Genomic DNA, 113,771 nt, shown 5'->3' on the forward strand with positions numbered 1-113,771 from the left:
GGGCCGCTCGGCGCGGTGGGCGCCCACCCCGCGGCTCCGCGGGTTTTCGCGCGGTCCGCCCCGGCCCGGGCGCCCCACCCCGGGGCGTGGGGAGGGCCGCCCGTCCGTGCGACGGGTCAGCAGCGCTTGCGCAGGGCCGCCAGGTTGTCGTAGCTGATCTTGGCCTCCCGCAGCGACTGCGCCGGGTCGGTGGCGCTCGGGGAGTTGTCGTCCTCGATCATCGGGTTGTGGTAGTTCCGCTCCCCGACCCGGGAGAAGAACGTGCGGTAGTCGATGACACCCGTGCCGAAGGGCACCATGTCGTAGCCCATTCCGTTGGTGGTGCTGACCACGCCGTCCTTGGCGTGGAACAGCGGGTAGCGCTTGTTGTTGCGGGCGACCAGACCCGCCGGGTCGAAGACGTCCTTCCGGGTCGAGCCGTCGTGGGCGGTGTAGGAGTGGAACTTGTACTGGGCCACGTGCGCCCAGAAGATGTCCATCTCCAGCCAGACCACCTTCGGGTCGGTGACCTTGAGGAAGTACTCCAGTTTCCGGATGCCCGAACTGCGGGTCGGCCGGCCCTGGTCGTCCAGCGGTCCGCCGTCGAGCAGGAAGCCGTAGGCGCCGTCGTGGTTGTGGGTGTAGAGCTTGATGCCCTCGCGGCGGGCGATCCGGCCGAGGGCGTTCCACTTGTCGGCGGCCACGTCCCAGTCGGCGCGGTAGGAGCTGCCGGTGGGGTCGCCGCCGGTGCCCATGTGGTCCATGCCGAGGATGTTGGCTATCTCCAGGTGCTTCTTGAAGGTCTCCTTGTCCTCGGTGGTCAGCGGCCAGGAGGAGGGGATGAAGCCGTGGTTGCCCTGGGCGCGCAGGCCGTAGTCGTCGAGCCAGGAGCGGAGCAGCTTCGCGCCCTTCACCGACTCCAGGCCGGCGCCGCCCGGGGCGTTGGCGTGCTGGTTGTACCCGGCGAACTCGACCTGCCGGTAGCCGTGGCGGGCGAGCTGCTTGAACACCTCGCGGAAGCCGGAGGGCAGGTCGGAGGCGAGGGGGTCGCGGGCGGTGGCGTCGCGGACGGTGTAGAGGATGATGCCGCGCTTGTCCGCGGGGACGAGGACCTGCCCGCGGCCGTGACCGTGACCATGGTCGTGGTCGTGGTCGTGGTCATGACCGTGTCCGTGGCCGTGGTCTCTGCCGCGGTCCTGCGCGAGAGCCGGGGAGGCCCCGAAGACGGGGGCCGCGACGGCTCCGGCCGCCACCGCGGTGCAGGTGCTGAGGAAACGGCGCCGGCCCACGCCGAGGCTGCGGCGGAGGCTCTCGTCCGGGCCGTCGAGGGCCGGGTCCGTGCCGGCGTCGGTGCGGGAGGGATCGGTGAACGGGGTCACGGTGCCTGCCTTCTGGGTCGTGGCCTGCCCCGGTGCGGCTCGGGCGGGCCGTTGTCAGTGCCGTGTGTTTCACTCTCAGTAGCTGGATCTCGGCGGCGCGTGTGACGGAGCGTCAGTCGAGACCGGCCAGCCGGAGCAGGAGTTGTTTCACATCGGTGGCCGCTACGCGGTCTCCGACAGCGCGGGGGGTGGAGCAGATGAGGAGCGGACCGTCGTCGTCGCTCGCGGGGAGGCGGCCGTGGCTGCCTCGAATAGGTGAGGGATCCAGGGGCACGACCGCCATGCGGTAGCGCATGCCGAGTTTCTTGCGGGCCAGGGCGGAGGCCGCCTTGACCTTGACGTAGGGATCGAGGGGGTCCATGAACAGCTCGACCGGGTCGTAGCCGGGTTTGCGGTGGATCTCGACGAGCTGCGCGAAGTCGGGCGCGCGGTCGTCGTCGAGCCAGTAGTAGTACGTGAACCAGGCGTCCGGCTCGGCGACGGCGACCAGCTCGCCCGATCGGGGGTGGTCCAGGTGCTGGGCCTTCTTGCCCTCGTCGTCGAGGAGTTGCGCGATCCCGGGCAGGCCGTCCAGCGCGGCACGGGTCGCGTCGAGGTCCTCGGGCCGGCGGACGTACACGTGGGCGATCTGGTGGTCGGCGACCGCGAAGGCGCGGGAGGCCATCGGGTCGAGGTACTCCATGCCGTCCTGGGTGTGCACCTCGAGGAGGCCGGCGCGGCGCAGGGCGCGGTTGATGTCCACGGGCCGGCTGACGGGGGTGATGCCGTACTCGGAGAGCGCGACGACGGTGCGGCCCTCGGCGCGGGCGTCCTCGAGGAGCGGGGCCAGCGCCGCGTCCAGGTCGGCGGCGGCCTTCAGGGAGCGGGGGTCGTCGGGGCCGAAGCGCTGGAGGTCGTAGTCCAGGTGAGGGAGGTAGCAGAGCGTCAGGTCGGGATGCCGGGTGGCCATGATGTGCCGGGTGGCGTCGATGATCCACTGGCTGGAGACCAGGTCCGCGCCGGGCCCCCAGAAGTGGAAGAGCGGGAAGGTGCCGAGCTTGTCGGTGAGTTCGTCGTGCAGGGCCGGGGGCCTGGTGTAGCAGTCGGGTTCCTTGCGGCCGTCGGCGTAGTAGACGGGACGGGGGGTGACGGTGAAGTCGGTGTCGGCGCCCATGGCGTACCACCAGCAGATGTTGGCCACGGTGTAGCCGGGGTGCGCGCGGCGGGCGGCGTCCCAGAGCCTGTCGCCGGCGACGAGTCCGTTGTGCTGGCGCCACAGCAGGACGTCGCCGAGTTCGCGGAAGTACCAGCCGTTGCCCACGATGCCGTGCTCGCTGGGGTGGGTGCCGGTGAGGAAGGTGGACTGGGCGGCGCAGGTGACGGCGGGCAGCACGGTGCCGAGCGGTGCGCGGGAGCCGGACTGGCCGAGCCGCTTGAGGTGGGGCATGTGGTCGAGGAGACGGGGGGTGAGACCGACGACGTCCAGGACGAGGAGGGGGGTGGGGCGGGTCATGGCAGTTCCTTCATGCCGAGGTCGGTCAGCAGGTCGCGGGCGAGGGTCAGCTCGGCGGCGATGCCGTCGGTGAGCTGCGCGCGGGCGCGGGGCCGCAGCTCGGCCGGGAGGGCCTGCCAGGTGTAGGTCTCGACCTCCAGGTGGCGGGTGAGGGGGCGCGGCCCGCCGACGAGCCGGGTCAGCGCGGCCTTGAGCACGGGGAGGGTGGAGGTGAGGGGCGCGGCGGGGGCCGCGTGCAGGGGGACGTGGAAGTGGGAGCGCCAGGGTGCCGTGTCGGGCAGTGGGCCGCCGTCGGCCAGGGCCTCGTCGAGGTCGTCGGTGCCTTGCCGGCCGCCGGCCGTGGTGGTGGTCCGGGTCTGGTGCAGGAAGCGCGGCTCGGCGAACGCGGCCAGCGCCTCCCGGACCGCCGGTTCGCGGGGGTGCTCGGCGTGCAGGGCGGCGGACAGCTGGGACTTGACGACGGGGACACGGGCGGCGGCGAGGGCGTCCAGTGCCGTGTCCGGATCTTCGAAGGAGGTGGCGAGGTGGCAGGTGTCGACGCAGATGCCGATCCGGTCGTGGCCGATCGCGGTCAGCGGGGCGATCGCGTCGTGGGTGGTCTCCACGACGCAGCCGGGTTCGGGTTCCAGACCGATGCGGATGGAGCGGCCGGTCAGGTCCTGGAGGGCGTCGAGGCGTTCGGCGAGCGTGCCCAGCGCGGCGTGCGCCTTGTCGGCGCGGGTCTGGTCGTACGCGGTGCGCCAGGCGAGGGGCAGCGTGGAGATGGTGCCGTCCGTGACGTCGTCGGGCAGCAGTCCGGCGAGCAGGCGGGCGAGGGAGGTGGTGTGTTCCAGGCGTTCCGGGTCGGCCCAGTCCGGCTTGTAGACGCGGTACTTGACCTCTTCGGCGCCGAAGCCCTCGTAGGGGAAGCCGTTGAGGGTGACGACCTCCAGGCCCCGCCGGTCGAGTTCGGTGCGCAGGCCGCGCAGCGCGGCGGGGTCGGTGACCAGGGCGTGGGCGGCGTCGCGGGCGAGCCAGAGCCCGATGCCGAGGCGGTCGCGGCCCAGGCGGCGGCGGACCGGCTCGCAGTGGTCGCGGAGCTGGGCGAGGACGCCGTCGAGGGTCTCGGCGGGGTGGACGTTGGTGCAGTAGGCGAGGTGGACGGTGGAGCCGTCGGGGTGCCGGAAGCGCATGGCTCACTCCCCGCCGCGCAGGATGGAGTTGCCCTCGTGCGTGGCGTCGGCGGTGGAGACGTCCAGCTCCAGGCGTCCGCTGAGTCCGTAGAAGGCGACGGGGTTGCGCCACAGCACCAGGTCCACGTCGTCCTCGGTGAAGCCCTCGGCGAGCATCAGGTCGCCGACCTTGCGGGTCTTGAGCGGGTCGCTCTTCCCCCAGTCGGCGGCGGAGTTCACCAGGACCCGCTCCGGGCCGTACTCGCGCAGCAGGGCCACCATCCGGGCCTCGTCCATCTTGGTGTCCGGATAGACGGAGAAGCCGAGCCAGGCGCCGCTGTCCTTCGCCTCCTTGACGGTGGTCTCGTTGAGGTGGTCGACCAGCACGTGATCCGTGGGCAGCGCGGACTCGCGGACCACGTCCAGGGTGCGGCGCAGGCCGGCCGCCTTGTCGCGGTGCGGGGTGTGCACGAGGGCGGGCAGTCCGTGGTCGGCGGCGAGTTGGAGCTGGGCGGCCAGGGCGGTGTCCTCGGCCGGGGTCATCGAGTCGTAGCCGATCTCGCCGACGGCCACCACGCGGTCCTTGACCAGATAGCGGGGCAGTTCGTCGAGGACGGGGAGGCAGCGGGGGTCGTTCGCCTCCTTGGGGTTGAGGGCGATCGTGCAGTGGTGGGCGATGCCGTACTGGGCGGCGCGGAAGGGTTCCCAGCCGAGCAGGGCGTCGAAGTAGTCGCGGAAGGAGTCGGGAGAGGTGCGGGGCTGGCCCAGCCAGAAGGAGGGTTCGACCACGGCGCGGACGCCGGCGGCGTGCATGGCCTCGTAGTCGTCGGTGGTGCGGGAGGTCATGTGGATGTGCGGGTCGAAGATGCGCATCAGGACTCCTTGCCGTGGGGGTCGGCGTTGCCGGGCGCGGGAGGCTGCTCGGTCCCGGTCAGGGCCAGGACGCGGTGCAGGTCTTCGGGAACGGTGCGGCCCGCGGCGGTGCGTTCGGCGGCGTAGTCGGCGAGCATGCGGGCGAGTTCGCCGTCGCCGTGGGCCCGGCCGGCGAGATCCGCCACCCGCTCGACGGCGACGCCGGTGAACAGGCACTTCAGTACGGCGTGCCGCCACTGGTGGGCGTCGAGGTGACGGGCGGCGTACGGGCCGAGGGCGGCGGCGACGAGCCGGGTGTCGTTGGTGCGCAGCGCGTCCTCGACGAGCGGGAGGGCGTCCGGGCCGGGCACCAGGTGGGGCAGCGCGTGCAGGACGGCGCGGCGTTCGTCGGCGGTGCCCTGGGAGTAGACCCGGCTCAGGACCTCCGTGCCGGCGCCGGCGGCGTGCAGGACGAGGACCCGGGCGGCGTCGGCGTGGGCGGGACCGCAGCGCCGGCCCGCCTCCGCGAGGCGCAGCTCCCACACGGAGATGGGGCCGTGGGTGCCGGGGTGGGCGGCGGCCTCGTCCAGCGCCTGGTCCAGCCAGGCCCGGGCGGCTCCGCCCAGCTCGGCGGTGAGGGCGGCGCGCAGGTCGGCGGGCGGGACGTGGGCGGGGTTGGTGCCCTGGGGGTCCTGCCCGGCCGGGTCGCCATCCGTGCCCTGGGTGGGGGTGGCGTGGGTGGCGCGTGGCTGCGTCATGGGTGTGGCTCCCTTCAACGGGTGGCGGAGGGCTCGCCCGAGCGGTTCGTACGGGGTGACGCCGCCGCGGCCCGGCGCAGGAACGGGAGGGAGCGTTCGGCGAAGTGGGGACCGGCATGGGAGTGGCGGGGCAGTTCGACGACGGTCAGGCCCTGGTAGCCGGTGGCGGCGAGGGCGTCGAGGACGGGCGGGAAGTCGATCTCGCCGTCACCGAAGGGGAGGTGTTCGTGGACGCCGCGGCGCATGTCCTCGATCTGGACGTGGCGCAGCCAGGGGGCGGCGGCGCGCACGCAGTCGGCGGGAGGGAGGGGTTCGAGGCACTGGCAGTGGCCGATGTCCAGGGTGAGGCCGAGGTGCTCGGGGTCGCCGAGGGCGCGGCGCAGGGTGTGGAAGTCGGCGAGTTCGGCCAGGAGGTGGCCCGGTTCGGGCTCGACGGCGAGCGGGACGCCCGCGGTGGCGGCGGCCTCCAGGACCGGGGTGAGGGACTCGGCCAGCCGCTTCCACGCCGTGTCCTGGTCCGTGCCGGCCGGGGTGACGCCGCTGAAGCAGTGCACCGCGTGGGCCCCCAGGTCGGCGGCGACCCGGACGGCGCGGACCAGGAGGCCGGCGCGGCGAGCGCGGTCGTCGGGGTCCGGGTCGAGCAGGGAGGGGCCGTGCTTGCGGCGCGGGTCGAGCACGTAGCGGGCGCCCGTCTCCACCGTGACGCCCAGCCCGAGCGCGTCCAGCCGGCGGGCGACCCGGCGGGTGCGGTCGGCCAGGTCGTCGCCCAGGGGGTCGAGATGCATGTGGTCCAGCGTCAGGCCGACGCCGTCGTAGCCCAGGTCGGCGAGGAGGCCGAGGGCGTCGTCGAGCCGGAGGTCGGCGAGGCCGTTGGTGCCGTAGCCGAAGCGGAGGGGGGACGAGGGGGTGGCGCCGGGCGCGTCCGGGGCGGCCTTCGGGGCGTGGCTCACGTGATGCTCACCTTCCTCATGGCGGCCCTCCTCGCGAACAGCCGGCCGGCCGGGGCCAGGGCCGCGATCAGCAGCGACGTGGCGGGTGCCCCGGCGCGGGCGGCGAGGGCCGCCTGGAGCGGGATCGTGGCCCGGATGCCGCCACCGACGGCGCGTTGGGTGAGCGGGGGTGAGGGGTTGAGCGCGGCGTGGAAGTAGGGACGGGCCGCGGTGGCGGCGTACACGGCGCCCAGGCCGGCGGCGAGGACATCCCCGGCGTCCGGGGCGCCCGCGGCCCGCTTGGGGCCCGGCAGGCCGGGGGCGGCTGCTGCCCACCGGCCTGCCGGGAGTCGGGTGCGGCGGTGGCCGGCCACCAGCCGGGTCAGCACCCCCGTCGTCACCAGGGCCGCCGAGGGTGCCAGGACCGAACCGCCGGTGGTCTCCCGGCGGGAGACGGCCGTGACCGCGAGGGTGTGACTGCCGAGCAGCGCGGCGGAGGGCAGCGCGGCCCGGGTCCCGCCGGAGGTGGCGGCCGCGCCCAGGAGCAGGTCGAGGCCGCGGGCGGCGGCCATGGCCGCGGGCCCGGCGGGTGTGTGCTTCAGGACGAGGTCGTAGGCCCACACCGACCCCGCGAGTGGCGCGGCCACCGCCAGGGCGGGACGCCCGGCCGCGGCGGCGAGGGCGAGACCGGCACCGGTGAGGCCGCAGGCCGCGGCGAGGGCGGCGGCCGGACGGATCCGGCCGGACGGAAGCGGTCGGTGCGGACGCTCCACGGCGTCCTCGGCCCGGTCCGCCCAGTCGTTCAGGGCCATGCCCGCCTCGTACAGGCACAGGGACGACCCGATGGCGAGCAGCGTACGGCGCCCGGGCCGCACCCCGGCCGCGGCGGCACCGGCCAGGGCGTCGCCGGGGACGGTGAACAGGGCCGGCAGCCGCAGCAGTTCGGCCCAGGCACCGGCGCGGCCGGAGCGGGGGCGGGGGTGGGAGTGGGGCCCGCGGGTCGCGTCGCCGTCGGCGGGCGGCGTCGCAAGGCCGGTCTCCCGGTCATCGGCGGGCGGCGCGGCGGCGTCGGCGCCACGGCCATCCGTCGGCGCACCGGGTACGGCGAGCACCCGGGGCGAGGCGAAAGACCCGGACGAGGCGGACGACCCGGACGCCCCGGACGCGACCCGCGCCCCGGCGCGGGTCATCGCGGCACCCCGTTCTCGCCGTTCTCGGTTGCGGCGCCCCCGTCGTCCCGCAACCGCCCCGCGAAGCCCCGCAGCTCCGCGTACTGCTCCGCCAGGGACGACGGGCCGTCACCGACCGGGTCCTTGAAATAGAAGCCCAGTTCGCTCAGCGGGCCGGAGAGACCCTTCTCCTGGGCGCGGACGGCGAGGCGGGCCAGATCGAGGACCAGCGGAGCGGCCAGCGCCGAGTCGCAGCCCTGCCAGGTGGTCTGGAGGACCATCCGGGCGCCGAGGAAGCCGTCGAAGGCGATGTGGTCCCAGGCGGTCTTCCAGTCGCCCAGCGCCGGCACGTCGTCGATGTGGACCTCGCCCTCGGGGGCGGCTCCGAGCGTGTCGACGAGGACGCGTTCCTTGCCGGCGTTCTTGGCGGCGGCCGCCGCGGGGTCGGCGAGGGCCGCTCCGTCGCCGCCGCCGAGGAGGTTGGTGCCGGACCAGGCGCGCACCGCGAGGGCTCGCTGGAGGAACATCGGGCCGAGCACGGAGCGCAGCAGGGTCTGCCCGGTCTTGCCGTCGCGGCCCGCGTACGGGAGCCCGGAGGACTCGGCGAGGCCGGCCAGCGCCGGGTGGTGCAGGCCGGTGGACGGGGTGAAGTTGACGTAGGGGCAGCCGGCGCGCAGGGCGGCCGCCGCGTACAGCGAGCTGGGGGGCAGGGAGTCGTCGGTGGGCGCGGGCTCGGTGGAGGCGACGTTCACGACGACGGCGCCCGCGAGGTCCTGGCGGCCCACGAAGTCGCGGATGTCGGACGCGAAGGCGTCGATCAGCGCTTCCTGGGCGGGCGCGGGGGTGCCCGGCAGCGGACCGCCGGGCCGGATCTCCCGGTCGGCGGCGACGAGTTCGGCGTGCACCGCGGACGGCAGGCCGTGCGGCAGCACACCGCCGTCGGCGAGGTGCTCGGCGCGCTTGGGCAGCGGGCAGTCGAGGGTGTCGTGACCGCCGAAGACGAGCGAGGACAACGATGGCAGACCGCACGACGTGAAGGGCGCGGTCTCGGTGACCATGCCGGTCGCCGGGTGGAGCCCGGCGGCGACGGCGGCGCAGCCCGCGATCGCGGTGGTGGCCACGGAGCCGCGTGCCCCGATGAGCCAGACGCCGAAACGCGGGGCCGTGGAGGGGGTGGGCAGGAACGGTTCGGCGGACATGGGCAGCCTCCTTGTCGTACGCGAACCGGATGTGAGCGCCGGAAGCGGGGGCCGGGCGCGGGGCCCGGCGGGACGACGGGCGGAGGTCCGGCGTCCTCCGCCCGCCGCCGTCTGAGCGCCCTTAGGAGGGCAGTTCCTTGAGCTGGATGTTGCGGAAGGAGACCTGGTCGTCGGCGCCGTGGTTCTGGAGGCCGACGTACCCGTCGGTCAGGCTCCGCTCGGGGTCCTTGTTGGTGAAGTCGTTGATCTTGACTCCGTTGAGGAACACCTGGAGGCGTTCGCCCCGGACCTTGATCTCGTAGGAGTTCCACTGGCCGGGCGGCCGCAGAACCTGGTCACGGGCCTTGATGTTGGCCGACTTGAAGGAGTAGACGGACCCCGTGGTGCGGTCCGGCGCGTCCGTGGCGTCGATCTGGATCTCGTAGCCCTTGTTCACCGCGGACCAGGGGTCGTCGGAGGCGGGGAAGCCCACGAAGATCCCGGAGTTGTCGTCGCCCTGCATCTTCCAGTCGAGCTTCAGGGAGTAGGACTTCAGCTCCTTGGCCTGGTACCAGAGCAGTCCCATGCCGCCGTTGGACTCCAGCGTGCCGTCCTTGACGTCGAAGGTGCCGGGGCCGGCCTGCTTCCAGCCTTCCAGGGTCTGGCCGTTGAAGATGTCCCGGTAGTCCTTGCTCGGCTTGCAGTCCGCCTTGACCTGGCCGGTGGCGTACTGCATGCCGCCGAGCAGGTGGCCGCGGAAGGCCTCGTCCGCGTAGGACTCCTTGGTGTGGCCGAGGCCGGTGTAGAAGGCGCGGCCGCCCTCGTAGGGCTGACACCAGGCGATCGGGTGGTCGCCCTTCATGTTGCCGCCCTGGTAGGTGGTCTCGTCCAGGGTGGCGAGGACCTTGGCCTGCTCGCGCGGGTTGGTGCGGTAGTTGTACAGCTCGTCGGTGTGCTCCCAGGCGTCGTCCAGATGCGCGGTGGACGGGTGGTCGTGGTCCTCGACGCGGACGGTGGCCTTCTGGATCGCCGGGTGCGAGTCGAAGTAGGCGCCGACCAGGCCGCCGTAGAACTCCCAGTCGTACTCGGTGTCGGCGGCGGCGTGGATGCCCAGGTAGCCGCCGCCGTTCTTGACGTAGTTCTCGAACGCCGTCTGCTGAGCGGCGTTGAGCACGTCACCGGTGGTGGACAGGAAGGCCACCGCGTCGTACTTGGCGAGGTTGGCGGTCGTGAACTGCCCGGCCTCCTCGGTCGCGGTGACCGAGATGCCGGCGGGGGCGCCGATCTCCTTGAGCGCGGCGATGCCCGCCGGGATGGAGTCGTGGCGGAAACCGGCCGTCTTGGAGAAGACGAGGATCTTCTTGCCGGCCTTGAAGGGCTCGGTGGAGAACTCGAAGTCGTCCACGTCGTAAAGCGCGCCGTCGCCGCCCCGGAAGACCAGGTACACGTCGGTGGTCTTCCTGGGCAGGGACCGCAGCGGTACGTCGACGTTCTGGAACGTCTCCCAGCTGCCCGTCGGCGGGATGTACGCGGAGCCGTGCAGCTTGCCCGTCGGTGAGCCCGTGCGCACCTCGAGATAGCCTCCGGCGCCGCCGGAGGAGGCGCGTACGGTCAGCTTCTTCTGGCCGTCGAACTTGTAGGGGCTGAAGGAGATCCAGTCGCCGTCGTTGATGTCGCCGACGGTCTTGCCGCCGTTGGCGCCGGTCTTGTCGTACGTCGTGATTCCCGACTGGTCGGCGAAGTGCTCGGCCTGGCGGTGCGGCGGCTGGATGACGGTGCGGGCGGTGCCGGTCAGGGCCTCCTGGCCGCCTGCCCCGCCGTCGGTGTAGCTGGCGCCGACGACGCCGTAGATGTTGGCGTTGGGGTCGTGGCCGCCGTCGCCGGGCGGCGGCTTGAGGGTGCCCTCACAGCCCATCTCGCTGGTCAGCTCGTGGGCGTGGGAGTCGTGGCCGAGGCTGTAGGCGACCTTGACCTTGGAGCAGTCGATCGTCTCCTCGGGGTCGGTGACCTTCACCTTGAACGGGATGGGCTCGCCCATCGGGAGCAGGGTGCCGTTGCCCGGGGTCTCGATGGTGACCGTGGGCGCGGTGTTGCCCACCACGACCCGCACGCTGGCGGTGCCGGTGTTGCCCTCGGGGTCCTTGGCGGTGAAGGTCGCGGTGTAGGTGCCGACCTTCTTGTACTTGTGGGTGGGGGTCAGGCCCTCGCCCTTGGTGCCGTCGCCGAAGTCCCAGCTGTAGCTGAGGTCCGGGGAGTCCGCGTCCTTGGCGCTCGCGGTGAACCGGACCTTGAGGCCGGCTGCGCCGGACGTCTTGTCGGCGCTCACCTCGGCGATCGGGGAGAAGCCGTCCTCGGCGTTCTCGATCCGGTAGAGCGCGGAGTTCTCGTCGCCCTGGAACCAGGAGAGGCCGTAGTCGAGGATGTAGAGCGCGCCGTCGGGGCCGAACTCCATGTCCATGATCTGGGTGCCGGTCCACGGGAAGTCGTTGATCTTCGCGACCGTCCCGTCGGCGTTCTGCTCGATCCTCTTGATCCACTGACGGCCGAACTCACCCGCGAAGAAGTCGCCGTCGTACTCCTCGGGGAACTTCACGCTGGACTCGAGGTCGGGGTCGTACCGGTAGACCGGGCCGCCCATCGGGGACTCGGAGCCGGTGCCGAACTCGGGCACGGAGGCGCCGTCGTACGGGATCCAGGCGGCCTCGGCGGGCGGCAGGTCGGTGAGTCCGGTGTTGTGCCGGGAGGTGTTCTTGGGCGCCGCGCAGTCGAACTCGGCACCGGACGTGCCGGTGGCGAAGTCGTAGTCGTTGTACGCGTCGTTGTCGCCCGTGCAGTACGGCCAGCCGAAGTTGCCGGCCTTGGTGACCTTGGCGAACTCGACCTGTCCGGCCGGTCCGCGGTTCGGGTCGGCGGAGCCGGCGTCGGGGCCGTAGTCGCCGACGTAGACCGTGCCGGTCTCCTCGTCGACGTTCAGCCGGAAGGGGTTGCGGAAGCCCATCGCGTAGATCTCGGGGCGGGTCTTCTCGGTGCCCGGGGCGAAGAGGTTGCCCTCGGGGACGGTGTACGAACCGTCCTCGGCGACCTTGATCCGCAGGATCTTGCCGCGCAGGTCGTTGGTGTTGCCGGCGCTGCGGCGGGCGTCGAAGGCCGGGTTGCGGTCGGCGCGCTCGTCGATCGGCGTGAAGCCGTCGGAGGCGAAGGGGTTGGTGTCGTCGCCGGTGGACAGGTAGAGGTTGCCCTCGGCGTCGAAGTCGATGTCGCCGCCGACGTGGCAGCAGGTGCCGCGGGAGGCCGCGACGTCCAGGACCTTCTTCTCGCTGGCCTGGTCGAGGGTGCCGTCGGGCTTGAGGACGAAGCGGGAGAGGCGGTTGACGCCGTCGAACTTGGCGAAGTCCGCGGCGGTGCCGGTCTCCGGGGCGTCGCCCGCGGGGGTGTCGAGCGGCGGGGCGTAGTAGAGGTAGATCGCCCGGTTGTTCTCGAAGTCCGGGTCGACGCCGACGCCCTGCAGGCCCTCCTCGTCGTGGCTGTACACGTCGAGCTTGCCGGCGACCTTGGTGACGCCGCCCTGGTCGGTCAGGCGGAGCGTGCCGTCGCGCGAGGTGTGCAGGACACTGCGGTCCGGGAGCACGGCGAGCGACATCGGCTCGCCCGTCTCGGGTTCGCCCTTGGCGAGCGGAACCTGCTGGAACTGCCCCTCGGCGGCCGCCGGTTCGTCGTGCTCCGGGTGGCCCGGGTGGGCGCCGGCGACGGTGGCCGGGGCGCCCACGGCCAGCATCAGGCCGGTGAAGAGGGCGAGGGTGGTGCGGAGCCTGGGGCGCCTCGTTGTCCTGGTGCTTTTGAGTCTGGTTCTGTGCACGAAGTCCCTCCGGGAACGGGTGGGCCGTACGGATCGGGTGCGATGACGTGCGATGCGGGCGCCGGGGTGCGCCGTCACCCCGGAGGCGTGGGTGTCCTGAACACTTCAGGGACGGTAACCGCGTTCGTCCGGGGCCAACACCCCTTGGGCCGGGACTTGTTTGAACTTTTTCCCAACTCAGGACAAAGCGGGATCCGGGCAGGCCGGACCGGGGACCGGTGGTTTCACCGGCCCCCTTCCCGGCCGACGGCCGGACGTGCGGGTCAGCTGTTGAACGCGGCGTCGAAGGACGCGCTGGGCGGCTCGAAGTCGAAGGCCTTGAGGCGGGTGAGGGCTTCGGGGGCGCCCTGGAGCCGGTCCATGCCGGCGTCCTCCCACTCGACGGAGACGGGCCCCTGGTAGTCGATGGAGCGGAGCATGCGGAAGACGTCCTCCCAGGGCACGTCGCCGTGGCCGGCCGAGACGAAGTCCCAGCCTCGGCGGGGGTCGCCCCAGGGCAGGTGGGAGCCGAGGCGGCCGTTGCGGCCGTCCAGGCGTTTGCGGGCCTCCTTGCAGTCGACGTGGTAGACGCGGTCGCGGAAGTCCCACAGGAAGCCGACCGGGTCGAGGTCCTGCCAGACGAAGTGCGAGGGGTCGAAGTTCAGCCCGAAGGCCTCCCGGTGGCCGACCGCCTCCAGGGCGCGCTGCGTAGTCCAGTAGTCGTAGGCGATCTCGCTGGGGTGTACCTCGTGCGCGAACCGCACGCCCTCGGCGTCGAAGACGTCGAGGATCGGGTTCCAGCGGTCGGCGAAGTCCTGGTATCCGCGGTCGATCATGGACTCGGGGGCCGGCGGGAACATGGCGACCAGGTGCCAGATGGCCGAGCCGGTGAAACCGATGACGGTGTCGACGCCGAGGCGGGCGGCGGCCCGCGCCGTGTCCTTGATCTCGGCCGCGGCGCGCTGCCGCACGCCCTCGGCGTCCCCGTCGCCCCAGATGCGGGCGGGCAGGATGGCCTCGTGGCGTTCGTCGATGATGGCGTCGCAGACCGCCTGACCGACCAGGTGGTTGGAGATCGCCCAGCACTTGAGCCCGTACTTGTCGAGCAGCTGGTGCCGGGATGCGACGTAGGAGGGGTCCGCGAGGGCCTTGTCGACCTCGAAGTGGTCCCCCCAGCAGGCGAGTTCGAGGCCGTCGTAGCCGAAGTCGCGGGCGAGGCGGCAGACCTCCTCCAGGGGCAGGTCCGCCCACTGACCGGTGAAGAGAGTGAAGTTGCGCGGCATGTCGCTGCCAGCCTCCTCAGGGGGCGATCGGGGTGTAGACGGAGTTCTTCTCGGCGCTCTCCTCGACCGCCGCGAGCACCCGCTGCACCTGGAGCCCGTCGGCGAAGGACGGCTCGGGGCGGCGGCCCTCGGCGACGGCGTGGACGAGGTCGCGCGCCTGGTGCACGAAGGTGTGCTCGTAGCCGAGTCCGTGACCCGGCGGCCACCAGGCATCCAGGTAGGGGTGCTCGGGCTCGGTGACGAGGATGCGGCGGAACCCGGCGTGCTCCCCGGGCTCCGTACCGTCGAGGTACGACAGCTCGTTGAGCCGTTCCAGGTCGAAGGCGAGCGAGCCGCGCTCACCGTTGAGTTCGATGCGCAGGGAGTTCTTGCGGCCGGTGGCGTACCGGGTGGCCTCGAAGGAGACCAGGGCGCCGGAGGTGAGGCGGCCGGTGAACACGGCGGCGTCGTCGACGGTGACCTCACCCATGGTGCCGTCCGCCGAGCCCGCGGTCAGGCCCCGGGCGGCGCCGGCGGCCAGCGGGCGCTGCCGTACGAAGGTCTCGGTGAGGGCGGAGACGCCCGCGATCCTCTCCCCCGTCAGGTACTGGGCGAGGTCGACGATGTGGGCGCCGAGGTCGCCGAGCGCCCCCGATCCGGCGAGTTCCTTGCGCAGCCGCCAGGTGAGCGGGGCCTGGGGGTCCACCAGCCAGTCCTGGAGGTAGGTCACCCGCACGTGCCGCAGCCGCCCGACGCGGCCCTCGGCGACCATCCGCCGGGCCAGCGCGGTGGCGGGCACCCGGCGGTAGTTGAAGCCGACCATGGCCAGCTGGCCGCGTGCGCCCGCCTCCTCGGCGACGCGCGTCATCTCCTCGGCCTCCTCGACGGTGTTGGCCAGCGGCTTCTCGCACAGCACGTGCTTGCCGGCGGCCAGCGCGGCCAGCGCGATCTCGGCGTGGCTGTCGCCGGGGGTGCAGACGTCGACGAGGTCGATGTCGTCCCGTTCGACCAGGGCCCGCCAGTCCGTCTCGGTGCTCTGCCAGCCGTGCCGGTCGGCCGCCGTGCGGACGGCGTCGGCGTCCCGCCCGCAGATCGCGGCCATCACCGGGTTCAGCGGCAGGTCGAAGACCCGGCCGGCGGTGCGCCAGCCCTGGGAGTGGGCGGCGCCCATGAAGGCGTAGCCGACCATGCCGATGCGCAGGGGCGGTCTGTTCGCGGATGCCCCCGTAGCCCCGGTTCCGGTCCCGGCGGCTGCTGCCCCGGCCCCCTCGGGCTGCTGCGGCTGTCCCATGCGGATGTCCTCCTCGTCGTGGTGGCGCGGTGGGGGTGGGACCCGCCCCGGGCGGCTGGTCAGGCCGCTGCCGGGGCCGGGTCCTGGCGATCCGTCACTTGAAGCCCGTGGACATGTACTGGTCGACGTTCTCCTTGTCGACGACGGCCGAGTAGCAGGTGACCGTCGAGGGGATCTCGAACTCGGCGAGTCCGCTGACGCCCTTGCCCTGGCCGAGGGCGCGGGCCAGGTCGATCGCGGAGGCCGCCATGGTCGGCGGGTAGAGCACCGTCGCCTTCAGTACACCGCTGTCGGCCTTGATGGCCTGGAAGGCGGAGAGCGCGCCGGCGCCGCCGACCATCAGGAAGTCGTCGCGTCCGGCCTGCTCGATGGCGCGCAGGGCGCCGACGCCCTGGTCGTCGTCGTGGTTCCACAGGGCGTCGAAGCTCGACTGGGCCTGCAGCAGCTGGGCCATCTTGGACTGCCCGGACTCGACCGTGAACTCGGCGGCCTGGCGGGCCACCTTCTTGATGTTCGGGTAGTTCTTCAGACCGTCGTCGAAGCCCTGGGTGCGCTGCTGGGTCAGTTCGAGGTTGTCGATGCCGGCCAGCTCGATGACCTTGGCGTCCGGCTTGTCCTTCAGCTTCTCGCCGATGTAGTGGGCGGCGTTGAGCCCCATGCCGTAGTTGTCGCCGCCGACCCAGCAGCGGTAGGCCTGGGGGCTGTTGAAGATGCGGTCGAGGTTGACGACCGGGATGCCGGCGCGCATCGCCTTGAGGCCGATCTGGGTGAGGGCCTTGCCGTCCGCGGGGAGGATGACCAGGACGTCGACCTTCTTGTTGATGAGGGTCTCGATCTGGCCGATCTGCTGGGCGGTGTCGTTGGAGCCCTCGGTGACCTCGAGGCTGACGTCCGAGTACTTCTTGGCGCGGTTCTGCGCCTGGTCGTTGACGGCGTTGAGCCAGCCGTGGTCGGCCTGCGGACCCGCGTAGCCGATGGTGACCTGCTTGCCGGGCTTGTCGTCGGCGGCCGGCTGCGTGTCCGCCGCCTGGTCGCCGCCGTCGTCCGGGTCGTTGCTCGTGCACCCGGTGAGGACGGCACCGGCGGACACGGCGGCGGCTCCGAAGAGCAGCCCTCTGCGACTCGTGAGCTTCGTCATGACGGTGAACCCTTTCCTCAATGCGTGCTTGCGGTACGGCGCTGGACCAGCACGGCGGCGACGATGATCGCGCCCTTGGCGATCTGCTGCACGTCGGTCTGCAGGTTGTTCAGGGCGAAGATGTTCGTGATGGTGGTGAAGATCAGGACGCCGAGCACGGAGCCGATGATGGTCCCGCGTCCGCCGCTGAGCAGCGTGCCGCCGATGATCGCGGCGGCGATGGCGTCGAGTTCGTAGAGGTTGCCGTTGGTGTTCTGGCCGGAGCCGGCCAGGGCGATCAGCAGGAAGGCGGCGATGCCGCAGCACAGCCCGGAAAGCAGGTAGATGTAGAGCCGCTGGCGGCGGACGTCGATGCCGGCCAGCCGGGCGGCCTCCGGGTTGCCGCCGACGGCGACGGTGCGGCGGCCGAAGGTGGTCCGGTTGAGCACCAGCCAGCCGATGACGGTGACGGCCGCGAAGACCAGGACCAGCGGCGGGACGCCCAGCACGTAGGAGTCCCGCTCGGCGAGGTCGAGGACGCCCGGCACCGTGACGACCTGGGTGCGCCCGTCGGTGATCTGCAGCGCCAGACCGCGTGCCGAGGCCAGCATGGCGAGGGTGGCGATGAACGGGACCATCGTGCCGTAGGCGATGAGCACGCCGTTGACCAGTCCGCAGCCCACTCCGACGACGACCGCGGTGAAGAGGATGCCGGCGAAGCCGAAGTCCTGGGTGGCGACGGTGGTCGCCCACACCGAGGACAGGGCGACGATGGCGCCCACGGAGAGGTCGATGCCCCCGGACATGATCACGAAGGTCATGCCGACGGTGACGACGCCGATGACGGACGCCTGGGTGAGCACCAGCTGGAGGTTGCGGGTGTCGAGGAACGAGTCGGGCTGGGTGATGCCGCCGATGAGGACCAGTACGGCGAGCACGCCGAGCAGGCTGAGAGTGCGGACGTCGGCGCCGGCCGTCAGGTTCTTCCAGGCGGGCCGGGTGTCCACCGGTGCCGCCTTGCCGGTGCCGTCCCGCGGCGGGGACACGTGCTGCGTCATGACGCCGGGCTTCCTTCCATCACGAGGTCGAGTACGCGGTGTTCGTCGAGTTCGCGGGCGGGGGCCTCGTGCACGACGCTCCCCTCGCGCAGTACCAGCACCCGGTCGGCCAGGCCCAGCACCTCCGGGACCTCGCTGGAGACCAGCAGGACCGCGAGGCCCTCGTCGGCGAGGCGCCGGATGACGGCGTACAGCTCCGCGCGGGCGCCCACGTCGACGCCGCGGGTGGGTTCGTCGAGCAGCAGGACCCGGCAGCCGCGCAGCAGCCAGCGGGCGAGGACCGCCTTCTGCTGGTTGCCGCCGGAGAGGGTGCGCACCGGCGCGGTGGGGTTGTCGGGCCGCAGCGACAGTTCGCGGGTCGCGGCGCGGGCCGCCTTCAGTTCGGCGCCGCGGTCGATCCAGCCGGCGCGCGAGAAGCGGGACATGGCGGAGACCGACACGTTGCGGGTGACGGACTCCAGCATCAGCAGGGCCTGCGCCTTGCGCTCCTCGGGGGCGAGGCCGACTCCGGCGCGGACCGCGGCGCGCACGCTGCCCGGCCGCAGCGGCCGTCCGTCGACGAGGACCTGTCCCGCGTTCGGCTTACGGGCGCCGTAGACCGTCTCCAGGATCTCGGAGCGGCCGGAGCCGACGAGTCCGGCGAGGCCGACGATCTCGCCGGGCCGCACCTCCAGGTCGAGCGGGGCGAACTCGCCGTGCCGGGTCAGACCGCGGACGCTCAGCACCGGCTCACCGGTGCCGGGGGCGGCGGGCCGGTCCGGGAAGACGTATTCGACGTTGCGTCCCGTCATCAGCGCCACCACCTCGCGGGTGGGCGTCTCCTTGGCGGGCAGCCCGCCGGCCACCGCCCGGCCGTCCTTGAGGACGGTGACCCGGTCGCCGATGCGGCGGATCTCCTCCAGGCGGTGCGAGATGTAGACGACGGCGACGCCGGCCGCGGTGAGGTCGGCGACGATGCGGAAGAGGTTGTCGACCTCGTCCGGGTCGAGCGCGGCGGACGGCTCGTCCATCACGATGAGCCGTACGTCGTGCGAGAGCGCCCGTGCCATGGACACGATCTGCTGCTGGGCCGCGGAGAGGTCCCCGACCAGCCGGCCCGGGTCGACCTCGGGGTGCCCGAGCCGCTTCAGCAGCTGGGCCGTCGAGGTCTTCGCCGCCTTTCCGCGCACGACGAAGCCGGCGCTGGTCGGCTCGTGGCCGAGGTGGACGTTCTCGGCCACCGACAGGTGCTCCACCAGGTCGAGTTCCTGGTAGATGGTGGCGATGCCGAGGCGCATGGCCGCGATGGGCGAGCGCAGGGTGACGTCCTCGCCGCGCCAGCGGATGGTGCCGGTGTCGGGCTGGTGGGCGCCGGCCAGCACCTTGATGAGGGTGGACTTCCCGGCGCCGTTCTGGCCGAGCAGGCAGTGCACCTCGCCGGCCTGGACGTCGAGGTCGACGCCGTCCAGGGCCCGGACCCCGGGGAACGACTTGGTGATGCCGGACATGCTGAGCAGCGGTGGTTCTGGTGCCATGTGAGGTCCCCTCGGCGGGCATGCGGGCCGGTGTCAGGGCAGAGCAGGGCAGGGCAGGGCAGAGCGCTGTGCTGGTGGAGCGGGACGCAGGTACCGGAGGGTGCCTACGCGGGTGAGAACAGGTGGTCGCTGATCAGGCGGGCCGCGCCGATGACTCCGGCGGTGGGGCCCAACTCCCCCAGGACGATGGGAAGGTTGCCGGTCGCCAGCGGCAGCGACTGGCGGTAGACCTGGGTGCGGATCGCGGCGAGCAGGTTGTGGCCGAGGCCGGTCACCCCGCCGCCGATCACCACCAGGCCCGGGTTGAAGAAACTGACCAGGCCCGCGATGACCTGGCCCGTGCTGCGGCCGCCCTCGCGGATCAGGTCGAGTGCGGTGGCGTCCCCCGCGGCGGCCGCGGCGGCGACGTCGGCGGCGCTGAGGACGCCGTTCGCCTCCAGCCGGTTCGCGAGTTCGGCCGAACCGCCCTGTTCGGCGGCCTCCATGGCGTCGCGGGCCAGCGCCGCGCCGCTGAAGTGGGCCTCCAGGCACCCCCGGTTGCCGCAGGCGCACTGGCGTCCGTCGGGCACGGCCTGGATGTGCCCGATGTCGCCCGCGCTGCCCGTGGTCCCCCGGTACACGTCACCGCCGACGACGATGCCGCAGCCGATGCCGGTACCGATCTTGACGACGAGGAAGTCGTGCACGGTGCGGGCGACGCCCGCGTGCTGCTCCCCGAGCGCCATCAGGTTGACGTCGTTGTCGACCATGACCGGGCAGCCGAGGTCCTGGCTGAGCGCCTCCCGCACGGGGAAGCCGTCCCAGCCGGGCATGATCGGCGGGGCCACCGGCACGCCCTCGGGGAAGCGGACCGGCCCCGGGACACCGATGCCGGCGCCGTCGAAGCCCTCCGCGAGTCCCGAGGCCCGCAGCTTGGCGGCCATGGACAGCACCTGCTCGAAGACCGCGACGGGTCCCTCGCGTACGTCCATGGGCTGGTTGATGTGGCCGAGGATCTCCAGCTCGGCGTTGGTGACGGCGACGTCGACCGAGGTCGCGCCGATGTCGACGCCGAGGAAGCGCAGTTCCGGGTTGAGCCGGACGTTGTGGCTGCGGCGCCCGCCGCGCGAGGCGGCGAGTCCGTCGGCCACGACCAGCCCCGTCTCCAGCAGCCGGTCCACCTCCACGGCCAGCTTGGACCGGGAGAGGTCGACCTGGTCGCCCAGCTGGGCGCGGGAGTTGGGCCCGCCGTCGCGCAACAGCTGGAGCAGTCGCGCCTGGTGGGTGTTGGCGGGCCGTGCGGTCATGCGTCTCACGAACCCCTCCCCGCCTCAATCGGCCTTGAGTATGCCGGTTTCCGGCCACGTTCCGTGGCCTGCTTTCGGAGGGAACGTAGCAGTGGGCGCCGGGTGTGGGAAGAAGTCACGCACGAATTACTGCGAACTTTCTCCACTGAGTGGACAAAGACGGGGGTGGCGTCGGCCGTACGCGGGCACGACGCAGCCGCCCGGCCGGTCCGCAGGGCGGCTTCCGTACAGGCTCCGACCTCAGGATTCTCCGCGCGCGTGGTACGAACGCCGGGTGTGTTCGGTGTGCTCGCGCATCAGCCGGGTCGCGGTCTGCTCGTCCCGATTGGCGATGGCGGCGATCAGCCCGCGGTGCTCGACCCAGGACTGCCGGCCGCGCTGGCGGGCGATCGGCGTGTAGTACCAGCGGACCCGGCGGTCGACCTGCGCGGCCAGTTCACCGAGGACGGCGTTGCTCGCCAGGTCCATGATCTTCGCGTGGAAGCGGGCGTTGAGGACGACCGCGGCGTCCACGTCGTCGGCGGCGACGGCCCGCTCCCCCTCGTCGCACAGCTCCTCCAGCGCGGTCACGCCCGCCCGCCCGGCGTTGGCCGCGGCGAGCCGTGCCGCCTCGGCCTCCAGGAGGGTGCGCACCGTCAGGAGCTGGTCCGCCTCCTCCTCGGTGGGCTCGTGCACGAACGCGCCCTGCGCCGGGCGCAGATCGACCCAGCCCTCGGTGTTGAGCCGCTGCAGGGCCTCCCGCACGGGCTGCCGCGACACCCCGAGGTGGCCGGCGAGTTCGCTCTCGACGAGGTGCTGGCCCGGCTGGAGGGCCCGGGTGGTGATGAGTTCGAGCAGCGCCTCGTAGACCCGGTCGCGCAGCGGACCGGGGCGTTCGAGCCTGGGCACCGCGCCCTGCGGCAGTCCTGCGGACAACATCGGTCCCCCTCGAAAGCCGGCACACCACCCCGTACGGGGAAGTATCGATTGTCTTTCGTCTACAGTCTACGGCGCGCAGCGGGCGGGGAGCCGGGGTGTAGGCCACGTCACATCACGGGGCGGGCGGGGGTGTTCAGGGGCAGCGGACGACCTGGCCGGCGTAGGAGAGGTTGCCGCCGAAGCCGAAGAGCAGGACCGGGTCGCCGGTGGTGATCTCGCCGCGCTCGACCAGCTTGGAGAGGGCGAGGGGGATGCTCGCCGCGGAGGTGTTGCCGGACTCGACGACGTCCCGGGCGACCACGGCGCGTGGAGCGCCGATCTTCGCGGCGAGGGGTTCGATGATGCGCAGGTTGGCCTGGTGCAGGACGATCGCCGCGAGGTCGGCGGGTGCGAGGCCGGAGCGCTCGCAGGCCTGGCGGGCGATGGCGGGCAGCCGCGTGGTCGCCCAGCGGTAGACGCTCTGGCCCTCCTGAGCGAACCGCGGGGGCGTGCCCTCGATGCGGACCGCGTTGCCCATCTCGGGCACCGAGCCCCACAGCACGGGGCCGATCCCGGGCTCCTCGCCCGGCGCGCAGGCCTCCACGACCGCGGCCCCCGCCCCGTCGCCGACCAGCACGCAGGTGGTGCGGTCGGTCCAGTCGGTCACCTCGGACATCTTGTCCGCGCCGATGACCAGCGCCCGGCTCGACGAACCGGCGCGGACCGCGTGGTCGGCGGTGGCCAGGGCGTGCGTGAAGCCCGCGCACACGACGTTGAGGTCCAGCGCGGCGGGGCCCGGCATGCCGAGGCGGGCCGCGACGCGGGCGGCGGTGTTCGGGGAGCGGTCGATCGCGGTGGAGGTGGCGACCACGACCATGTCCACGTCGGCGGGGGCCAGACCGGCCGAGGCGAGCGCCTTGGCGGCGGCGTGGCCGGCCAGCTCGTCGACCGGCTCGTCCGGCCCGGCGATCCGGCGGGTGCGGATGCCCACCCGGCTCCTGATCCACTCGTCGCTGGTGTCGACCATGCCCGCCAGGTCCTCGTTGGTCAGGACCCGGGCGGGCTGGTAGTGGCCGACGGCGGTGATCCGGGAGCCTTGGTGCATGGGTGGAGTCCTCGCTGCCTCGGGTACGGGATCCACCAGTGTGATCAGTGACCGACGGGTACGACGGCAGGTGATACGACAGGAAACGGGCGCCCGGCTTGTCGGCTTCGGTCAGCATCCCGCCGCCGGCGGGACACCCGTTCCCGTCCTCCCCCCGTCCGTCCTCGGCCTTCGGCTACCCGGTGAAGAGCTGGGTCGCCTTGCGGACGAGTTCGTACAGCCCGTAGGCGAGCGGTGCGCCCACCCAGAGCCAGGTGAAGGCGATCAGCGGCCGCCGGTCGGGCACGTCAGGCGGACTCTGGCTGCTCTCGGGGGACATCGGCGGCCTCCTTCGGTGCCTCGGTGGCGGGCAGGTGGTGGCGGGCGTGGACCGGGCGGACCAGCTCGTTGGCGACGAAGCCGACCACCAGCAGCCCGATCATGATGACGAAGGAGGTGCCGTACAGCTCCGAGCCGTGGCGGCCCGCCTCCTCCTGCCGGTCGGCGATCCAGTTGACGATCAGCGGGCCGAGCACACCGGCCGTGGACCAGGCGGTGAGCAGCCGGCCGTGGATGGCTCCGACCTGGTAGGTGCCGAAGAGGTCCTTCAGATAGGCGGGGATGGTCGCGAAGCCGCCGCCGTAGAAGGACAGCACGACGAGGGCGCACAGGACGAACAGCGGCTTGGAGGCGTCGCCGAACAGGGCGATCAGCGCGTACATCACCGCGCCGACGCCGAGGTAGACGCGGTAGATGTTCTTGCGCCCGATCAGGTCGGAGGTCGAGGACCAGCCGATCCGGCCCGCCATGTTGGCCGCCGAGAGCAGGGCGACGAAGCCCGCGGCCGCGGTCACCGACACGGGTGTGGAGGTGTCGGCGAAGAAGTCCGTGATCATCGGCGCGGCCTTCTCCAGGATGCCGATGCCCGCCGTGACGTTCATGCAGAGCACGACCCACAGCAGCCAGAACTGCGGGGTGCGCAGGGCGGCACGGGCCGAGACCTGCACGCCCTCCAGGGCGACCGGGGTGCCGTCCGCCCGCTCCTTGGGACGGGGCACCCGCACCAGCACCACGCCGAGCAGCATGAAGACGGCGTACGCCAGTCCGTGCACGAGGAAGGCGAGGGCGATCCCCGAGTTGTCGGTGCCGAAGGACTCCAGCATCTGCGCCGACCAGGGCGAGGCGATGAGGGCGCCGCCGCCGAAGCCCATGATGGCGATGCCGGTGGCCATCCCCGGCCGGTCCGGGAACCACTTGATCAGGGTCGAGACGGGCGAGATGTAGCCGATGCCGAGGCCGATGCCGCCGACGAAGCCGTAGCCGAAGACGACCAGCCAGTACTGCTCCACGGCCGCGCCGAGCGCGGAGAGCAGGAAACCGGAGGAGAAGCAGACCAGGGCGACGGTCATCGCCCAGCGCGGGCCGTGCCGCTCCACGAGCGTGCCGCCGAACGCGGCCGACAGGCCGAGCATGACGATGCCGAGCTGGAAGGGGAGCGCGCTCTGGGTGCCGCTGAGGCCGAGCGCGGATTCCAGGGGCGGTTTGAACACGGACCAGGCATAGGCCTGACCGATGGAGAGGTGGATCGAGAGAGCTGCCGGGGGAACGAGCCAGCGGCTCCAGCCCGGGGGTGCGACGGGGGGACTCATGGGTCCCCAACCGTAAGGACTGGGAAAGCGCTTGAGAAGACTGTTGAGCGGACAACCACTAGTGCTGCACAAAGCCTTGCTGGCTCAACTTCCATACTGTAGACAATATTTCGTCGACATCTGTTGTCAGTTCCGCGGTATCCCTCGACCGAACGGAGCTTCCCGTCATGAAAGTCGCAGTCCTCGGCGCCGGGGCGATCGGCGCCTACGTCGGTGCCGCGCTCCACCGTGCGGGCGCCGACGTGCATCTCATCGCCCGTGGACCGCATCTGGCGGCCATGAGGCAGTACGGAGTACGGGTCCGCAGCCCGCGCGGCGACTTCACCGCGCACCCCCGCGCCACCGACGACCCGGGTGAAGTCGGCCCGGCCGACTACGTGTTCCTGGGACTGAAGGCCAACTCGTACGCGGCGTGCGGGCCGCTGATCGAGCCGCTGCTGCACGACACCACGGCGGTCGTGGCCGCCCAGAACGGCATCCCCTGGTGGTACTTCCACCGCCACGGCGGCCCCTACGACGGGCGCCGGCTGGAGAGCGTGGACCCGGCCGGCGCGGTCAGCGCGGTACTCGCCCCCGAACGGGCCGTGGGCTGCGTGGTCTACGCGGCCACCGAACTCGAACAGCCCGGTGTCGTCCGGCACGTGGAAGGCACCCGGTTCTCCGTGGGCGAGCCCGGCCGCGAGGTCTCGGCACGGTGTCTGGCGTTCAGCGAGGCGATGCGCGCGGGCGGCCTGAAGTGCCCGGTCGAGCCCGACCTGCGCGGCGACATCTGGCTGAAGCTGCTGGGCAACATCTCCTTCAACCCGATCAGCGCGCTGGCCCGCGCCACCATGCGGCAGATGTGCCTGCACGGCGGCACCCGGCAGGTCATCGAGACCATGATGACCGAGACGCTGTCGGTGGCCGCCGCGCTGGGCTGCGAGGTCGGCGTCTCCGTCGAGCGCCGCCTCGCGGGCGCCGAGCGGGTCGGCGACCACCGCACCTCCACGCTCCAGGACCTGGAGCGCGGCAAGCCGCTCGAACTCGACGTGCTGCTCGCGGCCGTCGTCGAGCTGGCGGAGATCACCGGGGTCCCGGTGCCGACCCTGCGCACCGTGCACGCCCTGTCGGACCTGCTCGCGCTGAGGAGCGCCGCATGAGCCAACGCCAACGAAACCGCCGGAACCGGAACCCGAAGACCTACACCCGCCTCACCCACCCCCTCGTCCGTGACGCGCGCGACGCGCCCTTCCGACCCGCCACCTGGGACGAGGCGCTGGACCGCACCGCGCGGGGCCTGGCGGCGGCGCGCGGCGCCTTCGGGATGTTCTCCTGCGCGCGGGCCACCAACGAGATGAACTACGTGGCGCAGAAGTTCGCCCGGGTGGTGATGGGCACCCACAACGTCGACTCCTGCAACCGCACCTGCCACGCGCCCAGCGTCGCGGGCCTGTCGGCCGCCTTCGGCTCGGGCGGCGGCACCTCGTCCTACGAGGAGGTCGAGCACACCGACCTGATCGTGATGTGGGGCTCCAACGCCCGTTTCGCGCACCCGATCTTCTTCCAGCACGTGCTCAAGGGCATCCGGGCCGGCGCCCGCATGTACGCCGTCGACCCGCGCCGGACCTCCACCGCCGAGTGGGCGGAGAGCTGGCTCGGGCCCAACGTGGGCACGGACATCCCACTGGCGCACGCGGTCGGCCGCGAGATCATCCACGCCGGGCTGGCCAACGAGGCGTTCATCGAACGGGCCACCACCGGCTACGCCGAGTACCGCGCGCTGGTCGAGCCGTGGACGCTCTCCCTCGCCGAGAAGGTGACGGGCGTACCGGCGGCGGCCATCCGCGACCTGGCGCACGCCTACGCCCGCGCCGAGCGCGCCCAGCTGTGCTGGACCCTCGGCATCACCGAGCACCACAACGGCACCGACAACGTCCGCGCGCTGATCAACCTGGCCCTGCTCACCGGCCACGTCGGCCGCTACGGCTCGGGCCTCCAGCCGCTGCGCGGCCAGAACAACGTGCAGGGCGGCGGGGACATGGGCGCCATCCCCAACCGGCTGCCCGGCTTCCAGGACGTGCTGGACCCGGAGGTCCGGCTGAAGTTCGAGTCGGCCTGGGACACGGTCATCCAGCCGCACCACGGCCTCACCCTCACCGAGATGTTCGAGGCGATGGACGAGGGCTCGCTGCGGGCCGTCTACTGCATCGGCGAGAACCCGGCCCAGTCGGAGGCGGACAGCGAACAGGCGATCCGCCGGCTGCGGGCGCTGGACTTCCTCGTCGTCCAGGACATCTTCCTGACGAAGACCGCCGAACTGGCCGACGTGGTCCTGCCGGCGACGGCCGGCTGGGCGGAGACCGACGGCACCACCACGAACAGCGAGCGCCGGGTGCAGCGCGTCCGCAAGGCGGTGACCCCGCCCGGCACGGCCCGGGAGGACATCGACATCCTCTGCGACCTCGCGGCCCGCCTCGGCCACGACTGGAAGTACGCCGACGCCGAGGCGGTCTGGAACGAACTGCGCTCCCTGTCCCCGGACCACCACGGGATGACGTACGCCCGCCTGGAGGAGCACCAGGGCATCCAGTGGCCGTGCCCGAGCACCGAGGCACTGGAACCGACCTATCTGCACGGCAGGCTGTGGGAGCCGGACCCGGCCCTGCGCGGTCTGCCCGCGCCCTTCGGGATCGTGGCGCACGACCCTCCCGTGGACCTCACCGACGAGGAGTACCCGATCCGGCTCACCACCGGACGGCGCCTCGACTCCTACAACACCGGCGTGCAGACCGGCGGTTACGCCTCCCCGCTGCGCCGTGGCGAGTCGGTCGAGCTGTGCCCCGAGGACGCCGAGCGCTACGGGGTGGCGGTCGGCGAGGAGGTGCGGGTGACCTCGCGGCGCGGCTCGCTGCTCGCGCCCGTCTGGGTCGACACGGCACTGCGCCCCGGGCTGGCCTTCATGAGCTTCCACTTTCCCGACGAGGTGGACACCAACCAGCTGACCATCGAGGCCAACTGCCCCATCGCCGGGACGGCGGAGTTCAAGGCCTCGGCGATCCGGATCGAGAAGGTGAGCACCGGTGGACCTGCGCTTCGGTGACGGCAAGCCGACGGACGAGGAACGCGCGGCCGTCGACGCCCTGCTCGGCCCGCCCGAGTCGTCCTGGGAGGGCGCCGACGACCGTTCCGACGCCGATCTCAGGTGGGCCCGCGGCGGACGCGAGGCCCGGGACCGCCGCGACCTGCTGCTGCCCGGACTGCACGCCGTCAACGACCGGATCGGCTGGATCAGCGAGGGCGCCCTGGACTACCTGTGCCGCCGCCTGACCGTGCCGCCGGCCGAGGCGTACGGCGTCGCCACGTTCTACGCCATGTTCTCGGTCCGCCCCCGCCCCGCGACCGTCCTCCACGTCTGCACCGACCTGGCGTGCACGACGGCGGGAGCGGGCGAGCTGTGCGCGGCGGTCGAGGCACGCCTGGGCCCGGAGAGCGGCGTCAAGGTCGAACGCTCCCCCTGCCTGGGCCTGTGTGAACGAGCCCCCGCGGCCTTGGTGATACGCGCGGGACATTCACCGTCCGGCGACGATCCAGCCCGTCCGGCGTTCGAGGACGAGGCCGTCCAGGCCGACAGCGGGGGTCCGGGGGCGGCAGCCCCCGGGGTCGGGAACGGGAAGGGGCGGCGGGGGCGAGAAACCCACTACGCCACCGCCGTCACAGCCCCCGCGACCCCGGAGGCGACCATCAAAGCGGCCACCGCCCCCGAGGACGCCCCACCCGAACCCGCCCCCGCACTCGCGGTCCCCCAGGCCGGCTCACACGACCTCACCCTGCTCAAACGCATAGGAACCACCGACCCCACCTCCCTGGACGCCTACCGCGCCGCCGGCGGCTACACCGCCCTGCGCCGCGCCTTCGCCCTCGGCCCCGCCGGCGTCATCCGCGAGGTCACCGACGCCGGTCTGGTCGGCCGCGGCGGCGCCGCCTTCCCCACCGGACGCAAGTGGCAGGCGACCGCCGCCCAGCCCGACCACCCGCACTACCTGGTCTGCAACGCCGACGAATCCGAGCCGGGCACCTTCAAGGACCGCGTCCTGATGGAGGGCGACCCGTACGCCCTGGTCGAGGCGATGACGATCGCGGCCTACGCGACCGGCGCGCACCGCGGCTTCCTCTACCTCCGCGGCGAGTACCCGCGCGCCCTCGCCCGCCTCACCCACGCCCTCGCGCAGGCCCGCGCCCGCGGCCTGCTCGGCGACGACGTCCTCGGCCAGGGCTACGCCTTCGACATCGAGATCCGGCGCGGCGCGGGCGCGTACATCTGCGGTGAGGAGACCGCCCTGTTCAACTCCATCGAGGGCTACCGGGGCGAGCCGCGCTCCAAGCCCCCGTTCCCCGTGGAGAAGGGCCTGTTCGGCAAGCCGACGGTGGAGAACAACGTCGAGACGCTGGTCAACGTCCTGCCGATCCTGACCATGGGCGCCCAGGCGTACGCGGCGATCGGCACGCCGACGTCCACCGGGCCGAAGCTGTTCTGCGTGTCGGGCAGCCTGCGCAGGCCCGGTGTGTACGAACTCCCCTTCGGCGCGAGCCTGGGCGAACTGCTCGCCCTCGCCGGTGTCCGCGACAACCTGCGGGCGGTGCTGCTGGGCGGGGCGGCCGGCGGGTTCGTCCGCCCCGACGAACTCGGCATCCCGCTCACCTTCGAGGGCACCCGCGAGGCCGGCACGACGCTCGGCTCCGGGGTCGTCATGGCCTTCGACGACACCGTCCCGCTCCCCCGGCTGCTGCTGCGCATCGCCGAGTTCTTCCGCGACGAGTCCTGCGGGCAGTGCGTGCCGTGCCGGGTCGGGACGGTGCGCCAGGAGGAGGCGCTGCACCGGATCGCGGACCGCACGGGCGTCGCCGCGGCCGGGGACGTCGCACTGCTGCGGGAGGTCGGGCGGGCGATGCGGGACTCGTCGATCTGCGGTCTGGGGCAGACCGCGTGGAACGCCGTGGAATCCGCCATCGACCGTCTGGGGGCGTACGAATGACCGCGATACCGCTCGGAGTGCCGCGCCGGCTGGTGGAGTTCACCCTCGACGGGCAGGAGGCCCGGGTCCCCGAGGGGTCGACGATCCTGGACGCCTGCCGGGCCGCCGGGAAGGACGTCCCGACCCTGTGCCAGGGTGACACGCTCACCCCGAAGAACGCCTGCCGGGTCTGCGTCGTGGAGGTCGAGGGCGGCCGGACCCTCGCCCCCGCCTGTTCGCGCCGCGCGGAGGAGGGCATGGTGGTGCGCACGGACACCGAGCGTGCCCGGCACAGCCGCAAGGTCGTGCTCGAACTGCTCGCGTCCTCGGTCGACCTCTCCACCACCCCGTCGGTGGCCCGGTGGATCAAGGAGTACGAGGCGAAGCCGGACCGCTTCGGGCCCGACGCCGCCCGCGTCGACGAGGAGCCGCGCGTCGACAACGACCTGTACGTCCGGGACTACGGCAAGTGCATCCTCTGCTACAAGTGCGTGGACGCCTGCGGGGACCAGTGGCAGAACAGCTTCGCCATCTCCGTCGCCGGCCGCGGTTTCGACGCCCGGATCGCGGTGGAGCACGACGGTCCGCTGACCGACTCGGCGTGCGTCTACTGCGGCAACTGCATCGAGGTGTGCCCCACGGGCGCCCTCTCCTTCAAGTCGGAGTTCGACATGCGGGCCGCCGGGACGTGGGACGAGGAGCGGCAGACGGCGACGACGACGGTGTGCGCGTACTGCGGTGTGGGCTGCAACCTCACGCTCCACGTGCAGGACAATGAGATCGTGAAGGTCACCTCGCCGCACGACAACCCGGTGACCCACGGCAACCTCTGCATCAAGGGCCGCTTCGGCTACCAGCACGTACAGAACCGGGACTGACCGGCAAGGGGCACGACATGGGACGAGTGACGGAACGACGCAAGGTGATCCGCGTGCGGGACGGCGCGGTCTCCACCCGCCCGGACACCCTCGTCGCCGAGGAACCGCTGGAGATCCGGCTGAACGGCAAACCGCTGGCGATCACGATGCGCACCCCCGGCGACGACTTCGCGCTGGCGGCCGGCTTCCTGGTCAGCGAGGGCGTGCTCGCCGAGCGGGCCGATCTCCAGAACATCGTGTACTGCGCCGGCGCCACGGCCGACGGCTCGAACACGTACAACGTGGTCGACGTGCGGACCTCACCCGGCGTGGCCATTCCCGACATCACCCTGGAGCGGAACGTCTACACGACCTCGTCCTGCGGGCTGTGCGGCAAGGCGAGCCTGGACGCGGTGCGCACGACAGCCCGCTGGCCCATCGCCGACACTCCCCCGGTCCAGGTCACCCCGGAGCTGCTGGCGGACCTGCCGGACCGGCTGCGCGCGTCCCAGCGGGTCTTCGACCGGACCGGCGGGCTGCACGCGGCGGCCCTGTTCACCGAGGACGGGGAGCTGGTCGACGTACGGGAGGACGTGGGGCGGCACAACGCGGTCGACAAGCTGGTCGGCCGCGCCCTGCAGAACGGGGACCTGCCGCTGTCCCGCTCCGTCTTGCTGGTGTCGGGCCGGGCCTCCTTCGAGCTGGCGCAGAAGGCCGTGATGGCGGGCATCCCGGTGCTGGCAGCGGTGTCGGCACCGTCCTCGCTCGCGGTGGACCTGGCCGCCGAGACGGGGCTGACGCTGGTCGGGTTCCTGCGCGGCAGCTCCATGAACGTGTACGCGGGCGAGGACCGCGTCGCCCTGCGGGCCGCGGCCGCCCAGGGCTGACCCTGCTCCCCGCGGCACGGCGGCGGGGTCCCGGCCGGCGGGGAGCGCCCCCTGCGCCGCGGGGCCCCGCCGTGAATGGCATCGGTCACATCGCCTTTCCCCACGGCCTCACGCTCTGGTAGGAGTGGCTGGACCCGTACGTTCCCCCGCGAAAGCCGCGTTCCATGACTGACTTCGTGCTCGACCTCTCCCTGGAGGAGGCCCGCAGGCGTGCCGAGGTGGTGGCGGCGCTCGGTCCCGACTGGGACCCGGTCGCCGCGCTGCGTTCGGAGCAGGAGGCGCACGCCCTGCTCTACTCCGGGCTGGACGCGGAGCAGGAGCGGACGTACGCGATGCTCGTGGCGGCCGGTGTGCTGCCGGAAGCGGACCGGGGCGATGCGTCTCCCCATTGATCCGCAGGCGGACCGGGCCCGCCGCGCCTGGGTCCCCTGCCCCGGCTGCGACGACGCCCGCGACTGCGGGACGTGCGCCGCACGGCGGAACTGCCCGGCGCACTGGCGCTACCTCATAGCGAACGACGGACCGCGCGTCCACCTCCAGTGCCCGGGCTGCACCCACACCTGGACCCTGGACACCCGCCCCGGACGGCGCGGCCGGTCCGGCTGACCCGGCGGCGCGGCCCGCCCCGCCGCCGGGACCGGTCAGCAGATCCGCGGCAGTTGCTCCCCGAGCGGCATGTCCACCACCCGTGTGCCGCCGAGCCCGGTCCGGGCGACGACCATGCCGGGGTGGTCCGCGACCACCTCGCCGACCACCGCCGCCTCGGCGCCCAGCGGATGGGCCCGCATCGCGGCGAGGACCGCGTCGGCGTGGTCGCGCGGGACGAAGGCGACGAGCTTGCCCTCGTTGGCCACGTACATCGGGTCGAGGCCCAGCATGGCGCACGCCCCGGCGACGGGTGCCGGCACCGGCACCGCGCGCTCCTGGACGGCGATCCCGCACCCGGAGGCCGCGGCGATCTCGTTGAGCGAGGCGGCCAGGCCGCCGCGGGTCGGGTCACGCAGCGCGTGCAGGCCCGGGCAGACCGCCAGCATCGCCTCGACCAGCCCGCCCAGCGCCGCGCAGTCGCTCTCCACGTCCGTCTCGAACCGCAGGTTCTCCCGCTCGCTCAGGATGGCCACGCCGTGCACCCCGATGGCGCCGCTGACCAGCACGACGTCGCCCGGCACGACCCGCCGCGGGTGCGGGTCGACGCCGTCGGGGACCAGGCCGATGCCGGAGGTGTTGACGTAGACGCCGTCGCCGTGCCCGGCCTCCACGACCTTGGTGTCGCCCGTGACGACCCGGACCCCGGCCGCGCGGGCGGCGGCCCCGAGCGCCTCGGCCACCCTGGCGACCGTGTCGATCGGGACGCCCTCCTCCAGGATCAGCCCGCAGGAGAGGTAGGCGGCACGGGCCCCGCTCATGGCGAGGTCGTTGACCGTGCCGTTGACGGCGAGGTCGCCGATGCTGCCGCCGGGGAAGAACAGCGGCCGGACCACGAACGTGTCGGTGGAGAAGGCGAGCCGTGCCCCGCCCAGTTCGACCACGGCCGAGTCGGTCAGCGGCACCGGCGCGGGACCGGCCAGCGCCGGGACGACGACCTGCTCGATCAGTTCGGCGGACAGGGCGCCGCCCCCGCCGTGGCCCATCACCACGCGCGGCCCGTCCCGCAGGGGCGCCGGGCAGGTCCAGGAGAGCATGTCCGGTGCTGCGGTGGTGTCAGACAACGGCGCTGCCCTCCAGGCTCGTGGCGGACGGACGGGCCGGCAGTTCCAGCCGCCGGTACAGGTAGTACGCCGCGCAGGCGCCCTCGCTGGAGACCATGGTGGCCCCGAGTGGCGTGCGCGGGGTGCAGGTGGTGCCGAAGACCTCGCACTCGTGGGGTTTGAGCAGGCCCTGCAGGACCTCTCCGCTGCGGCACTCGGCGGGCTCGCGGGTGGCGATGTCGCCGACCTGGAAGCGGTGTTCGGCGTCGTGGTCCCGGTAGCGGGCGGAGAGCCGCCAGCCGCTGTCCGGGATGGTCCCGATGCCTCGCCAGGCGCGGTCGGTGACCTCGAAGACGTCGTCCAGCATCGCCAGGGCGGCCGGGTTGCCCTCGGGCCGCACCGCGCGCGGGTAGGCGTTCTCGACGGTGTGCTCGCCCCGTTCCAGCTGACGCACCGTGCGGCGTACGCCCTCCAGGATGTCGAGCGGTTCGAACCCGGTCACCACGATGGGCACCTGGAACCGTTCGGCGAGCGCCGGGTACTCCTGGGTGCCCATCACGCTGCACACGTGTCCGGCGGCCAGGAAGCCCTGCACCCGGCAGTCGGGCGACCGCATGACCGCCTCGATCGCGGGCGGGACGCGCACGTGGGAGACGAGCAGGCTGAAGTTGCGGATGCCGCGCCTGCGTGCCTGATGGACCGTCATGGCGTTGGGCGGGGCGGTCGTCTCGAAGCCGATGCCGAAGAACACGACCTCGCGGTCGGGGTTCTCCTCGGCGATCCGCAGGGCGTCGAGCGGGGAGTAGACGACCCGGACGTCGCCGCCCGCGCTCCGGACCTGGAACAGGTCACGGCCGGTGCCCGGCACGCGGAGCATGTCGCCGAAGGAGCAGAAGATCACCCCGGGGCGGGAGGCGATCTCCAGGGCCTTGTCGATGACCTCCAGCGGGGTCACGCACACCGGGCAGCCCGGCCCATGGATCAACTCGATGCCCTCGGGGAGGAGTTGGTCGATGCCGTGCCGGATGATGGTGTGCGTCTGGCCGCCGCACACCTCCATCAGCGCCCACGGCCTGGTCACCGTGGCCCTGATGTCGTCGAGGAGGCGGGCCGCCAGCTCCGGGTCCTGGAACTCGTCGATGTACTTCACCGCCGCGCCTCCTCTGCGAGGCCGTCGCCGTCCGCCGGGCCGGGCTGCCCGGCCCGCGCGGCCTGCTCGGCCTGTTCCCACGGGTCGCCGAACTCCTCCTGGAGCATCCCGAGGTTCTCGAACAGCTCCAGAGTCCTGCGGGCCGACTCCTCGTCGAGCCGTTGCAGGGCGAAGCCGACATGGACGATGGTGTACTCGCCGACCTTCAGGTCGGGCAGGTACTCCAGGCACACCTCCTTGACCACGCCGCCGAAGTCGACGGTGGCCATCCGGGTGCCGTCCCTGTCCTCGACGCCCAGCACTCTGCCGGGTACCGCCAGGCACATGTCTGTCTCCTCACTGGTTGAGAGCCGCGGCGCGGGCGGCCACGACGAGCTGGCCGAGGGCCAGTCCGCCGTCATTGGGCGGGATCGCCCGATGACGCAGCACGGTGAAGCCGTCGGCACGCAGGCCGCGGGCGCAGGCGGAGGAGAGCACCGTGTTGGCGAACACTCCGCCGGTCAGGGCAACCGTCCGCAGGCCGGTCTCCTCGCGGGCCGCCGCGCACACCGTCCGCACCAGGCGGGCGACGGCGTGGTGGAACCGGGCGGCGACGACGGCCGCGGGGGTGCCCCGTCGTACGTCCTCCACCACGGCGGCCAGCAGGGGCGCGGGGCCGGCGCTCAGCGGGGTGCCGTCGTCCCGCTCGCGGCCGGCCGTCAGGTGGAAGGTGTGGCGCGGATCCTCGCCGACCCCGTCCCCGGCAAGTACGGCCGCCGCCTCCAGCGCGATCGCGGCCTGTGCCTCGTAGCCGGCGTGGTGGCAGACGCCGGCCAGTGACGAAACCGCGTCGAAGAGCCGGCCCATGCTGGAGGTCGGTACGCAGTTCAGCCCGGTCTTCAACTGCTGTCGCAGCAGCGTGAGTTCGGCGGGCGGACAGGCCGCGGTGCACGGCAGGTCGGGTCCGGCGGCGAGGCCCGCGGCGTGCAGGTGCGCCAGCGCCATGCGGTAGGGACGTCGTACCGCCGCGTCGCCGCCGGGCAGCGGCACGGGGGCGAGGTGCGCGAAGCGGCGGAAGCCGTCGTACCCCGCGAGCAGGAACTCGCCGCCCCACACGGAGCCGTCGTCCCCGTGCCCGGTGCCGTCGAAGGCGACGCCGATCACCCGCTCCCCCTCGGGCACACCGTGCTCGGCGAGGACGGAGGCGATGTGCGCGTGGTGGTGCTGGACCCGGAGCACCGGTCGGCCCCCGGCGTGCCGTCGCGCCCAGGACGCCGACCGGTACGCCGGATGCGTGTCGGTGACCAGCACCTCCGGGCGGACGCCGGTGACCGACTCCAGCTGCCGTGCCGCACGCCCGAGCGCCCGCTGGGTCGACAGGTCGTCCATGTCGCCGATGTGGGCGGAGAGCCAGGCCCGGTCGCCCTGGCCGAGGCAGAAGACGTTCTTGAGGTCGCCGCCGACGGCGAGCGCCGGGACCACCGGGACGGGCAGCGTCACCGGCAGCGGGGCGTAGCCGCGGGAGCGGCGCAGGACCAGCGGCTCACCGTCGCAGACGCGGACGACGGAGTCGTCGCACGGCACGTGGATCGCCCGGTCGTGGGTGAGCCAGGCGTCGGCCAGCCCGGCCAGCCGCTCCAGGGCCTCGTCGTCGTCGGTGACGATGGGTTCTCCGGAGAGGTTGCCGCTCGTCATCACCAGCAGCCGGGGCGCGTCGGCCGGGCCGTCCGCGCCGGTCGTGCCGAGCAGCAGATGGTGCACGGGCGTGTACGGCAGCATGACGCCGAGGTCGGGGCTGCCCGGCGCGACGCCGTCGGCCGGCGTCGGGGCGCCCGGCACGGCACCGGCGTCCGTGCGCCGCCGCATCAGGACCACCGGGCGGACCGCGCCGGTGAGCAACTCCCGTTCCACCGGGCCGAGGTGCACGAGGTGTTCGATGTCCGCGACGTCCCGGGCCATCACCGCGAACGGCTTGGCGCCCCGGGCCTTGCGGCGGCGCAGCCCGGCGACCGCCTCCGGGCGGGTGGCGTCGCAGGCGAGGTGGTAGCCGCCGATGCCCTTCACCGCGAGGACGGCCCCCGCGGCGAGCATGGCACGCGCCGCGGCGACGGGGTCGGCCCCGGACGCCGAGCCGTCCGGGGTCACGGCGTCCCGGCCGTCCGCCGTGACGAGCCGCAGCCGCGGTCCGCACGCGGGACAGGCCACGGGCTGCGCGTGGAAGCGGCGGTCGGCGGGGTCCCGGTACTCGCGGTCGCAGTCGGCGCACAGGGGGAAGCCCGCCATCGTCGTCTGCGCACGGTCGTAGGGCAGGCCGGTGACGATGGTGAAGCGCGGCCCGCAGTTCGTGCAGGTGATGAAGGGGTGGCGGTGGCGCCGGTCGGCGGGGTCGGCGAGTTCGGCCAGGCAGTCGCGGCAGGTCGCGGTGTCGGGTGCCACGAGGGTGCGGACCCGGCCGCCGGCGCCGGAGGGGACGATGCTGAATCCGCGTTCCTCGGTGGCGGGGACCTCGGTCGTCTCCACCGAGTCGACCACCGCGAGGGGCGGTGCGCCGGGTACCAGCCGGGCGCAGAAGAGGTCGACGTCCCCCGTCGGGCCCTCGACCTCCACCAGGACGCCGTCACCGGTGTTGGTCACGTGCCCGGCGAGCCGCAGGTCCTTGGCGAGCCCGTACACGAACGGGCGGAAGCCCACCCCCTGCACCACGCCGCGTACGACGACACGGGCCCGCCGGGCCGGCGGGTCCCCCTTCGGTGGTGCACCCGTGCCGGGGGTGGTGTTCACACCTGGGCCCGGTCCATCACCGGGGCGTGGACCGCGTCTCCGCCCACGGCGGCGAGTGCCCGGTCGACGAGCACGCCGGCGCCCTCGCCGGTGCGTACGGAGCTGAGTACGACGTCGACACCCGGGTTGACCTGCTGCACGTGGGCGCGGAAGGCGGCCTCGTCGAACTCGGCCGGTCCGGCCAGGTCGGACTTGGTGACGATCACGAGCTGGGCGAGGCCGAACGCGGTGGGGTACTTGAGCGGCTTGTCCTCGCCCTCGGTGACGGAGGCGAGGACGACCCGCAGGGACTCGCCGAGGTCGTAGGAGGCGGGGCAGACGAGGTTGCCCACGTTCTCCACGAAGAGCAGGCGGGTGTCCTCGGGCAGCCAGTCGTGCAGGTGCCCGGCGAGCATGTCCGCCTCCAGGTGGCACAGACCGTCGGTGAGCACCTGCTTGACCGGTACGCCGGCCCGGGCCAGGCGGTTGGCGTCGTTCTCGGTGGCGAGGTCCGCGGTGAGGGCCGCGACGGCGGTGCCGCGCTCCCGGGCCAGCCGCAGCTCACGCTCCAGCAGGGCCGTCTTCCCGCTGCCCGGGCTGGACAGGAGGTTGATCACCGTCGTGCCCCGGGCGGTGAGTTCGGTGCGCAGGATGCCCGCCGCCATCGTGTTCTTGGCGAGCACGGCCTGCCGGAGGTCGACTGTGCGGCACATCGTCAGTTCTCCTCGGGGTGCGTTGCGGGGGTGGTGGTGACGGGCGTCCCGTCCGCCCAGGCCACCTCGGTGATGGTCAGTTCGCGGCCGGACAGCAGCTCGGTGGCGGCCCCGTGGCAGTGGGCGCACACCAGGTCCGGGGGCATCCCCGTGTCCCAGGTCCGTGCGCAGGGGGTGCAGCCCGCCCGTCCGGGGACCGTCCGGGTGCGGAGTTCGCAGCCCTCCAGGACCGTGCCGGCGCAGGCGAGTTCGAAGCAGAAGCCGAGCGCGTCGGGGACCACTCCGGCCAGTTCGCCGATGTCGACGCCCACCTGTCGCACCCCGTGGGCGCCGCGGGCGTGCGCGGCCTGTTCGACCTGGTCCACGACGGACATCGCGACGGACATCTCGTGCATCGCCACTCCGTCCTGGGCGGGGGATGACTGGCGCCGCTCATTGGTTGCGCCGCTCATTAGAGGAGGCTCGCCGGTGCCGGACCGACCGGCGCGCCGGGGCGGAACGGACGCGTAGCCCGTTCGGTGGTGGTGCTGTGGGGCGGCGTCACATCCTGCGGATGCGCAGGTACCGCCGGACGTCGGGCCAGAAGCTCGCGACGGCCACCGCCAGGGCGGTCGCGGTGAGAGAGGCGGCGGCACCGCCGACGAAACGCTTGTTCATGGGGTTCTCCGTTCTCGGTTCTCGTGGGCTTCGTGCGGCGGCGCGTCAGACGACCGCGGCGTCGCGGATCAGTTCGCCGGCCGTCCGCACCGCCTCCGGCACGGCCGCGGCGACCCGCGGGCTGAGGCCGATGCCCTCCTCGACGGTCCCCGGTTCGCAGCCGACGACCAGGGTCCGCCGTGGCGGCCGCGCGCCGGTGCCCGCGCACAGGGTGTCCAGCAGGGCGAGTACGGCGTCGGGTGACATCCGGTGGCCGTCCAGGGCGGGGGCGTCGGGTGCCCGGCGGGCGCCGGGGGCGGAGGCGTCGATCACGTACAGCGTGCCCGGCTCGCCGCCCCGCGCGGTCGCGTCGAGCAGGATGAGCGTGTCGTACCCGTCGAGGAGCCGGTAGGCGAGGTGGACGCCGCGGATGCCGATGTCGGTGACCTCGACGCCGTCGGGGAGGTCCTGGCCGGCCAGGACGCGGGCCGCCTCGACGCCGAAGCCGTCGTCGCCGAGGAAGATGTTGCCCACCCCGGCGACCAGAGTGCGGGGGCGGGCGGGTCCGGTGCCGGTGGTCATACGGCCTCCTCGGTGTCCGCGACGTCCACCTCGTCGGGCTGGAAGTAGAGGTAGCGGCCCTGTTCCCGGCGGATGTCGGCGCCGGGGTCGTCCTCGACGGTGACCGCGATGTGCACGCCCCCGTCGACGTCGTGGAGGACGGCCTCCACCAGGGCGCGCCGCCCGCTGAGGAACAGGTCCTGGGCGTCGGAGTGCCGCAGCCGGGGCCGCAGTACGACGCGGCTGCCGGCCCGCACGTGGTGGCCGTCGACGAGGACGTGGTCGGTGGCCGGGTCCACGGAGTCGTCGGCGCCGGGGTCCCACCACGGGGTGTCGGGCCGTACGCCGCCCGGCCCCGCGGAGCCGGGATCGGGCGGGGGTCCGCCGAACACCGGTACGCCGTCGGGCGGCCGGGGTGCGCCGGGGGTGGTGATCTCACGCAGGCCGCGGACCGCTCCGTGCAGCCGTTCCAGCACCTCGGCGGGCAGGGAGTCGGCGAGGTCGACGACCGCGGCGGCCCGGTCGTCGGTGCCGCGGGCCTCGCGCTTCTCCTCGTCGGTGAGGGCCGCGGTGCGCAGGGCGAGGATCTCGTCGATCTCCGTGGCGTCGTACAGCGCACCAGGGCTCTCGGGGGCGATGGCCGGGTGGTCCTCCAGGATGATCGGTGAGGACAGCACCAGGTCGGCGGAGCCGGGTTCGCCCGCGAGTACGGGCCAGGTGTGCAGGTTGCGGCACTGGGCGACGGCGCCCTTGGCCCACTCCGGCGGGTCCGTCGGCGACAGGAACCGTCCGGCGTCCAGGCGCAGCAGCGTGTGGGCGGCGACCAGGGACCGGGCCAGGGCGGTGTCGCGGGTGGGGGTGGTGTCACCGTCCGGCGTCCAGTCGCTGGTGTTCTCCAGGACCACACGGAGGCGCCGGGTGGTGTACGGGCCGTCCAGGTCGTCCGCGGACAGGCGCAGCCGGGCGCTGATCTCCTCGCGGCGGCGCAGCAGTCGGCCCACGACGCGCCCGGTGGCGTCGGTCACCGGCTCGGTGTCCTCCGCGGCCGGCCGGGTGACGGGGACGACGACTCCGGTGCCCGCGAGGGCGTCCACGGCGACGGTGAGCCGGACCTGTTCCTCGTGCCCCTCGTCCCAGGGGACCAGGACCCGGTCGTCCAGGCGCAGTTCGGCCACGGTCTCGAAGCCGCCGTCCGGCAGGGCCCGCTGGACGGTGCGCCGCACGGCGTGCAGGAACCGCACCTCGACGGCGAGGCTCGCTGCCTTGCGGGGTTCCATCAGCAGCTCGGTGTGCTGGAAGTCGTGCTCCTCGGCAGCCGAGGTCCAGGACGGGGGTACGAGGACGCCGAACTGCCAGCGCAGCCGGTTCTTGGCCGCCGAGGCGCGGTAGGGGTAGAGCACGTACCCCTCGAACAGCACGGCGTCGGCGACCTGGCGCGCGACGGCCAGCCGGGTCTCGGTCGCGGAGGTGAACGTGGTCGTGGTCACGGTGTCCTCTCCCCCGCCGCCCGCAGCAGATGGCCGACGGTGGCCTCCCAGGAGGGCAGCGCCTGCCGCGACCGGAAGTCGAGCAGCGCGTCCATGGCGTCCCGGGGCAGGCGCAGCCAGCCGGAGCCGGGGAAGTGCTGCTCGACCATCTCCCGCCAGGTCTTCACCGGCATCCGGAACGCGGCCTCCTTGTCCCACGGGACGGGTTCGACGTGGAAGCCGCGGGCCCCGGTGAAGGCGGTGCCGGAGAAGAGCATCAGCAGGGGCACCTCGCCGTCCTCCAGGGCGTTGAAGTAGCGGGTGGAGGCGATGTCCATGTCGTAGGTGCAGGGCACCACCAGGTCGGTCTCGGTCTCGCCGGTGAACCCCTGGACCATCACGGGCACTTGGGCGAACTGCACGGGGTTGAGGCTGCTGCCCCAGCGGGACCGCTCGCCGAAGAGGTCGCCCAGGGCACGGGCCTCGCCGTCGCCGTAGCCGCGGCGGGCCGGCTCGATGCGGATCTGGCAGCGCAGCGCCAGCGCGTGCACGCGGGTGCCGGGGGACGCGGTGACACGCAGCCGGAAGACGAGCGTGGGACCCGCGGCGTACGGGTCGGCGCGCACCCCGGTGCAGGAGAAGTCGAACGCGGTCACGCGCGGCCCCCTCGGTGGTCGCGGGCCCGCTCGCGGACGTGGGTGAAGAAGGCCTCCAGTTCGGCACGCGCCTGTGCGCCCCCGTCGAAGCCCTGCCACCGCAGCCGCATGCGGCCCACCAGCTCGTAGCAGATGTCGACCGGGACGAGGTAGCACTCGACGCGGTCCTGTTGCTTGCGCAGCAGCAGCGCCTCCACGTCGGGTTCGAGGAGGCCGGCCAGGGAGGTGGCGGCGAGTACCGGCTGCCAGGACTCCGGCTCCAGTTCGCTCTCGGTCGCGCCGGCCGGACTGGGGTAGAGGGCGACCAGCCGGTCCAGCGCGGAGTTGCGGAAGAAGAAGGCGACGGAGACGGGGATGCGCAGGCGTTCCCACGCCTGCTCGTCGACCTGGTGCCCGGGGTCGCTCAGGTAGCGTCCGGGGACCGTGCGGAAGCGGCCGGTGGTCCCGCCGGAGCGGTCCAGCAAATGGGCGCAGGGGTCGCAGGCACAGGCCAGCGCCCGCTGCTCGGTGTCGACCAGATGCCGGTGCCGGGTGTCGGCCAACGGCACCGCGCACAGCTCGCACCGCTCCTCCCGGGGCGGGCGGGGCGCCGTGAACCGCCGCAGCCCGCGGGGCCCGGGGTGCGGCGCTCCCGGTCCGGGTGCGGGCGGGTCCGGCAGAGTGGCGGGAGACGTCGCACGCTCGGCCGGGGCTGCCGGGTGGTGGCCGGCGGAGGTCCGCCCCGCGTGCGGGGCGCGCGGCCCCGGCCGTCCGGCGGCCGCGGCACCGCCCCCGTCGGCCGGGGGGTGGGCGCCGGTGCCGTGTCGGTCCGCGGCCGGGGTGCGGGCGGTCACCGCGGCGTCCGGGCCGGTGCGTGGGGGCCGTCCCCGGCCGCCCGCGGCGGGGCCGCGCCGATCTGGAGCAGGACCGGTTCCCCTGCCGTGTCGTCCTCCAGGACGACCTTGGTGACCTCGGGGGCCAGGCAGGCGAGCGCGTCGCGGGCCGACTCCTCCACGGCGTCCCGGGAGCCGCCGCATCCGCAGCCGCCGGACACGACCGGGCGCAGGCGCAGTTCGCCGGTGGCCGGGTCGAAGCCGGTGTTCTCCACGGATTGCGGGAGGCCCTCCAGGGCGCGGGCGATGCGGGTGGCGGCGTCGTGCGGGTGCAGCCCGTGCAGGACCAGCAGGCTCGCAACCAGGTCGTCGGCGAGCAGGGCGTCCAGGGCGCCGGCGGCCGGCCGGCCGGGTTCGCGGCCGAGCAGTTCCACGGTGCGGGCGAGCCCGGCGCCGTAGAACTCCATGAGGACGCGCACCAGTTCGTCGGCGGCCTCGCACGCCGCGCGGTCGCCGGAGGCGGCGAGCCGGTCCAGGATCTCCTCGACCCGCCGGCCGGCCCGCTCCGCGTCGAGTACGCCGCTCATCCGGCCAGACCGCTCAGTCCGGTGGGCACGTGCATCGACTTCACCGTCCGGCCGTCACCGGTGTACATGTGGACTCCGCACGGCAGACAGGGGTCGAAGCTGCGTACGGCGCGCATGATGTCGATGCCCTTGAAGTTCTCCGGGGAGTTCTCCTCGAAGATCGGCGTGTTCTGCACGGCGTCCTCGTACGGGCCGGGGGTGCCGAACGTGTCGCGGGTGGAGGCGTTCCACGGGGTCGGCGGGTACGGATGGTAGTTGGCGATCTTGCCGTCCCGGATGACCATGTGGTGCGAGAGCACGCCGCGCACCGCCTCGGTGAAGCCGACGCCGATGGACTCCTCGGGCACCTCGAACTTCTCCCAGGTCTGGGTGCGTCCGGCGCGGACCTCGGCGAGGCCCATCTCCGCGCAGTGCAGGGCGACTGCCGCGGCGTAGGCCTGGAAGTAGGTGCGGGCGCGGTTGCGCTCCAGCGCGTTGCTCCACTTCGGGATCTTCCACTCGAAGGTGGTCTCCGGCTTGGTGAGCGTGCGCGGCAGGTTGATGACGACGCTGTGGCCGGTGGCCTTGACGTAGCCGATGTCGACGAGGCCCGACAGCGCGGTGGACCAGAGGCGGGCGATGGGGCCGCCGCCGGTGTCCAGTGCCAGGTGGTCCTTGCCGTCGAACCAGCGCGGTGACATCACCCAGCTGTACTTGTCGTCGAAGTTCCGCTTCTGCGGCGCCGGGATGGTGTGCTGGTTCCACGGGTGGCGGGGGTCGACCGGGTTGCCGAGCGGGTCGTGGGTGACGAACTGCTCCTGGCCCTCCCAGTCCTCGTAGTACGAGGAGCCCAGCAGGATGCGGATGCCGAGGTTGATGTCGGTGAGGTCGTTGGTGACGAGCTTGCCGTCCACGACGACACCCGGGGTGACGAACATGCGCCGTCCCCAGTCCGACATGTTGGCGTACGTGAAGTCGCAGTACTCGGGGTCGTTGAGGGCGCCCCAGCAGCCGAGCAGGACGCGCCGGCGGCCGACCTCCTCGTAGCCGGGCAGGGCCTCGTAGAAGAAGTCGAAGAGGTCGTCGTGGAGGGGCACGACCCGCTTCATGAACTCCACGTAGCGCATGAGCCGGGACATGTAGTCGGTGAAGAGCTGGACCGAGCCGATGGTGCCGACACCGCCCGGGTAGAGGGTGGAGGGGTGCACGTGGCGGCCCTCCATCAGGCAGAACATCTCGCGGGTGTACCGGCTGACCTGGAGCGCCTCGCGGTAGAACTCGCCCTCCAGCGGGTTGAGCGAGCGCATGATGTCGGCGATGGTGCGGTAGCCGTGCTCGGCGGCGTGCGGGGCCTCGGTGCGTTCGGCGAGTTCGAGGACGCCGGGGTTGGTCTCGCGGACCATCTTCTCGCAGTAGTCGACCCCGACCAGGTTCTCCTGGAAGATGTTGTGGTCGAACATGTACTCCGCGGCCTCGCCGAGGTTGATGATCCACTCGCCGAGGTGCGGCGGCTTCACGCCGTACGCCATGTTCTGCGCGTACACCGAGCAGGTGGCGTGGTTGTCGCCGCAGATGCCGCAGATGCGGCTGGTGATGAAGTGCGCGTCGCGCGGGTCCTTGCCGCGCATGAAGACGCTGTAGCCGCGGAAGACCGACGAGGTGCTGTAGCACTCGGCGACCCGCTTCTGCTTGAAGTCGATCTTCGTGTGGATGCCGAGGCTGCCCACGATCCGGGTGATCGGGTCCCACGCCATCTCCACCAGACCGGTGCCGTCACCGGCCGTCGTCGAGGTCGCCATGGTGTCTGTGCTGCCCTTCGTCGGTTTGGGGTCTGCGGGAGAGGGTGCGGGGTCTCACCACGGCGGCCGGTAGCCGGTGGTGATCTCGCGGCCGGTGTGCCGCCACTTGGGCTCCTTGTCCACCGTCCGGGCCGTGATGGTCCGCAGCCTGCGGATCACGGCGCCGTACGCGCCGCTCGCGGTGCTGGAGAGCTTGCCGCCGGGCGGCTCGTCCATGAACGGCATGAACTTGTCGGGGAAGCCCGGCATGGTGCAGGCGATGCAGATGCCGCCCACGTTGGGGCAGCCGCCGATGCCGTTCATCCAGCCGCGCTTGGGCACGTTGCACTTCACGACGGGGCCCCAGCAGCCCAGCTTCACCAGGCACTTGGGCGAGTCGTAGGACTCGGCGAACTGGCCCTGCTCGTAGTAGCCGGCCCGGTCGCAGCCCTCGTGGACGGTGGCCCCGAACAGCCAGGTCGGGCGGAGCTTGTCGTCCAGCGGGATCATCGGCGCCGAACCCGCGGCCTGGTAGAGCAGGTAGGTGAGGGTCTCGGCGAAGTTGTCGGGCTGGATGGGGCAGCCGGGCACGCAGACGATCGGGATGCCGGCCTGCGACGTCCAGTCCCAGCCCAGGTAGTCGGGCACGCCCATCGCGCCGGTCGGGTTCCCGGCCATCGCGTGGATGCCGCCGTACGTGGCGCAGGTGCCGATCGCGACCACGGCCAGCGCCTTCGGGGCGAGCCGGTCGATCCACTCGGACGTCGTGATGGGCTGGCCGGTCTCCGGGTTGTCGCCGAAGCCGCACCAGTAGCCCTCCTGCTTGATGGACTCGTTCGGGATGGAGCCCTCGACCACGAGGACGAAGGGGTCGATCTCGCCACGCTCGCCCTTGAAGAACCACTCGATGAACGTGTCCGAGCCGCCGACCGGTCCGCACTCGAAGTCGATGAGCGGCCAGTGCACGGCGATCTTCGGCAGGCCCGGCAGGGCCCCGAGGGCGATCTCCTCGATGCTGGGCTGCATGGCGGCGGTCAGGGCGACGGAGTCGCCGTCGCAGCTCAGGCCGGCGTTGATCCAGAGGATGTGGATCGGTTTCTCGTCCGTGCCGACCGCGGCGGAGTCCGGTTCCGCGCCCGTGGCCGGGGGTGCTGCGTTCATCACTGCCTCCCGGGGAGGAAAACGGCGAAGCCGACGGAATCGGCCTGTGTCCTGGCTAAGAGTCGGCCAGCTCCGCCGACCGCGCACCCGTGGACGGCGGCCGGTCCGGCGCCGGCTCCTTGCGGACGAACGCCCGCCGCAGCGCGTGGTAAGGGGCTTCGGGGTCGAAGAAGATCTCGCGCATGCGGGAGAGTTCACGCTCACGGACCGCCGCCAGTGGTGCGACGGCCTCCCGGCGCTCGTGCTCGGCCTTCTTCGCGGCGAGGCGGGTCTGCGCCCCGGGAGCGGCCGACCAGCGTTCGGCCAGTCGGGTGACCTCGTGGGTGAAGCGCGCGGGCGTGCACTCCACCACCCGGTCGACCAGGCCGGTCTCCCGGGCCCGGCGGGCGCTGACCGGAAGCGCCTCGCGGGTCAGCCGCTCGGCCATGGCGGCGCCCACGCGGCGCGGCAGGCTGTACGTCCAGTACTCGGAGCCGGTCAGGCCCATGAGCCGGTAGTGCGGGTTGAGCACGGAGCCCGAGCGGCACCACACCTCGTCGGCGGCCAGCGCGAGCATGACCCCGCCGGCAGCGGCGTTGCCGCCGATGGCGCTGACGACGAGCCGGTCGGTGGTGGTCAGGACGGCCTCGACGAGGTCGTTCATCGCGTTGATGTTGGCCCAGGACTCAGCGGCCGGATCGGGCGCCGCCTCGATGACGCCGAGGTGGATGCCGTTGGAGAAGAAGTCGCGGGCGCCGCCCAGCACCAGCACGGAGGTAGGCCGGCCGCATGCCGCGCGGTAGGCGTCAAGCAGGCGCCGGCAGTGGTCGGTGGACTGGGCGCCGCCGGGGAACGAGAAGGACAGCACGCCGACCGCGCCCTCCTCCCGGTACCGGATGTCCGACCAGCCGTCGTCGTCCGCCGACGGCAGTACGGGCGCCGGGACCTCCCGCAGTCCGGCGGGCAGCCCGGTCAGTACTCCGGCGGCCAGGGCGAGCGTGGCGGGCAGCTTGCAGGCACGCGGGGCGCCGGCGCCGGTGCGGGCCCGCAGCTCGGGAAGCCACACCGCGCCGTCCACCGTGGCCCGGCAGACCGCGCCCGCGCGGGTGGCGAGCAGGTCGCCGGGGCGTCCGCGCAGCCGCGGCTCGGCGTGGCCGCCGTGCAGGAACCACTCGCGGCCGAGCAACTCGTCGAGGACGCCGGGCTGGGAGTCGGCGGCGCGCAGCTTGCGCAGGACGGTCACGGTCGGGTCGGCGGCCCAGTCGATGCGGCGCGTCCCCTGGCGCATCGGCGGCCGGGTCCGGGCACCGGGCACGCTGGGCAGCGTGCCCTGGCCGAGTGGGGTGTACGTGCCGGACGCGAACCGGTCGACGGCGGTCAGTACGGCGTCCAGGGCGGCGTCGGCCAGCTCGTTGCGGTACAGGTCGCTCTTGCCGACCCGTGGCACCGGACAGGTCGCGGTCGCCCACACGGGGCCCGCGTCCATCTCCTCCTCGGCCTGGAGGACGGTCACGCCCCACGCGCCGGCGCCCTCGTGGACGGCCCAGTCCAGGGAGGACGGCCCGCGGTCGCCGACGGGCCCGGGGTGCACGATCAGGCACGTTCGTCCCGTCCAGACCGCGCGGGGCACGACGGTCTTGAGCATGGGCGCCACGATCAGGTCGGGGGCGTGCCGGTCGACGGCCGCGCTCACGTCGTCCCCGCGGGGCGTCACCTCGGCGTGCACGGTGTGCCCGCGGTCCCGCAGCTCGGCGTGCACACGCTGGGTGAGGCTGTTGTAGGCGCTGGCGATGAGCAGGATGCGCATGGCGACCCTTCCGAGGGTGCGTCGGGCGTCGGTGCTGTGGGCGTCCGGCTGCCTGCGATGGTCGGACAGCCGGGCCCTCGAACGTCGACACCAGCCCCGCACCTCACCCGCACGGGTGACACTTCCCGCCACATGGCAGGGCTCCGACCGAGGGGCACAGAAGTGCCGGCGATCAGGACAAGTGGGACACTTGGAGTGTTCTGGGCACGGACGGACGTGCCCTCCGCGAGCGCACAGGCAGGTCGGCCATGCCCGAGGAACGCAAGACGTCGAAGCCGTCGAACGGCCACGGAACCAGTCGCCACCAGGGCCGCGAGCAGCACGGCTGGTCGCCGGACGTCGACGAGACGCGGCAGCAGGAGGACAATCCGAGCGCCCGCCGGTCCTTCCACGCCGAGAAGCACGCGCCGGGGCGCGGAGCGGGCCGGAAGACCTCGAAGGAGGAGCGCACGCCGGTCCCCGGCGACGTCGCTCCCGACAACGCCCGGCGGGGCGAGAAGCGCGGCGCCGAACCGGAGGAGGGCATGCGGGAGACCGGCGGCCGGGGCCGCTCCGGACGGCCGAGCGGCACGAAGGACGACGCCGCCTTCACCGGCGTCGACCCGGACGAGCCCAAGGGCAGGCACCGGCCCGGCTGATCCCCGCTGCCGCTGCCGACACGCGCGTGATCATGTAGGACCTTCGGAACGTACTGCTGTATTGATGTCCGGACGACCGGCTCCCACCAGCCGTCCGAAGGGCAGACCGTTCCATGCCGTCATCACGTTCCCGCACGCGTGCGCGCACCCCCTGGTACGCCCTCGCGGCGCTCTCCGCCCTGGCCGTGTCCGCCCTGCCGGCCCACGCCCGGTCCGAGAACCGGGCACCGGAGTTCGAGGAGCGGGTCCTCTTCCGGGCGGCCACCGACCCGGGCGGCTACGCCTGCTTCCGCATCCCGGCGATCGTGCGGACGACGGACGGCACGCTGCTCGCCTTCGCCGAGGGCCGCGTCCTGAACTGCGGGGACGCCGCCGACATCGACATCGTCCTCAAGCGCTCCACCGACGGCGGACGCACCTGGGGCCCGCTCCAGGTCGTCAACGACGGCGGCGGCGACACGCACGGCAACCCCGCGCCGGTCGTCGACCGCACCACCGGCCGCGTCCTGCTGACCGAGACCTACAACCCCGGCCGCACCGACGCAGCCAACTGCGCGATCCCCTGCGCCCGCACGCCCCACCTGCAGTACAGCGACGACGACGGCCGCACCTGGTCCGCGCCCCGCGACCTGAGCCCCGAGATCCTGCCGGCCGGCTGGAACTCCTGGTACGCCACCGGCCCCGTGCACGGCGTCCAGCTCACCGGCGGCGGCCACCCCGGACGCCTCGTCGTCGGCGTCAACGCCGAGACCTGGGACGGCGACCGGGTCACCGCCAACCACGCGGCCCTCGTGGTCAGCGACGACGGCGGCGAGCACTGGAAGGTCGGCGCCACCGACACCTGGCCCGTCGCCGCCGACGGCACCTTCCGGCAGAAGCCCTCCGAGCTGACCCTCACCGAACGCGCCGACGGAGCGCTCCTGGTCAGCGGCCGGGAGGAGCGGGGCACCGACCTCGGCCACCGCACCCAGGCCGTCAGCCGGGACGGCGGCGACAGCTTCGAGGCCCCCTTCCGCGCCCTGCCCGGCCTGTACACCCCGCAGGTGCAGGGGGCCCTGCTCCGCCTGGGCGACCGGATGCTGCTCTCCGCCCCCGCCGATCCCGACCGCCGCCGGACGATGTCGGTCCGCTCCTCCTACGACTCCGGCGCGACCTGGGACAGCGTGGACCGGGGCACTGTGATCACCCGGGACTGGTCGGGCTACTCCGACATGGTGGCCGTCGACGACACGACGGTGGGCCTCCTGTACGAGGCCGGGGCGGTCGACGCCCGCGACGAGATCCGCTTCGCCCGCTTCACCGAGGACTGGCTCCTGCCGCGCCGGGCCGCCGATCCCACCACCTCCGACCTCGCCCCCGGCGCGGCGCCCGCCGCGGTGCTCGGTGGTGCCGGGACGACGTCCGGCGCGGTGGGCGGTGCGCTCGCCTTCGACGGCGCCGACGACGCCGTACGGCTGCCGTTCGACGAGCGGCTGCCGCTGGGGGCCGGTGACTTCACGGCGTCGCTGCGGTTCCGGTACTCGGCGGCCGGCGGGGAGCAGCCGCTGCTGTGGATGGGCGGCGTCGGGACCTCGCAGCCGCAGGTGTGGCTGCGGGCCGAGCCCGGCGACGGGCGGGTCCAGGGGCTGATCACCGCGCGCGACGGCGCGGCGGCCCCGCGCTCGGCGTGGGTGCGCACCGACGGCGCGCTCAACGACGGGCGCTGGCACCACCTGGCGCTGCGCCGTGGCGGGGGCCGGCTCGCGCTGTTCGTGGACGGTACGGCGGTCGGCGAGACGGCGGACGTGCCCGGGTCGGTCGGCCGTGACTCGCCGTTCGGCGTGCACATCGGCGAGCGCGTGGACGGCAGGGCCCGCCTCACCGGCGCGGTCGACGACGTGCACGTGTGGAACCGGGCGCTGACCGACGAGGAGATCGCCGCCGCGGACCCGTCCGCGGCCATCGGGAACACCGTCCTGCACCTGCCCATGGACACCGTGGACGGGGTGGCCGCGGGCGGCTGAGCGCAGCGCCGGGCGGCTCAGCCGCGGCCGGTGCGCACCGGGGCCGGCACGGACGCGGCGGTGTCGTCGCCGCCTGGCGCGGGCACCTCCGGATCGTGGGAGCGGCGCTTGGCGATGACCGCGCACACCATGAGCTGCATCTGGTGGAAGAGCATCAGCGGCAGCACGGCCAGCGAAGCGTGGGCGCCGAACAGGACACTCGCCATGGGCAGTCCGGCGGCGAGCGACTTCTTCGACCCCGCGAACTGGATCGCGATCCGGTCCTCCCGGCCGAAGCCGAGCCCCTTCGCCCCGTACCAGGTCAGCAGCAGCATCACGGCGAGCAGCACCGCCTGAACGGCCAGCAGCCCGGCCAGCCGGACGGGGCTCACCTGGTGCCAGATGCCCTGGACCATGCCCTCGCTGAACGCGGTGTAGACGACGAGGAGGATCGAGCCGCGGTCGACGAGCTGGAGGACCTTCTTGTGCCGGGCGACGAAGCCCCCGATCCAGCGGCGCAGCACCTGCCCGGCGGTGAACGGCACCAGGAGTTGCAGCACGATCTCCAGCACCGAGTCGGCGGAGAACCCGCCCCCGCCGCTGCCGAGCAGGGCGGCGGCCAGCAGCGGCGTGACGACGATGCCCACCAGCGAGGAGAAGGACCCGGCGCAGATCGCGGCGGGCACGTTGCCGCGGGCGATGGAGGTGAAGGCGATCGAGGACTGGATGGTGGAGGGGACCAGGGTCAGGAAGAGCAGGCCCTGGTACAGCGGATCGGTCAGGAAGACGGGCACGAGTCCGCGCGACGCCAGCCCGAGCAGCGGGAAGACGACGAAGGTGCAGGCCAGCACGGTGACGTGGAGCCGCCAGTGGCGTACTCCGTCCATCGCCTCACGGGTGGAGAGCCGGGCGCCGTAGAGGAAGAAGAGGAACGCGATCGCGGCGGTGGAGGCACCGGAGGCGACGTCCGCGCCCGTGCCGCGGGCGGGCAGCAGGGCCGCGAGGCCCACCGTCCCGAGCAGCAGCAGGATGTACGGGTCGATCGGCATCCAAGGGGGCCATCGCAGGCGTTTCACGGTGCTCCACTTGCTTGTTCACGGTCATTCGGGAGCTCACGTCCGAAGGCTCGCGGGTCCCCGCTCCATCCTGCTCGCCCGCGCTGCGATCGGGAATCCGGTATACCGCTCTGACTGTCATCACGTACCGCGATAGCCTGGTGCCGTGTACGAACCCTCCCACCTGCGTACCTTCCTGTCGGTGGCGCAGACGCTGAGCTTCACGCAGGCCGCCCGGCGGCTCGGGCTGCGTCAGTCGACCGTGAGCCAGCACGTGCGGCGGCTGGAGGACGCCACGGGGCGTCAGCTGTTCAGCCGCGACACGCACTCGGTGGAGCTGACGGAGGACGGGGAGGCGATGCTCGGGTTCGCCCGCCGGATCCTGGAGGTGCACGAGCAGGCCACCGCCTTCTTCACCGGCACCCGGCTGCGCGGGCGGCTCCGGTTCGGGGCCTCGGAGGACTTCGTGCTGACCCGGCTGCCGGAGATCCTGGAGGGCTTCCGGCACGACCACCCCGAGGTCGACCTGGAGCTGACGGTGGAGCTGTCGGGCACGCTGCACCAGCAGCTGGCCGACGGGGAGCTGGACCTGGTGCTGGCCAAGCGGCGGCCCGAGGACCCGCGGGGCGAGCCGGTCTGGAGCGACCGGCTGGTGTGGATCGGCGCGGAGCGGCTGCGCCTCGACCCCGACCGCCCGGTGCCGTTGATCGTCTATCCGCCGCCGGGCATCACCCGGGCGCTCGCGCTGGAGGCCCTCCAGCGACAGGGCCGGGAGTGGCACGTCGCGTGCACCAGCGGCAGCCTCAACGGCCTGATCGCGGCCGCCCGCGCGGGCCTGGGCGTGATGGCGCACTCGCGCGGGCTCGTCCCGCCCGGCCTGGTACGCGTCCCGGACCGGGCCGGACTGCCCGAGCTGGGCCGCGTCGACTTCGTACTGGTGCACGGGCGGCGCCGGCCCTCCGCGCAGGGCGCGGCGGACGCGCTGGCGGCGGCGGTCCTCGCGGGCGGCGACCGGCTCCACCGGCCTCAGCGGCCGGGGCTCGGATAGGTGAGCTGCTTGACCCGGCGAAGGAAGGGGCGACGCCTCCACGTGCTGGACGCGCACGGTCTGGCGGGCGGTGCGGCGAAGGAGCCGGCGACACCGTACCGGCGGTAAGTGGGTCGTACAGATTCGGTGGAGATTACGCCACCGAAACTTACTCAACCGTCAGGAATCTGTCCGACCCTTCCCCATGTGAGCGCATTTTCTCTCGCTGACCAGCGCGAACATGAGCCCTGCTCGATTTTGGCACCCCTCCCGTCCCCGCTTCGGGTGGGGTAGCTTTCACCGCGCTGTGCGGGGGGTTCATTCCAGAGCGGGGAGCGGGGTTTGCGTGAGTTCACCAGTCCTCCCTTGACGTCGGCATCGCCGGTGGGCGGTCTGGCCGACGTCGTCTTCGAGCATGCCCAGGAGGATCCGGAGTACATCGTCCTGGGGCGCAAGGACGCGGCCGGGCAGTGGCGGGACGTCAGCGCGGGTGCGTTCCGCGACGAGGTGCTGGCGCTCGCCAAGGGGCTGCTCGCCCAGGGCATCCGCTTCGGCGACCGGGTCGCCATCATGTCCCGCACCCGCTACGAGTGGACCCTGTTCGACTTCGCCCTGTGGACGATCGGCGCCCAGGTGGTGCCGGTCTACCCGACCTCCTCGGCCGACCAGTGCATGTGGATGCTCTACGACGCCGAGGTGACGGCCGCGGTCGTGGAGCACGAGGACCACGCGATGACGATCGCCACCGTGATCGACCGGCTGCCGCACCTGCGCGGCCTGTGGCAGCTCGACTCGGGCGCCGTCCAGGAGCTGTACGACGCGGGGGCGCACCTCGACGACGAGGTGGTCCACCGGCACCGCAAGGCGGTCACGCCCGACTCGGTGGCCACCATCATCTACACCTCCGGCACCACCGGACGACCCAAGGGCTGTGTCATCTCGCACGGCAACTTCATGTGGGAGGCGGACACCGTCATCGAGCGGTGGGAGCCGGTGTTCCACTCCAGGAAGGGCGACGAGGCGGCGACCCTGCTGTTCCTGCCGCTCGCCCACGTCTTCGGCCGGATGGTGGAGGTCGCGGCGGTCCGCGGCAAGGTCCGCTTCGGCCACCAGCCGCAGCTGAACGCCGCGGCCCTGCTGCCCGACCTGGCGGCCTTCAGACCCACGTTCATCCTGGCCGTGCCGTACATCTTCGAGAAGGTGTTCAACGCGGCCCGGCGCAAGGCCGAGAAGGAGGGCAAGGGCGGCCCCTTCGAGAAGGCCGTCGACGTGGCCGTCAAGTACGCCGACGCGGTGGAGGCGAAGGCCTGGGGCACCGGGCCGGGGCCGTCCGCGGGACTGCGGATGCAGCACCAGCTGTTCGAGAAGCTCGTCTACGCCAAGGTGCGGGCGGCGATGGGCGGCCGCATCCGCAACGCCATGTCGGGCGGCTCGGCGATGGACCGGCGGCTGGGTCTGTTCTTCGCGGGCGCGGGCGTGCAGATCTACGAGGGCTACGGCCTGACCGAGTCCACGGCGGCGGCCACCGCCAACCCGCCCGAGCGCACCCGCTACGGCACGGTCGGCCGCCCGGTCCCCGGCGTCACCGTGCACATCGCGGACGACGGCGAGATCTGGCTGAACGGCGAGAACGTCTTCCAGGGCTACCTCAACAACCCGAAGGCCACCGACGAGACCCTGCACGACGGATGGCTGGCCACCGGCGACCTGGGCGCCCTGGACGAGGACGGCTACCTCACCATCACCGGCCGCAAGAAGGAGATCCTGGTGACCTCCGGCGGCAAGAGCGTCTCCCCGGGGCTGCTGGAGGAGCGCGTGCGGGACCACCCGCTGATCAACCAGTGCATCGTCGTCGGCAACGACCGCCCCTACGTCGCCGCCCTCATCACCCTGGACCAGGAGGCCGTCGAGCACTGGCTGGCGATGCGGAACAAGCCGCAGATGCCCCCGGCGGACCTGGTGCACGACTCCGACCTGGAGACGGAGGTGCGGCGCGCGGTCGTCGCGGCCAACACGCTCGTGTCGCAGGCCGAGTCGATCCGCACCTTCCGCATCCTCGCCCAGCCGTTCACCGAGGAGCACGGCCTGCTGACGCCTTCGCTGAAACTGAAGCGCAAGGCCATCGAGAACGCCTACGGTGCGGAGGTCGCGGCGCTTTACACGGCGTGAGTTCCCCGGTCAGGAATGCGCAAGAGCTCGTGATCGTTGACGATATGAGTACCACCTGACCACAACCGAAGGATCAAGAGCTCGTGAGCAGCAAGGTCCCCCCGATCATCCTGAACAACGGCGTCGAGATGCCCCAGCTGGGCTTCGGCGTCTGGCAGGTGCCGGACGACGAGGCAGAGACCGCCGTGGTCCAGGCGCTGGAGGCCGGGTACCGCAGCATCGACACAGCGGCGATCTACGGCAACGAAGAGGGCACCGGCAGGGCGCTCGCCGCCTCCGGCGTGGCCCGCGAGGATCTCTTCGTCACCACCAAGCTCTGGAACAGCGAGCAGGGGTACGACTCCACCCTCCGCGCCTTCGACGCCTCACTGGCGAAGCTGGGCCTGGAGTACCTGGACCTCTACCTGATCCACTGGCCCATGCCGGCCAAGGACCGGTATGTCGACACGTACAAGGCGTTCGAGAAGCTGCTCGCCGACGGGCGGGTGCGGGCCATCGGCGTCTCCAACTTCCTGCCGGAGCACCTGGAGCGGCTGACCGGCGAGACGTCGGTCGTCCCGGCCGTCAACCAGATCGAGCTGCACCCGCACCTCCAGCAGCACGCCTCCCGCGAGGTCCACGCGGAGCAGGGCATCGCCACCGAGGCGTGGTCCCCGCTCGGCTCCGGCAAGGGGATCCTGGAGATCCCGGCGATCGTGGCCATCGCCCAGAAGCACAACCGCACGCCGGCCCAGGTCGTGCTGCGCTGGCACCTCCAGCTCGGCAACGTGGTGATCCCGAAGTCCGTGACGCCGTCGCGGATCAAGGAGAACATCGACGTGTTCGGCTTCACCCTGGACACCGAGGACCTGGCGGCGATCAGCGCGCTGAACGAGGACCGGCGTCTGGGCTCGGACCCGGCGGAGGTCAACTCCTGAGCACCGCCTGAGTCAGGCAGGAGGGGAGGGGCCCGGCCGGGTCCCTCCCCTCGTGTGTCAGTTGGGCTGACCCAGCGGCCGTACGACCACCGTGTTGACGTCGACGCCGGCCGGCTGGGTGGTGGCCCAGAGGATCGAGTCGGCGATCTCGACGTCAAGGGCCCGGCGCGGCGACCGTTCAGACCGGCCGTGCCGCCGTGTACACGGTGTGCGCCACCAGCACGAACACGTCCTGCCGCCGGTGCACGCTCCCCTCGTCCCCGGGGTCGAGCAGCCGGTCCAGGGTCTCCCGGTCCACGGCGTCCAGGCCGTCGCCGACCCGCTCGCGGAGCCGGGAGAGGGAGGACGCCGCGTAGTCGCGGGCCGCGTCGGAGACGGGCGCGGGCAGGTCGAGCAGGAAACTGCGGGTGCCGGTGTGCTTCAGGCCGGCCGCGGTCAGCAGCGCGGGCCAGTCCTCCGTCTCGGGCACGGAGCCGGGCAGGCTCGCACGCATCTCGGCGAAGAAGTCCTCCTCCACGGCGTGGATCCTGGCCTGGAGCCCGGGACGCCCGAACCCGATGTCGCGGGGCAGGAACCGGGCGGGCAGTCCGCCCTCCAGGATCGCCAGCGTGCCGCCGGGCGCGAGGTGCCCGCCGAGGGCGGCGAGGGCGGCGCGCTGGTCGCCGAGGTGGTGCAGGCTCTGGCTCGCCCACATCAGGTCGGCGGGGTACTCCAGCTCGCCCAGGGCGCCGGGCAGGTCGCCGGTGAGGGTGCCGAAGCGGTCGCCGACACCGAGCCGGGCGGCCCGGTCCCGGGCCCGTTCCAGCAGCGGACCGGCGCCGTCGGCGGCGACGACGCGGGCGCCGGGGAAGACGTCGGCGAACAGGCAGGTGACGACGCCCGGTCCGCTTCCGACGTCGACGACCAGGCCGGGGTCGGTCACGTCCCGCGCCAGCCAGCTCATGGCCTGCCGGTACAGCGGCGTGTACAGCTCCGCCTGCGCCTCGAGGAGCGGGGCCATCTCGGCCCAGTCCAGGTCGGTGTGGTCGTGACCGGTTCCGTGCCCGTGTCCATGTCCGTGCCCGTGTCCATGTCCGTGCCCGTGTCCATGTCCGGGCGTGGAACCGTGCTCGTCGTGGTGGTGGTCGTGCGCCATGCTGGTCAGCCTCCCGTTCGCGGTGACCTCAGGGTGCGACGACTCACCCCGTTCGGGCAAACAACGTTGCCGGTCCCGCAAAAAAAAGGGGAGGCCGCCAGGGCCCGGCCCGCAAGGACCGGACCCCGGTGACTCACCTGTGGGGGAAGCCGCTCACGACAGCGGCGGGTAGGCGTTCTTCATCAGCTCCTGGAACTGCGCGGAGAACCAGTGCCCGGAGACCGGGGCGTTCGCCAGCGCGCCCGAGGGGTTGTTGCCGTTGCGCGCGTTGCCCTCGTAGGTGGGGTCGCACATCCGGTCGAAGCCCTTGCCCTCGTCGTTCGGGATCTCCTCGCTCGCGCCGTCGGACTCGCCCGGGGGCTTCATCCAGACGTATGCGTCGATCCCGGCGGCGGGGCTCGCCTGGGGACGTTCGCCGAGGCCGGCTCCCGACTGGTTGCACCAGTTGCCGAGGTGGATGCGGCGGTCGTAGCGTCCGCCGTCCACGTAGGTGTCCACGCTGGTCGTCGCGCCCGGGCCGGTGGGCCGGGCGGTGCCGCCCCAGCCGTTGCGGGAGGTGTCGATCAGCATGCCGAGGTTCTGGTCGAAGCCGATCGAGACCAGCTTGTCGCGCATGGCCTGGGCGTAGGACAGCTCGTCGGTGTACTGGTTCCAGTCGACCCACTTGGACTGGCGCACGGAGGTTCCGTTCACCGAGTCGGTGATCTTGAAGTTCTCCTCCTTCAGGGCGCTGTAGTTGGCGGTGTTGACGATGAAGCCGTGCACGTCGGCGACGGTCGCCCCCTCGGTGGTGGCGGCGGCCTTGAACATGTCGGCGGAGGGGCCGAAGTTGCTGTCCCAGCCGAGCCAGCCGTGGTGGCCGGCGTCGACGTAGTTGTAGACGTTGCCGATGTCGCCGAGCTTGTTCAGGGCGTAGCCGACGCCCTTCTGGTAGTTGCCGTTGGCCTTCATCACGTCGCAGTTCGGCGTGGCGGTCGGCCGGCCGCTGACATTGGTGACCAGGTTGGGCAGCGAGTCGATCTCGACGGTGGTGACGATCCGGAGGCCCGCGTACTTCGGGTCCGCCAGGATCTCGGCGATCGGGTCGATGTACTCGGTCTTGTACCGGTCGATCTCCGTCGGGCCCAGCTCGCCGTTGGAGGCGAGGGCGGCACAGTCACGGCCGGGGAGGTTGTAGATGACGAGCTGGACGGCGAGTTCGCCGGAGCCCTTCTGCGTCAGTGCCTCGTCGAGGTGGTCGCGCAGCCCCATACCGCCGTTCACGCCTTCGATGGCGGCGATCCGGTCCAGCCACACGCCGGTGGGCTGGTCGGCGATGCGGTCCCCGCCGGGCTCGGCGGCGGCGTTAGCGGACCACTCGGGGTTCACGTACACCTGGGCACCGTCATAGGGGTTGTCCACCCGGTCCGACGGTTCGGTCGGGTCCGTCGGGTCGGTCGGGTCCGTCGGGTCCGTCGGGTCGGTCGGTCCGCCGTCGACGTTGCAGGTCACGCCGTTGAGGGTGAAGGTGGCCGGGACCGCGTTGGCGCCGCTGTAGGTGGCCTGGAAGCCGAAGCTGGCCGAACCGCCCGTGGCGAGGGTGCCGTTGTACGACTCGTTGGCCGCGGTGACGGCGGCACCGCTCTGGCTGACCTTCGCGTTCCAGCCGTTGGTGACCTTCTGGCTGCCGGCATAGGTCCATCCCAGCGACCAGTTCGAGGTGGCGGCACCATTGTTGGTGACCGTCACGGCGGCGGTGAAGCCGCTTCCCCAGTCGTTCTGCACCTTGTAGTCGACGGTGCAGGCGGCGGCCGCGGCTCCGGCGCTCGCGGAGTGGGCGGCCAGCGCCGTGCCGGAGGCGCCGGCGACCAGCGTCAGGGCAGCGAGCATCGCGGTTCTGGTACGGGTCATGAGTGCGGGTTCCTTCTTTCGTGGGGGTGCGGGTGCTGTCGTCCGGGACCGCGCGTCCCTCGGCGCGGTCCGCTGCCGGTCGGCATGGGGGTGCCGTCGTGATCGAAGGTCAGGAACGGCCCACGGGCACGGTGCGGGAGCCCGGGGCGGGTACGGGCCGGCGGGCCGGCCGAAGGCGCGCGGGAGGACAGGCCGCGGCTGCGGCTAAAAGTCCTGAACGCGGAAGGTGGAGCGGGGGGTGTCGCATGAGCGACTCCTTACAGCTCGGGCACGCCGTGACGGACGCGCCGACTGATGGAACCGCTCCCACTGGTTCAGCGAAGGTAGCGCCAAGTGACGGCAAAGAACAGAGGAGTTACCGACTTTCTCTCCGCTCGGCCTGTCGAATCATTTCGACTCTTCACGCATCTTGACCCCCGATGCCCCTCTCCCCACTATGGGAGCGCTCCCACTGGTTCAAGGCTTGTTGCTCCTCCCCCACCCCTCCCCGAGCCGCAAGGAGGAACCAGCACCATGCACCCCCGACACAGACACAGACGCCGCACCGCGCGGCGGCTGTGGACCGCCGCACTGGCGGCCCTCGCACTGCCCCTCACGATGCTGGGCACCGGTTCGACTCCCGCCCAGGCGGCCGCACTTCAGTGCAGCGTGGACTACAGGACGAACGACTGGGGCTCGGGCTTCACCGCGGAGCTGACGCTCACCAACCGCGGCACCGACGCCATCGACGGCTGGACGCTGACGTACGCCTACGCGGGCGACCAGAAGCTGACCAACGGCTGGAACGGCACCTGGTCCCAGTCGGGCCGGAACGTCACGGTCAGGAGCGCCTCGTACAACGGGCGGGTCGCCGCCGGGGCCGCCGTCACCACCGGGGGGCAGTTCACGTACAGCGGCACCAACACGGCACCCACGGACTTCGCGGTCAACGGCACCTCCTGCGCCGGCGCGCACCAGCCGCCGATCACGGTGCTGACCAGTCCGGAGGCGGGCGCGGTGTACTCACAGGGCGAGGCGGTGCCGCTCGCGGCCACGGCCGCCGCGGCCGACGGCGCCGGCGTCAGCAAGGTGGAGTTCTACGACGACACCACCCTGCTCGGCACCGACACCAGCGCGCCCTACACGCACTCGGCCTCCGGCTTGACCGTGGGCAGTCATTCCCTGGTGGCGAAGGCGTACGACAGCACGGGCGCCACCGGCAGTTCGACGCCGGTCGGCATCACGGTCGCCTCGGGACCGGCCGTGGTCGCCTCACCCGGCCAACTCGGTGTACAGCAGGGCGAGTCGGGGACGTACGAGGTCAAGCTGTCGAAGCAGCCGGCCGCCAGTGTCACCGTCACGACGTCCCGCGCGAGCGGAAACACTGGGCTCTCGCTGACCGGTGGGGCGAGTCTCACCTTCACCCCGTCGAACTGGGACACCGCCCAGCGGGTGACCGTCTCCGCGGACGCCTCCGGCAGCGGCTCGGCCGTCTTCGAGTCGACGGCCCCCGGTCACGGCAAGGCCTCGGTCACCGTGACCCAGCTGGCCGCGGCGAAGGACTACGACGCCCGCTTCCTGGAGCTGTACGGGAAGATCACCGACCCCGCGAACGGCTACTTCTCCCCCGAGGGCATCCCGTACCACTCGGTCGAGACGCTGATCGTCGAGGCGCCCGACCACGGGCACGAGACGACCTCCGAGGCGTACAGCTACCTGCTGTGGCTCCAGGCCATGTACGGCAAGGTGACCGGCGACTGGTCGAGGTTCAACAACGCCTGGGAGATCATGGAGACGTACATGATCCCCACGCACGCCGACCAGCCGACCAACTCGGCCTACAACGCCTCGGAACCGGCCACCTACGCCCCCGAACTGGACACGCCGAACGAGTATCCGGCACCCCTGGACGGCGAGGTCTCCGTCGGTCCCGACCCGATCGCCGGCGAGCTGAGGTCGGCGTACGGCACCGACGACGTCTACGGCATGCACTGGCTCCAGGACGTCGACAACACCTACGGCTACGGCAACTCGCCGGGCAAGTGCGAGGCGGGTCCGACGGACACCGGTCCCTCCTACATCAACACCTTCCAGCGCGGCGCGCAGGAGTCGGTGTGGGAGACGGTGCCGCAGCCCACCTGCGACGCCTTCGAGTACGGCGGCCCCAACGGCTACCTCGACCTGTTCACCGGCGACGCGTCCTACGCGAAGCAGTGGAAGTTCACCAACGCACCGGACGCCGACGCGCGGGCCGTGCAGGCCGCGTACTGGGCGGACGTCTGGGCCGAGGAGCAGGGCAAGGGCGACGAGATCGCCGGGACCCTCGACAAGGCCGCGAAGATGGGCGACTACCTGCGCTACGCCATGTTCGACAAGTACTTCAAGAAGGTCGGCGACTGCGTGGGACCGTCGAGCTGCCCGGCCGGCACCGGCAAGGACTCCTCGCACTACCTGCTGTCCTGGTACTACGCCTGGGGCGGCGCGGTGGACACCTCGGCGGGCTGGGCCTGGCGCATCGGCTCCAGCCACACCCACGGCGGCTACCAGAACCCGCTGGCCGCGTACGCGCTGAGCACCTACGCCGACCTCAAGCCCAAGTCGGCCACCGGCGCCTCCGACTGGGCCAAGTCCCTGGACCGGCAGGTGGAGTTCTACCGCTGGCTGCAGTCCGACGAGGGGGCCATCGCGGGCGGCGCGACCAACAGCTGGGCGGGCCGGTACGCGACACCGCCGGCCGGTACGCCGACCTTCTACGGCATGTACTACGACGAGAAGCCGGTGTACCACGACCCGCCGTCCAACCAGTGGTTCGGCTTCCAGGCGTGGTCCATGGAGCGGGTCGCCGAGTACTACCAGCAGAGCGGGGACGCCGCGGCGAAGGAGGTCCTGGACAAGTGGGTCGACTGGGCGCTGTCGGAGACGACGGTCAACCCGGACGGCACCTTCCTGATCCCCTCGACGATGCAGTGGTCCGGGCAGCCCGACACCTGGAACGCGTCCTCCCCGGGTGACAACGGCGACCTGCACGTCACCGTCTCGGACTACACCAACGACGTCGGTGTGGCGGCGGCGTACGCCAAGACCCTGACCTACTACGCCGACCGCTCGGGCGACACGGAGGCGGCCGCGACCGCCAAGGCGCTCCTCGACGGCATGTGGGAGAACAACCAGGACGCGCTCGGCATCGCCGTCCCGGAGACCCGCGCCGACTACAACCGCTTCGACGACCCGGTGTACGTCCCGAACGGCTGGACCGGGACCATGCCGAACGGCGACACGATCGACGCGTCGTCGACGTTCGCCTCGATCCGCTCCTTCTACCAGGACGACCCGGCCTGGTCGAAGATCGAGGACTATCTCGCGGGCGGTGCCGCGCCCACGTTCACGTACCACCGGTTCTGGGCACAGGCGGACATCGCCCTCGCCATGGGTTCGTACGCGGAGCTTCTGGAATAGCCCCCGCGGGGCGCTCCGCGGGTTGGGCGGGTTCTTTGGCTGCGGGCCGAGTGTGGCTGGTCGCGCAGTTCCCCGCGCCCCTTCGGGGCGCCTCAAGGCTCCGTGTGCTGGTCCTGTCACCGGACGACGGGACCCAACCGCCGGGCGGCCCTCGTTCATGGCGAGGGCCGCCCGTGCTCGTATGCGTTCTGCTCCTGACGGAAGGACGGTTCCCCACCGTGCGAAGAACCAGGATCCTCACCGTTCTGCTGGCGCTCGCCGCCGGTCTCCTGGCGGGCAGCCCGCCCACCGCACTGGCCGCCGGTACCCCGGAGGCGGCGCTCACCGCCGACACCTACACCTGGAAGAACGCCCGTGTCGACGGCGGCGGATTCGTCCCCGGCATCGTCTTCAACCGCACCGAGAAGGACCTGGCCTACGCCCGTACCGACATCGGCGGCGCCTACCGCTGGCAGGAGTCGTCCCGCACCTGGACGCCGCTCCTCGACCACGTCGGCTGGGACGACTGGGGGCACACGGGCGTGGCCAGTATCGCCACCGACTCCGTCGACCCCGACCGGGTGTACGCGGCGGTCGGCACCTACACCAACGACTGGGACCCGGGCAACGGCGCGGTGCTCCGCTCCGCCGACCGGGGCGCGACCTGGGCGAAGACGGACCTGCCGTTCAAACTGGGCGGCAACATGCCGGGCCGGGGCATGGGCGAACGCCTGGCCGTCGACCCGCACGACAACGACGTGCTCTACCTGGGCGCCCCCAGCGGCCACGGACTGTGGCGGTCGGCCGACGCGGGCGTGACCTGGTCCGAGGTGACGGCCTTCCCGAACCCCGGGAACTACGCGCAGGACCCCGGCGACACGTCCGGCTACGCCTCCGACAACCAGGGCGTCACCTGGGTCACCTTCGACGAGTCGACGGGGTCGGCGGGCGCGGCCACGGAGACCGTCTACGTCGGCGTCGCCGACAAGGAGAACGCCGTCTACCGCTCGACGGACGCGGGCGCGACCTGGGAGCGGGTCGCCGGCCAGCCCACCGGCTTCCTGGCCCACAAGGGCGTCCTGGACGCGGAGAACGGATACCTGTACCTGGCCTACAGCGACACGGGCGGGCCGTACGACGGCGGCAAGGGGCGGCTGTACCGGTACGCGACGGCGACGGGCGCCTGGACGGACATCAGCCCGGTCGCGGAGGCGGACACCTACTTCGGGTTCAGCGGACTGACCGTCGACCGGCAGAACCCGGGGACGGTCATGGCGACGGCGTACAGCTCCTGGTGGCCGGACACGCAGATCTTCCGCTCGACGGACAGCGGGGCGACGTGGACGCAGGCGTGGGAGTACACGTCGTACCCGACCCGCCAGAACCGCTACACGATGGACGTCTCCTCCTCCCCGTGGCTCACCTGGGGCGCGAACCCGGCTCCGCCCGAGCAGACCCCGAAGCTGGGCTGGATGACGGAGGCGCTGGAGATCGACCCGTTCGACCCGGACCGGATGATGTACGGCACGGGCGCCACGATCTACGGCACCGAGAACCTCACGAACTGGGACGACGAGGGCGGCACCTTCGCCATCGAGCCCATGGTGCGCGGCCTGGAGGAGACGGCGGTCAACGACCTGGCCGCTCCCCCGTCCGGCGCCCCGCTGCTCAGCGCGCTGGGCGACATCGGCGGCTTCCGGCACACCAGCCTGACCGAGGTCCCGTCGATGATGTACACCTCCCCCAACTTCACCTCCACCACGAGCCTCGACTTCGCGGAGAAGAACCCGGACACGGTCGTCCGGGCCGGCAACCTCGACTCCGGCCCGCACATCGCGTTCTCCACGGACAACGGCGCCAACTGGTTCGGCGGCAGCGACCCGGCGGGGGTGAGCGGCGGCGGCACGGTCGCGGCGGGCGCGGACGGCGGACGCTTCGTGTGGAGCCCCGAGGGCGCCGGCGTGCACCACACGACGGGTTTCGGCACGTCCTGGCAGGCGTCGAACGGCATCCCGGCCGGGGCGGTCGTCGAGTCCGACCGCGTCGACCCGCACACCTTCTACGGCTTCAAGTCCGGGACGTTCTACATCAGCACGGACGGCGGCGCGACCTTCACCGCCTCACCGGCGACCGGCCTGCCCTCCGGTGACAGCGTCCGCTTCAAGGCGCTGCCCGGCGCCGAGGGCGACGTCTGGCTGGCGGGCGGGGCGGCGGACGGCCCGTACGGCCTGTGGCACTCGACGGACGGCGGCACCACCTTCACCAAGCTGTCCGGCGTCGACGCGGCCGACACCATCGGCTTCGGCAAGGCGGCCCCGGGCGCGTCCTACCAGACGCTCTACTCCAGTGCGGAGATCGGCGGCGTCCGCGGCATCTTCCGCTCCACCGACGCCGGAGCGAGCTGGACCCGGGTCAACGACGACGCGCACCAGTGGGGCTGGACGGGCGCCGCCATCACCGGGGACCCGCGGGTGTACGGCCGGGTGTACGTGGCGACCAACGGCCGGGGGATCGTGTACGGCGACCCGGTGGGCGGCGGCACCGGCCCCGGCCCCGACCCGGCCCCCACCGGCGCCTGCGAGGTGACGTACACGGTCACGAACCAGTGGCCCGGCGGCTTCCAGGCGGACGTCCGGCTCACCAACACCGGCACGGCGGCCTGGAACGGCTGGTCCCTCGACTGGACGTTCGCGGGCGGCCAGCGGGTGTCCCGGATGTGGAACGCCGAGCACACCCGGTCGGACACCACGGTGACGGCGGGGAACGTCGGCTGGAACGCCCGCGTCGGCCCCGGCGCCTCGGTGAGCTTCGGCTTCACGGGCGAGTGGTCGGGGACCAACGCGGAACCGACCGAATTCCGGATGGCCGGCCGGAGCTGCGCGACCGGCTGAGCCGAGGGTGGGGCGGGCGTCCGAGGGCGCCCGCCCCACCCCTGTTCACGGTGTGTACACCTCCGGCCTCGGCGCCGTCGGCATGCCGTCGCCGAGGAAGAAGCTCGGGTGCGGCGGCTGGTTGTACGCGGTGTTCTGCCAGGCCAGGGCCGTGCGGTACTGGGTGTCGTGGAGGAGGGTCGTGATGCGGGTACCGGTGTCGTACGGGGTGGAGTAGACGCGCAGGGCCCTGTTGTCCGACGTGCGCCAGACGACCTCCTCGCGCCAGTCGCCGAGGATGTCGCCCGCGAGGACCGGGGTGGCCTTGGTGCCGTTGTTGGACGCGACGCCGGACCCGGTGAGCAGGCGGGTGTCGCCGGAGGGGCCGTACTTGTCGACGCGGGTGCCGTCGAGGAGTTCGCGGACCGGGTCGCCGTCCCACCAGGACAGGAAGTTGGCGCTGGAGGGCTTGCGGCCGTTCACCACCGTGCCCTTCGGGTTGCGGATGCCGCTCTCGGCCGACGACCAGGACTCGGCGCCCGCGCTGCCGGACCAGATGTCCCCGGCGACGCCCCGGCCGTTGTCGCCGCTCGCGCCGGTGGACCAGAGGATCTGACCGGTGCGCGCGTCCGCCATCCAGGACGAGGGCTTCGAGGCGTCCTCGTCCACCTTGAACTCCTCCAGGCCCGCGCGGGACGGGTCGAGGTCGCCGACGTGCATGGCGTCGCCGTGGCCGTTCCTCGTGGTCCACAGGGCGTTGCCGTTGTCGTCGACGGCCATCGCGCCGTAGACGATCTCGTCCTTGCCGTCGCCGTCGACGTCCGCGACGGAGAGCTGGTGGTTGCCCTGGCCGTCGTAGCCCCTGCCGGCGTTGGTGGAGGAGTTGGTGTCGAAGGTCCAGCGGCGGGTGAACCGCCCGTCACGCCAGTCCCAGGCGGCGATCACGGAGCGCGTGTAGTAGCCGCGTGCCATGATCAGGGAGGGCCGGGAGCCGTCCAGGTACGCGGTGCCCGCCAGGAAGCGGTCGACACGGTTGCCGTAGGAGTCGCCCCAGGAGGAGACGTTGCCCCGGGCGGGGACGTAGTCGACGGTGCCCATGGCCCTGCCGGTCCCGCCGTCGAACATCGTCAGGTACTCGGGGCCGGACAGGACGTAGCCGGAGGAGTTGCGGTGGTCGGCCGAGGAACTGCCGACGACCGCGCCGATGCCGTCCCGGGTGCCGTCGGCGGTCTTCATCGCCACCTCGGCGCTGCCGTCGCCGTCGTAGTCGTACACCTGGAACTGGGTGTAGTGGGCGCCCGAGCGGATGTTGCGCCCGAGGTCGACGCGCCACAGCCGGGTGCCGTCCAGCCGTATCCCGTCGACGATCGTGTTGCCCGTGTACCCGGACTGGGAGTTGTCCTTGGCGTTGGTCGGCTGCCACTTGAGGACCAGGTCGAGCGCGCCGTCGCCGTCGAGGTCGCCGACGGAGGCGTCGTTCGCCTCGTAGGTGTAGGAGACGCCGTCGGGTGTCGTGCCGCCGGCGGGCGGGCTGACCGGCACGTCCTTGTAGCCGGCCCGGAACTGGACGGCGTGGACGGAGTCGCCCTGCTCGGTGCCGCCCACGACGGCGCGGACGGTGTAGTCGGCGTGGGACGGGGCGCCGGCGTGGAAGAAGGTGGTGGAGCCGGTGAGGGGGGCGGCGTTGACCTTCGTGCCGGCCCGGTAGACGTTGAACGCGACGTTGTCCGGGTCGGTGCCCAGCCAGCGCCAGCCGACCAGGTTGCCGTCGCCGGTGTGGACGCTGACCACGCCCCGGTCGAGGGCCTCGGCCTGACGTGCCGTGGCGGCGTGGGCGGTGTCGGGGGCGAGCGTGGTCAGGCCGGCGCCGACCAGCCCCGCGGCGGCGAGGGCGGCGGCCAGGGCGAGCGGGCGTCTGCGGTACGTGCGGGGGTGCCTCACGGGCGGACCTCCTGGAGGACGGATGGGTTCCGCCTGTCGGTCGCCGCCCGGGGGCGCCGGGTTGCCGCCCTGCGCCTACGACTTCACGAACGCACGGAGGGTGAAGACGGGGTCGGGCCGGGGCCGGTCCTGGTCCGGCAGGGCCGCGAGCCGGGTGGCGAAGTGCTCCGCGCGCGGTTCGCCGGGCGGCAGCGTGACGAACCAGCCGCGCCGCAGGTCGGCGATGGTACGGCGGGGGCTGCGGCCCTGGCCGTGGCCGGTGAAGCGGGCCTCCCCGGCCGGGACCAGGCCGTGCGCGCGGGCGTGCGCCTCGACGAGGGCGGCGGCGTCGTGCGCGGTGCTGGGCGGGCGGGCCGCGAGCACGGCGTCGATGTCACTGCCCACGTTGTGCGAGGCGCCCTTGTCGACGGTGGTCACGTACACCCCGCCGGGCCGCAGGACGCGGGCGCACTCGCCGACGATCGCCCGCACGTCCCCGGCGCCCTCCGCCAGGTGCAGCAGCCACACGCTGGTGACGGCGTCGAACCCGCCGTCGCGGAAGGGCAGCCGGCGGCTGTCGGCGAGCACGACGGCACCGGGCAGCCGGGCCGCGGCCCGCCGGGCCATCGCGGGGGCGAGGTCCGCGCCGGTCACCCGCGGGGCGCCCGGCGCGGCCGCGAGCCGCCGGGTGACGATGCCGGTGCCGCAGGCGACGTCGAGCAGACTGCGCGCCCCGGGCGGCACGAGGCTCAGTACGGCCCGTGCGGCGGCCTCGGCCCGGGGCTCGCCGCCGCGGGCCGCGTCGTACCGCTCCGCTTCCTTGTCGTAGTCGAGCACACCGTCAGTGTGCCCCGTGACCGGCGGCCAGATCCTCCACCCTGCGGGCCAGCTCGACGTCCTTCGCGGTGACCGCCCCGCCCGCGCTGTGCGTGTGCACCGCGAGGGACACGGTGTTGTAGCCGAGGGTGAGGTCGGAGTGGTGGTCGAGTTCCTCCTGCACCTGGGCGATGTGCACGACCATGGCGGTCGCCGCGAAGTGCGCGCCGAGCCGGTAGACACGGGTCAGGCGGCCGTCCTCCAGCGACCAGCCCGGCAGCTCGGTCAGCCGCTCTTCGATCTCCTGCCGCGACAGCGGTTCGACGGGCATGTGCCACGCTCCTGTCCTGGGGCCCGGGTGCCGGGGATGCCCCTTCAGCCTGCCACAGCACGGCAACCGGAGCCCTGGTCAGGAGGGCGAGCCGGTGCCCTCGCGGCCCGCCGTCGACTACCGTTCGGCCCATGACCGCACCCACGTCCGGCACCGTCCCCACCACCCAGGGCGTGGGTCCGCTGCTGAGGGCCTGGCGGGAGCGGCGGCGGGTCAGCCAGCTGGAACTGGCCCTGCGCGCCGAATCCTCCGCCCGGCACATCAGCTTCGTCGAGACGGGCCGCTCCCGGCCGAGCGAGGAGATGGTGCTGCGCCTCGCCGAGCACCTGGACGTCCCCGTGCGCGAGCGCAACGCCCTGCTGCTCGCGGCCGGTTACGCCCCGCACTACTCGGAGACCCCGCTGGACGACCCGGCGCTGGGCGCCCTGCGCGAGGGCATGGAGCGGCTGATCCGGGGCTACGAGCCCTATCCGGCACTGGTCGTCGACGGGACGTACCGGGTGCTGGCGGCCAACCGGGGCGTGGCGATGCTGATGGACGGAGTCGCCGGGCATCTGCTGGCGCCGCCGCTGAACGCGATGCGGCTGACCCTGCACCCGGAGGGACTGGCACCGCGCATCCGCAACCTGCGCCAGTGGCGCGGACACCTGCTGGAGCAGATGGAGCGGCAGATCGCCCTGCGGCGCTCGGAGCCGCTGCGGGCGCTGTACGACGAGGTGGCGGCCTATCCGGTGCCGGACACCGCGCCGGAGATCGCGCCGGTGGAAGAGCCGGACGAAGCGGTGGCGTACTTCGCGCTGCCGCTGCGGATCGAGCACGAGGGCCGGACCCTGTCGTTCATCTCGTCCATCGCCACCTTCAACACCCCGATGGACGTGACGGTGGCCGAGCTGGCCATCGAGACGCTGCTGCCGGCCGACCCGGCGACGGTCAAGTACCTCCACACACTGCTGTCCTGACAAGGTTGATCGCGAACACCCCTGTGAGAGCGGCCGGGGTACATGACAGACTGCGGTGTGACTTGGGCGCGTTGGGGAGGCGTGGCGTGAGTGAGCGACGGGCCGCACCCACCGTGGGCCAGGTGGTCCTCGGCCGACGGATGCAGGAACTGCGGGAGACCGCGGGCCTCAGACGCGAGGAGGCCGCCAAGGTGCTCCGCGTGGCCCCGGCCACGGTGCGGCGCATGGAAATGGCCGAGGTATCACTGAAGATACCGTATGTCCAGATACTCCTGACGACGTACGGGGTCGCCTCCGACGAGGTCGCCGCGTTCGTCACCCTCGCCGAGGAGGCCAACCAGCCGGGCTGGTGGCAGCGGTACCACGACGTGCTGCCGGACTGGTTCAGCATGTACGTGAGTCTGGAGGGCGCCGCGCGGATCGTGCGCTCCTACGAGCCGCACTTCGTCCCGGGTCTGCTCCAGACCGAGGACTACGCGCGCTCGGTCCTGGAGGCCGGGACGATCGGCAACGCGGGCGGAGACGCGGTCGAGCGGCACGTGTCCCTGCGGATGGAGCGGCAGCGGCTGCTGGACCGCCCGGACCCGCCGCACCTGTGGGTGGTGATGGACGAGACGGTGCTGCGCCGCCCGGTCAGCGTGCACGGCCGGGTGATGCGCGAACAGCTGGACAAACTGCTGGAGTTCGCGTCCCGGGACCGGGTGACGCTCCAGGTCGCCGAGTTCGAGGACGGGCCGCACCCCGGGACGTACGCGCCGTTCACCCTGTTCCGGTTCGCGGAGCCGGAGCTGCCCGACATGGTCTTCACCGAGTATCTGACCGGCGCCCTGTACCTGGACTCCCGGCCCGAGGTCTCGGCGCACCTGGAGGTCCTGGACCACATGACGGCGCGTGCCGCGTCGACCCAGCGCACCGAGAAGGTCCTGCGCGAGTACCGCGAGAACTACTGACCCGGCGACCCCGCCACCGAGACCCGAGGCTCCCAGGAGACGACACGGCATGACCGGATCCGACGGCACCGCCGCCCCCATCGACACCAGCCGGCCGCACCCGGCGCGCGTCTACGACTGGTGGCTGGGCGGCAAGGACAACTACCCGGTGGACGAGGAGCTGGCCCGCAGGATCCTCGCCGCGGACGGCACGGCGGTACGCGGCGCGCGCGCCAACCGCCGGTTCATGCAGCGGGCGGTCCGCACCCTCGCCGAGGCCGGGATCCGGCAGTTCCTGGACATCGGCACCGGCATCCCGACCGAGCCGAACCTGCACCAGGTGGCGCAGGCGGTGGCCCCCGAGTCGCGGGTCGTGTACGCCGACAACGACCCGATCGTCCTGCGGCACGCCCAGGCGCTGCTGCACGGCTCGGCGCAGGGCTCCACGGAGTACGTGCACGCCGACGTCCGGGATCCGGACCTGATCCTGCGGCTGGCGGGCGAGAGCCTGGACTTCGGCCGGCCGATGGCGCTGTCGCTGGTGGCGCTGGTGCACTACCTCGGCGACGCGGTCGACGGCGACGACGTGCACGGGCTGCTCAAGCGGTACGTCGACGCCCTCGCCCCCGGCAGCTACCTGGTGCTGTCGCAGGTGACGCCCGATCTGAACCCGGAGGCGGTGGGCAAGGCCGCCGCCCTGTTCACCCGCAGCGGCACGCCGTTCCACCCGCGCTCGCTCACCGAGTTCGCCCGCTTCTTCGACGGCCTGGAACTGCTGGGCCCCGGCATCATCCCGGTCACCGGATGGCGGCCGGACCCGGAGGACGTGGCCGCCCAGGCGGAGGGCATCGTGCCGGTCTACGCGGGGGTCGCGCGCAAGCTCTGACCCGGACGCCGGACACCTGGCGCCCGCGCTGACCCGTACGGGCCCCGCGAACGGGTGCGCTCCCGTGCCCGCCCCTAGGTTCGAGAACCAGGGCGAGCAAGGGAGCGCACGTGACCGACACGCGGACACCGCCCACCGAGCCGGGCGCGGCGCTGCTGCGCGCGGGGCGGTTCTTCCGGCCGGGGACCGCCTCACCCGACCTGCACAGCATCGGGCTGGTCGGCGGCCGGGAGGCGGACGCCTTCTACCGCGACCGCTGGAGCCACGACAGGGTCGTGACCTCCACGCACGGCGTGAACTGCACGGGCTCGTGCCGCTGGAACGTGTTCGTCAAGGACGGCATCATCACGTGGGAGACCCAGGCCACTGACTACCCGTCGGTCGGCCCGGACCGCCCCGAGTACGAGCCGCGCGGCTGCCCCCGGGGCGCGGCGTTCTCCTGGTACACCTACTCGCCGACCCGGGTGCGCTACCCGTACGTACGCGGGGTGCTCCTGGAGATGTACCGGGAGGCGAAGGCGCGGCTGACGGACCCGGTCCTCGCCTGGGCGGACATTCAGGGCGACCCCGGGCGGCGGCGGCGCTACCAGCGGGCGCGGGGCAAGGGCGGGCTGGTCCGGGCGGACTGGGACGAGGCCGTCGAGATGATCGCCGCCGCCCACGTCCACACCCTCCGCGCCCACGGCCCCGACCGCATCGCGGGCTTCTCCCCGATCCCCGCGATGTCGATGGTGTCGCACGCGGCGGGCGCCCGCTTCCACTCCCTCATCGGCGCGCCGATGCTGTCGTTCTACGACTGGTACGCCGACCTGCCGGTGGCCTCCCCGCAGGTGTTCGGCGACCAGACGGACGTCCCGGAGTCGGGCGACTGGTGGGACGCGGCGTACCTGATCATGTGGGGTTCGAACGTGCCGGTGACCCGGACGCCGGACGCGCACTGGATGGCGGAGGCCCGCTACCGGGGCCAGAAGGTCGTGGTGGTGTCGCCGGACTACGCCGACAACACCAAGTTCGCCGACCAGTGGCTGCACGCGCACCCGGGCACGGACGCCGCACTGGCCCTGGCGATGGGGCACGTCGTGCTCAAGGAGTTCTTCGTCGACCGCGCCACGCCGTTCTTCGACGACTACGTGCGGCGCTTCACCGACCTGCCGTTCCTGGTGACGCTGACCGAGCGGGACGGGGCGTACGTCCCGGCGAAGTTCCTGCGCGCGGCCGACCTGGGGCAGGGCGGCGAGGACGCCCGCTGGAAGACGGTCGTGCTGGACGGGGCGACGGGCCGCGCGGTCGTCCCGAACGGCTCCCTCGGCTTCCGCTGGAACGAGGCCGACCAGGGCCGCTGGAACCTCGACCTGGGGGACGTACGGCCCCGGCTGACCCTGCACGGACACGAGATGGCGTCGGGTGTCGAGGTGCTGCTCCCCCGCTTCGACACCGAGGGCGGCGCGCACGGGCAGGGACGCGGTGACGTGCTGCGGCGGGGTGTCCCGGCGACGCGGCTCGGTGGGGCGACCGGGCCCCTGGTGACGACCGTGTTCGACCTGCTGCTGGCCCAGTACGGGGTGGCGCGGCCGGGGGTGCCGGGCGACTGGCCGGCGTCGTACGAGGACGCGGCCGCGCCCGGCACCCCGGCCTGGCAGGAGACGCACACCTCGGTCCCGGCGGCGGCCTGTGTGCGCGTCGCGCGGGAGTTCGCGCGGACCGCTGAGCGGTCCAAGGGCCGCTGCATGATCCTGATGGGCGCGGGCACCAACCACTGGTTCCACTCCGAGACGATCTACCGGACCTTCCTGGCCCTGCTCCAGCTCACCGGCTGCCAGGGCCGCAACGGCGGCGGCTGGGCGCACTACGTCGGGCAGGAGAAGTGCCGTCCGGTGACCGGCTGGGCGACGCTGGCCGCCGCGTCGGACTGGTCGCGTCCGCCGAGGCAGATGATCGGCACCGGGTACTGGTACCTCAACACCGACCAGTGGCGCTACGACCGGTTCCGCGCCGACGTGCTCGCCTCGCCGCTCGGCGAGGGGCGGCTCTCCGGCATGACGGGCGCGGACTGCCTCGCCCTGTCGGCGCGCACGGGGTGGATGCCCTCCTACCCGACCTTCGACCGCAACCCGCTGGAGCTGGGCGAGACCTTCGGCGACCCGGTGGCGAACGCGGTGGCCGAACTGCGGTCGGGCACGCTGAAGTTCGCGTGCGAGGACCCGGACGCGCCGGAGAACTGGCCGCGGATCGTGACCCTGTGGCGGGCCAACCTGCTCGGCTCCTCGGGCAAGGGCGCCGAGTACTTCACCAAGCACCTGCTGGGCACCCAGTCCTCGCTGCGCGCCGAGGAGGCCGCGCCCGGCGAGCGCCCGCGGGACGTCGTCTGGCACGAGGAGGCGCCCGAGGGGAAGCTCGACCTGCTGCTGTCGCTGGACTTCCGGCACACCTCGTCGACGCTGCTGTCCGACGTGGTGCTCCCGGCGGCCACCTGGTACGAGAAGCACGACCTGTCCAGCACGGACATGCACCCCTACGTGCACGCCTTCTCCCCGGCCGTGAGCCCGCCGTGGCAGGCGCGCACCGACTTCGACACCTTCAAGGCGCTCGCGGAGAAGCTGAGCGAGCTGGCCGCCGGGCACCTCGGGGTGCGGGGGGACCTGGTGGCGGCGCCGCTCCAGCACGACACGCCGGGCGAGATCGCCCAGCCGGGCGGGGTGGTACGCGACTGGCGGCGCGGGGAGTGCGCTCCGGAGCCCGGGAAGACCATGCCGGACCTGGTCGTGGTGGAGCGCGACTACACGGCGGTCGGCGCGAAGTTCGCGGCGCTCGGCCCGCTGGTGGAGACCAAGGGCCTGCCCGCCAAGGGCATCACCCTGAAGCCGGACGAGGAGGTGGAGCGGCTGCGGCGGATGAACGGCGCGGTGCGCGGCGGCCCGGCCGACGGGCGCCCATCGCTGGACACGGCGGTCAAGGCGGCCAACACCGTCCTCGCCCTCTCCGGCACCACCAACGGACGCCTTGCCACCCAGGGCTTCCACACGCTGGAGGCGAAGACCGGGCAGGCGATGGCGCACCTCGCCGCCGAACACGAGGGCAAGCGGATCACGTACGCGGACACGCAGGCGGCGCCCGTGCCGGTGATCACCTCGCCGGAGTGGTCGGGCAGCGAGGCCGGCGGGCGCCGGTACACGGCGTTCACCCTCAACACCGAGCACCTCAAGCCCTGGCACACCCTCACCGGACGGCAGCACTTCTTCCTCGACCACGACTGGATGCACGAGCTGGGCGAGGCACTGCCGGTGTACCGGCCGCCGCTGGACATGAGCCGGCTCTTCGGCGAACCGCGGCTCGGGCCGGACGGCGACCGCGAGGTGACGGTCCGCTACCTGACCCCGCACAACAAGTGGTCCATCCACTCCGAGTACCAGGACAACCTGTTCATGCTGGCGCTGTCCCGGGGCGGCCAGTGCGTCTGGATGTCGCCGCAGGACGCGGACGCCATCGGGGTCGCGGACGACGACTGGATCGAGGCGGTCAACCGCAACGGCGTGGTGGTGGCCCGCGCGATCGTCTCGCACCGCATGCCGCCCGGCACGGTGTACATGCACCACGCGCAGGAGCGCACGGTGAACACGCCGCTCACGGAGACCACCGGCAAGCGCGGCGGCGTCCACAACTCGCTGACCCGGCTGCTGCTCAAGCCGACCCATCTCATCGGCGGCTACGCCCAGTTGTCCTGGGCGTTCAACTACCTCGGCCCGACGGGCAACCAGCGCGACGAGGTGACGGTCATCCGCCGCCGCGGCCAGGAGGTCGAGTACTGATGCGCCCGATGGCCCAGATCGCGATGGTGATGAACCTCGACAAGTGCATCGGCTGCCACACCTGCTCGGTCACCTGCAAGCAGGCGTGGACCAACCGGCGGGGCATGGAGTACGTCTGGTTCAACAACGTCGAGACCCGCCCGGGACAGGGCTACCCGCGCCGCTACGAGGACCAGGAGCGGTGGCGCGGCGGCTGGGAGCTGAACCGGCGCGGCGCGCTGAAGCTGAAGGCGGGCGGCCGGATCAGGAAGCTCGCCGGGATCTTCTCCAACCCGAAGCTGCCGGGGATCAAGGACTACTACGAGCCCTGGACGTACGACTACAAGAACCTCACCGACGCCCCGCTCGGCGACGACTACCCGGTCGCGCGGCCCGTCTCGCAGCTGGACGGCAAGCCGATGAAGATCGGCTGGTCCTCGAACTGGGACGACGACCTGGGCGGCGCGCCCGCCTACGGCGACCTGGACCCGATGGTGGAGCGGACCCGCCGGCAGGCCTCGGAGAAGGTGCGGTTCGCCTACGAAGAGACCTTCATGTTCTACCTGCCGCGGATCTGCGAGCACTGCCTCAACCCGTCGTGCGTGGCGTCCTGCCCGTCCGGGGCGATGTACAAGCGCTCGGAGGACGGGATCGTCCTGGTCGACCAGGACCGCTGCCGGGGCTGGCGGATGTGCGTGACCGGCTGCCCGTACAAGAAGGTGTACTTCAACCACCGCACCGGCAAGGCGGAGAAGTGCACCTTCTGCTACCCGCGCATCGAGATCGGGCAGCCGACGGTCTGCTCGGAGACCTGCGTGGGCCGGCTGCGGTACCTGGGAGTGGTGCTGTACGACGCCGACAAGGTGACCGAGGCCGCCGAGACACCGGACGAGAAGGACCTGTACGAGGCGCAGTTGGGGCTCTTCCTCGACCCGGAGGACCCGGCGGTGCGACGGGCGGCCGAGGACGCGGGGATCCCGTACGACTGGATCGAGGCGGCCCGGCGCTCCCCCGTGCACGCCCTGGTCAGCCGGTACCGGGTGGCGCTCCCGCTGCATCCGGAGTACCGCACGATGCCGATGGTCTGGTACATCCCGCCGCTGTCGCCGGTGGTGGACGCGCTGACCGAGACCGGGCACGACGGTGAGGACGCGGACAACCTCTTCGGCGCCATCGACACCCTGCGCATTCCGCTGGAGTACCTGGCGGAGCTGTTCACCGCGGGGGACGTGGGGCCGGTGCGGGCGTCGCTGGAGAAGCTGGCCGCGATGCGCGCCCACATGCGGTCGGTCAACCTCGGCGAGAACCCCGACCCGGCGGTCTGCGCGGGCGTCGGCATGCGGCCCGAGGAGATCCATGACATGTACCGGCTGCTGGCGCTCGCCAAGTACGAGGAGCGGTACGTGATCCCGACGGCGGCCGTCGGGGACGCGCACCGGCTGGAGGCGGCGGCGCTGCCGGACACCTGCAGCCTCGACACCGAGGGCGGGCCCGGCATGGGCGGCGACGGCCCGTTCGGCCAGGACTCGGGACGCCGGATGCTGCCGCTGGTGCCGGTGGAGAACTTCCACATCCTGCGCAGGCGGCAGACCGCGGACGACGAGAGGGAGGCCTGATCCCATGCCCGGGTTCGAGGTGCTGTACCAGGCGGCGGCGCTCTGCCTGACCTACCCCGACGACGACTTCCGCGACCGGCTGCCGCTGCTGCGCGAGGCCGCCCCGCAGCTGCGGGCCTTCACCGACCACGCGGCCGTGACGCCCCAGGGCGAACTCCAGGCGCACTACGTGCAGGTCTTCGACTTCAGGAACCGGCACAGCCTGTACCTGAGCTGGTGGACCGACGGCGACACCCGCAACCGCGGGATGTCCCTGGTCCGCTTCAAGGAGCTGTACCGCGCCCACGGCTTGGAGTTCACCGGGGAGGAACTGCCCGACTTCCTGCCGGCGGTGCTGGAGTTCGCCTCCCGCACCGGGGACATCGGCATGCTCACCGAGCACCGCGACGCGCTGGACCAGCTGCGCTCCCGGCTGACCGCCTTCGGCACGCCCTACGCCTGCGTGCTGGACGCCGTGTGCGCCACCCTGCCGCCCGCATCGACCGGAGCCGGCCGATGAACGTCTTCCTCTGGGGCGTCCTGCCCTACGCCGCCTTCGCCCTGCTGATCGCGGGCCTGGTCTGGCGCCACCGCTACGACCGGTTCGGCTGGACGACCCGCTCCTCGCAGATCTACGAGTCCAAGCTGCTGAACATCGCCTCGCCGGTCTTCCACTACGGCATCCTCTTCGTGCTCGTGGGCCACCTCATCGGACTGTTCGTCCCGGCGTCCTGGACCCGGGCGGTCGGCGTCAGCGAACACGCCTACCACCTGTTCTCCCTGTACGGCGGCACGCTGGCCGGGGTCCTCACGGTGGCCGGGATCGGGATGCTGGTCTACCGGCGGCGCACCAAGGCGCCGGTCTTCCGCGCCACGACCGCCAACGACAAGTTCATGTACGTCTTCCTGCTCGGCGCGATCGTGCTGGGCATGATCGCCAAGCTCTCCGACACCTCGGGCGACGGCTACGACTACCGGAGCACCATCGCGCCCTGGTCGCGCAGCCTGTTCACGCTGAACCCGAAGGTGGAGCTGATGGAGGGCGTGCCGGTGCTCTACCACGTGCACGCGGTGATCGGGATGGTGCTGATCGCCCTGGTTCCCTACACCCGCCTGGTGCACATGTTCAGCGCGCCGCTGCAGTACCTGACCCGCCCGTACGTGGTGTACCGGTCGCGCGACCCCAGGCAACTGGGGCCGCGCCCGGACCGGCGGGGCTGGGAGCGTACGGGCTCCTAGCCGCCTAGGCCAGCTTGGCGGTGAGGGTGATGGTGGTGCCGGTCAGGGCCTGGCTGACCGGGCAGTTCTTCTTGGCGTCCTCGGCGGCGGCGGTGAACGCGTCGGCGTCGAGGCCGGGGACGGTGCCCTCCACGGTGAGGTGGATGCCCTTGATGCCCTCGCCGGGCTGGAAGGTGACGTCGGCGGAGGTGGTGAGCTTGGTGGGCGGGGTGCCGGCGCCGGCCAGGCCGTGCGACAGCGCCATGGAGAAGCAGCTGGAGTGGGCGGCGGCGATCAGCTCCTCGGGGCTGGTCTTGCCGTTCGCCTGCTCGGCGCGCGACGGCCACGACACCGGCTGCTCGCCGATGCCGGACGAGTCGAAGGTGACGACACCGCTGCCCTCGAGCAGGTTGCCTTCCCAGACGGTGTGTGCGGAGCGCGTGGTTGCCACGGCGGGTCCTCTCGAATTCGCTTGCTGTACTGGGGCAGTGGAAGCCCGTGCCCGGGTTCCCGACCCCATCCGATCACACTCCGGCCCGGCCCACCTTGCGCGCCGCCATCACCGCGTAGACCAGCACGCCCGCGAAGAGGAACAGCACCCCCTGGTAGACCGCCGCGTAGCCGGCGCCCGCGACGAGCCACAGCGAGAAGGCGGCGGCCACCGAGGCGATCACGAGGTCCCGTACCAGGCGGGCCCGGTCGACCTTCTCGCCCTGGCCGGAGACCAGGTGGAAGATCTGGGCGGCGGCGGCCAGCAGGTAGGGCACGGTCGCGGTGAAGGTGGTGACGAGGACGAGGACCTCGAAGACCTTCGCCGAACCGGCGGTGTAGTTGTAGACGGTGAGCAGGGAGGCGAGGACGACGGTGACGGCGACGCCGGTCGTCGGCACGCCCCGCCGCCTGCGCGCGAAGGCGGCCGGGAAGAGGCCGTCCTTCGCGGCGGCGTACGGGGTCTGGGCGCTGAGCAGGGTCCAGCCGTTGAGGCAGCCGGTCATCGAGACCAGCGCGGCCAGCGCGACGGCCCAGCCGCCCCACGCGCCGCCGAACATGGCGTTCACGGCGTCGGAGAAGGGTGCGGTCGAGGTGACCAGGCGGTCGTGGGGGACGGTGCCGAAGACCGAGAGGGTGCCCAGCAGGTAGACGAGGGCGGCGCCCGCGGTGCCGATGACCGTGGCGCGGCCGACGGTGCGGCGCGGGTTCTTCACCTCGCCGGCGCTGACGGCGGCGGACTCCACGCCCAGGTAGGAGAAGAGCAGGATCGCGGCGGCGGCGGAGACCGCGCCGATGCCGCCGGCGCCGCTCGCGTTGAACGGGCCGAGGTTGTCCGGGTCGAAGAAGAACAGCCCGCCGACCGCGACGAGCAGCAGCGGCGCGAACTTCAGGACGGTGGCGACCAGCTGCACGGCGCCCACGTACCGGGTGCCCGCGAAGTTGGCGAGCGCGGGCAGCCACTGGATGACCAGCGCGGCCAGACAGGCGGTCCAGCGGTGGTCGTTGACCGGGATCAGGACGTCGAGGTAACCGACGGCGGCGACGGCCAGCGCCGCGTTGGACACCCAGGTGGTGATCCAGTACGCCCAGGCCGCGAGGAAGCCGGCGAAGTCGCCGAAGGCGCCGCGGGCGTAGACGTAGGGGCCGCCGGTGCGCGGGTCGCGGGCGGCGAGGCGGCCGAAGACCAGGGCGAGCGCGATGGCGCCGACGGTCAGGACGCCGAAGGCGAGCAGGCTGACGGTGCCGAAGGGCGCGACGGAGGCGGGGAGCAGGAAGATGCCGCCGCCGATGATGTTGCCCATGACCAGGGCGGTGGCCACGGGAAGCCCGAAGCGGCGGGCGTGCCGGCCGGTGCCGGACGTGGGGTCGGGGGCCGCGGGGGTCTCCTGCGGTTCCGGAGCCGGTGGGGGGACGGTCCCGGTGACGTGCATGGGGTGGTGCGCCTCTCATGGAACTGTGGCCCGGGATCGCCGGGGCGGCGCTCATGGTCGGGCACGGTCCGTCGCACCTCAAAATCAGGCGCTTTTCTCCTGCACGAACCCGTCCGCGACGGGAAAAGGTGCGCTTTCGACGACGTTCGGCCGTGGATCTTCCACGGGTACCTGCGGGCCGTTGGACTCCCGCAGCCAGCGGCGCAGCACCTGGTGGACGTGTTCGGCGCCGACGATCTCCGTGCCCTCCTCCACCGGGTCGGACAGCACGGCCGGTGACAGCAGGAAGGCGTGCGACTGGGCGCCGCCGAGCCCACCGTGGGAGCCGATCTGCTCCTCGAACGCGAGGACTTCGCCGTCGGCCGGGTCGTGGAAGGAGTTGACCATGATGTCGGCGGTGTGCGGGAAGGAGTGCGTGCGGCGCACGGCGTCGGCGGCGCCGGGACCGAAGGGGGCGAGCGGGCCGGGCTCCTCGTCGAGCCGGTCCAGGGGTATCTCGGCGCCGTGCGCACCGAGCACCAGGCCGCCGTGGAGCTCGCTGCGCACCAGCAGGAAGCCGATGCCGGGGTGGTTGGCGAGGGTCGGCAGCAGCGCGGGGTGGCGGGCGTCGATCTCCTCCCTGGTCATCCGGTGCCGCACGTCCGGGAACGAGACCAGGCCCAGGTTGCCCGAGGCCAGCACGATCGGCTCGGAGCGGCGGCCGGTCGGGGTGTCGGCGGGTCTCTGCTGTGCGGCGCCCTCCTCGACGGGGCGGTGCAGGGCGGCGCGGACGGTGTTGCGGGCCTCGGCGCCGCTGCGGGTGCGCTGGGCGCGGCGCGGCACCGGCAGCCCGCAGCCGGCCCGGACCAGGTCGCCGAGGGTGAGGCCGTAGCGGGCGCGGAAGGTCTCGCCTGGGCTCTGGCCGTGGTCGGACAGGAGGACGATCCGGTAGGAGCGGGGGGCCTGGTCGGCGACCTTCTCGATCAGCGCGAGGGACCGGTCGAGCCGCCTCAGGACGTTGACGGCGTCCCGGCCGTGCGGCCCGGAGTGGTGCGCCACCTCGTCGTACGCCACCAGGTCGGCGTAGACGGCGGTGCGGCCGGCGAGCATGTCGCCCATCACCGCGGCGACGACGACGTCGCGTTCGACGACGGTGGCGAAGGCGCGGACGAAGGGGTAGAGGCCGCCGCGGGAGACGCGCGGGCGGACCTTGTGGGCGCGGGCGCGGACGGACTGGCCGATCTCCCGGCCCACCTCGGCGACGAAGGACATCGCGGTGCGGACGGCGTTGGCCGGGTCGGAGAAGTAGGCGAAGTAGCCGGACCTGGACCGGGTCTCGCGGCTGCGGCGGCGGGTGGCGATGGACAGCACCAGGGCCTGTTCGTCGGCGCCGCCGCCGAAGAGGTTGCCGCGGCTCGCGCCGTCCAGGCTGAGCAGCCCGCCGTCGCCGGTGCGCCGGACGGCGCGGTGCTGGAGTTCGGCGGCGCTGGTCGGCCGGTTGCAGACCATGACCTCGCCGGTGTCCTTCTCGTACCAGCGGAAGGCGGGCACGTCGTGGTTGCTGCCGTGCAGGATGCCGAGCTGGCTGGCGCCGGTCTGGCTGGACCAGTCGGTGCGCCACGGGGCCAGCCGGTGACTCGCGGACGCGCCGTCGCGGCCGAGCCAGCGGGCGACGGTGGGCATGGCGCCGGTGTCGACGGCGTCGAGCAGGACGTCGTGTCCCACGCCGTCCAGTTGCAGGAAGACGATGCCCGGGCCGGCCGGGCAGGGCGGGCCCGATCTGCGGCGGCGGTCGGCGAGGCGGTAGAGCCGGCGCCGGTAGGCGTCGTCGCCGCGCACCGTCAGGGCACCGCCGGTGGCGGAGGCGACGGCGGACATGACGGCGGCGACCACGACCGCGGTCTCGGGGGCGACGCCGCCGCGGCCTGCCGGGTTCACGTCGATCGCGAGGAGCAGCAGCCCGCCGTTGAGGAAGAAGACCAGCAGCCCGAGGACGAGCGCCGGCACCAGGAGCAGCAGGCGGACCATGAGCGGCCACACCACGGCGGAGAGCAGGCCGAAGGCGCCCGCGCCGACCGCGGCGGTCATCGCGATGTCGGTCGCGCTGTCCCCGTCGGGCGACTGGAGCCGGAAGTCCGGCAGGATGCCCGCGAGCACGAGCATGGTGAGGGTGGACACGGCCCACACCGCGACAATCCGCCCGATCTGACTGGCGACCCGGCGCCAACGGCCTCCACCCACGCTCCGCACACCTCACGTCCCGGCCCGTCGTCCGGGCCATCCCCACCCTGCCACAACGCTCCGGGGCACCCGTTTGTCCCCAGGGCCTGTCCGACAATTCCCGTCGTCCGCCCGGAGGGCGGGCCCCGCGGGGTCTGGTGCGTGCGATCGCAAGGCGCCGGAGCGCCTTCGTGGCGGAGCCACGTGGGCGTTTCGGCAACGCCGCGAGCGCGCGTGCCAGACCCCGCGGGGCAGGCGGGAATTGTCGGACAGGCCCTCGCCCGGTTCACACCCCGAAAGGGTGGTCAGCGGCCGTCGTATCCCGCCGTGGGCATCGACAGCCTGCGGTGCACGCACGCCTTCATCCGGGCGTCGTAGGCCGGTTCCGCGTGGCCGGCGGTCTCGACGCGGGCGCCGCGCCGCGCGCACTCCGCGGTGAAGTCGTCGACGGAGGCCAACGCGCTCTCCAGCACCCGCCGGCTGGGGGCCACGAACAGGTCGTGGCCCGGGCGGACCCCGTCCCACAGGGCGTCGTGGTCCGGCCGCAGGCCGCGTACCAGCAGTTCCCTGGCGACGACGTAGCCGTGTTCCGCCGCCCAGCGGGCGCACATGGCGTGCTGGCTGCGGGAGTCGACCAGGAACGGATCGTCGTCCAGCATGTCCAGCGGCGTCAGACTCGCGATCGCCGTCACCCGCACCGGCCCCATGGTGTCCCCCCTCACCTCCCGTCACCTCCCGTTTTCGCCGCCGACCCTACTCCTGGACGTAGGCTTCGGGGAGTCGCGCGAAGGAGGCAAAGAGGTGCCGGTGGAGCTCACGTGGTGGGGTCACGCCACCTGCACGGTCGAGGACTCGGACATCCGCGTGCTCACCGATCCTCTGTTCGCCCGCCGCCTCGCCCACCTGCGCCGCAGGCGGGGCGCGGTGCCGCCGCCGGACGCCTGGCGCGCGGACGTGGCGCTGGTGTCCCATCTGCACGCCGACCACCTGCACGTGCCGTCGCTCGCGCGGCTCGCGCCGGGCACGCGCCTGCTCGTGCCCCGGGGCGCGCGACGGGCGGTGCCGGGGCTGCGGCGGCTCGGTCACCTGGACCTGGCGGAGGTGGCGCCCGGCGATGTCGCGCACGTCGGGGACCTGCGGATACGGGCGGTGCCCGCGCTCCACGACGGCCGGCGGCTGCCGGTCGGACGGCACCGCTCCCCCGCGCTCGGCTACGTCGTCGAGGGCGAGGCACGGACGTACTTCGCCGGGGACACCGGTCTGTTCGACGGCATGGAGAAGGAGGTCGGGCCGGTCGACGCGGCGCTGTTGCCGGTGGGCGGCTGGGGACCGTACCTGGGGGCGGAGCACCTGGACGCGGGGCGGGCGGCGGAGGCGCTGACCCGGCTGGCGCCGCGCACGGCGGTGCCGGTGCACTACGGCACGTACTGGCCGATCGGGATGGATGCCGTGCGCCCCCACGAGTTCCACACGCCGGGCGACGAGTTCGTGCGCCTGTCGGCGCTGCGCGCGCCGGGGGTCGCCGTGCACCGGCTGGGGCACGGCGAGAGTGTGCGGGTGGAGGTCGCGCGGTGAACTGGCTGGACGCCGCCACGACGAGCATGACGAGCATTCCGACGGAGCCGACGCAGCAGGCGTTCGGGTATCCGTCGCTGTTCCTGCTGGTGCTCATCGGGGCGTTGGTGCCGGTGGTGCCGACGGGCGCGCTGGTGAGTTCGGCGGCCGTGGTGGCGATGCACCAGACGCTGCCGTTCTCCATGCTGATGGTGTTCGCGACGGCGTCGCTGGCCGCGTTCTGCGGGGACATGGGGCTGTACTGGCTGGGCCGGCGCGGGGTCGGCTCGAAGAACGGCTCGCGCTGGCTGGAGGCGATCCGGTCCCGGGCGCCGGAGGACCGGCTGGAGCAGGCGCAGGACAAGCTCGCCGAGCACGACGTCGCGGTCCTGGTGCTGTCCCGGCTGGTGCCGGCCGGCCGCATACCGGTGATGCTGGCCTGCCTGCTCGCCGAGTGGCCGCTGCGCCGCTTCGCCCGCGGCAACCTGCCGGCCTGCCTGGCCTGGGCGGTGACGTACCAGTTGATCGGGGTCCTGAGCGGTGCGCTGTTCAGCAAGCCCTGGGAGGGGGTGGCCGCGGCGATCGCCCTCACGGTGCTGGTCAGCGCGGCGCCGGGGGTATGGCGACGGTTCCGGGGGCCGGCGAAGGCGTAGCGCTCGGGCGGGGCGGGGCGGCTCGGGGGGGGGCGTCCGGACGGGGCGTGGGCTACTCCAGCACGCGTGAAGCTCCCACCGGCAGGTCCCACAGGTCCTCCCGGGGCAGACCCGCGGCCTGCCAGGCGGCGCGGGTGCGGGTGAGGGGCTCCAGTACCGGTTCCGCGGAGAGGACGAACGTGCCCCAGTGCATCGGCGCCATGCGGCGGGCGCCGACGTCCTGGGCGGCACGGACCGCCTCCTCCGGGTCGCAGTGCACGTCGCTGAGCCACCAGCGGGGGTCGTAGGCGCCGACGGGGAGCAGCGCGAGGTCGATGCCGGGGTAGCGGCGGCCGATCCGGGTGAACCAGTGGCCGTACCCGGTGTCCCCGGCGAAGTACACGCGCCGGCCGTCGGGCGCGGTGAGCACCCAGCCGCCCCACAGGCTGCGGCAGGTGTCGACGAGGCTGCGCTTGGACCAGTGGTGCGCGGGGACGAAGTCGAAGCGGACTCCGCCGATCTCGGTCGCCTCCCACCAGTCCAGCTCGGTGACGCGGGTGAAGCGGCGGCGGTGGAACCAGCGGCCCAGTCCGGCGGGCACCAGGACGGGGGTGTCGCGCGGGAGCCTGCGCAGGGTGGGGGCGTCCAGGTGGTCGTAGTGGTTGTGGCTGATGACGACGGCGTCGACGCGGGGCAGGTCGCTCCAGGCGACGCCGACGGGGGTGATCCGGGCGGGGGTGCCGAGGATGCGGCGGGACCAGACCGGGTCGGTGAGCACGGTGAGGCCGCCGATCCGCACCACCCAGCTGGCGTGTCCCGCCCAGGTGACGGCGACGGTGTCCGCGTCCACGCGGGGCAGCGGGCCGGGGGCGTAGGGCAGCCGGGGGATGTCGGCGAGGCCCTCGCGGCCGGGTCTCACCGCGCCCTCGCGGGCGAATCTGGCGAGGGCCTTCAGGCCGGGCAGTGGCGCGGTCAGCCGGTCGTGGAATGTCCGCGGCCAGACGCGGTGTTCGGCGGGCGGCCGGGGATCGGCGAGCGGCGGGTACGAGGAGGCCCGGGCGGACGTGACCGGCGGCGCGGTGGTGTCCTCGGGGGACCCGGGGGTGCTCGTGGTCGACCGGGGCTGCTGCGTCATCGAGGAGGCTCCCATCGCTGAGCGTCGCGCAGATCGCCGAAGACCGACCCGAGCGCGGTCAACGCGCGTCGCACGTGTGGCAGTTCCAACGGGTCCGGGGAGGTGAGGCATTCCGCGCGCTGTCCGGCGGTGCCGGTGCCGAGCAGCGGGCCGGTGGCGAGCCGCACGCGAAGGGCCGCGAGGTCGTCGCCGAAGCGGTGTCCGCCGGGGGCGGGCATGCCGAGCCGGGTGGAGAGGAAGTCCTCCAGTTCCTGGGCGTCGCCGACGCCCTGCGCCCCGAGGGCGTCGTGCAGCGGGCCGAGGTCGGCGTACAGGTGACGCCCGGCCTGCGGGGGCCGCGCCGTGGCGCCCGCGGCAATGACGGCCGCGTGCACGGCGGCGGCCACGCGCGCGTGCAGGCGTACGGCGGCCGACCGGCGGGCGGTGACCGGCTCGGGTTCGTCGAGCGCGTACCCGGCCGCGGCGGCGACGGGCGCGGCCACGCCCGCGCCGAGGGCGGTGAGCACGTCGAGCACGCGCGCGTGCAGGCCGTCGCCGGCCGCGGACGCCGGGAAGCGGGCGACGGCGGCCGGCCAGCCGGGCGGCAGCAGTCCCCCGGCCAGGTCCGTGACGACGGTGACCCGCTCGGGCAGCATCTCGGCGGGACTGAGCAGCACGGTGGCGTGCGGATCGTGCAGGGTGTCCCGCCAGCTCTCGTCGCTGACCAGGTGCAGCCCCTCCCCGGCGGCGGCCTCGACGGTCTCGTGCAGCAGTTCGGGCCGCGCGACGGTGCCGGTGGGGTCGTCGGCCACGGCCAGCACCAGCAGGCGGGGGTCGCCGCCCTCGGCGCGCACCCGGCGGACGGTCTCCAGGAGGGCGTACGGGTCGGGGACGCCGCCGCTCTCGGCCGGCGTCGGGACGTGGAAGACGGGGCTGCCGAGCAGCCGCGCGTCCGGTGCCCACCAGGCGGCGCAGGGGCGGGGCACCAGGACGTCGCCGCCGAGCGCGGCGGTGAGCGCCAGCAGCAGGGGGTGCGCACCGGGGGCGGCGGCCACCTGGCCGGGCTCGGTGGGCAGGCCGCGCCGGTGCCAGTAGCCGCTCGCGGCGGCCGTGAGGGCGGGCGCGCCGCCGATCGGTTCGCCTCCGGCGCGGTCCGCGGCGGCGGCGAGGACGGCGGACAGTTCGGGCAGCACCGGCAGCCCGTCGTCGGGCAGGTGGGGGCCGTACCGGACGGGGCCGTGGCCCACGGCGTCGTGGCCTTCGGGGTCCGTGCGCCGCATGCGTACCTCCGCGCGGGTCCGTAGGGCCGCTCACCGTCGTTGATCCCAGTACCCATCCGGCACGCGAGCCATGACTCCGGCTCAGCGCTCCCCGTCCTCCCCGCGCAGCCGGAGCCGCAGCCGGTGGGCGGCCGCCGCGCACGCGCCCGCGATCAGGACGCCGCCCGCGGCCAGGGCCGGCACCGAGTCGCTGAAGGTGCCGCCGGCCCCTGCCCGCACCCCGTGTTCCGCCTTCCCGCCGCCGCAGTCCTTCCCGGCCTCGGCGGACCCCCCGTGCGGGGCGGCGGTCCCGGGGCACGGCGGCTCGGTGGCGCAGGGCGTGCCGTGGGTGGGCTTCCCGCCGTGCGGGGCGGCGGACGGGGGGCACGCGGGCTTGGCGGTGCCGCTCTCCCCCGCGGTGGCATCCGGCACGTTCATGGTGGCGCTCCACGGGTCGCCCTCCCCGCCCGCCTCGTCCGGGCAGGAGCCGTCGACGGTCCAGTCCTCCTCGGCGCCCTCCGCGTCCGCCTCGCTCCCGAAGTCCTCGGCGGCGGCTATCCGGGCGGTCCCCCGGTAGGCCGGGCCGGCGCCCGTGCCTCCCTCTCCCTCGACCTTGCGCAGCGCGACGGTGCCCTCGTCGAAGGCCAGGGAGGTGGCGTCGAGGGTCGCCGGCGCGGAACCGCCGGTCGGGGCGCACGAGACCGACACGGTGACGGTGCCGCCCGGGGTGACGTCGGCGGGGCTGACCTCGGCGGCCGCCCGGCCCCCGGCCGGTGCGAGGGGTTCCTCGGCGGCCGGCGGCGGTACGGGTTCCTCGGCCACCGGCGGCGGTACGGGCTCACCGGCGCCCGCGGGCGGTGGGGGGACGCCTGGGTCGGCCGCGCTCGGCCCCGCGAGGGCGCCGAGGGCGGCACTGGCCAGGACGGCCACGGACAGGGCGCGGGCGGTGCGGCGCATGGGGCGGGCTCCTTCGAGCTGCGGCGGCGGGGGCACGGCACTCGCGCCCCTCGGCCATCACAGCCCGCCCGCCCGGGGTGCGCGCGCCACTCTGCGCCGTTCGCGCGAACGGGGCCCCCGGGCGGGTGAGCCCGAGGTTTCGGAGCCGCGATCGCGGTCCCGGACGGGTCGGTGCCGCGGCTCGCTCAGGCCGCCGGATCCCGCAGCACCTGCTCCCGCACCCGGTCGCAGCAGCGGCTGATCAGGCGGGAGACGTGCATCTGGGAGATGCCGAGCTGCTCGGCGATCCGGCTCTGGGTCATGTCGTCGAAGAAGCGCATGTACAGGATGGCGCGCTCCCGGTCGGGGAGGGCGGCCAGGCGCTCCTTGACGGCCTCGCGGTCCACGACGGTGTCGAGGGCCGGGTCGGGTCCGCCGAGGGCGTCGCCGAGCGAGAACCCGTCCTCACTGCCCGGCAGCTCGGCGTCCAGGGACAGGGCGGTGAAGCTCTCCAGCGCCTCCAGACCGGCCCGGACGTCCTCTTCGCTGAGGTCGGTGTGCTCCGCGATCTCGGTGACGGTGGGCATGCGGCCCGGGTTGGTCTGGGAGAGCTCCTGGCGGGCGAAGCGCACGCGGTTGCGCAGTTCCTGGACCCGGCGCGGCACGTGCAGCGTCCACATGTGGTCGCGGAAGTGCCGCTTGATCTCGCCGGTGATGGTCGGCACGGCGTAGCTCTCGAAGGCGTTGCCGCGCTCGGGGTCGTACCGGTCGACGGCCTTGACCAGGCCGAGGGCGGCGACCTGGCGCAGGTCGTCGTAGCTCTCGCCGCGGCTGCGGAAGCGTCCCGCGAGGCGTTCGGCCATGGGCAGCCAGGCCTCGACGATCCGGTCGCGGACCTCGTCGCGCTCCGGGCCGTCGGGGAGGGTGGTCAGCCGGCGGAACGCGTCCGCGGTGTCGGGAGCGTCGTCGTGCGGATGCTTCACGCTGGCGTGGATCGGCATGTGCGTCGCAACTCCTTCGGAGTGCGGGGCCGGTCGTCGGTTCGGGGCGGGCCCCGGGCGCGGCCCTCGTGGGGCGGCCGGAGTCCGTTGGGCCTCCGGCGCGCCGGACGGACGTCACCGGTTCGACGACACGACCCTGGGGGTCGGGCGGTCACCCGTGGGAGGGCGTCCGGCCCCGGACGGCCACGTCCGGGGCGGCGTCGCGCCGCTCCCACGGACGTGCCTCCTGTCCGAAGCACTGACCTTGCCCCTGCCCATTGGAGACCGTCGCAAACCCCCGGGCGGCACCGCGCCGCGCCCCGCCGCCCGGGGGCGGGTCAGCCGGTGCGTGGCCGGCTGAAGCGGACCATGTTCCCGGCCGGGTCGCGAAAGGCGCAGTCCCGGACGCCGTAGGGCTGGTCGACCGGTTCCTGGAGGACCTCGGTGCCGGCGGCCCGGATGTGTTCGAAGGTGGCGTCGACGTCGTCGGTGGTGAAGTTCAGGCCGCGCAGCAGTCCCTTCGCCAGCAGTTCGGCCATGGCCTCCCGGTCGGTGGCCGAGGCGCCCGGGTCGGCGAGCGGGGGTTCGAGGACGATGCCGACGTCGGGCTGGGCCGGGGAGCCGACGGTCACCCAGCGCATCCCCTCGAAGGCGACGTCGTCCCGGACCTCCATCCCGAGCACGTCCCGGTAGAAGGCGAGCGCCGTGTCGTGGTCGTCGACGGCGATGAAGCACTGCGCGAGGTTGATGTCCATGCGTGTCACGCTACGGGCGGGCGCGCGGGTCCGGCTTCTCCGTTCCTGACCGGTCGGGTGTGGACCTTGGCGACGCAGGCGGGGATCGCGGCGCCGTCGGCGTGGTCGCGTTCCCGGTAGGCGCTCGGGCTCTCGCCGACCAGTTCGGTGAAGCGCGAGCTGAAGGATCCCAGCGAGGTACAGCCGACGGCGAAGCAGACCTCGGTGACGGACAGGTCGCCGCGGCGCAGCAGGGCCTTGGCGCGCTCGATGCGGCGCGTCATGAGGTAGCTGTAGGGGGTCTCCCCGTAGGCGGCGCGGAAGCTGCGGGAGAAGTGGCCCGCCGACATCAGGGCGACCCGCGCCAGCGCCGGGACGTCGAGCGGCTCTGCGTACTCGCGGTCCATCAGGTCGCGTGCCCGGCGCAGCCGGGCCAGGTCCTCCAGGCTCGTCACACCCTTACGATCCCACAGCGCCCACGGCGCCGGTACCGGCGCCGTGGGCCGCCGCGGTCAGGCGCCGACGTACGCCGCGAGGTGCTCGCCGGTGAGGGTGGCGCGGTCGGCGACGAGGTCGGCGGGGGTGCCCTCGAAGACGATCCGGCCGCCGTCGTGGCCGGCGCCGGGGCCGAGGTCGATGATCCAGTCGGCGTGCGCCATGACGGCCTGGTGGTGCTCGATGACGATGACCGACTTGCCGGCCTCGACGAGGCGGTCGAGGAGGCCGAGCAGTTGCTCGACGTCGGCGAGGTGCAGGCCGGTGGTGGGCTCGTCGAGCACGTAGACGCCGCCCTTGTCCCCCATGTGGGTGGCCAGCTTGAGCCGCTGCCGTTCGCCGCCGGAGAGCGTGGTGAGGGGCTGGCCGAGGGTGAGGTAGCCGAGTCCGACGTCGGCGAGCCGGTCGAGGATCTTGTGCGCGGCGGGGGTGCGGGCCTCGCCGGAGCCGAAGAACTCCTCGGCCTGCGCGACGGACATGGCGAGCACCTCGCTGATGTCCCGGCCGCCGAAGCGGTACTCCAGCACCGAGGGCTGGAACCGCTTGCCCTCGCAGTCCTCGCAGGGGGCGGCGACCCCGGCCATCATGGCGAGGTCGGTGTAGATGACGCCGGCGCCGTTGCAGGTGGGGCAGGCGCCCTCGGAGTTGGCGCTGAACAGGGCCGGCTTCACGCCGTTGGCCTTGGCGAAGGCCTTGCGGATCGGTTCGAGCAGTCCGGTGTACGTGGCCGGGTTGCTGCGCCTCGAGCCCTTGATGGGGCTCTGGTCGACCGAGACGACGTCGGCGCCGGCCGGGACCGAGCCGTGGATCAGCGAGCTCTTGCCGGAACCGGCCACGCCGGTCACCACGCAGAGCACACCGAGCGGGACGTCGACGTCGACGCCCTGGAGGTTGTGCGTCGTGGCGCCGCGGATCTCCAGGGCACCGGTGGGCTTGCGGACCGTGTCCTTGAGGACGGCCCGGTCGTCGAGGTGGCGGCCGGTGACGGTGTCGCCGGCCCGCAGTTCCTCGACGGTGCCCTCGAAGCAGACGGTGCCGCCCGCGGTGCCGGCGCCGGGGCCGAGGTCCACCACGTGGTCGGCGATGGCGATCGCCTCCGGCTTGTGCTCGACGACGAGGACGGTGTTGCCCTTGTCCCGCAGGCGCAGCAGCAGGTCGTTCATCCGCTGGATGTCGTGCGGGTGCAGTCCGATGGTGGGCTCGTCGAAGACGTACGTGGTGTCGGTGAGCGAGGAGCCGAGGTGGCGGATCATCTTGACGCGCTGCGCCTCGCCGCCCGACAGGGTGCCCGCGGGCCGGTCGAGGGAGAGGTAGCCGAGGCCGATCTCGACGAACGAGTCGAGAGCGTCCCGCAAGGCGCCGAGCAGCGGCGCCACGGACGGTTCGTCGAGGTCGCGCACCCACTCGGCCAGGTCCCGGATCTCCATCGCGCAGGCGTCGGCGATGCTGATCTTCCCGATCTTCGAGGAGCGGGCGCCCTCGCTCAGCCGCGTACCGTCGCACTCGGGGCAGACGGTGAAGGTGACGGCCCGCTCCACGAAGGCCCGGATGTGCGGCTGCATCGCCTCCTTGTCCTTGGACAGGAAGGACTTCTGGATCTTCGGGATCAGGCCCTCGTAGGTGAGGTTGACGCCGTTGACCTTGACCTTGACCGGTTCGCCGTAGAGGAAGTCCCGCAGCTGCTTCTCGGTGTACTCGCGGATCGGCTTGTCGGGGTCGACGAAGCCGGACTGGGCGTACACCTGGACGGTCCACTGGCTGTCCGACTTCCAGCCGGGGATGGTGAAGGCGCCCTCGGCGAGCGACTTGGAGTCGTCGTAGAGCTGGGTGAGGTCGATGTCGGAGACGCTGCCGCGGCCCTCGCAGCGGGTGCACATGCCGCCGGTGCGCTCGAACGTCGCCTTGACCGCCTTCTTGTTGCCGCGCTCGACGGTGATCGCGCCGCTCGCCCGGACCGAGGCGGTGTTGAAGGAGTACGCGCTGGGCGGGCCGATGTGGGGCTCGCCGAGGCGGCTGAAGAGGATCCGCAGCATCGCGTTGACGTCGGTGGCGGTGCCGACGGTGGAGCGGGGGTCGGCGCCCATCCGCTGCTGGTCCACGATGATCGCGGTGGTCAGGCCTTCGAGGATGTCGACCTCGGGGCGCGCCAGCGTCGGCATGAAGCCCTGCACGAAGGCGCTGTAGGTCTCGTTGATCAGCCGCTGCGACTCGGCGGCGATGGTGTTGAACACCAGCGAGCTCTTGCCCGAACCGGAGACTCCCGTGAAGACCGTCAGGCGGCGCTTGGGGATCTCGATGCTCACGTCCTTGAGGTTGTTCTCGCGGGCGCCGTGCACGCGGATGAGGTCGTGGCTGTCGGCGACGTGCGGCACGGATGCCTGGCTGCCCGTCCTCTTGGCGCTGCTCATCGTGTCTCCATCTGTCGGGGGCTCCATGTGATGGCTGGCGCCCGCGGTATGCACACGCTAGAGGGGCCGGCGGGACCCGCGCTTCTCGATTACTGATCCGGTGCCGGCCGGCGAAATCGGAGCGGGCCCGTCCGGGTGAATCCGTGTCGGCCCCCGGTGTCCGGGTACGCGGTCGGCACCCTGAGGATCTGGAGGGAGACATGCAGCGAGGCAGCGACCGGATGAGCGCCCACCGCGACGACGAGATGAAGCACGAACTGCAGGGTCTGCTCAGGTCCGGGCACCCCACCCGGACCGAGGAGTGGCACGACCCGGAGCCGGTGGCGGAGGACGATCCGGACGTCACGCACGGGCCGGTGACACCGGGCCGCGGGCCGACGTACCTGGAGGCCCTGCGGCTCGAACTGGCCCGGAACCTGACCCGGGGCAGCTTCCCCGCGGGACCGCGGGAACTGACCCGCACCCTGCGCCACGGCAACGCGCCCGACGCCCTCGTGGAGGAGCTGGACCGGCTCCCGGACAAGGCGCGCTACGACAACGTCCAGGAACTGGCGGTGGCGCTCACCGAAGCCGGCCCCTCGGGGGCGCGGGGCGCCTAGCTCCTGTCGTCAGGAAAGAATCCCGAAAGGAATCCGAACCGCATGCGCATCGCATTTCTCAGCGCGCCCGAGGGCGTGGAGCAGGTCGAACTGACCGAGCCGTGGCAGGCGGCGAAGGACGCGGGCCACGAGCCGGTGCTGGTGTCCACGCAGACCGGCGAGGTCCAGGGCTTCGACCATCTGGACAAGGCGGACACGTTCCCGGTGGACGAGGTGGTGGGTGACACCTCGGCCGACTCGTTCGGCGGGCTGGTCCTGCCCGGCGGGGTGGCCAACCCCGACTTCCTGCGGACCGACGAGAAGGCCGTGGCGTTCGTCCGGGCCTTCTTCGAGCAGGGCAGGCCGGTGGCCGCGATCTGCCACGCGCCGTGGACCCTGATCGAGGCCGACGTGGTACGCGGCCGGGTGCTGACCTCGTGGCCCAGTCTCCGGACCGACCTGACCAACGCGGGCGCCACCTGGGTCGACGAGCAGGTGAAGGTCTGCGACCACGGCGACAGCATCCTCGTCACCAGCCGCAAACCGGACGACCTCCAGGCGTTCTGCGCGGCCTTCCTCGCCGAGTTCGCCAAGGCGGGCGGCTGACCGGCGCGGACGGCGGCCGGGCCGCCGCCCCGGAGACTCGGGGTCTGTCGTCCGGATCAGACCCTAGGCTCCCGGGGTGGCGGCCTGGCCGCAGCCGCGTTCGCGGGCGCCCTCGCGGGTGCGGCCGGCGGCGACCGGGCGCCGCGGGTTGCGGCGCAGCCACTCGCCCTCCAGCCGCGCCATGCGGTCGTTGTGGGCCCGCAGCGCGTCGTTCGACCCGTAGAGCAGGGTGTCGTGACGGGTCCGGTGGATGGTCTCCAGCTCCTTCATGAGCTGCTGGTCGTCCAGGCGGCCCGGGTCCACTCCGGTCATGGTGTCCCCTATGTCGTGTTCGTTCATGCGGTCCGGGTACCCGCCCCCGCAGCAGTACCACCCCCCAGCGCCACCCGGGAGAGCGCCATGGACCTCGCGTTTCTGCATCCCCTCTACGAACACCAGGGGCCCTGGGCCTCCGTGTACGTCGATCTGTCCCGGCACACGGAGGACACCGCGCACGAGCGTGAGCTGACGGCGGCCGCGGTGGCCCGGGAGCTGGCGGAGCAGGGCGCCGACGACGCCACCTGCCAGGCGGTGCGGGAGGCCGTGGACGAGCTGCGGCACGCCTCCGACCCGCACGGCCGGGCGCTGTTCGCGTGCGCCGGACGGGTGGTGCTCGACCCCCGGCTGGCCCGGCCCCCCTACGGCGGGACCACCGCCGACTGGGCACCGCTGCCGCACGTCGCCCCGCTGCTCGACCTGGCCGGCGAGGACCCGGTGTGCGTGGTGGCGTACATCGACCGCAAGGGCGCCGACTTCGAGCTGCGCGGCGCGCTGGGCAGCTCGGACGCGGGCGGGGTGACCGGCCGGCAGTGGCCGCTGCACCGCACGAGCAGCGCCGACTGGTCGGAGCGCCACTTCCAGCTGCGGGTGGAGAACACCTGGGAGCACAACGCGGCGGAGATCGCGGACGCGCTCGCGGTGTGCCAGGAGGAGACCGGCGCCGACCTGCTCATCCTGGTGGGTGACGACCGGGAGCGGCGGTCCGTGCACGAGCGGTTGCCGAAACGGCTCCAGGGGCGGATCGCCGAGGCCTCGCGCGGCGCCGGGAGCAGGCTCCTCGACGACGAGGTGGAGGGGCTGCGCGAGGACCACGTGCGCTCGCGCGCGCGGGAGGAGCTGGACCGGTTCCTGGCCGCCCGGGCACCCGACGACGGGGGCCGGGCCGGCGCCGCCGAGGGCGTGCCCGCGCTGGTGGAGGCGGCCCGGGAGCACCGCATCGACGAGCTGCTGGTCATCCCGGACGCCCCCGACACCCACCGCGAGGTGTGGATCGGCGAGGACGCCGACCAGCTCGCGGTGCGCCGTACCGAGCTGAAGACGCTGGGCGAGCAGAACTCCTGGTCGGCCCGGGCGGACGACGCGCTGCTGCGGTCGGCGGTGATGACCGGCGCACCGGCGGTCTCGGTGACGCCGGCGCTGCCGTCAAAGGCCGCGGACAAGGCTCCGGTGGGCGGCCTGGGGGCGCTGCTGCGCTGGAAGTGACCGGCAGGCCCCCGCCCCGGTCGCCTACCGGACCCGCTCCACCCGCCGCTCGTCCCAGACCGGCTCCGGCGTCTCACGGACGTGTCCGTCGCTGCCGAAGACCAGGTAGCGGTCGAAGGAGCGGGCGAACCAGCGGTCGTGGGTGACGGCGAGGACCGTGCCCTCGAAGCCCTCCAGGCCCTCCTGGAGGGCTTCGGCCGATTCCAGGTCGAGGTTGTCGGTCGGCTCGTCGAGCAGCAGGGCGGTGACGCCCTGGAGTTCCAGCAGGAGGATCTGGAACCGGGCCTGCTGGCCGCCGGAGAGCCGGTCGAAGGTCTGCTCCGCCTGCTGGGTCAGCTCGTAGCGGCGCAGCCTCGACATGGCGGCGCCCCGGTCCTGGGCGTGCTCGGACCACAGGATGTCCAGGAGGGTGCGGCCGAGGAGTTCCGGGTGGGCGTGGGTCTGCGCGAAGTGTCCGGGCAGCACGCGCGCCCCGAGCTTCCAGTCGCCGGTGTGGTGCACGTCGTCGCCGGCCAGCAGGCGCAGGAAGTGCGACTTGCCGGAGCCGTTGGAGCCGAGGACGGCGACCCGTTCGCCGTAGAAGACCTCCAGGTCGAAGGGTTTCATCAGGCCGGTGAGTTCCAGTTGGTCGCACGTGACGGCGCGGACGCCGGTGCGGCCGCCCTTCAGACGCATCCTGATGTCCTGCTCGCGCGGCGGCTCGGGCGGCGGCCCGGCCTCCTCGAACTTGCGCAGCCTGGTCTGCGCGGCGGCGTAGCGGGACGCCATGTCGTGGCTGACCGCGGCCGCCTGACGCAGGTTCAGGACCAGCTTCTTGAGCTGCGCGTGCTTCTCGTCCCAGCGGCGGCGCAGTTCCTCGAAGCGGGCGAAGCGCTCGCGGCGTACCTCGTGGAAGGTGGCGAAGCCGCCGCCGTGCACCCAGGCGTCGGCGCCGGCGGGTCCGGGCTCCAGGGAGACGATCTTCTGGGCGGCGCGGGCGAGGAGTTCCCGGTCGTGGGAGACGAAGAGCACGGTCTTGCGGGTCTCGGCGAGCCGCTCCTCCAGCCAGCGCTTTCCGGGCACGTCGAGGTAGTTGTCGGGCTCGTCGAGCAGCAGCACCTCGTCGGTGCCGCGCAGCAGCGCCTCCAGCACCAGTCGTTTCTGCTCACCGCCGGAGAGGGTGCTCACCCGGCGCCACTGCGCCTTCTCGTAGGGCACGCCCAGCGCGGCCGTGGTGCAGATGTCCCACAGGGTCTCGGCCTCGTAGCCCTGGGCCTCGGCCCAGTCGGCGAGCGCCTGCGCGTAGCGCATCTGCGCGGCCTCGTCGTCCACGGTCATCAGCGCGTGCTCGGCGGTGTCCACGGCGCGCGCGGCCTCGCGGATCCGGGGCGGGGACACGGACACGAGCAGGTCCCGTACGGTCGTCTCGTCCCGGACGGAGCCCACGAACTGCCGCATCACCCCGAGGCCGCCGCCGACGGTGACGCTCCCGCCGTGCGGTTTCAGCTCCCCGGACAGCAGCCGGAGCAGGGTGGTCTTGCCCGCCCCGTTGGGTCCGACGAGGGCCACCACGGCCCCCTCCCCCACCCGGAAGGAGGCGTCGCCGAGCAGCGCCCTCCCGTCGGGGAGGTAGTACTCCAGGTGCGCCGCTTCGAAATGACCCATGGCACCGGATTCTGCGGGGCGGCCCCCGCCCCGGGCAAACCGATTACGGAGGCCCGGTGCCGCGCGGGGCGACGTGGCGGGCGCCACCGGCAGGAAACGCCGCGCACCGGGTAGGCGGGTGGCATGAGCCCCGACGTAGATCTCACCGCCCTGACGCCCGGCCCGCACCCCCTCCGCAACGGCTTCCTGCGGCTGGACCAGCGGGCGTTCGAGGCCGTCGCCGCCCGTACCTGGCCCGGCGCCGACCCGCTGCTGCCCCGGCTGAGCCGTTCCGCCAACCACGGAGTGCTGTGGTTCGGGGTGGCCGCCGCCCTGGCCGCGTCCCGCACCCCGCGGGCCCGCCGCGCCGCCGCCCGTGGCCTGGCCTCGCTGAGCCTCGCCTCCCTGACGATCAACACCCTCGGCAAGCGCTCGGTGCGCCGGTCCCGCCCGGTGCTGGACCCGGTGCCGCTGGTCCGGCAGTTGAAGCGGCAGCCGATCACGACGTCGTTCCCGTCGGGGCACGCCGCGTCGGCGGCCGCGTTCGCGACCGGGGTGGCGCTGGAGTCCCCGGCGTGGGGCGCGGCGGTGGCCCCGGTGGCCGCCGCGGTGGTCCTCTCGCGTGTCTACACCGGCGTCCACTTCCCGAGCGACGTGGTGGCGGGCGCCGCGCTCGGGGCGGGTGCCGCGTTCGCCGTACGGGGCCTGGTGCCGACGCGCGCCCAGCACATCCCGCCGGCCCGGCCGCGCGCCGAGGTGCCGGCGCTGCCCGGGGGCGAGGGGCTGGTGATGGTGGCCAACGTCGCCTCGGGCACCTCGGACCGGGTGCGGGCGCTGTGCGACGCGCTGCCCGACGCCGAGGTGGTGGAGTGCGAGCCGGAGGACATCCCGGCGGAGCTGGAGAAGGCGGCGGACCACGCCCGGGTGCTCGGCGTGTGCGGTGGCGACGGCACGGTGAACGCGGCGGCCGAGGTCGCCCTGCGGCACGGCCTGCCGCTGGCGGTGCTGCCCGGCGGCACGCTCAACCACTTCGCCTACGACCTGGGCGTGGAGGACGTGCGGGACCTGTGCGGGGCGCTGGAGCGGGGCGAGGGGATGCGGGTGGACGTGGGCCGGTTCGCCTCCGGCGGGCGGCAGGGCGTCTTCCTCAACACCTTCAGCCTCGGCGTCTACCCGGAGCTGGTGCGGGAGCGGGAGCACTGGTCGTCGAGGATCGGCGGCTGGCCGGCCGGGGTGCTGGCGGCGGTGCGGGTGCTGCGCGCGGACCGGCACCCGCTGGAGGCGGAGGTGCGCGGCCGCCGGCGCCCGCTGTGGATGCTGTTCGCCGGCAACGGCACGTACCACCGCAGGGGCCTCGCCTCGGGCCGCCGGCTGGACCTGGCGGACGGGCAGCTGGACGTGCGGGTGGTGCACGGTGGCCGCCGGCCGGCCCTGCGGCTGCTGTCCGCCGCGCTCGCGGGTCCGCTGACCCGCTCCCCGGCCCACGCGGCGGTGCAGGTGCCCCGGCTGCGGCTGTCGGGTGTGGCGCCGGGCACGCTGATGGCGTTCGACGGCGAGCTGACCGAGACCGAGGGCGACCTGACGCTGGAGAAGCTGCCGGAGGCGCTCACGGTGTACCGGCCGCTGCCGGGTGAGGGCGGGCTGCTTTCCTGACACGCCGTCAGTCCAGCATGCAAAACGCGGGTCTCACCATTCGACCGACGGGCGTAACGTGACCGCACCGTCGGAGAGGGGATCCACCATGCCGAAGCCGCGGGAGACCGCCGTCTACACGCACGGGCACCACGAGTCCGTGCTCCGCTCGCACACCTGGCGCACCGCCGCCAACTCCGCCGCCTATCTGCTGGGCTCCCTGCGGCCCCACATGAAGGTCCTGGACATCGGCTGCGGGCCCGGCACCATCACCGCGGACCTCGCGACGCTGGTCCCGGACGGGCACGTCACCGGCGTGGACCGGGCACCGGAGATCGTCGACCGGGCCCGCGCCACGGCGGCGGAGCGCGGACTCGGCAACACCGACTTCGCGGTGGGGGACGTGCACGCGCTGGACTACCCGGACGACACGTTCTGCGTGGTCCACGCCCACCAGGTGCTCCAGCACGTGGGCGACCCGGTGGGGGCGCTGCGCGAGATGCGGCGAGTGGCGCGGCCCGGCGGGATCATCGCCGTCCGCGACTCGGACTACGGGGCCATGACGTGGTACCCCGCGTCCCCGGGCATGGACGACTGGCTAAACCTGTACCGGCGGGTGGCCCGCGCCAACGGCGGCGAACCGGACGCCGGGCGCCGGCTGAAGGCGTGGGCACTGGAGGCGGGGTTCACGGACGTCACGGCGACCTCCGCGACCTGGACCTTCGCCACCGCCGAGGAGCGGGAGTGGTGGAGCGGCCTGTGGGCGGACCGGACCCTTGCGTCCGCGTACGCCGGCCGCGCGACCGAGGGCGGCCACGCGACCGCCGAGGAGCTGCGCGCGGTCTCGGCCGCCTGGCGGGACTGGGGCGAGCGGCCGGAAAGCTGGTTCAGCGTGCTGCACGGAGAGATCCTGTGCCGCAAGCGGTGAGGACGGGTGAGGCCGCGGCCCCGGGAGACTCACTCCCGGGGCAGCAGCGGTCCCAGCGGCCCGAGGTCCAGGTTCAGATCCTCCGGCCGCAGTCCGTAGCGGTCGCGCAGCTCGGTCATGCGGTCGTCGAGGAGCATCAGGGTGAGTCCGATCCGCTCCTCCTGCTCCTCGCTGAGATCCCCCTCGTCGACCCGGCGCAGCGCCTGGCGCTCCATGAGCTGGCGCAGCAGCTCGACGACGGTCAGCACCAGTTTCACCAGGTCGCGTTCGACCGTGTCGGGGTCGAGGTCGAGGCGTTTGCGGGGTTCGGGTTGTCCAGTCACGTCAGTCCCCGAACGGCGATGGGACATTGCTGTTGACCGAGCTGATCAGCGCGTTCAGATCGATGCGGACCAGGTCGACGTCCGCGATGCGCAGCGTGACGTCGCCGGTGATGACGACACCGCCGGCCAGCAGCCGGTCGAGCAGGTCCACGAGAGCGATCTCCCGGCGTTCCACGACGGTCACGTGCCCTCCCCCGGCTGTTCCTCACTGGCGGCTCCTTCGCCGGCGAAGGAGTAGGCGGCCCAGGGACCGGTGAGTTCCACACGGATTCCCGGGGCGTCGTCCTTCGTCCGGTCGATCTTCTCCACGAACTCCTCGGAGGCGTCCCGCCGCACCAGGTAGGCGGCGTTGAGGACGTTCCGTCCGGCGGCACCGGAGAGACGGGGGTTCTGCGGCGCGTGCAGCCGCGCGTCGTCGGCCAGGGAGGACAGGGTCGAGTGGAGTCCCGTGGCGAACCGCTCGGCCCTCGACCACAGATCCTCGTTGGCCCGCGACTGCTGACGCCGCTGCCGCAGGTAGTCCCGGCCCGAGGCGGGTTTGGGGGCGGGCCGCGCCGGCGCGGCCGCCTGCTCGGGCTCCGCCTCGACGTACACCTTCACGCCCCATTCCACCCGTCCGTCCAGCCGGGCGAGCGTGTTCCGGAAGGCCTCCTCGCGCTGCTCCATCATCAGCCGTACGCCGCTGTCGTCCCGGAAGACGGTGGCCAGCCGGAGCGGCAGCGGTGTGGTGACGGCGGTGAGCGCGTCGATCACCTGCTGATGGGAGCGGGCCGTGGCGGCCAGCCAGTCGAGGTCCTCCAGGTGCGCGCGCAGGGACTCCTCGCTGAAGTCGGCCTCGGGCACATGGCTGACGACGGCGACCAGGCCGCCGTGGGCCAGCAGCCGGGGCGGGTCGCCCGCCACCCCCGTGAGCTGGGCCTGGAGGGCCGCGCCGAAGGGGCGGCAGACGGCGTAGACGTACCGCAGTCCGTTCACGTCTCCTCCTTCGGTACGCGGCCCGGGTCCAGCTCACGCAGGCGTTCGCGCAGTGCGGCGTTCTCCCGGGTGAGTTCGTCGCGCCGGGCGCGCGAGGAGAGCGCGGGGTCGCTCTCCCACCAGTCGATGCCCATCTCCTTGGCCTTGTCGACGGAGGCGACCACGAGGCGCAGCTTGATCGTCAGCAGCTCGATGTCGAGCAGGTTGATCTTGATGTCGCCCGCGATCACGATGCCCTTGTCGAGCACCCGTTCCAGGATGTCGGCGAGGTTGGCGCTCTGTCCCTGGCCGTAGGGCTCGGGCAGCCGGCTGGGTGTGGTCATCGACGGCTCCCGCCGCCGGCGTCCTCGTACTCCTCACGGGACGCGGTCTCGTCCTCCCCGGCTTCCTTGTCCTCCTCGTACTCGCCCTCGGGCTCCTCCTCGTACTCGCCCTCCGGCTCCTCCTCGTACTCCGCCTCGGGCTCTTCCTCGTACTCGCCCTCCGGCTCCTCCTCGTACTCCCCCTCGGCCTCCTCCTCGGCCTCGGGCGCTTCCTCCTCGCCCTCGTACTCCTCCTCGCCCTCGGGCTCCTGCCCCTCTTCCTGCTCCTGCTCCTCCTCCGCCACGGCGTCCTCGTGGCTGCGGACGACCTCGCCGTCGCGGATCTCGCCGCGCCAGCCGTCGTCGGCCTCGCCCTTGAGGGTGATGTGCCGGACGTAGTTCTTCAGGTCCAGGCGGGCCCGGCGGCCCTGGGCGCGCCAGATGTTGCCGGTCTTCTCGAAGAGGCCCTTGGGGTAGTACTCGATGACCAGGATCACGCGGGTCAGGTTGCCGGCCAGCTCGTGGAAGGTGACGACACCCTTGGTGGTGCCCTTGGCGCCCTCCGACGTCCAGGAGATCCGGTCGTCGGGCACCTGCTCGGTGGTCTTCGCCTTCCAGCTGCGGTTGGACCAGAAGACCTTCAGCTGCCAGTCGGACGAGGTGTCGTCGGCGCGGTTCGCGCTCTTGACGCCCTTGGCGAAGGTGCTGAAGTCCTGGTACTGGGTCCACTGGTCGTACGCCGTGCGCAGCGGCACGCCGACGTCGACGTACTCGATGATGACCGTCGGCTTCTGACCGCCGCCGCCCTTCTTCCGGCCCTTGCCGCCGGTGAGGTTCTTGAAGGCGCCGACGACGTTGTCCTTCACCTTGCCGGCGCCGACCTCGAACGCGGCCCGCATCGGGCCCTTGCCCTCGGCGAGCTTGCGTCCGCCGTCGAGGGCGAGCTTGGCGAATCCGGGGCTGTTGCCCTCGGCTATGTCGTTGAGCTTGCCCGTGGTCTGGCCGAGCCTGGTGCCGACGTCCGTCAGCAGCCGCGTGACCTGCGCGGCGAGGTAGTCCTGCACCTCCGCCTTGAGGCGGTCCGCCGCCTCGCTCTGCGCCACGTCGGCCAGGGGGTTCTTCTTCGCGGCCTTGCCTGCCGTGGAGGCCGCGGATCCCAGGGTGTCGGTCATCGCTCACCACCGCCCTTCGTCCGCCGGGTGGCTCCGCGGGCGGCGCTCCGGGCACCGGCCGTCTTCTTGGCGGCCGCCTTCTTGGCGGGCTGGGCCCGCTTCGCCGCGGTCTTCTTGGCGGGTGCCTTGGCGGCGGCCTTCTTCGCCGGCGTCTTCTTCGCGGGCGCCTTCCTGGCCGTCTTGCGCGCGGCGGGCGCCGCCTCGCGCCGGTCGTCGCGCTCGTCCTGCTCGTCGTGCTCGTCGTGCTCGTCGTGCTCGTCGTGCTCGTCGGCGGCGCGCTCGTCGGACTCCGCGTACTCCTCCGAGTCCTCCGAGACCTCGGAGTCGCGGGAGCCGACGCCCGGTACCTGGGACGTCACGCCGGAGAGCTGGTCGCGGACCTCGGCGGTGCGCCCGTGCAAGCGGTTGGCCAGCGCGTCCATCTGCCGCTCGACCATGGCGCCCGAGGCCGCCTTGCCCACGCCCCGCAGGTCCGTGCGCAGCTGGTCCCCGATCTCCTTGAACTGGGGGTTGTTCTGCAGCTGCGTACTGACCAGCTCGGCGATGCCCTTCGGGGTCAGGTTCATCTTCTTGCCGGCCACCATGGTCCCCACGGCGACGGCCAGTTTCAGTTTCTTCGTGCGTCCCAGCAGATATCCGGCCCCTACCGCGAGGCCCAGTCCCACTCGATTCATGGTGCCGTCCCGTTGCCCAATCCCGCGCTCGTGCGCGAAGCGATCTCCAACCGGTCCAGAAGCTCGTCCTCCTGTTGGTCGAACTCCTCCTCCGTGATCTCGCCGGCCTCCAACTGCTCTTCCAGGCGGCCTAGTTCGGCCCGGATCGTGGCGGGGTCGTAGTAGATCCGCTCCGCCTCGTTCATGACCTGTCTGATGGCCCAGGCGCTGCCGCGCACCGGGGCGAACGGCAGCAGCAGGACCTCCGAGATCAGTCCCACGTCCTCACTCCGTTCCGACATCCATCCCGCCGGCCGCGGTGCCCGCGGGCTCGGCCGGGCCGGGCTCCACGAAGCTGTACGGCGGCAGCGGGCCGTTGACCCGCACATCCAGGTGCGGCATGTCCCTGCGGGCGCGCTCCACGGCGGCCAGGAACTCCTCGGCGGAGTCCCGCTTCACCAGGAACGACACGTTGGCCAGCCAGCCGGTGGACTCGGGGCCCACGCTCACCGCGTCGGCGTCCGGCTCCAGGGCGCGCTCCAGCGTGGTGGCGTCCTCGGCCTCCTTGCCCTTGACGGCGGCCGCGACCATCTCGCCGAGTTGGATCTTGTTCTCGTAACTCCCGCCACCTGCCTGCCGGTTGGCGTCCGCGAGGGCCCGGATCTCCGGGTGCTGGGCCATCACGTGGTGCAGCACGGCCTCCTCGTCGTGGGTGGCCTTGATGTTGTACTCGACCCGGCCGTCCAGCGCCCGGAGGCGTTCCTCGTAGTGCTCCGCGCGCTCCGCGAGCACTCCGGTCACCGCACTGTCGTCCGGGGCGACGCTGCCGAAGCGCATCGGCAGCACGCAGCCTTCGGCGCCGACCTCGCTCAGCACGGTCTGGTGGGCGAGCAGTTCCCTGCGCTTGGGCCGCAGACCCTCGGGCGCGTCGCTGACGACGGCCGCCAGCCCGCCCTGCTTCAGGATCCGTATCCCGCGCGGCGGGTCGCCGACGCCGCCGGTGTCCTCGGGGAGCGCGGGATGCGTGGCGGCGGTGATGCCGTAGACGTACGTACTCACTCCTGCTCCTCCTTCCGGCGCGAGGCGGTGGTCTTGCGGGCACGCGGACGCGACGTGGTCTCGCGCTCGCGCTCGGAGCCGCCCTCGTCACGGGCCTGCTTGAAGGCGTCGGAGATCGTCTCCGCCGCGCCGGACAGGGCGCCCTTGGACTTGCCCTTGGCGCCGGACTCGGTCATCTCGCCGACCAGGTCGGGCAGGCCGGGGTCCTTGCGCGGCCCGGCCTCCAGGTCGAGCCGGTTGCACGCCTCGGCGAAGCGCAGATACGTGTCCACGCTCGCGACGACGACACGGACGTCGATCTTCAGTATCTCGATGCCGACCAGGGAGACCCGCACGAATGCGTCGATGACGAGCCCCCTGTCCAGGACGAGCTCGAGCACGTCGTAGAGGCCACTGCTGCCGCCTCCACCACCGGATTGCTGTGCCGGTACAACAGTCATGCCAGCCATTCCTCCATCTCGGGTCTGGGTGTGCGTGTCCACTCGGTCCGGTCCGGCCTAGCGGCCTGAGGAACCTCGCGCGTCGGACCGGCCGCGCTCGTAACGCCGCACGCGGCGGTAGCCCGTGAGCTGCCCCTCGGAATCAAGCTCCACCTGGTAGCTCGCCAGCAGGCTCATCGTGTCGGGCACCCGCTCGAGTTCGAGCACCTCGACCTCCAGCGCCCAGCCCTCCTCCGTCTGCTCGAAGGAGGAAACCGACTCGGCGTTCATGCCGGTGAGTTCCGCGAGCTGCGCGCGCGCCTCGCGCAGCACCTCCATCGGCCGGGGCTTGCGTGACTCCTGTGACTGCCGGGACTCCTGCGACTGCCGGGGCTTGCGTGTCCTACGCGAACTCTGTTGTGAGTCTTGTGATTCGGATGTGTTGTTCGTGTTCGTCATGGCCACCTCCCCCTCCGTGTGGCCGCAAGGATGTTCGCCAAACCTCCACGGGCGCGTGCATGTGCCACGCGCCGACGTGGCGCGCCCGTCTCCCCTGGCGGCGGGTCAGCCGCGCAGCGCGTTCAGCCGCCGCCGGGCGGGGCCCAGCGCCCGGGCGCGGTTCATGATCCCGGCCCAGGGCCGCGTGCGGGCCTGCTCGACGGCGTCCGCGATCGTCCAGCGGCGGGCGTGCAGGGCGGGGTCGTCCAGTTCGTCCCAGGAGACGGGTGTGGCCACGGGTGCGCCGGGCCGGGCGCGGACGGTGAAGGGCGCCACGGCGGTCTGGGCGTAGGCGTTGCGCTGGATGTCGAGGTAGAGCCGGTCCCCGCGGTCCTTCTTGCGGGCGGCGGTGGTGAGCCGGCCGGGATGGGCCGCGGCCAGGACCTCGGCCACGTCGCGCGCGAACTCCCTCACCTCGTCGTAGTTCTGACGTGCCGTCAGAGGTACCACGACGTGCAGTCCCCGCGAGCCGGTGGTCAAGAGACCCGAGGGCAGCTTCAGCTCTTCGAGCACCTCGCCGACGAGCCTGGCGGCCTCCCGGACCGTCTCGAAGTCGTCGCCGGCCGGATCGAGGTCGAAGACCATCCGGTCCGGCCGGTCGAGCTGCCCGGTCCGGGAGAGCCAGCGGTGCAGGGTGAGAGCGGCCTGGTCGGCGAGGTGGACGAGGGTGGCCGAGTCGTCGCAGACCGTGTGGCACACGGTGCCGCCCTCCTTGCCGACCTCGACGCGGCCGACCCACTCCGGGTAGTGCTCCGGGGTGTTCTTCTGCATGAACCGCGGCCCGTCGACGCCGTCGGGGTGCCGCTCCAGCATGAGCGGGCGCCCCCGCAGGTGCGGCAGCATGAAGGGGGCGACGGCGCGGTGGTAGTCGACGAGATCACCCTTGGTGTACTCCGGCGCGCCGTCCTCGCCCGCGGGGAACAGCACCTTGTCCGGCCGGTGCACCTCCACCGTGTGGCGGCCCGCCCGCACGGTCCGCGCGCCGTCGCTCCCAGTCACGGCACGATCGCCTGCTCCACCAGCATCCGTCCGGCCGCGGCGATGGACTCGGCGTCGATCCCCGCCGCGTGCAGTTCCTCGGCGGGGGTCGCGGAGCCCGGCATCGTCCCGACGGCGAGCCGCACCAGCCGCGGCACGGGCCGGCCGTCGCAGAAGGCGTCCAGGACCGCGTCGCCGATGCCGCCCTCCCGGCGGTGGTCCTCGACCGTGACCAGGCAGCCGGTCTCCTCCGCGGCCCGGCGCAGGGTGGCCCGGTCGACGGGCTTGACGGAGTACAGGTCGATCACCCGGACCGCGATGCCGTCCCCGGCGAGGGCGTCGGCCGCGGCCAGCGCCTCGTGCAGGGTGACGCCGGCCGCCACGAGGGTGAGCCGGTCGCCGGCGGATGAGCGCAGGACCTTGCTGCCGCCGACCGGGAACTCCTCGTCGGGGCCGTAGACGACCTTGCTCTCGCCGCGCGAGGTGCGCAGGTAGCGGACACCCTCCAGACCCGCCATCTCGGCCACCAGGCGCGCGGTCTGGTTGGCGTCGCACGGGTACAGCACGGTCGAGCCGTGGATGGCCCGCATCATCGCCAGGTCCTCCAGACCCATCTGGCTGGGCCCGTCCTGGCCGATGGCGACACCCGCGTGGGAGCCGACGAGGTTGATGCCGGCACCGCTGACGGAGGCCATGCGCAGGAAGTCGAAGGCGCGGGTCAGGAACGCGGCGAAGGTGGTGGCGAACGGCACCCAGCCGCGTGCCGCCATCCCCACGGCCGCGGCGACCATCTGCTGCTCGGCGATGTAGCACTCGAAGTAGCGCTCGGGGTGTTCCTTGGCGAAGAACTCGGCGCGTGTGGAGTCGCCCACCTCGCCGTCGAGGGCGACGACGTCGCCACGGGCGGTGCCGAGCGCGGCCAGCGCCTCACCGAAGGCGTTGCGGGTGGCGACCTCCTCGCCCAGGTCCCAGCGGGGCAGCTCGGTCTGCCCGGTGCCGGCCGAGTGCAGCGACCGCGCGTCCTCGGGCTCGTGCACCCTGACCCGCAGGTCCCGCGGGCCGCCGAGTTCGGCGACCGCCTCCTCGGCGTCGGGCAGCGGCTTGCCGTGGTGGCCCTCGAGGTCCTCGACCGCCTTGACGCCCTTGCCCTTGAGGGTGCGGGCGATGACGGCGGTGGGCTGGCCCTTCGTGGACAGGGCCTCGCCGTAGGCGCGGTCCACGGCGTCGACGTCGTGGCCGTCGACCTCGATCGTGTGCCAGTCGAAGGCGCGGAAGCGGCGCGCGTACGCGTCGAGGTCGTGGCCGTGCCGGGTGGGGCCGCGCTGGCCGAGCCGGTTGACGTCGACGATCACGGTGAGGTTGTCGAGGTGTTCGTGCCCGGCGTGCTCGGCGGCCTCCCACACCGATCCCTCGGCCATCTCGCTGTCGCCGCACAGCACCCACACGCGGTAGTCGTTGTGGTCGAGGCGCTTGCCGGCCAGGGCGATGCCGACGCCGACGGGCAGGCCCTGCCCGAGCGAACCGGTGGCCGTCTCGACCCACGGCAGCCGCTGCGGCGTGGGGTGGCCCTCCAGGCGGCTTCCCACCTTGCGGAAGGTGAGCAGTTCCTCGTCGTCGATGGCGCCGGCCGCCTTGTAGGCGGCGTACAGCAGGGGCGAGGCGTGTCCCTTGGAGAGCACGAAGCGGTCGTTGCCGGGGTGGGCGGGGCGCGCGAAGTCGTAGCGGAGGTGGTTGGCCAGCAGTACGGCCATCAGGTCGGCGGCGGACATCGACGACGTCGGGTGCCCGGAGCCGGCGGCGTTCGCCGCCCGTACGCTGTCGACGCGCAGTTGCTGTCCGAGGTCGACGAGTTCACCGGTGTTCATGAGTCTCCTTCCGCGCGGCGGCCGTCGGTGCGTTTGACCGGGCCGGGGGCGATGTCGGGGCCGGGGGGCGGCTGGTTCGCAGGGGGTTCGGGGCCGGGGTCGGCGGGCGGGCCCGCGGCCCGGGTCGGTCCGGACGGGGCGGCGGCCCGGCCTCCACCGGACGCGCGGGACGTCTTGCGCGCCTTGCCGGAACCCCGGGCGGGGCCCGTACCGCCGCCTTCCCCGGCCCGACGCGGCTTACCGGCGGCACGGGACGGGTGCGGCTGGTTCTTGGCGGGCTCACCGCCGGGCTGGTTCTTCGCGGGCTCGGCGCCGGGCTGGTTCTTGGCGCGCTCACCGCCGGGCTGATTCTTCGCGGCTTCACCGCCGGGCTGACTCTTCGCGGGCTCACCACCGGGCCGACTCTCGGCTCGCTCACCACCGGGCTGATTCTTGGCGGGTTCACCACTGGGCCGACTCTGCCCGGGCTCACCGCCCGGCCGGCTCTTCGCGGGCTCGGCGCCGGAGTCCTTCCCTGTTGTCCCGGTCGTCCCGGTCGTCGCCGTCCGCTTCGCGGCCCGTTCCGGGCGCCCGGCCACCCGGGCCACCTCCGGTGACGACGACTCCAGCGGCACCGACCAGGAGCGGACGAGGCCCAGCTGCACCGCCTGCCGGGGCAGTACCGCGTCCAGCAGCCAGTCCGCGGCCACCCGGACGCGGTTGCCCGGCATCGCCGCGAGGTGGTAGCCGCGGGTGACCGCGCCCGCCGCGGGGCCGGACATCGGCAGGCCGAGGGGGTTGGCGGCGGCCTTGGCCCCGCCGAGGTCCACGACGAAGCCCAGGTCGCGGTGGTGGTAGGGCCGACGCTCGCCGATGCCGAGCGACGCGGCGACGTTCTGCGCGCAGACCTTGCCGTGCCGCCAGGCGTGCTGCGCGGTCATCGGAGTGAACTGGCCGGGCTGCGTCAGGTCGGGCACCGCGGCCACGTCCCCGCAGGCGAACAACTCGGGGCGGCCCGGCACCTGGAGGTGCGGGTCGACGAGCAGCCGGCCGCGTTCCACGGGCAGCCCCAGGGACTCGACCAGCGGGTCCGGCCGCACGCCGACGCACCACACGAGCGTGCGCGTGTCGACGCTCGTACCGTCGGTCAGCACCACGCCGTCGTGCGTGGCCTCCTTCACCGAGGTTCCCATCCGCACGTCGACGCCACGCTGCCGCAGTACCCGGTCGGCGGTGCGGGAGAGCCGTTCGTCCATCTCGGGCAGCACCCTGGGCGCCACGTCCAGCAGCATCCAGCGGGGCCGCATACCCGTGCGCATGGGGTGCTTGCGGACCTGTGCGTCGGTGTACATCGCGCCGTGCGCGGCGACCTCCGTGCCGGTGTATCCGGCACCGACCACGACGAAGGTGCACCGCGCGGCGCACTCCTCACGGTCGTCGGCCGCGGCGGCCAGCTCCACCTGGCGCGTCACGTGGTCGCGCAGGTACAGCGCCTCCGGCAGCCCCCGGAAGCCGTGCGCGTGCTCGGCGACGCCCGGGACGGGCAGCAGCTTGTTGACGCTGCCCGCGGCGAGCACCAGCCGGTCGAAGGGCAGGGTGCCCTCACCGCCCTCGGGCCCGGTGTAGTGGACGGTGTGCGCGTCGAGGTCGATGCCGTCGGCCTCGCCCAGCACCAGGCGGACGCGCGGCAGCGAGCCCGAGAGGGACACGGTGACGCGGCGCGGCTCCAGGATTCCGGCGGCGACCTGCGGCAGCAGCGGCAGGTAGAGAAAATAGTCGGTCGGGTTGAGCAGGGTGATGTCGGCCTGGTGCCGGGTGAGCCGGGACAGGGTGCGGGCCGTCCGGTACCCGGCGAAACCGGCACCGACGATCACGATGCGGGGTCGGCTCACGGTTCGCCTCCGGGCTGTCGCGTACCTCATGAGCCTTCCGCGTCCCCTTGGCCGGGGCACCCAAACGTCGCGAGCAGGCCGGTTTCCGGCACTGTGCCCGCGTACGGCGGCTCAGCCGCGCTCGCGCGCGGCCTCGGCGTCGGTGCCGTCCTGGCGCGGCGCGGCCGGTCCCGTACCGCCCGGTGCGGGTGTGCCCGCCGGGGCGGTGGGCGCGACCGGCGGCATCGGCGGCACCTCGGGCGCGAACGGCGGCACGGCCGGCGCGTCACCGCCGACGGCGTGGCCGGACCCCGGACCCGACGGGTGGGGCCGGGCCGCACCGCGCAGCAGATACGCGGCGACGCCCAGGAGGACGGCCGTGATCAGCGCGGCGGCCCAGTCGGGCAGTACCACGGCGAGCGCCAGACCCACGGCGAGCGCGAGGGCCGCGCCCGCGTACAGGGCGGCGGCACCGGACGCGGCGTACAGCGTGGCCTTGCGGCGCTGCTTGCGGGTCTGTTCGCGCAGCTCGTCGCGCACGGTCTCGCGTGCCACCTGTGCCAGTTCGTCGACCAGATGCTTGTCCAGGTGTTCCAAGTGATCCATGCGGTCCATGCCCTGCGGGTACCCGGACGCGGAACTTCCATGGCCGGGCGGCGAGTCGGACCCGGCCGCCGCCAACTAGGCTCGTCACCATGGACATTCTGGGAGCCACACTGCGCGTCTACGTCGACGACCTGGAAAAGGCGATCCCCTTCTACGAGGGGCTGGCCGGCGGCCGGGCCATGCGGTCCGAGCGCGGCGGCGTCGAGGTCGCCGCGGTCGGCTGCTTCCTGCTGATGAGCGGACCCGAGTCCCAGCTCGAGGTGTTGCGCAAGGTGACGGCGACGATCGCGGTGACGGACGTCGAGGAGACCCAGCGGATCCTCACCTCGCTGGGGGGTGACGTCATCGCCGGGCCGGTCCCGACGCCCGCGGGCCGCAACCTGATCGCCCGGCATCCGGACGGCGCGATCTACGAGTACGTGGACCGGCGGGCGTAGCCCCGGACCGGGCGGGCTCACCCCCCGTCCGGCCGCATCCGGAAGTCGTGCCGGGGCGGGAGCGGTTCGTCGCCGAGCCGCGCCCACAGCGCTCCGATGCTCTCGTCGCCCTCCCGCAGGTCGGCGACCTCGAAGCCCTCGTCGAAGACGGCCCTCGCCTCCTCGCGCCGGCCCTCGGCGGCCAGCAACTCCCCCTCGGCCAGCCGGAACCGGCCGCGGGCCCGGGTCGCGGGGTCCAGCCGCTCCCACACGGCACGGGCGTCGGCGGTGCGTCCGACCGCGAGCAGCGCGCCGATGGCCTCCCGGCCGAGGGCGGCGGCGACGGCCGTCCACCGTTCGTCCCGGTCCGGGGCGCCCGCGTCCGAGGCGTCCTCGGGACCCGGCCGGCGCTCGCACAGGTCGTCGAAGGCCTCCGCGTACTGGTCGGCGGCCCGCTCGGGGTGGCCGTCCGCCTGGTCGGCGGCGGCGAGGCAGCGCAGCAGGGGCCAGCGGTCGGCGGCGTCCTTGAGGCCGCGCTCCCAGCTGCGGACCGCCTGGGCCCGGTCGTCGCCGTGCCACTGGGCGACCCCCAGGTGGTACTCGGCGAGCGGGGTGGCGGCGGTGGTCTCCAGCATGTCCCGCCAGGGCCGGGCGACCAGGGTGGGGCCGGGCGGCTCACGGCGTCCGGTCTCGGGAAGGGTCCCGGCGCGCAGCAGGTGCAGCCAGGGTTCCTGCTCCTCGCCGAGGGTGTCCTCGCCGAACGGGGTGCCGGGCAGCTTCCGTCCCGCGCGCAGCGCTTCGAGCGCGCCCCAGCCCGAGCCGGTGGCCAGCCGCTCGCCGGGCTCGGTGTCGGCGTGGGCCCGCCAGGCCTCGTACGCGGCGTCGACGCCGGCCCGCGGCAGGGCGCTCTCCAGCCGCTCCTCCGCGCCGCGCAGCACCGTGTGCCAGTCGCCGTCGGGCGTGGCTTCGAGCGGCCCGTACGCCTCCAGCCAGGACACGTCGCTCTCCGCGTCCAGCCTGACGTGCTCCAGTTGAGTGCGGGCGAGGCCGGCCTGGATCTCGCAGTAGCCTCCGGTGCCGGGTTCGGTGAGCCACTCCTGCCAGCGGCGCCCGCCGGGTCCGGTGCCCCACACGAACAGCTTCCGGCCCCGCAGTGCGTCGGTGGAGGTCTGCGCCAGCCCGTGGCCGTGCTCGTCGAGCGCGGCGATCCAGGGGCGCCGGCCGTCCGGCACGTCGTAGAAGTAGTCGGCCGCGTAGGTGCTGTTCAGGGGGTACGTCCGGTCGGTGCCGTCGTACTCCGGGACCGGCACCCGGCGCAGCCGCCGCTCGTAGCCGAAGTGGTACGCCTCGTCGGCGGGGGCGAGGACCCGGCGGTCCTCGGGCACGGCGATGTTGGACCACCAGTAGGTCGGCACCGGCCGCTCGTGCGGATTGCGGACGCGGACGCCCACGTACAGGAAGTCCGAGCCCTCCGGGAGCCAGAGGTCGACCTGGAAGGGCAGGTCGCGCAGCCGCTCCCACTCCCACAGGCGCAGCATCTCGCCGCCGTCCGGGGCGGGCACGCGGGCGGCGTGCACGGGAGAGCAGGAGAGGGTGGTGTGTCCGGTGGCGCCGATGTTCCACTCGATGCCGCCGGAGAACCAGGCGCCGTTGAGGGCGAAGTTGGCGGGCTGGAGGACGGGGTTGACGTAAAGGAGTTCGCGGTCGGCCGGCTTGTGGCGCAGGGAGGCGATCCGGCCGCCGAGCGCGGGCAGCACGGTGGCGCGCAGCCGGTCGTTCTCGATGACCAGCGCGTCCAGTTCCCGCGCCTCGCGGGCGCGTCCGTAGCCGTCCCGGACCATGACGGGCAGCAGGCTGCGCAGTGGCTCGTAGTCGACCTGGCGGGCCATGTCGCGCGGCAGGCCGGCCCGGTCCCGGTCGTCGATGCGGTGCGCCTCGTCCAGGGGGCGCAGCGGCGGCAGCGGATTGTCCGGGCCCAGCGGCGCGGCGGGCAGGGTCAGTACCTCACGTCGGATCGTCGTCACGGTTCCCCATGGAAGCCGCTCCCCGCCGCGGTGAACAGGGTCGAAGCCGGTCACCGTCACGCGACGTGCCTCACGTTTATTTCCGTGGGGCGCGGTGCGGGCGGGGGTTCGCGGCCGGGTGGTCGACGATCAGCCGGAAGTCACGGTCTCGGCGGTGATCGCCCAGCGCTGATGGTCGCGCCAGGCCCCGTTCACGTGCAGCATCCTCGGTGAGAAACCCTCCAGGTGGAAGCCGCAGGAGCGGGCCAGTGCGATGGAGGCGGCGTTGCCCGGCTGCACGTTGATCTCCAGCCGGTGCAGCCGCATGGGCCCGAAGGCGTGCCGCACCACGAGGCCCAGCCCCTCGCGCATCAGCCCCCGCCCGGCCGCGTGCGCGAAGGCGCCGTAGCCGAGGGCGCCGCTGAGGAAGCCGCCCTCGACGATGTTGTTGATGTTGACGAACCCGGCGATGGCCCCGCCGTCGCCCGAACCGCCCGCCCTGTCCTTCTCGCAGATCAGGAACCCGGCCTTGTTGGGGTCCTCGATCAGGCGGGCCGCGTAGGCGTCGTACGCCTGGGGACTGTCCGGCGGGAAGAGCCAGGGATGGTGCAGGTCCTTGCTCTCCCGGGCCCGGGCGGTGAACTCGGCGGCATCCGCGTAGGTGAAGTGCCGTATGCCCACGCGAGGGCCCTCGGCGAGGTGACGGGACGGGGTGTGCGGCATGGGGTCAGCCTAAAGGGGCGGCACGGGCCGCGCCGAGGCCACCGAAGATTTCTTTGCTGTCACCGACATTCATTGTGGTGTCGGCACACCATTGTTAGGTTGCCGTCCCATGGCGAGCGAGCACCCCGGTCCCGCGGCCGGCATCGGCGGACGTCTGCGCCGCCGCAGAAGGGCCCTCCACCTGACGCTGAAGGATGTGGCGGACCGGTCGGGAGTCACCGAGGGCCACCTGTCCCAGGTCGAACGGGACCAGGCCAACGCCGGCGTGCGCACCCTCCAGCGGCTGTGCGAGGTACTCGGCGTCGGTGACCTCTTCTCCGCGGGCGGCACCGCGGCCAACCCCGTGCTGCGCTTCCGCGACGCCCGCGGCATGTCGTTCGGCGAGGGTGCCACGAAGATCAAGCTCACCCCCTCGTCCTTCGACCACCTCGAGGTGCTCCTCGGCCACTTCGCCCCGGGCGGGTCCACCGGCGTCGAGCCCTACACGCACGGCAGCTCCGAGGAGATCCTCCTGGTCCTCGCCGGCGAGGTGGACGTGCAGGTCGGCGACCAGCTGCACCGGCTGTCGGCCCTGGACTCCGTGCACTACCGCAGCAGCGACCCGCACCGCGTCGCCGAGACGACGGGCGTGGACGAGGCCCGGGTCCTGTGGGCCATGGCGCCACCCACCTACTGATCCTCCGCGCTGTCGCACCACGCACCGACCCAGCACCCCACCACCGGGAACCCGCCCATGGCTCCGTACCGCAACGGTCAGATCTCGCACTGGATGGCGGCGGCCCGCACCGCCGCGGACCCGGGCCACGAGGCCCGCCGCACGACGACGGACCTGCCCGGCCAGGAGCAGGACCTCGTCATCGTGGGCGGTGGTCTCACCGGCTTGTGGGCCGCCTATCACGCGGTCGCGGAACGACCCGGAGCGCGGATCACCGTCGTCGAGGCCGAGGAGGTCGGCTACGGCGCCTCCGGGCGCAACGGCGGCTGGCTCTCGCCCCTCATCCCCGGCAACCGGGCCGTCTACGCCGAGGCCGCGCGCAGGCGGGGACTCGACGGAGCCGCGGCCGTCGTCTCCTTCCAGGAGGAGATGCACCGGTGCGTCGACGACACCCTGCGCACCCTCGAACAGGAGGGCATCGAGGCCGACCAGCACCGGGGAGGGCACCTGCGGGTGGCCACCACGCCCGCGGCGATGAAGCGCCTGGAGACGACCTGTGCCGCGGACCTGTCCCACGGATACCCCGCGCGGGACCTGGAGCTTCTCGACGCGGAGGCCGTCCGAAAGCGGATCGCCGTCCAGCCGGCCCTGGGCGGCCTGCTCACCCGCAGCACCGTCCGGATCGACCCGGCCAAGCTCGTCCACGGCCTCGCGGCCGTCGTGCGGGCCAAGGGCGTGCGGATCTGCGAGGACACCCGCGCGACCCGCATCGCGCCCGGCGTCGTGACCACATCGCGCGGCACCGTGCGCGCCGGAACCGTCCTGGCCTGTGTCGAGGCCTGCTCCGGACAGATCGACAGCGACGCCCGCGGCCTGGGCGCGCGCGACGTCATTCCGGTCAACTCCTCCATGGTCGTCACCAATCAACTGCCCGGGGACGTCTGGGAGCGCATCGGCTGGGACGGCCGCGAGTGCCTCGGCGACGCGGCGCACACCTTCGTCTACGCACAGCGCACCGCCGACGACCGCATCGCCATCGGCGGCCGCGGCACGCCGTACGCCTTCAACTCCGGCCTCCCCGGCGAGGGACGTGTGGACGCCCGCACCGTACGCACGCTCAGCGAGCGGCTCAGCCTGTTCTTCCCGGACGTGCCGTTCTCCGTCGAACATGCCTGGCGCGGTGCCATCGGCGTCACGCGCGACTGGTGCGCCGGCATCACCTTCGACCGGACCACGAGGATCGGCGTCGCACGCGGCTACGCCGGGCACGGTGTGACGGCCACCCGGCTGGCCGCCCGTACCCTGCTCGACCGGGCCGAGCACCGCGACACCGCGCTGACCCGGCTGCCGTGGAACGACCACTACTCCGGGCGCTGGGAACCCGAGCCGCTGCGGTGGACGGGCGTCCACGCCATGTACCGGCTCTTCGGCGTGGCCGACCGCTGGGAGGAGAGCAGGCACTCCCGGAACACCTCGCTCATCGCCCGTTTCGGATCTCGGCTGGCGGGACTGAGCGAATGAAACCGGCACCGCGGCAGCACGCCACGCCCCCGCGGCGCGCGGGCCGGCGTCAGCGCAGCGCGGGCCGCTCCAGGGTCAGGGTGCCCGCGTCCGCGTCGAGTTCCGCCGCTACGCCGAAGGGGACGGTCAGCGCCCCCTCGCAGTGCCCGAACCCGAAGTCCTCGACGACCGGGACGCCGAGGCCGCCGAGCCGGTCGGCCAGCAGGGGTCGCAGCCGCTCGTACGGCTCGCACTCCTGCCAGGAGCCCAGCAGCACCCCGCCGACCCCGTCCAGCCAGCCCGCGCGGAGCAGCTGGGTGAGGTAGCGGTCGAGGCGGTACGTCTCCTCCCCCACGTCCTCCAGGCACAGCAGCCCGCCGCGCGCGGAGGGCCGGGCGTGCGGGCTGCCCAGTTCGGCGGCGAGCAGGGCGAGGCAGCCGCCGAGGGTGACGCCCCGCGCCCGGCCGGGGACCATCGGGGAACCGCCGGACGCGATCACCCGGACGGTGTCGGGAGCGAACAGGCTGGCTCTCAGGTGCTCCTGCGCCCGCGCGTTCTTGATGAAGTCGACCCCCGCGGCCATCGGACCGTGCAGGGTGACCAGCCCGAGGCGGGTCGCGAACGCCTCGTGCAGGGCGGTGATGTCGCTGAAGCCGACGAACACCTTCGGCCCGGCCGCGCGCATCGCCTCCCAGTCGAGCAGGTCGGCCATGCGCTGGACGCCGTACCCGCCGCGGGCGCACAGCACGGCGTCCACGGACGGGTCGCACCAGGCGGCCTGGAGATCGGC

Annotated in this window: 101 protein-coding genes and 1 pseudogene (1 of these 102 running past the window's edge); 31 read left to right on the top strand and 71 right to left on the bottom strand. The window is 72.9% G+C overall.

Going from position 1 to position 113,771, the window contains the following annotated elements; genetic code table 11:
- Positions 1-116: 116 nt before the first annotated feature.
- The 19 genes from ACFW01_RS18505 to ACFW01_RS18595 all read right to left on the bottom strand — a co-directional run bounded on the left by ACFW01_RS18505 (position 117) and on the right by ACFW01_RS18595 (position 23,880).
- Positions 117-1,358, bottom strand: coding sequence for a sugar phosphate isomerase/epimerase family protein (locus tag ACFW01_RS18505; RefSeq protein WP_384504626.1), 1,242 nt, complete (start codon positions 1,356-1,358; stop codon positions 117-119).
- A 112-nt stretch (positions 1,359-1,470) separates the two neighbouring features.
- Positions 1,471-2,850: a nucleotide pyrophosphatase/phosphodiesterase family protein gene (locus ACFW01_RS18510; protein ID WP_234956830.1), complete on the bottom strand. Its 1,380-nt coding sequence runs from the start codon at positions 2,848-2,850 to the stop codon at positions 1,471-1,473.
- A complete protein-coding gene (gene eboE, locus ACFW01_RS18515) occupies positions 2,847-4,022 on the bottom strand; it encodes a metabolite traffic protein EboE (protein ID WP_384504630.1) in 1,176 nt (391 codons plus the stop codon). Before eboE ends, ACFW01_RS18510 begins: the two co-directional genes overlap by 4 nt.
- Before the next feature lie 3 nt (positions 4,023-4,025).
- On the bottom strand, positions 4,026-4,874 hold the full coding sequence (locus tag ACFW01_RS18520; protein WP_384504633.1) for a TatD family hydrolase: 849 nt from the start codon (positions 4,872-4,874) through the stop codon (positions 4,026-4,028).
- Positions 4,874-5,611 carry an EboA domain-containing protein gene (locus ACFW01_RS18525; RefSeq protein WP_384504636.1) on the bottom strand — a complete coding sequence of 246 codons (738 nt, stop codon included), beginning with the start codon at positions 5,609-5,611 and terminating at the stop codon, positions 4,874-4,876. The genes ACFW01_RS18520 and ACFW01_RS18525 overlap by 1 nt, the downstream gene beginning before the upstream one ends.
- Before the next feature lie 14 nt (positions 5,612-5,625).
- Positions 5,626-6,561: a sugar phosphate isomerase/epimerase family protein gene (locus tag ACFW01_RS18530; RefSeq protein WP_384504640.1), complete on the bottom strand. Its 936-nt coding sequence runs from the start codon at positions 6,559-6,561 to the stop codon at positions 5,626-5,628.
- Positions 6,558-7,730 carry an SCO3242 family prenyltransferase gene (locus ACFW01_RS18535; RefSeq protein WP_384504643.1) on the bottom strand — a complete coding sequence of 391 codons (1,173 nt, stop codon included), beginning with the start codon at positions 7,728-7,730 and terminating at the stop codon, positions 6,558-6,560. Before ACFW01_RS18535 ends, ACFW01_RS18530 begins: the two co-directional genes overlap by 4 nt.
- Complete coding sequence (locus tag ACFW01_RS18540; RefSeq protein WP_384504646.1) at positions 7,727-8,908, bottom strand: inositol-3-phosphate synthase; 1,182 nt, start codon at positions 8,906-8,908, stop codon at positions 7,727-7,729. Before ACFW01_RS18540 ends, ACFW01_RS18535 begins: the two co-directional genes overlap by 4 nt.
- 121 nt (positions 8,909-9,029) lie before the next feature.
- A complete protein-coding gene (locus ACFW01_RS18545) occupies positions 9,030-12,743 on the bottom strand; it encodes a ThuA domain-containing protein (protein WP_384504649.1) in 3,714 nt (1,237 codons plus the stop codon).
- Between the two features lie 263 nt (positions 12,744-13,006).
- Positions 13,007-14,005, bottom strand: a complete 999-nt coding sequence (locus tag ACFW01_RS18550; protein WP_234956822.1) for a sugar phosphate isomerase/epimerase family protein — start codon at positions 14,003-14,005, stop codon at positions 13,007-13,009.
- A 16-nt stretch (positions 14,006-14,021) separates the two neighbouring features.
- Positions 14,022-15,275 (bottom strand): Gfo/Idh/MocA family protein, encoded by a 1,254-nt coding sequence (locus ACFW01_RS18555; RefSeq protein WP_234956821.1) that lies wholly within the window; start codon positions 15,273-15,275, stop codon positions 14,022-14,024.
- Between the two features lie 94 nt (positions 15,276-15,369).
- Complete coding sequence (locus ACFW01_RS18560; protein WP_234956820.1) at positions 15,370-16,413, bottom strand: substrate-binding domain-containing protein; 1,044 nt, start codon at positions 16,411-16,413, stop codon at positions 15,370-15,372.
- 17 nt (positions 16,414-16,430) lie between these two features.
- A complete protein-coding gene (locus ACFW01_RS18565; RefSeq protein ID WP_234956819.1) occupies positions 16,431-17,450 on the bottom strand; it encodes an ABC transporter permease in 1,020 nt (339 codons plus the stop codon).
- Positions 17,447-18,964 (bottom strand): sugar ABC transporter ATP-binding protein, encoded by a 1,518-nt coding sequence (locus ACFW01_RS18570; RefSeq protein ID WP_384504654.1) that lies wholly within the window; start codon positions 18,962-18,964, stop codon positions 17,447-17,449. The genes ACFW01_RS18565 and ACFW01_RS18570 overlap by 4 nt, the downstream gene beginning before the upstream one ends.
- A 104-nt stretch (positions 18,965-19,068) precedes the next feature.
- A complete protein-coding gene (locus tag ACFW01_RS18575; RefSeq protein WP_234956977.1) occupies positions 19,069-20,250 on the bottom strand; it encodes an ROK family transcriptional regulator in 1,182 nt (393 codons plus the stop codon).
- Positions 20,251-20,490: 240 nt separating this feature from the next.
- On the bottom strand, positions 20,491-21,168 hold the full coding sequence (locus tag ACFW01_RS18580; RefSeq protein WP_234956817.1) for a GntR family transcriptional regulator: 678 nt from the start codon (positions 21,166-21,168) through the stop codon (positions 20,491-20,493).
- Positions 21,169-21,301: 133 nt separating this feature from the next.
- Positions 21,302-22,252: a beta-ketoacyl-ACP synthase III gene (locus ACFW01_RS18585; RefSeq protein ID WP_234956816.1), complete on the bottom strand. Its 951-nt coding sequence runs from the start codon at positions 22,250-22,252 to the stop codon at positions 21,302-21,304.
- Positions 22,253-22,427: 175 nt separating this feature from the next.
- Positions 22,428-22,571 (bottom strand): hypothetical protein, encoded by a 144-nt coding sequence (locus ACFW01_RS18590; RefSeq protein WP_163016127.1) that lies wholly within the window; start codon positions 22,569-22,571, stop codon positions 22,428-22,430.
- Positions 22,540-23,880: an OFA family MFS transporter gene (locus tag ACFW01_RS18595; RefSeq protein ID WP_234956815.1), complete on the bottom strand. Its 1,341-nt coding sequence runs from the start codon at positions 23,878-23,880 to the stop codon at positions 22,540-22,542. The genes ACFW01_RS18590 and ACFW01_RS18595 overlap by 32 nt, the downstream gene beginning before the upstream one ends.
- A gap of 107 nt (positions 23,881-23,987) precedes the next feature.
- Between ACFW01_RS18595 and ACFW01_RS18600 the strand changes: the two genes are divergently transcribed.
- The 7 genes from ACFW01_RS18600 (at position 23,988) to ACFW01_RS18630 (ending at position 31,221) form a co-directional block, all read left to right on the top strand.
- Positions 23,988-25,019: a 2-dehydropantoate 2-reductase gene (locus tag ACFW01_RS18600; protein WP_384504821.1), complete on the top strand. Its 1,032-nt coding sequence runs from the start codon at positions 23,988-23,990 to the stop codon at positions 25,017-25,019.
- Entirely contained in the window at positions 25,016-26,959 is a 1,944-nt protein-coding gene (locus ACFW01_RS18605; protein ID WP_384504660.1) for a molybdopterin oxidoreductase family protein, read from the top strand. The genes ACFW01_RS18600 and ACFW01_RS18605 overlap by 4 nt, the downstream gene beginning before the upstream one ends.
- Positions 26,940-28,892 carry an NAD(P)H-dependent oxidoreductase subunit E gene (locus ACFW01_RS18610; protein ID WP_384504663.1) on the top strand — a complete coding sequence of 651 codons (1,953 nt, stop codon included), beginning with the start codon at positions 26,940-26,942 and terminating at the stop codon, positions 28,890-28,892. The genes ACFW01_RS18605 and ACFW01_RS18610 overlap by 20 nt, the downstream gene beginning before the upstream one ends.
- Positions 28,889-29,749, top strand: coding sequence for a 2Fe-2S iron-sulfur cluster-binding protein (locus tag ACFW01_RS18615; protein ID WP_234956811.1), 861 nt, complete (start codon positions 28,889-28,891; stop codon positions 29,747-29,749). The genes ACFW01_RS18610 and ACFW01_RS18615 overlap by 4 nt, the downstream gene beginning before the upstream one ends.
- Before the next feature lie 17 nt (positions 29,750-29,766).
- Positions 29,767-30,615, top strand: coding sequence for a formate dehydrogenase accessory sulfurtransferase FdhD (gene fdhD, locus ACFW01_RS18620; RefSeq protein ID WP_384504667.1), 849 nt, complete (start codon positions 29,767-29,769; stop codon positions 30,613-30,615).
- A 164-nt stretch (positions 30,616-30,779) separates the two neighbouring features.
- Positions 30,780-31,007 (top strand): DUF6400 family protein, encoded by a 228-nt coding sequence (locus tag ACFW01_RS18625; RefSeq protein ID WP_125490636.1) that lies wholly within the window; start codon positions 30,780-30,782, stop codon positions 31,005-31,007.
- Positions 30,991-31,221, top strand: a complete 231-nt coding sequence (locus tag ACFW01_RS18630) for a hypothetical protein (protein ID WP_122618995.1) — start codon at positions 30,991-30,993, stop codon at positions 31,219-31,221. Before ACFW01_RS18625 ends, ACFW01_RS18630 begins: the two co-directional genes overlap by 17 nt.
- Before the next feature lie 35 nt (positions 31,222-31,256).
- On the opposite strand, the gene hypE is transcribed toward ACFW01_RS18630, so the two are convergent.
- From hypE to ACFW01_RS18705, 15 genes are all read right to left on the bottom strand, one after another.
- Positions 31,257-32,324, bottom strand: a complete 1,068-nt coding sequence (gene hypE / locus ACFW01_RS18635) for a hydrogenase expression/formation protein HypE (RefSeq protein WP_384504672.1) — start codon at positions 32,322-32,324, stop codon at positions 31,257-31,259.
- On the bottom strand, positions 32,317-33,453 hold the full coding sequence (gene hypD / locus ACFW01_RS18640; RefSeq protein ID WP_384504674.1) for a hydrogenase formation protein HypD: 1,137 nt from the start codon (positions 33,451-33,453) through the stop codon (positions 32,317-32,319). Before hypD ends, hypE begins: the two co-directional genes overlap by 8 nt.
- Complete coding sequence (locus tag ACFW01_RS18645) at positions 33,450-33,779, bottom strand: HypC/HybG/HupF family hydrogenase formation chaperone (protein ID WP_234956808.1); 330 nt, start codon at positions 33,777-33,779, stop codon at positions 33,450-33,452. The genes hypD and ACFW01_RS18645 overlap by 4 nt, the downstream gene beginning before the upstream one ends.
- A gap of 10 nt (positions 33,780-33,789) precedes the next feature.
- The gene (gene hypF / locus ACFW01_RS18650; protein WP_384504678.1) at positions 33,790-36,213 is read right to left on the bottom strand and encodes a carbamoyltransferase HypF; all 2,424 of its coding nucleotides are present in this window, start codon (positions 36,211-36,213) and stop codon (positions 33,790-33,792) included.
- Positions 36,210-36,905, bottom strand: a complete 696-nt coding sequence (hypB, locus tag ACFW01_RS18655) for a hydrogenase nickel incorporation protein HypB (RefSeq protein WP_384504681.1) — start codon at positions 36,903-36,905, stop codon at positions 36,210-36,212. The genes hypF and hypB overlap by 4 nt, the downstream gene beginning before the upstream one ends.
- Before the next feature lie 2 nt (positions 36,906-36,907).
- On the bottom strand, positions 36,908-37,357 hold the full coding sequence (locus ACFW01_RS18660; protein WP_384504684.1) for a hydrogenase maturation nickel metallochaperone HypA: 450 nt from the start codon (positions 37,355-37,357) through the stop codon (positions 36,908-36,910).
- A gap of 88 nt (positions 37,358-37,445) precedes the next feature.
- Entirely contained in the window at positions 37,446-37,562 is a 117-nt protein-coding gene (locus ACFW01_RS18665) for a DUF6893 family small protein (RefSeq protein WP_373463032.1), read from the bottom strand.
- 45 nt (positions 37,563-37,607) lie between these two features.
- Positions 37,608-38,123, bottom strand: coding sequence for a hydrogenase maturation protease (locus ACFW01_RS18670; protein ID WP_234956805.1), 516 nt, complete (start codon positions 38,121-38,123; stop codon positions 37,608-37,610).
- On the bottom strand, positions 38,120-39,589 hold the full coding sequence (locus ACFW01_RS18675) for a hypothetical protein (protein WP_234956804.1): 1,470 nt from the start codon (positions 39,587-39,589) through the stop codon (positions 38,120-38,122). The genes ACFW01_RS18670 and ACFW01_RS18675 overlap by 4 nt, the downstream gene beginning before the upstream one ends.
- Positions 39,586-40,224 (bottom strand): DUF6084 family protein, encoded by a 639-nt coding sequence (locus tag ACFW01_RS18680; protein WP_234956803.1) that lies wholly within the window; start codon positions 40,222-40,224, stop codon positions 39,586-39,588. Before ACFW01_RS18680 ends, ACFW01_RS18675 begins: the two co-directional genes overlap by 4 nt.
- Positions 40,221-40,883 carry a DUF5947 family protein gene (locus tag ACFW01_RS18685; RefSeq protein WP_384504824.1) on the bottom strand — a complete coding sequence of 221 codons (663 nt, stop codon included), beginning with the start codon at positions 40,881-40,883 and terminating at the stop codon, positions 40,221-40,223. The genes ACFW01_RS18680 and ACFW01_RS18685 overlap by 4 nt, the downstream gene beginning before the upstream one ends.
- Positions 40,884-41,053: 170 nt before the next feature.
- Entirely contained in the window at positions 41,054-41,623 is a 570-nt protein-coding gene (locus tag ACFW01_RS18690) for a hypothetical protein (RefSeq protein WP_384504689.1), read from the bottom strand.
- A complete protein-coding gene (locus ACFW01_RS18695) occupies positions 41,620-43,401 on the bottom strand; it encodes a nickel-dependent hydrogenase large subunit (protein ID WP_122618984.1) in 1,782 nt (593 codons plus the stop codon). The genes ACFW01_RS18690 and ACFW01_RS18695 overlap by 4 nt, the downstream gene beginning before the upstream one ends.
- A gap of 54 nt (positions 43,402-43,455) precedes the next feature.
- Entirely contained in the window at positions 43,456-44,541 is a 1,086-nt protein-coding gene (locus ACFW01_RS18700) for a hydrogenase expression protein HypE (protein ID WP_384504692.1), read from the bottom strand.
- A gap of 55 nt (positions 44,542-44,596) precedes the next feature.
- Positions 44,597-46,327 carry a hydrogenase maturation protein gene (locus ACFW01_RS18705; RefSeq protein WP_384504695.1) on the bottom strand — a complete coding sequence of 577 codons (1,731 nt, stop codon included), beginning with the start codon at positions 46,325-46,327 and terminating at the stop codon, positions 44,597-44,599.
- 248 nt (positions 46,328-46,575) lie between these two features.
- On the opposite strand from ACFW01_RS18705, the gene ACFW01_RS18710 reads away from it, so the two are divergent.
- Positions 46,576-46,965: a hypothetical protein gene (locus ACFW01_RS18710; protein ID WP_384504698.1), complete on the top strand. Its 390-nt coding sequence runs from the start codon at positions 46,576-46,578 to the stop codon at positions 46,963-46,965.
- 113 nt (positions 46,966-47,078) lie between these two features.
- On the top strand, positions 47,079-48,968 hold the full coding sequence (locus tag ACFW01_RS18715; protein WP_384504701.1) for an exo-alpha-sialidase: 1,890 nt from the start codon (positions 47,079-47,081) through the stop codon (positions 48,966-48,968).
- A 17-nt stretch (positions 48,969-48,985) separates the two neighbouring features.
- On the opposite strand, the gene ACFW01_RS18720 is transcribed toward ACFW01_RS18715, so the two are convergent.
- Entirely contained in the window at positions 48,986-49,996 is a 1,011-nt protein-coding gene (locus tag ACFW01_RS18720; RefSeq protein ID WP_384504704.1) for a bile acid:sodium symporter family protein, read from the bottom strand.
- 172 nt (positions 49,997-50,168) lie between these two features.
- On the opposite strand from ACFW01_RS18720, the gene ACFW01_RS18725 reads away from it, so the two are divergent.
- From ACFW01_RS18725 to ACFW01_RS18735, 3 genes are all read left to right on the top strand, one after another.
- Complete coding sequence (locus ACFW01_RS18725; protein ID WP_234956795.1) at positions 50,169-51,050, top strand: LysR substrate-binding domain-containing protein; 882 nt, start codon at positions 50,169-50,171, stop codon at positions 51,048-51,050.
- Between the two features lie 321 nt (positions 51,051-51,371).
- Positions 51,372-53,198: an AMP-dependent synthetase/ligase gene (locus tag ACFW01_RS18730; protein ID WP_384504708.1), complete on the top strand. Its 1,827-nt coding sequence runs from the start codon at positions 51,372-51,374 to the stop codon at positions 53,196-53,198.
- Positions 53,199-53,281: 83 nt separating this feature from the next.
- Entirely contained in the window at positions 53,282-54,115 is an 834-nt protein-coding gene (locus ACFW01_RS18735) for an aldo/keto reductase (protein ID WP_384504711.1), read from the top strand.
- 57 nt (positions 54,116-54,172) lie between these two features.
- On the opposite strand, the pseudogene ACFW01_RS18740 reads toward ACFW01_RS18735, so the two are convergent.
- From ACFW01_RS18740 to ACFW01_RS18750, 3 genes and pseudogenes are all read right to left on the bottom strand, one after another.
- Positions 54,173-54,265: pseudogene (locus ACFW01_RS18740) on the bottom strand (oxidoreductase); the annotation flags it as partial.
- Positions 54,266-54,293: 28 nt separating this feature from the next.
- Positions 54,294-55,250, bottom strand: a complete 957-nt coding sequence (locus ACFW01_RS18745; RefSeq protein ID WP_384504714.1) for a class I SAM-dependent methyltransferase — start codon at positions 55,248-55,250, stop codon at positions 54,294-54,296.
- A 153-nt stretch (positions 55,251-55,403) separates the two neighbouring features.
- Complete coding sequence (locus ACFW01_RS18750) at positions 55,404-57,140, bottom strand: glycoside hydrolase family 6 protein (RefSeq protein WP_384504717.1); 1,737 nt, start codon at positions 57,138-57,140, stop codon at positions 55,404-55,406.
- A gap of 513 nt (positions 57,141-57,653) precedes the next feature.
- Here ACFW01_RS18750 and ACFW01_RS18755 point away from each other — a divergent pair.
- Together ACFW01_RS18755 and ACFW01_RS18760 are read left to right on the top strand one after the other, a co-directional pair.
- Entirely contained in the window at positions 57,654-60,575 is a 2,922-nt protein-coding gene (locus tag ACFW01_RS18755; RefSeq protein WP_384504720.1) for a glycoside hydrolase family 48 protein, read from the top strand.
- Between the two features lie 218 nt (positions 60,576-60,793).
- Positions 60,794-63,445: a cellulose binding domain-containing protein gene (locus ACFW01_RS18760; RefSeq protein WP_384504723.1), complete on the top strand. Its 2,652-nt coding sequence runs from the start codon at positions 60,794-60,796 to the stop codon at positions 63,443-63,445.
- Between the two features lie 45 nt (positions 63,446-63,490).
- Here ACFW01_RS18760 and ACFW01_RS18765 read toward each other — a convergent pair whose 3' ends face one another.
- From ACFW01_RS18765 to ACFW01_RS18775, 3 genes are all read right to left on the bottom strand, one after another.
- On the bottom strand, positions 63,491-65,365 hold the full coding sequence (locus ACFW01_RS18765) for a rhamnogalacturonan lyase (protein WP_384504726.1): 1,875 nt from the start codon (positions 65,363-65,365) through the stop codon (positions 63,491-63,493).
- Positions 65,366-65,440: 75 nt separating this feature from the next.
- Entirely contained in the window at positions 65,441-66,181 is a 741-nt protein-coding gene (locus ACFW01_RS18770) for a class I SAM-dependent methyltransferase (RefSeq protein WP_234956789.1), read from the bottom strand.
- 4 nt (positions 66,182-66,185) lie between these two features.
- Positions 66,186-66,491, bottom strand: coding sequence for a 4a-hydroxytetrahydrobiopterin dehydratase (locus ACFW01_RS18775; protein ID WP_234956788.1), 306 nt, complete (start codon positions 66,489-66,491; stop codon positions 66,186-66,188).
- A gap of 131 nt (positions 66,492-66,622) precedes the next feature.
- On the opposite strand from ACFW01_RS18775, the gene ACFW01_RS18780 reads away from it, so the two are divergent.
- The 7 genes from ACFW01_RS18780 to narI all read left to right on the top strand — a co-directional run bounded on the left by ACFW01_RS18780 (position 66,623) and on the right by narI (position 75,884).
- A complete protein-coding gene (locus tag ACFW01_RS18780; protein ID WP_384504731.1) occupies positions 66,623-67,450 on the top strand; it encodes a helix-turn-helix domain-containing protein in 828 nt (275 codons plus the stop codon).
- 86 nt (positions 67,451-67,536) lie between these two features.
- On the top strand, positions 67,537-68,400 hold the full coding sequence (locus ACFW01_RS18785) for a helix-turn-helix transcriptional regulator (RefSeq protein WP_234956786.1): 864 nt from the start codon (positions 67,537-67,539) through the stop codon (positions 68,398-68,400).
- A 49-nt stretch (positions 68,401-68,449) separates the two neighbouring features.
- Entirely contained in the window at positions 68,450-69,265 is an 816-nt protein-coding gene (locus tag ACFW01_RS18790) for an SAM-dependent methyltransferase (RefSeq protein ID WP_234956785.1), read from the top strand.
- Between the two features lie 110 nt (positions 69,266-69,375).
- Positions 69,376-73,071, top strand: a complete 3,696-nt coding sequence (locus ACFW01_RS18795) for a nitrate reductase subunit alpha (protein WP_384504735.1) — start codon at positions 69,376-69,378, stop codon at positions 73,069-73,071.
- On the top strand, positions 73,071-74,666 hold the full coding sequence (gene narH, locus ACFW01_RS18800) for a nitrate reductase subunit beta (RefSeq protein ID WP_384504738.1): 1,596 nt from the start codon (positions 73,071-73,073) through the stop codon (positions 74,664-74,666). The genes ACFW01_RS18795 and narH overlap by 1 nt, the downstream gene beginning before the upstream one ends.
- Positions 74,667-74,670: 4 nt before the next feature.
- On the top strand, positions 74,671-75,165 hold the full coding sequence (narJ, locus tag ACFW01_RS18805; protein WP_234956782.1) for a nitrate reductase molybdenum cofactor assembly chaperone: 495 nt from the start codon (positions 74,671-74,673) through the stop codon (positions 75,163-75,165).
- Entirely contained in the window at positions 75,162-75,884 is a 723-nt protein-coding gene (narI, locus tag ACFW01_RS18810; protein ID WP_234956781.1) for a respiratory nitrate reductase subunit gamma, read from the top strand. Before narJ ends, narI begins: the two co-directional genes overlap by 4 nt.
- A gap of 4 nt (positions 75,885-75,888) precedes the next feature.
- Here the strand turns inward: narI and ACFW01_RS18815 are convergent, their stop codons facing one another.
- The 4 genes from ACFW01_RS18815 to ACFW01_RS18830 all read right to left on the bottom strand — a co-directional run bounded on the left by ACFW01_RS18815 (position 75,889) and on the right by ACFW01_RS18830 (position 80,691).
- Positions 75,889-76,314 carry an OsmC family protein gene (locus ACFW01_RS18815; RefSeq protein WP_122618962.1) on the bottom strand — a complete coding sequence of 142 codons (426 nt, stop codon included), beginning with the start codon at positions 76,312-76,314 and terminating at the stop codon, positions 75,889-75,891.
- A 73-nt stretch (positions 76,315-76,387) separates the two neighbouring features.
- Positions 76,388-77,785, bottom strand: coding sequence for an amino acid permease (locus tag ACFW01_RS18820; RefSeq protein ID WP_234956780.1), 1,398 nt, complete (start codon positions 77,783-77,785; stop codon positions 76,388-76,390).
- An 84-nt stretch (positions 77,786-77,869) separates the two neighbouring features.
- A complete protein-coding gene (locus ACFW01_RS18825) occupies positions 77,870-80,014 on the bottom strand; it encodes a phage holin family protein (RefSeq protein ID WP_384504744.1) in 2,145 nt (714 codons plus the stop codon).
- Positions 80,015-80,289: 275 nt separating this feature from the next.
- Positions 80,290-80,691 (bottom strand): hypothetical protein, encoded by a 402-nt coding sequence (locus ACFW01_RS18830; RefSeq protein ID WP_234956971.1) that lies wholly within the window; start codon positions 80,689-80,691, stop codon positions 80,290-80,292.
- Positions 80,692-80,785: 94 nt separating this feature from the next.
- Here ACFW01_RS18830 and ACFW01_RS18835 point away from each other — a divergent pair, with 94 nt between their 5' ends.
- Together ACFW01_RS18835 and ACFW01_RS18840 are read left to right on the top strand one after the other, a co-directional pair.
- The gene (locus ACFW01_RS18835; RefSeq protein WP_234956778.1) at positions 80,786-81,559 is read left to right on the top strand and encodes an MBL fold metallo-hydrolase; all 774 of its coding nucleotides are present in this window, start codon (positions 80,786-80,788) and stop codon (positions 81,557-81,559) included.
- Positions 81,556-82,191: a VTT domain-containing protein gene (locus tag ACFW01_RS18840; RefSeq protein WP_234956777.1), complete on the top strand. Its 636-nt coding sequence runs from the start codon at positions 81,556-81,558 to the stop codon at positions 82,189-82,191. Before ACFW01_RS18835 ends, ACFW01_RS18840 begins: the two co-directional genes overlap by 4 nt.
- A 52-nt stretch (positions 82,192-82,243) precedes the next feature.
- Here ACFW01_RS18840 and ACFW01_RS18845 read toward each other — a convergent pair whose 3' ends face one another.
- The 7 genes from ACFW01_RS18845 to ACFW01_RS18875 form a co-directional block, all read right to left on the bottom strand.
- The gene (locus tag ACFW01_RS18845; RefSeq protein WP_234956776.1) at positions 82,244-83,305 is read right to left on the bottom strand and encodes an MBL fold metallo-hydrolase; all 1,062 of its coding nucleotides are present in this window, start codon (positions 83,303-83,305) and stop codon (positions 82,244-82,246) included.
- On the bottom strand, positions 83,302-84,564 hold the full coding sequence (locus ACFW01_RS18850) for an aminotransferase class I/II-fold pyridoxal phosphate-dependent enzyme (RefSeq protein WP_384504749.1): 1,263 nt from the start codon (positions 84,562-84,564) through the stop codon (positions 83,302-83,304). The genes ACFW01_RS18845 and ACFW01_RS18850 overlap by 4 nt, the downstream gene beginning before the upstream one ends.
- Before the next feature lie 81 nt (positions 84,565-84,645).
- Complete coding sequence (locus tag ACFW01_RS18855) at positions 84,646-85,500, bottom strand: hypothetical protein (protein WP_384504752.1); 855 nt, start codon at positions 85,498-85,500, stop codon at positions 84,646-84,648.
- 185 nt (positions 85,501-85,685) lie between these two features.
- Positions 85,686-86,480: an RNA polymerase sigma factor SigF gene (locus ACFW01_RS18860; RefSeq protein WP_234956773.1), complete on the bottom strand. Its 795-nt coding sequence runs from the start codon at positions 86,478-86,480 to the stop codon at positions 85,686-85,688.
- Between the two features lie 317 nt (positions 86,481-86,797).
- Positions 86,798-87,214: a VOC family protein gene (locus tag ACFW01_RS18865; protein ID WP_234956772.1), complete on the bottom strand. Its 417-nt coding sequence runs from the start codon at positions 87,212-87,214 to the stop codon at positions 86,798-86,800.
- Positions 87,215-87,219: 5 nt separating this feature from the next.
- The gene (locus ACFW01_RS18870) at positions 87,220-87,648 is read right to left on the bottom strand and encodes a helix-turn-helix transcriptional regulator (RefSeq protein ID WP_234956771.1); all 429 of its coding nucleotides are present in this window, start codon (positions 87,646-87,648) and stop codon (positions 87,220-87,222) included.
- 57 nt (positions 87,649-87,705) lie between these two features.
- The gene (locus ACFW01_RS18875; protein WP_234956770.1) at positions 87,706-90,096 is read right to left on the bottom strand and encodes an excinuclease ABC subunit UvrA; all 2,391 of its coding nucleotides are present in this window, start codon (positions 90,094-90,096) and stop codon (positions 87,706-87,708) included.
- A 200-nt stretch (positions 90,097-90,296) separates the two neighbouring features.
- On the opposite strand from ACFW01_RS18875, the gene ACFW01_RS18880 reads away from it, so the two are divergent.
- Both ACFW01_RS18880 and ACFW01_RS18885 read left to right on the top strand, forming a co-directional pair.
- Entirely contained in the window at positions 90,297-90,695 is a 399-nt protein-coding gene (locus tag ACFW01_RS18880) for a DUF2795 domain-containing protein (RefSeq protein ID WP_234956769.1), read from the top strand.
- 42 nt (positions 90,696-90,737) lie between these two features.
- Complete coding sequence (locus tag ACFW01_RS18885) at positions 90,738-91,280, top strand: type 1 glutamine amidotransferase domain-containing protein (protein ID WP_234956768.1); 543 nt, start codon at positions 90,738-90,740, stop codon at positions 91,278-91,280.
- A 63-nt stretch (positions 91,281-91,343) separates the two neighbouring features.
- On the opposite strand, the gene ACFW01_RS18890 is transcribed toward ACFW01_RS18885, so the two are convergent.
- Entirely contained in the window at positions 91,344-91,619 is a 276-nt protein-coding gene (locus ACFW01_RS18890; protein WP_234956767.1) for a DUF6158 family protein, read from the bottom strand.
- A gap of 60 nt (positions 91,620-91,679) precedes the next feature.
- Here ACFW01_RS18890 and ACFW01_RS18895 point away from each other — a divergent pair, with 60 nt between their 5' ends.
- Entirely contained in the window at positions 91,680-92,801 is a 1,122-nt protein-coding gene (locus ACFW01_RS18895) for a Vms1/Ankzf1 family peptidyl-tRNA hydrolase (RefSeq protein WP_384504759.1), read from the top strand.
- A 24-nt stretch (positions 92,802-92,825) separates the two neighbouring features.
- Here ACFW01_RS18895 and ACFW01_RS18900 read toward each other — a convergent pair whose 3' ends face one another.
- Positions 92,826-94,445 carry an ABC-F family ATP-binding cassette domain-containing protein gene (locus tag ACFW01_RS18900; RefSeq protein WP_384504762.1) on the bottom strand — a complete coding sequence of 540 codons (1,620 nt, stop codon included), beginning with the start codon at positions 94,443-94,445 and terminating at the stop codon, positions 92,826-92,828.
- Positions 94,446-94,568: 123 nt separating this feature from the next.
- Between ACFW01_RS18900 and ACFW01_RS18905 the strand changes: the two genes are divergently transcribed.
- A complete protein-coding gene (locus ACFW01_RS18905; protein ID WP_234956764.1) occupies positions 94,569-96,077 on the top strand; it encodes a bifunctional phosphatase PAP2/diacylglycerol kinase family protein in 1,509 nt (502 codons plus the stop codon).
- A gap of 88 nt (positions 96,078-96,165) precedes the next feature.
- Positions 96,166-96,984 (top strand): methyltransferase domain-containing protein, encoded by an 819-nt coding sequence (locus ACFW01_RS18910; RefSeq protein ID WP_384504766.1) that lies wholly within the window; start codon positions 96,166-96,168, stop codon positions 96,982-96,984.
- A gap of 29 nt (positions 96,985-97,013) precedes the next feature.
- Here ACFW01_RS18910 and ACFW01_RS18915 read toward each other — a convergent pair whose 3' ends face one another.
- From ACFW01_RS18915 to ACFW01_RS18980, 14 genes are all read right to left on the bottom strand, one after another.
- Entirely contained in the window at positions 97,014-97,307 is a 294-nt protein-coding gene (locus tag ACFW01_RS18915) for a gas vesicle protein K (protein WP_125490683.1), read from the bottom strand.
- A gap of 1 nt (position 97,308) precedes the next feature.
- Positions 97,309-97,491 carry a gas vesicle protein gene (locus ACFW01_RS18920; protein WP_122618943.1) on the bottom strand — a complete coding sequence of 61 codons (183 nt, stop codon included), beginning with the start codon at positions 97,489-97,491 and terminating at the stop codon, positions 97,309-97,311.
- A complete protein-coding gene (locus ACFW01_RS18925) occupies positions 97,488-98,282 on the bottom strand; it encodes a GvpL/GvpF family gas vesicle protein (protein ID WP_234956761.1) in 795 nt (264 codons plus the stop codon). The genes ACFW01_RS18920 and ACFW01_RS18925 overlap by 4 nt, the downstream gene beginning before the upstream one ends.
- On the bottom strand, positions 98,279-98,605 hold the full coding sequence (locus ACFW01_RS18930) for a gas vesicle protein (protein WP_122618941.1): 327 nt from the start codon (positions 98,603-98,605) through the stop codon (positions 98,279-98,281). The genes ACFW01_RS18925 and ACFW01_RS18930 overlap by 4 nt, the downstream gene beginning before the upstream one ends.
- Positions 98,602-99,756 carry an SRPBCC family protein gene (locus ACFW01_RS18935; protein ID WP_384504771.1) on the bottom strand — a complete coding sequence of 385 codons (1,155 nt, stop codon included), beginning with the start codon at positions 99,754-99,756 and terminating at the stop codon, positions 98,602-98,604. Before ACFW01_RS18935 ends, ACFW01_RS18930 begins: the two co-directional genes overlap by 4 nt.
- A complete protein-coding gene (locus ACFW01_RS18940) occupies positions 99,753-100,430 on the bottom strand; it encodes a DNA primase (protein WP_384504774.1) in 678 nt (225 codons plus the stop codon). Before ACFW01_RS18940 ends, ACFW01_RS18935 begins: the two co-directional genes overlap by 4 nt.
- Positions 100,427-100,690: a gas vesicle protein GvpG gene (locus ACFW01_RS18945; protein ID WP_234956758.1), complete on the bottom strand. Its 264-nt coding sequence runs from the start codon at positions 100,688-100,690 to the stop codon at positions 100,427-100,429. Before ACFW01_RS18945 ends, ACFW01_RS18940 begins: the two co-directional genes overlap by 4 nt.
- 4 nt (positions 100,691-100,694) lie before the next feature.
- Entirely contained in the window at positions 100,695-101,468 is a 774-nt protein-coding gene (locus ACFW01_RS18950) for a GvpL/GvpF family gas vesicle protein (protein ID WP_234956757.1), read from the bottom strand.
- Complete coding sequence (locus tag ACFW01_RS18955) at positions 101,465-101,908, bottom strand: gas vesicle structural protein GvpA (RefSeq protein WP_234956756.1); 444 nt, start codon at positions 101,906-101,908, stop codon at positions 101,465-101,467. The genes ACFW01_RS18950 and ACFW01_RS18955 overlap by 4 nt, the downstream gene beginning before the upstream one ends.
- Before the next feature lie 57 nt (positions 101,909-101,965).
- Positions 101,966-102,346, bottom strand: coding sequence for a gas vesicle protein (locus tag ACFW01_RS18960; protein WP_234956755.1), 381 nt, complete (start codon positions 102,344-102,346; stop codon positions 101,966-101,968).
- 105 nt (positions 102,347-102,451) lie between these two features.
- Positions 102,452-103,384: a non-homologous end-joining DNA ligase gene (gene ligD / locus ACFW01_RS18965; protein ID WP_384504779.1), complete on the bottom strand. Its 933-nt coding sequence runs from the start codon at positions 103,382-103,384 to the stop codon at positions 102,452-102,454.
- Positions 103,381-105,228 (bottom strand): transketolase, encoded by a 1,848-nt coding sequence (locus tag ACFW01_RS18970; protein ID WP_384504782.1) that lies wholly within the window; start codon positions 105,226-105,228, stop codon positions 103,381-103,383. Before ACFW01_RS18970 ends, ligD begins: the two co-directional genes overlap by 4 nt.
- On the bottom strand, positions 105,225-107,099 hold the full coding sequence (locus ACFW01_RS18975; protein WP_234956752.1) for an FAD-dependent oxidoreductase: 1,875 nt from the start codon (positions 107,097-107,099) through the stop codon (positions 105,225-105,227). The genes ACFW01_RS18970 and ACFW01_RS18975 overlap by 4 nt, the downstream gene beginning before the upstream one ends.
- A 111-nt stretch (positions 107,100-107,210) precedes the next feature.
- A complete protein-coding gene (locus ACFW01_RS18980; RefSeq protein WP_384504785.1) occupies positions 107,211-107,693 on the bottom strand; it encodes a phage holin family protein in 483 nt (160 codons plus the stop codon).
- Between the two features lie 80 nt (positions 107,694-107,773).
- Between ACFW01_RS18980 and ACFW01_RS18985 the strand changes: the two genes are divergently transcribed.
- A complete protein-coding gene (locus tag ACFW01_RS18985) occupies positions 107,774-108,121 on the top strand; it encodes a VOC family protein (RefSeq protein WP_234956750.1) in 348 nt (115 codons plus the stop codon).
- A gap of 17 nt (positions 108,122-108,138) precedes the next feature.
- On the opposite strand, the gene ACFW01_RS18990 is transcribed toward ACFW01_RS18985, so the two are convergent.
- Positions 108,139-110,124 carry a DUF5107 domain-containing protein gene (locus ACFW01_RS18990; protein ID WP_384504789.1) on the bottom strand — a complete coding sequence of 662 codons (1,986 nt, stop codon included), beginning with the start codon at positions 110,122-110,124 and terminating at the stop codon, positions 108,139-108,141.
- A gap of 129 nt (positions 110,125-110,253) precedes the next feature.
- Entirely contained in the window at positions 110,254-110,826 is a 573-nt protein-coding gene (locus ACFW01_RS18995; protein ID WP_234956748.1) for a GNAT family N-acetyltransferase, read from the bottom strand.
- Between the two features lie 109 nt (positions 110,827-110,935).
- Between ACFW01_RS18995 and ACFW01_RS19000 the strand changes: the two genes are divergently transcribed.
- Both ACFW01_RS19000 and ACFW01_RS19005 read left to right on the top strand, forming a co-directional pair.
- A complete protein-coding gene (locus ACFW01_RS19000; protein ID WP_384504793.1) occupies positions 110,936-111,502 on the top strand; it encodes a helix-turn-helix domain-containing protein in 567 nt (188 codons plus the stop codon).
- A 57-nt stretch (positions 111,503-111,559) separates the two neighbouring features.
- Positions 111,560-113,002, top strand: a complete 1,443-nt coding sequence (locus ACFW01_RS19005; protein WP_384504796.1) for an NAD(P)/FAD-dependent oxidoreductase — start codon at positions 111,560-111,562, stop codon at positions 113,000-113,002.
- Between the two features lie 49 nt (positions 113,003-113,051).
- Here the strand turns inward: ACFW01_RS19005 and ACFW01_RS19010 are convergent, their stop codons facing one another.
- Positions 113,052-113,771, bottom strand: the 3' portion of a protein-coding gene (locus ACFW01_RS19010; protein ID WP_234956745.1) for an LD-carboxypeptidase. Its footprint extends 213 nt past the window's final position; only the last 720 of its 933 coding nucleotides appear in the window; the start codon falls outside the window, past its right edge; it ends in the stop codon at positions 113,052-113,054.

It is taken from the genome of Streptomyces sp. NPDC058985, from assembly GCF_042740985.1.
GTDB lineage: Bacteria > Actinomycetota > Actinomycetes > Streptomycetales > Streptomycetaceae > Streptomyces.

What these genes read in the sequence shown, in the direction of transcription:
- ACFW01_RS18510 (WP_234956830.1), bottom strand. Translation starts at nt 2,850, where the DNA reads ATGACCCGCCCCACCCCCCTCCTCGTCCTGGACGTCGTCGGTCTCACC.
- eboE (WP_384504630.1), bottom strand. Translation starts at nt 4,022, where the DNA reads ATGCGCTTCCGGCACCCCGACGGCTCCACCGTCCACCTCGCCTACTGC.
- ACFW01_RS18520 (WP_384504633.1), bottom strand. Translation starts at nt 4,874, where the DNA reads ATGCGCATCTTCGACCCGCACATCCACATGACCTCCCGCACCACCGAC.
- ACFW01_RS18525 (WP_384504636.1), bottom strand. Translation starts at nt 5,611, where the DNA reads ATGACGCAGCCACGCGCCACCCACGCCACCCCCACCCAGGGCACGGAT.
- ACFW01_RS18535 (WP_384504643.1), bottom strand. Translation starts at nt 7,730, where the DNA reads ATGACCCGCGCCGGGGCGCGGGTCGCGTCCGGGGCGTCCGGGTCGTCC.
- ACFW01_RS18540 (WP_384504646.1), bottom strand. Translation starts at nt 8,908, where the DNA reads ATGTCCGCCGAACCGTTCCTGCCCACCCCCTCCACGGCCCCGCGTTTC.
- ACFW01_RS18550 (WP_234956822.1), bottom strand. Translation starts at nt 14,005, where the DNA reads ATGCCGCGCAACTTCACTCTCTTCACCGGTCAGTGGGCGGACCTGCCC.
- ACFW01_RS18555 (WP_234956821.1), bottom strand. Translation starts at nt 15,275, where the DNA reads ATGGGACAGCCGCAGCAGCCCGAGGGGGCCGGGGCAGCAGCCGCCGGG.
- ACFW01_RS18560 (WP_234956820.1), bottom strand. Translation starts at nt 16,413, where the DNA reads ATGACGAAGCTCACGAGTCGCAGAGGGCTGCTCTTCGGAGCCGCCGCC.
- ACFW01_RS18565 (WP_234956819.1), bottom strand. Translation starts at nt 17,450, where the DNA reads ATGACGCAGCACGTGTCCCCGCCGCGGGACGGCACCGGCAAGGCGGCA.
- ACFW01_RS18570 (WP_384504654.1), bottom strand. Translation starts at nt 18,964, where the DNA reads ATGGCACCAGAACCACCGCTGCTCAGCATGTCCGGCATCACCAAGTCG.
- ACFW01_RS18575 (WP_234956977.1), bottom strand. Translation starts at nt 20,250, where the DNA reads ATGACCGCACGGCCCGCCAACACCCACCAGGCGCGACTGCTCCAGCTG.
- ACFW01_RS18580 (WP_234956817.1), bottom strand. Translation starts at nt 21,168, where the DNA reads ATGTTGTCCGCAGGACTGCCGCAGGGCGCGGTGCCCAGGCTCGAACGC.
- ACFW01_RS18585 (WP_234956816.1), bottom strand. Translation starts at nt 22,252, where the DNA reads ATGCACCAAGGCTCCCGGATCACCGCCGTCGGCCACTACCAGCCCGCC.
- ACFW01_RS18590 (WP_163016127.1), bottom strand. Translation starts at nt 22,571, where the DNA reads ATGTCCCCCGAGAGCAGCCAGAGTCCGCCTGACGTGCCCGACCGGCGG.
- ACFW01_RS18595 (WP_234956815.1), bottom strand. Translation starts at nt 23,880, where the DNA reads ATGAGTCCCCCCGTCGCACCCCCGGGCTGGAGCCGCTGGCTCGTTCCC.
- ACFW01_RS18605 (WP_384504660.1), top strand. Translation starts at nt 25,016, where the DNA reads ATGAGCCAACGCCAACGAAACCGCCGGAACCGGAACCCGAAGACCTAC.
- ACFW01_RS18615 (WP_234956811.1), top strand. Translation starts at nt 28,889, where the DNA reads ATGACCGCGATACCGCTCGGAGTGCCGCGCCGGCTGGTGGAGTTCACC.
- fdhD (WP_384504667.1), top strand. Translation starts at nt 29,767, where the DNA reads ATGGGACGAGTGACGGAACGACGCAAGGTGATCCGCGTGCGGGACGGC.
- ACFW01_RS18625 (WP_125490636.1), top strand. Translation starts at nt 30,780, where the DNA reads ATGACTGACTTCGTGCTCGACCTCTCCCTGGAGGAGGCCCGCAGGCGT.
- ACFW01_RS18630 (WP_122618995.1), top strand. Translation starts at nt 30,991, where the DNA reads ATGCGTCTCCCCATTGATCCGCAGGCGGACCGGGCCCGCCGCGCCTGG.
- ACFW01_RS18645 (WP_234956808.1), bottom strand. Translation starts at nt 33,779, where the DNA reads ATGTGCCTGGCGGTACCCGGCAGAGTGCTGGGCGTCGAGGACAGGGAC.
- hypB (WP_384504681.1), bottom strand. Translation starts at nt 36,905, where the DNA reads ATGTGCCGCACAGTCGACCTCCGGCAGGCCGTGCTCGCCAAGAACACG.
- ACFW01_RS18660 (WP_384504684.1), bottom strand. Translation starts at nt 37,357, where the DNA reads ATGAGCGGCGCAACCAATGAGCGGCGCCAGTCATCCCCCGCCCAGGAC.
- ACFW01_RS18665 (WP_373463032.1), bottom strand. Translation starts at nt 37,562, where the DNA reads ATGAACAAGCGTTTCGTCGGCGGTGCCGCCGCCTCTCTCACCGCGACC.
- ACFW01_RS18670 (WP_234956805.1), bottom strand. Translation starts at nt 38,123, where the DNA reads ATGACCACCGGCACCGGACCCGCCCGCCCCCGCACTCTGGTCGCCGGG.
- ACFW01_RS18690 (WP_384504689.1), bottom strand. Translation starts at nt 41,623, where the DNA reads ATGAGCGGCGTACTCGACGCGGAGCGGGCCGGCCGGCGGGTCGAGGAG.
- ACFW01_RS18695 (WP_122618984.1), bottom strand. Translation starts at nt 43,401, where the DNA reads ATGGCGACCTCGACGACGGCCGGTGACGGCACCGGTCTGGTGGAGATG.
- ACFW01_RS18700 (WP_384504692.1), bottom strand. Translation starts at nt 44,541, where the DNA reads ATGAACGCAGCACCCCCGGCCACGGGCGCGGAACCGGACTCCGCCGCG.
- ACFW01_RS18705 (WP_384504695.1), bottom strand. Translation starts at nt 46,327, where the DNA reads ATGCGCATCCTGCTCATCGCCAGCGCCTACAACAGCCTCACCCAGCGT.
- ACFW01_RS18710 (WP_384504698.1), top strand. Translation starts at nt 46,576, where the DNA reads ATGCCCGAGGAACGCAAGACGTCGAAGCCGTCGAACGGCCACGGAACC.
- ACFW01_RS18715 (WP_384504701.1), top strand. Translation starts at nt 47,079, where the DNA reads ATGCCGTCATCACGTTCCCGCACGCGTGCGCGCACCCCCTGGTACGCC.
- ACFW01_RS18720 (WP_384504704.1), bottom strand. Translation starts at nt 49,996, where the DNA reads ATGCCGATCGACCCGTACATCCTGCTGCTGCTCGGGACGGTGGGCCTC.
- ACFW01_RS18745 (WP_384504714.1), bottom strand. Translation starts at nt 55,250, where the DNA reads ATGGCGCACGACCACCACCACGACGAGCACGGTTCCACGCCCGGACAT.
- ACFW01_RS18750 (WP_384504717.1), bottom strand. Translation starts at nt 57,140, where the DNA reads ATGACCCGTACCAGAACCGCGATGCTCGCTGCCCTGACGCTGGTCGCC.
- ACFW01_RS18755 (WP_384504720.1), top strand. Translation starts at nt 57,654, where the DNA reads ATGCACCCCCGACACAGACACAGACGCCGCACCGCGCGGCGGCTGTGG.
- ACFW01_RS18775 (WP_234956788.1), bottom strand. Translation starts at nt 66,491, where the DNA reads ATGCCCGTCGAACCGCTGTCGCGGCAGGAGATCGAAGAGCGGCTGACC.
- ACFW01_RS18780 (WP_384504731.1), top strand. Translation starts at nt 66,623, where the DNA reads ATGACCGCACCCACGTCCGGCACCGTCCCCACCACCCAGGGCGTGGGT.
- ACFW01_RS18790 (WP_234956785.1), top strand. Translation starts at nt 68,450, where the DNA reads ATGACCGGATCCGACGGCACCGCCGCCCCCATCGACACCAGCCGGCCG.
- narH (WP_384504738.1), top strand. Translation starts at nt 73,071, where the DNA reads ATGCGCCCGATGGCCCAGATCGCGATGGTGATGAACCTCGACAAGTGC.
- narJ (WP_234956782.1), top strand. Translation starts at nt 74,671, where the DNA reads ATGCCCGGGTTCGAGGTGCTGTACCAGGCGGCGGCGCTCTGCCTGACC.
- narI (WP_234956781.1), top strand. Translation starts at nt 75,162, where the DNA reads ATGAACGTCTTCCTCTGGGGCGTCCTGCCCTACGCCGCCTTCGCCCTG.
- ACFW01_RS18820 (WP_234956780.1), bottom strand. Translation starts at nt 77,785, where the DNA reads ATGCACGTCACCGGGACCGTCCCCCCACCGGCTCCGGAACCGCAGGAG.
- ACFW01_RS18830 (WP_234956971.1), bottom strand. Translation starts at nt 80,691, where the DNA reads ATGGGGCCGGTGCGGGTGACGGCGATCGCGAGTCTGACGCCGCTGGAC.
- ACFW01_RS18845 (WP_234956776.1), bottom strand. Translation starts at nt 83,305, where the DNA reads ATGACGCAGCAGCCCCGGTCGACCACGAGCACCCCCGGGTCCCCCGAG.
- ACFW01_RS18850 (WP_384504749.1), bottom strand. Translation starts at nt 84,564, where the DNA reads ATGCGGCGCACGGACCCCGAAGGCCACGACGCCGTGGGCCACGGCCCC.
- ACFW01_RS18855 (WP_384504752.1), bottom strand. Translation starts at nt 85,500, where the DNA reads ATGCGCCGCACCGCCCGCGCCCTGTCCGTGGCCGTCCTGGCCAGTGCC.
- ACFW01_RS18860 (WP_234956773.1), bottom strand. Translation starts at nt 86,480, where the DNA reads ATGCCGATCCACGCCAGCGTGAAGCATCCGCACGACGACGCTCCCGAC.
- ACFW01_RS18865 (WP_234956772.1), bottom strand. Translation starts at nt 87,214, where the DNA reads ATGGACATCAACCTCGCGCAGTGCTTCATCGCCGTCGACGACCACGAC.
- ACFW01_RS18875 (WP_234956770.1), bottom strand. Translation starts at nt 90,096, where the DNA reads ATGAGCAGCGCCAAGAGGACGGGCAGCCAGGCATCCGTGCCGCACGTC.
- ACFW01_RS18880 (WP_234956769.1), top strand. Translation starts at nt 90,297, where the DNA reads ATGCAGCGAGGCAGCGACCGGATGAGCGCCCACCGCGACGACGAGATG.
- ACFW01_RS18885 (WP_234956768.1), top strand. Translation starts at nt 90,738, where the DNA reads ATGCGCATCGCATTTCTCAGCGCGCCCGAGGGCGTGGAGCAGGTCGAA.
- ACFW01_RS18890 (WP_234956767.1), bottom strand. Translation starts at nt 91,619, where the DNA reads ATGAACGAACACGACATAGGGGACACCATGACCGGAGTGGACCCGGGC.
- ACFW01_RS18895 (WP_384504759.1), top strand. Translation starts at nt 91,680, where the DNA reads ATGGACCTCGCGTTTCTGCATCCCCTCTACGAACACCAGGGGCCCTGG.
- ACFW01_RS18900 (WP_384504762.1), bottom strand. Translation starts at nt 94,445, where the DNA reads ATGGGTCATTTCGAAGCGGCGCACCTGGAGTACTACCTCCCCGACGGG.
- ACFW01_RS18905 (WP_234956764.1), top strand. Translation starts at nt 94,569, where the DNA reads ATGAGCCCCGACGTAGATCTCACCGCCCTGACGCCCGGCCCGCACCCC.
- ACFW01_RS18910 (WP_384504766.1), top strand. Translation starts at nt 96,166, where the DNA reads ATGCCGAAGCCGCGGGAGACCGCCGTCTACACGCACGGGCACCACGAG.
- ACFW01_RS18930 (WP_122618941.1), bottom strand. Translation starts at nt 98,605, where the DNA reads ATGACCACACCCAGCCGGCTGCCCGAGCCCTACGGCCAGGGACAGAGC.
- ACFW01_RS18935 (WP_384504771.1), bottom strand. Translation starts at nt 99,756, where the DNA reads ATGACCGACACCCTGGGATCCGCGGCCTCCACGGCAGGCAAGGCCGCG.
- ACFW01_RS18940 (WP_384504774.1), bottom strand. Translation starts at nt 100,430, where the DNA reads ATGAATCGAGTGGGACTGGGCCTCGCGGTAGGGGCCGGATATCTGCTG.
- ACFW01_RS18955 (WP_234956756.1), bottom strand. Translation starts at nt 101,908, where the DNA reads ATGACTGTTGTACCGGCACAGCAATCCGGTGGTGGAGGCGGCAGCAGT.
- ACFW01_RS18960 (WP_234956755.1), bottom strand. Translation starts at nt 102,346, where the DNA reads ATGACGAACACGAACAACACATCCGAATCACAAGACTCACAACAGAGT.
- ACFW01_RS18970 (WP_384504782.1), bottom strand. Translation starts at nt 105,228, where the DNA reads ATGAACACCGGTGAACTCGTCGACCTCGGACAGCAACTGCGCGTCGAC.
- ACFW01_RS18980 (WP_384504785.1), bottom strand. Translation starts at nt 107,693, where the DNA reads ATGGACCGCATGGATCACTTGGAACACCTGGACAAGCATCTGGTCGAC.
- ACFW01_RS18985 (WP_234956750.1), top strand. Translation starts at nt 107,774, where the DNA reads ATGGACATTCTGGGAGCCACACTGCGCGTCTACGTCGACGACCTGGAA.
- ACFW01_RS18995 (WP_234956748.1), bottom strand. Translation starts at nt 110,826, where the DNA reads ATGCCGCACACCCCGTCCCGTCACCTCGCCGAGGGCCCTCGCGTGGGC.
- ACFW01_RS19000 (WP_384504793.1), top strand. Translation starts at nt 110,936, where the DNA reads ATGGCGAGCGAGCACCCCGGTCCCGCGGCCGGCATCGGCGGACGTCTG.
- ACFW01_RS19005 (WP_384504796.1), top strand. Translation starts at nt 111,560, where the DNA reads ATGGCTCCGTACCGCAACGGTCAGATCTCGCACTGGATGGCGGCGGCC.